The organism is Rhodococcoides kyotonense (assembly GCF_900188125.1).
GTDB lineage: Bacteria > Actinomycetota > Actinomycetes > Mycobacteriales > Mycobacteriaceae > Rhodococcoides > Rhodococcoides kyotonense.
Genome location: NZ_FZOW01000003.1, coordinates 1 through 115,343, shown reverse-complemented (window position 1 = coordinate 115,343; position 115,343 = coordinate 1). Strand labels below are relative to the sequence as shown.

The 115,343-nt window shown below is 64.5% G+C and carries 101 protein-coding genes, 2 tRNA genes and 1 pseudogene (1 of these 104 running past the window's edge); 57 read left to right on the top strand and 47 right to left on the bottom strand.

Annotation, left to right across the window (positions count from 1 at the left end; all coding sequences use genetic code 11):
- The 7 genes from CHB96_RS06040 to CHB96_RS06010 form a co-directional block, all read left to right on the top strand.
- Positions 1-1,433: the 3' portion of a catalase gene (locus tag CHB96_RS06040; protein ID WP_089244119.1), read on the top strand. 82 nt of this gene lie to the left of the window's left edge; 1,433 of the gene's 1,515 nt are visible here — the last part of the coding sequence; its start codon lies off the left edge, out of view; the stop codon is at positions 1,431-1,433.
- Positions 1,434-1,508: 75 nt separating this feature from the next.
- A complete protein-coding gene (locus tag CHB96_RS06035; RefSeq protein WP_089244117.1) occupies positions 1,509-1,982 on the top strand; it encodes a Dps family protein in 474 nt (157 codons plus the stop codon).
- An 88-nt stretch (positions 1,983-2,070) separates the two neighbouring features.
- Entirely contained in the window at positions 2,071-2,748 is a 678-nt protein-coding gene (locus tag CHB96_RS06030; RefSeq protein WP_089244115.1) for an HAD family hydrolase, read from the top strand.
- Entirely contained in the window at positions 2,745-4,526 is a 1,782-nt protein-coding gene (locus CHB96_RS06025; protein ID WP_089244113.1) for a glycoside hydrolase family 15 protein, read from the top strand. Before CHB96_RS06030 ends, CHB96_RS06025 begins: the two co-directional genes overlap by 4 nt.
- 57 nt (positions 4,527-4,583) lie before the next feature.
- The gene (locus CHB96_RS06020; protein ID WP_245865296.1) at positions 4,584-5,351 is read left to right on the top strand and encodes an SDR family NAD(P)-dependent oxidoreductase; all 768 of its coding nucleotides are present in this window, start codon (positions 4,584-4,586) and stop codon (positions 5,349-5,351) included.
- Between the two features lie 8 nt (positions 5,352-5,359).
- Positions 5,360-6,328: an LLM class F420-dependent oxidoreductase gene (locus tag CHB96_RS06015; protein ID WP_089244109.1), complete on the top strand. Its 969-nt coding sequence runs from the start codon at positions 5,360-5,362 to the stop codon at positions 6,326-6,328.
- Between the two features lie 134 nt (positions 6,329-6,462).
- Positions 6,463-16,617: a type I polyketide synthase gene (locus CHB96_RS06010; protein ID WP_089244107.1), complete on the top strand. Its 10,155-nt coding sequence runs from the start codon at positions 6,463-6,465 to the stop codon at positions 16,615-16,617.
- A 63-nt stretch (positions 16,618-16,680) separates the two neighbouring features.
- Here CHB96_RS06010 and CHB96_RS06005 read toward each other — a convergent pair.
- Together CHB96_RS06005 and CHB96_RS06000 are read right to left on the bottom strand one after the other, a co-directional pair.
- Positions 16,681-16,754, bottom strand: a tRNA-Pro gene (locus CHB96_RS06005).
- Positions 16,755-16,772: 18 nt separating this feature from the next.
- The gene (locus CHB96_RS06000; RefSeq protein WP_176444192.1) at positions 16,773-17,756 is read right to left on the bottom strand and encodes a metallophosphoesterase; all 984 of its coding nucleotides are present in this window, start codon (positions 17,754-17,756) and stop codon (positions 16,773-16,775) included.
- 107 nt (positions 17,757-17,863) lie between these two features.
- Here CHB96_RS06000 and CHB96_RS05995 point away from each other — a divergent pair, with 107 nt between their 5' ends.
- Positions 17,864-18,328, top strand: coding sequence for a GatB/YqeY domain-containing protein (locus tag CHB96_RS05995; RefSeq protein WP_089244105.1), 465 nt, complete (start codon positions 17,864-17,866; stop codon positions 18,326-18,328).
- Between the two features lie 53 nt (positions 18,329-18,381).
- On the opposite strand, the gene CHB96_RS05990 is transcribed toward CHB96_RS05995, so the two are convergent.
- Entirely contained in the window at positions 18,382-20,739 is a 2,358-nt protein-coding gene (locus CHB96_RS05990) for a penicillin-binding protein (RefSeq protein ID WP_089244710.1), read from the bottom strand.
- 297 nt (positions 20,740-21,036) lie between these two features.
- Between CHB96_RS05990 and CHB96_RS05985 the strand changes: the two genes are divergently transcribed.
- On the top strand, positions 21,037-21,360 hold the full coding sequence (locus tag CHB96_RS05985) for a WhiB family transcriptional regulator (protein ID WP_089244103.1): 324 nt from the start codon (positions 21,037-21,039) through the stop codon (positions 21,358-21,360).
- 13 nt (positions 21,361-21,373) lie between these two features.
- Here the strand turns inward: CHB96_RS05985 and bagB are convergent, their stop codons facing one another.
- Genes bagB through CHB96_RS05960 form a run of 5 tightly spaced genes read right to left on the bottom strand, consistent with a single transcriptional unit; the run spans position 21,374 to position 27,709 of the window.
- Positions 21,374-22,528 carry an ATPase BagB gene (gene bagB, locus CHB96_RS05980; RefSeq protein WP_089244101.1) on the bottom strand — a complete coding sequence of 385 codons (1,155 nt, stop codon included), beginning with the start codon at positions 22,526-22,528 and terminating at the stop codon, positions 21,374-21,376.
- Positions 22,525-23,532 carry an ATPase BagA gene (bagA, locus tag CHB96_RS05975; RefSeq protein ID WP_089244099.1) on the bottom strand — a complete coding sequence of 336 codons (1,008 nt, stop codon included), beginning with the start codon at positions 23,530-23,532 and terminating at the stop codon, positions 22,525-22,527. The genes bagB and bagA overlap by 4 nt, the downstream gene beginning before the upstream one ends.
- Positions 23,533-23,580: 48 nt before the next feature.
- A complete protein-coding gene (locus tag CHB96_RS05970; RefSeq protein ID WP_089244097.1) occupies positions 23,581-24,939 on the bottom strand; it encodes a wax ester/triacylglycerol synthase domain-containing protein in 1,359 nt (452 codons plus the stop codon).
- Positions 24,940-24,967: 28 nt separating this feature from the next.
- Positions 24,968-26,329, bottom strand: coding sequence for a wax ester/triacylglycerol synthase domain-containing protein (locus tag CHB96_RS05965; RefSeq protein WP_089244095.1), 1,362 nt, complete (start codon positions 26,327-26,329; stop codon positions 24,968-24,970).
- Between the two features lie 12 nt (positions 26,330-26,341).
- Positions 26,342-27,709: a condensation/DUF1298 domains-containing protein gene (locus CHB96_RS05960; protein WP_089244093.1), complete on the bottom strand. Its 1,368-nt coding sequence runs from the start codon at positions 27,707-27,709 to the stop codon at positions 26,342-26,344.
- Positions 27,710-27,768: 59 nt separating this feature from the next.
- Between CHB96_RS05960 and sp36 the strand changes: the two genes are divergently transcribed.
- Together sp36 and CHB96_RS05950 are read left to right on the top strand one after the other, a co-directional pair.
- On the top strand, positions 27,769-27,936 hold the full coding sequence (gene sp36 / locus CHB96_RS05955; RefSeq protein WP_089244091.1) for a Sp36 family protein: 168 nt from the start codon (positions 27,769-27,771) through the stop codon (positions 27,934-27,936).
- Between the two features lie 3 nt (positions 27,937-27,939).
- Complete coding sequence (locus tag CHB96_RS05950; RefSeq protein ID WP_089244089.1) at positions 27,940-28,395, top strand: RidA family protein; 456 nt, start codon at positions 27,940-27,942, stop codon at positions 28,393-28,395.
- A 37-nt stretch (positions 28,396-28,432) separates the two neighbouring features.
- On the opposite strand, the gene CHB96_RS05945 is transcribed toward CHB96_RS05950, so the two are convergent.
- Positions 28,433-29,290 (bottom strand): Gfo/Idh/MocA family protein, encoded by an 858-nt coding sequence (locus tag CHB96_RS05945; protein WP_089244087.1) that lies wholly within the window; start codon positions 29,288-29,290, stop codon positions 28,433-28,435.
- A 17-nt stretch (positions 29,291-29,307) separates the two neighbouring features.
- Between CHB96_RS05945 and CHB96_RS05940 the strand changes: the two genes are divergently transcribed.
- On the top strand, positions 29,308-30,087 hold the full coding sequence (locus tag CHB96_RS05940; RefSeq protein WP_089244085.1) for an MBL fold metallo-hydrolase: 780 nt from the start codon (positions 29,308-29,310) through the stop codon (positions 30,085-30,087).
- Here the strand turns inward: CHB96_RS05940 and CHB96_RS05935 are convergent.
- Both CHB96_RS05935 and CHB96_RS05930 read right to left on the bottom strand, forming a co-directional pair.
- Complete coding sequence (locus CHB96_RS05935) at positions 30,084-30,758, bottom strand: Crp/Fnr family transcriptional regulator (protein ID WP_019662947.1); 675 nt, start codon at positions 30,756-30,758, stop codon at positions 30,084-30,086. The genes CHB96_RS05940 and CHB96_RS05935 overlap by 4 nt on opposite strands.
- 253 nt (positions 30,759-31,011) lie before the next feature.
- The gene (locus CHB96_RS05930) at positions 31,012-31,272 is read right to left on the bottom strand and encodes a hypothetical protein (RefSeq protein ID WP_089244083.1); all 261 of its coding nucleotides are present in this window, start codon (positions 31,270-31,272) and stop codon (positions 31,012-31,014) included.
- A gap of 161 nt (positions 31,273-31,433) precedes the next feature.
- On the opposite strand from CHB96_RS05930, the gene nth reads away from it, so the two are divergent.
- The 4 genes from nth to CHB96_RS05910 are packed head-to-tail and all read left to right on the top strand — an operon-like array spanning position 31,434 to position 34,688.
- Complete coding sequence (gene nth, locus CHB96_RS05925) at positions 31,434-32,120, top strand: endonuclease III (RefSeq protein ID WP_245865335.1); 687 nt, start codon at positions 31,434-31,436, stop codon at positions 32,118-32,120.
- Complete coding sequence (locus CHB96_RS05920) at positions 32,117-32,770, top strand: TlpA family protein disulfide reductase (protein WP_089244079.1); 654 nt, start codon at positions 32,117-32,119, stop codon at positions 32,768-32,770. The genes nth and CHB96_RS05920 overlap by 4 nt, the downstream gene beginning before the upstream one ends.
- Complete coding sequence (locus CHB96_RS05915) at positions 32,767-33,501, top strand: NUDIX hydrolase (protein WP_089244077.1); 735 nt, start codon at positions 32,767-32,769, stop codon at positions 33,499-33,501. Before CHB96_RS05920 ends, CHB96_RS05915 begins: the two co-directional genes overlap by 4 nt.
- On the top strand, positions 33,498-34,688 hold the full coding sequence (locus CHB96_RS05910; protein ID WP_089244075.1) for a MarP family serine protease: 1,191 nt from the start codon (positions 33,498-33,500) through the stop codon (positions 34,686-34,688). The genes CHB96_RS05915 and CHB96_RS05910 overlap by 4 nt, the downstream gene beginning before the upstream one ends.
- A gap of 64 nt (positions 34,689-34,752) precedes the next feature.
- Here the strand turns inward: CHB96_RS05910 and CHB96_RS05905 are convergent, their stop codons facing one another.
- From CHB96_RS05905 to CHB96_RS05895, 3 genes are all read right to left on the bottom strand, one after another.
- Entirely contained in the window at positions 34,753-35,931 is a 1,179-nt protein-coding gene (locus tag CHB96_RS05905) for an acetyl-CoA C-acyltransferase (RefSeq protein ID WP_089244073.1), read from the bottom strand.
- A gap of 84 nt (positions 35,932-36,015) precedes the next feature.
- Entirely contained in the window at positions 36,016-36,945 is a 930-nt protein-coding gene (locus CHB96_RS05900; RefSeq protein ID WP_089244071.1) for an alpha/beta fold hydrolase, read from the bottom strand.
- A 24-nt stretch (positions 36,946-36,969) separates the two neighbouring features.
- Positions 36,970-37,473, bottom strand: a complete 504-nt coding sequence (locus tag CHB96_RS05895) for a phage holin family protein (RefSeq protein ID WP_089244069.1) — start codon at positions 37,471-37,473, stop codon at positions 36,970-36,972.
- 206 nt (positions 37,474-37,679) lie between these two features.
- Here CHB96_RS05895 and CHB96_RS05890 point away from each other — a divergent pair, with 206 nt between their 5' ends.
- The gene (locus CHB96_RS05890) at positions 37,680-39,053 is read left to right on the top strand and encodes an MFS transporter (RefSeq protein ID WP_176444168.1); all 1,374 of its coding nucleotides are present in this window, start codon (positions 37,680-37,682) and stop codon (positions 39,051-39,053) included.
- A 60-nt stretch (positions 39,054-39,113) separates the two neighbouring features.
- Here the strand turns inward: CHB96_RS05890 and acs are convergent, their stop codons facing one another.
- Positions 39,114-41,057 (bottom strand): acetate--CoA ligase, encoded by a 1,944-nt coding sequence (acs, locus tag CHB96_RS05885; RefSeq protein WP_089244067.1) that lies wholly within the window; start codon positions 41,055-41,057, stop codon positions 39,114-39,116.
- Positions 41,058-41,457: 400 nt separating this feature from the next.
- Here acs and CHB96_RS05880 point away from each other — a divergent pair, with 400 nt between their 5' ends.
- From CHB96_RS05880 to CHB96_RS05860, 5 genes are all read left to right on the top strand, one after another.
- Positions 41,458-43,113: a peptide ABC transporter substrate-binding protein gene (locus CHB96_RS05880; protein ID WP_217899926.1), complete on the top strand. Its 1,656-nt coding sequence runs from the start codon at positions 41,458-41,460 to the stop codon at positions 43,111-43,113.
- A gap of 123 nt (positions 43,114-43,236) precedes the next feature.
- Positions 43,237-44,163 carry an ABC transporter permease gene (locus CHB96_RS05875; RefSeq protein ID WP_089244063.1) on the top strand — a complete coding sequence of 309 codons (927 nt, stop codon included), beginning with the start codon at positions 43,237-43,239 and terminating at the stop codon, positions 44,161-44,163.
- Positions 44,156-45,115, top strand: a complete 960-nt coding sequence (locus tag CHB96_RS05870) for an ABC transporter permease (RefSeq protein WP_089244061.1) — start codon at positions 44,156-44,158, stop codon at positions 45,113-45,115. The genes CHB96_RS05875 and CHB96_RS05870 overlap by 8 nt, the downstream gene beginning before the upstream one ends.
- A complete protein-coding gene (locus CHB96_RS05865) occupies positions 45,112-46,830 on the top strand; it encodes a dipeptide ABC transporter ATP-binding protein (protein ID WP_089244059.1) in 1,719 nt (572 codons plus the stop codon). Before CHB96_RS05870 ends, CHB96_RS05865 begins: the two co-directional genes overlap by 4 nt.
- Before the next feature lie 91 nt (positions 46,831-46,921).
- Positions 46,922-47,665, top strand: a complete 744-nt coding sequence (locus tag CHB96_RS05860; RefSeq protein ID WP_089244057.1) for a Fic family protein — start codon at positions 46,922-46,924, stop codon at positions 47,663-47,665.
- 394 nt (positions 47,666-48,059) lie between these two features.
- On the opposite strand, the gene CHB96_RS05855 is transcribed toward CHB96_RS05860, so the two are convergent.
- Complete coding sequence (locus CHB96_RS05855) at positions 48,060-48,899, bottom strand: HAD family hydrolase (protein ID WP_176444167.1); 840 nt, start codon at positions 48,897-48,899, stop codon at positions 48,060-48,062.
- A 417-nt stretch (positions 48,900-49,316) separates the two neighbouring features.
- Between CHB96_RS05855 and ssd the strand changes: the two genes are divergently transcribed.
- From ssd to CHB96_RS05835, 4 genes are all read left to right on the top strand, one after another.
- On the top strand, positions 49,317-50,420 hold the full coding sequence (gene ssd / locus CHB96_RS05850) for a septum site-determining protein Ssd (protein ID WP_089244055.1): 1,104 nt from the start codon (positions 49,317-49,319) through the stop codon (positions 50,418-50,420).
- Positions 50,417-51,430, top strand: coding sequence for a TadA family conjugal transfer-associated ATPase (locus CHB96_RS30035; RefSeq protein ID WP_245865294.1), 1,014 nt, complete (start codon positions 50,417-50,419; stop codon positions 51,428-51,430). The genes ssd and CHB96_RS30035 overlap by 4 nt, the downstream gene beginning before the upstream one ends.
- Positions 51,385-52,839, top strand: coding sequence for a recombinase family protein (locus CHB96_RS05840; RefSeq protein ID WP_245865333.1), 1,455 nt, complete (start codon positions 51,385-51,387; stop codon positions 52,837-52,839). Before CHB96_RS30035 ends, CHB96_RS05840 begins: the two co-directional genes overlap by 46 nt.
- A 392-nt stretch (positions 52,840-53,231) precedes the next feature.
- Positions 53,232-53,456 (top strand): hypothetical protein, encoded by a 225-nt coding sequence (locus tag CHB96_RS05835; RefSeq protein WP_089244049.1) that lies wholly within the window; start codon positions 53,232-53,234, stop codon positions 53,454-53,456.
- On the opposite strand, the gene CHB96_RS05830 is transcribed toward CHB96_RS05835, so the two are convergent.
- The 3 genes from CHB96_RS05830 to CHB96_RS05820 all read right to left on the bottom strand — a co-directional run bounded on the left by CHB96_RS05830 (position 53,453) and on the right by CHB96_RS05820 (position 56,951).
- A complete protein-coding gene (locus tag CHB96_RS05830) occupies positions 53,453-53,665 on the bottom strand; it encodes a hypothetical protein (RefSeq protein ID WP_089244047.1) in 213 nt (70 codons plus the stop codon). The genes CHB96_RS05835 and CHB96_RS05830 overlap by 4 nt on opposite strands.
- 716 nt (positions 53,666-54,381) lie before the next feature.
- Positions 54,382-56,409: a bifunctional DNA primase/polymerase gene (locus CHB96_RS05825; RefSeq protein ID WP_141136441.1), complete on the bottom strand. Its 2,028-nt coding sequence runs from the start codon at positions 56,407-56,409 to the stop codon at positions 54,382-54,384.
- 278 nt (positions 56,410-56,687) lie between these two features.
- Positions 56,688-56,951 (bottom strand): hypothetical protein, encoded by a 264-nt coding sequence (locus CHB96_RS05820; RefSeq protein ID WP_089244043.1) that lies wholly within the window; start codon positions 56,949-56,951, stop codon positions 56,688-56,690.
- 554 nt (positions 56,952-57,505) lie between these two features.
- Here CHB96_RS05820 and CHB96_RS05815 point away from each other — a divergent pair.
- On the top strand, positions 57,506-57,724 hold the full coding sequence (locus CHB96_RS05815; RefSeq protein ID WP_141136440.1) for a hypothetical protein: 219 nt from the start codon (positions 57,506-57,508) through the stop codon (positions 57,722-57,724).
- Here CHB96_RS05815 and CHB96_RS05810 read toward each other — a convergent pair.
- Complete coding sequence (locus CHB96_RS05810) at positions 57,721-58,431, bottom strand: HNH endonuclease (RefSeq protein WP_245865292.1); 711 nt, start codon at positions 58,429-58,431, stop codon at positions 57,721-57,723. The two genes, CHB96_RS05815 and CHB96_RS05810, sit on opposite strands and share 4 nt — an antisense overlap.
- A gap of 191 nt (positions 58,432-58,622) precedes the next feature.
- Here CHB96_RS05810 and CHB96_RS05805 point away from each other — a divergent pair, with 191 nt between their 5' ends.
- Positions 58,623-59,909, top strand: coding sequence for a DNA cytosine methyltransferase (locus CHB96_RS05805; protein WP_089244039.1), 1,287 nt, complete (start codon positions 58,623-58,625; stop codon positions 59,907-59,909).
- 30 nt (positions 59,910-59,939) lie between these two features.
- On the opposite strand, the gene CHB96_RS05800 is transcribed toward CHB96_RS05805, so the two are convergent.
- A complete protein-coding gene (locus CHB96_RS05800) occupies positions 59,940-60,401 on the bottom strand; it encodes a hypothetical protein (protein ID WP_089244037.1) in 462 nt (153 codons plus the stop codon).
- Positions 60,402-60,536: 135 nt separating this feature from the next.
- On the opposite strand from CHB96_RS05800, the gene CHB96_RS05795 reads away from it, so the two are divergent.
- Positions 60,537-61,379, top strand: coding sequence for a DUF3800 domain-containing protein (locus CHB96_RS05795; RefSeq protein ID WP_176444165.1), 843 nt, complete (start codon positions 60,537-60,539; stop codon positions 61,377-61,379).
- A 109-nt stretch (positions 61,380-61,488) separates the two neighbouring features.
- Here the strand turns inward: CHB96_RS05795 and CHB96_RS05790 are convergent, their stop codons facing one another.
- Entirely contained in the window at positions 61,489-62,100 is a 612-nt protein-coding gene (locus CHB96_RS05790; RefSeq protein ID WP_089244033.1) for a hypothetical protein, read from the bottom strand.
- A 74-nt stretch (positions 62,101-62,174) separates the two neighbouring features.
- Positions 62,175-62,612, bottom strand: a complete 438-nt coding sequence (locus tag CHB96_RS05785; RefSeq protein ID WP_089244031.1) for a hypothetical protein — start codon at positions 62,610-62,612, stop codon at positions 62,175-62,177.
- Positions 62,613-62,737: 125 nt separating this feature from the next.
- Here CHB96_RS05785 and CHB96_RS05780 point away from each other — a divergent pair, with 125 nt between their 5' ends.
- From CHB96_RS05780 to CHB96_RS05750, 7 genes and pseudogenes are all read left to right on the top strand, one after another.
- Positions 62,738-63,838 carry a hypothetical protein gene (locus CHB96_RS05780; RefSeq protein ID WP_089244029.1) on the top strand — a complete coding sequence of 367 codons (1,101 nt, stop codon included), beginning with the start codon at positions 62,738-62,740 and terminating at the stop codon, positions 63,836-63,838.
- 124 nt (positions 63,839-63,962) lie between these two features.
- A pseudogene (locus CHB96_RS05775) lies at positions 63,963-64,289 on the top strand (TadA family conjugal transfer-associated ATPase); the annotation flags it as partial.
- Positions 64,286-65,074 (top strand): type II secretion system F family protein, encoded by a 789-nt coding sequence (locus CHB96_RS05770; protein WP_089244027.1) that lies wholly within the window; start codon positions 64,286-64,288, stop codon positions 65,072-65,074. The pseudogene CHB96_RS05775 and the gene CHB96_RS05770, both read left to right, overlap by 4 nt.
- Positions 65,071-65,643, top strand: a complete 573-nt coding sequence (locus tag CHB96_RS05765) for a type II secretion system F family protein (protein ID WP_089244025.1) — start codon at positions 65,071-65,073, stop codon at positions 65,641-65,643. Before CHB96_RS05770 ends, CHB96_RS05765 begins: the two co-directional genes overlap by 4 nt.
- 63 nt (positions 65,644-65,706) lie before the next feature.
- Positions 65,707-65,910: a DUF4244 domain-containing protein gene (locus tag CHB96_RS05760; RefSeq protein WP_089244023.1), complete on the top strand. Its 204-nt coding sequence runs from the start codon at positions 65,707-65,709 to the stop codon at positions 65,908-65,910.
- A gap of 20 nt (positions 65,911-65,930) precedes the next feature.
- A complete protein-coding gene (locus CHB96_RS05755; RefSeq protein WP_089244021.1) occupies positions 65,931-66,224 on the top strand; it encodes a TadE family type IV pilus minor pilin in 294 nt (97 codons plus the stop codon).
- Positions 66,221-66,562, top strand: a complete 342-nt coding sequence (locus CHB96_RS05750; protein ID WP_089244019.1) for an Rv3654c family TadE-like protein — start codon at positions 66,221-66,223, stop codon at positions 66,560-66,562. Before CHB96_RS05755 ends, CHB96_RS05750 begins: the two co-directional genes overlap by 4 nt.
- 94 nt (positions 66,563-66,656) lie before the next feature.
- Here the strand turns inward: CHB96_RS05750 and CHB96_RS05745 are convergent, their stop codons facing one another.
- Both CHB96_RS05745 and CHB96_RS05740 read right to left on the bottom strand, forming a co-directional pair.
- Entirely contained in the window at positions 66,657-67,193 is a 537-nt protein-coding gene (locus CHB96_RS05745) for an FAS1-like dehydratase domain-containing protein (protein ID WP_245865291.1), read from the bottom strand.
- Positions 67,194-67,314: 121 nt separating this feature from the next.
- Positions 67,315-69,702: a DEAD/DEAH box helicase gene (locus CHB96_RS05740; protein ID WP_089244017.1), complete on the bottom strand. Its 2,388-nt coding sequence runs from the start codon at positions 69,700-69,702 to the stop codon at positions 67,315-67,317.
- A gap of 429 nt (positions 69,703-70,131) precedes the next feature.
- Here CHB96_RS05740 and CHB96_RS05735 point away from each other — a divergent pair, with 429 nt between their 5' ends.
- The 5 genes from CHB96_RS05735 (at position 70,132) to CHB96_RS05715 (ending at position 76,176) form a co-directional block, all read left to right on the top strand.
- Entirely contained in the window at positions 70,132-70,335 is a 204-nt protein-coding gene (locus CHB96_RS05735) for a cold-shock protein (protein ID WP_005248460.1), read from the top strand.
- A gap of 185 nt (positions 70,336-70,520) precedes the next feature.
- Entirely contained in the window at positions 70,521-71,108 is a 588-nt protein-coding gene (locus tag CHB96_RS05730) for a hypothetical protein (protein WP_089244015.1), read from the top strand.
- Positions 71,109-71,253: 145 nt separating this feature from the next.
- Positions 71,254-74,244, top strand: coding sequence for a type I DNA topoisomerase (gene topA, locus CHB96_RS05725; RefSeq protein WP_089244013.1), 2,991 nt, complete (start codon positions 71,254-71,256; stop codon positions 74,242-74,244).
- A gap of 202 nt (positions 74,245-74,446) precedes the next feature.
- Positions 74,447-74,956 carry a DUF3558 family protein gene (locus CHB96_RS05720; protein ID WP_089244011.1) on the top strand — a complete coding sequence of 170 codons (510 nt, stop codon included), beginning with the start codon at positions 74,447-74,449 and terminating at the stop codon, positions 74,954-74,956.
- A gap of 32 nt (positions 74,957-74,988) precedes the next feature.
- Complete coding sequence (locus CHB96_RS05715) at positions 74,989-76,176, top strand: DNA polymerase III subunit delta' (RefSeq protein WP_089244009.1); 1,188 nt, start codon at positions 74,989-74,991, stop codon at positions 76,174-76,176.
- 50 nt (positions 76,177-76,226) lie between these two features.
- Here CHB96_RS05715 and CHB96_RS05710 read toward each other — a convergent pair whose 3' ends face one another.
- Positions 76,227-76,757 carry a CGNR zinc finger domain-containing protein gene (locus CHB96_RS05710; RefSeq protein ID WP_089244007.1) on the bottom strand — a complete coding sequence of 177 codons (531 nt, stop codon included), beginning with the start codon at positions 76,755-76,757 and terminating at the stop codon, positions 76,227-76,229.
- Between the two features lie 87 nt (positions 76,758-76,844).
- On the opposite strand from CHB96_RS05710, the gene CHB96_RS05705 reads away from it, so the two are divergent.
- Both CHB96_RS05705 and CHB96_RS05700 read left to right on the top strand, forming a co-directional pair.
- On the top strand, positions 76,845-77,540 hold the full coding sequence (locus tag CHB96_RS05705; protein WP_089244005.1) for an SDR family oxidoreductase: 696 nt from the start codon (positions 76,845-76,847) through the stop codon (positions 77,538-77,540).
- 56 nt (positions 77,541-77,596) lie between these two features.
- Positions 77,597-77,669: transfer RNA gene (locus CHB96_RS05700), tRNA-Thr, on the top strand.
- 79 nt (positions 77,670-77,748) lie between these two features.
- Here the strand turns inward: CHB96_RS05700 and CHB96_RS05695 are convergent.
- Positions 77,749-78,960 (bottom strand): pyridoxal phosphate-dependent aminotransferase, encoded by a 1,212-nt coding sequence (locus tag CHB96_RS05695; protein ID WP_089244003.1) that lies wholly within the window; start codon positions 78,958-78,960, stop codon positions 77,749-77,751.
- A 93-nt stretch (positions 78,961-79,053) separates the two neighbouring features.
- Here CHB96_RS05695 and CHB96_RS05690 point away from each other — a divergent pair, with 93 nt between their 5' ends.
- The gene (locus tag CHB96_RS05690; protein WP_089244700.1) at positions 79,054-79,641 is read left to right on the top strand and encodes a winged helix-turn-helix transcriptional regulator; all 588 of its coding nucleotides are present in this window, start codon (positions 79,054-79,056) and stop codon (positions 79,639-79,641) included.
- Between the two features lie 4 nt (positions 79,642-79,645).
- Here CHB96_RS05690 and CHB96_RS30280 read toward each other — a convergent pair whose 3' ends face one another.
- The 3 genes from CHB96_RS30280 to CHB96_RS05680 all read right to left on the bottom strand — a co-directional run bounded on the left by CHB96_RS30280 (position 79,646) and on the right by CHB96_RS05680 (position 81,722).
- A complete protein-coding gene (locus CHB96_RS30280) occupies positions 79,646-79,777 on the bottom strand; it encodes a hypothetical protein (protein ID WP_281254396.1) in 132 nt (43 codons plus the stop codon).
- Positions 79,778-79,930: 153 nt separating this feature from the next.
- A complete protein-coding gene (locus CHB96_RS05685; protein ID WP_089244001.1) occupies positions 79,931-80,698 on the bottom strand; it encodes a TIM barrel protein in 768 nt (255 codons plus the stop codon).
- Position 80,699: 1 nt separating this feature from the next.
- Entirely contained in the window at positions 80,700-81,722 is a 1,023-nt protein-coding gene (locus CHB96_RS05680) for a Gfo/Idh/MocA family oxidoreductase (RefSeq protein WP_089243999.1), read from the bottom strand.
- Positions 81,723-81,876: 154 nt separating this feature from the next.
- Between CHB96_RS05680 and CHB96_RS05675 the strand changes: the two genes are divergently transcribed.
- The 3 genes from CHB96_RS05675 to CHB96_RS05665 all read left to right on the top strand — a co-directional run bounded on the left by CHB96_RS05675 (position 81,877) and on the right by CHB96_RS05665 (position 85,680).
- Positions 81,877-82,854 carry a LacI family DNA-binding transcriptional regulator gene (locus tag CHB96_RS05675; RefSeq protein WP_089244698.1) on the top strand — a complete coding sequence of 326 codons (978 nt, stop codon included), beginning with the start codon at positions 81,877-81,879 and terminating at the stop codon, positions 82,852-82,854.
- A gap of 119 nt (positions 82,855-82,973) precedes the next feature.
- Positions 82,974-84,887 (top strand): S16 family serine protease, encoded by a 1,914-nt coding sequence (locus CHB96_RS05670; protein WP_245865289.1) that lies wholly within the window; start codon positions 82,974-82,976, stop codon positions 84,885-84,887.
- A 79-nt stretch (positions 84,888-84,966) separates the two neighbouring features.
- Positions 84,967-85,680, top strand: a complete 714-nt coding sequence (locus CHB96_RS05665; protein WP_089244694.1) for a type 1 glutamine amidotransferase domain-containing protein — start codon at positions 84,967-84,969, stop codon at positions 85,678-85,680.
- A gap of 44 nt (positions 85,681-85,724) precedes the next feature.
- On the opposite strand, the gene CHB96_RS05660 is transcribed toward CHB96_RS05665, so the two are convergent.
- Both CHB96_RS05660 and CHB96_RS05655 read right to left on the bottom strand, forming a co-directional pair.
- A complete protein-coding gene (locus tag CHB96_RS05660; RefSeq protein ID WP_089243997.1) occupies positions 85,725-87,395 on the bottom strand; it encodes a phospholipase D family protein in 1,671 nt (556 codons plus the stop codon).
- Positions 87,396-87,515: 120 nt separating this feature from the next.
- Positions 87,516-87,872 carry a YybH family protein gene (locus CHB96_RS05655; RefSeq protein ID WP_176444164.1) on the bottom strand — a complete coding sequence of 119 codons (357 nt, stop codon included), beginning with the start codon at positions 87,870-87,872 and terminating at the stop codon, positions 87,516-87,518.
- A gap of 70 nt (positions 87,873-87,942) precedes the next feature.
- On the opposite strand from CHB96_RS05655, the gene CHB96_RS05650 reads away from it, so the two are divergent.
- Positions 87,943-88,815, top strand: coding sequence for a LysR family transcriptional regulator (locus tag CHB96_RS05650; protein ID WP_089243993.1), 873 nt, complete (start codon positions 87,943-87,945; stop codon positions 88,813-88,815).
- 29 nt (positions 88,816-88,844) lie between these two features.
- Here the strand turns inward: CHB96_RS05650 and CHB96_RS05645 are convergent, their stop codons facing one another.
- Positions 88,845-89,975, bottom strand: coding sequence for an NADH:flavin oxidoreductase (locus CHB96_RS05645; protein ID WP_089243991.1), 1,131 nt, complete (start codon positions 89,973-89,975; stop codon positions 88,845-88,847).
- A 69-nt stretch (positions 89,976-90,044) separates the two neighbouring features.
- Between CHB96_RS05645 and CHB96_RS05640 the strand changes: the two genes are divergently transcribed.
- From CHB96_RS05640 to CHB96_RS05630, 3 genes are all read left to right on the top strand, one after another.
- Entirely contained in the window at positions 90,045-90,866 is an 822-nt protein-coding gene (locus CHB96_RS05640) for an SDR family oxidoreductase (RefSeq protein ID WP_089243989.1), read from the top strand.
- A 71-nt stretch (positions 90,867-90,937) separates the two neighbouring features.
- A complete protein-coding gene (locus tag CHB96_RS05635; protein WP_371828990.1) occupies positions 90,938-92,089 on the top strand; it encodes an acyl-CoA dehydrogenase family protein in 1,152 nt (383 codons plus the stop codon).
- Between the two features lie 20 nt (positions 92,090-92,109).
- Positions 92,110-93,081, top strand: a complete 972-nt coding sequence (locus tag CHB96_RS05630) for an ABC transporter substrate-binding protein (RefSeq protein WP_089243985.1) — start codon at positions 92,110-92,112, stop codon at positions 93,079-93,081.
- A gap of 45 nt (positions 93,082-93,126) precedes the next feature.
- Here the strand turns inward: CHB96_RS05630 and CHB96_RS05625 are convergent, their stop codons facing one another.
- The 9 genes from CHB96_RS05625 to CHB96_RS05585 all read right to left on the bottom strand — a co-directional run bounded on the left by CHB96_RS05625 (position 93,127) and on the right by CHB96_RS05585 (position 103,297).
- Entirely contained in the window at positions 93,127-94,236 is a 1,110-nt protein-coding gene (locus CHB96_RS05625; protein ID WP_089243983.1) for an NDMA-dependent alcohol dehydrogenase, read from the bottom strand.
- 13 nt (positions 94,237-94,249) lie between these two features.
- On the bottom strand, positions 94,250-95,707 hold the full coding sequence (locus tag CHB96_RS05620) for an aldehyde dehydrogenase (RefSeq protein ID WP_089243981.1): 1,458 nt from the start codon (positions 95,705-95,707) through the stop codon (positions 94,250-94,252).
- Between the two features lie 53 nt (positions 95,708-95,760).
- Positions 95,761-97,317, bottom strand: a complete 1,557-nt coding sequence (locus CHB96_RS05615) for a sigma-54-dependent Fis family transcriptional regulator (RefSeq protein ID WP_245865288.1) — start codon at positions 97,315-97,317, stop codon at positions 95,761-95,763.
- A gap of 81 nt (positions 97,318-97,398) precedes the next feature.
- Positions 97,399-97,839, bottom strand: a complete 441-nt coding sequence (locus CHB96_RS05610; protein ID WP_089243979.1) for a nucleoside deaminase — start codon at positions 97,837-97,839, stop codon at positions 97,399-97,401.
- Positions 97,836-98,813 carry an ornithine cyclodeaminase family protein gene (locus CHB96_RS05605; protein WP_089243977.1) on the bottom strand — a complete coding sequence of 326 codons (978 nt, stop codon included), beginning with the start codon at positions 98,811-98,813 and terminating at the stop codon, positions 97,836-97,838. The genes CHB96_RS05610 and CHB96_RS05605 overlap by 4 nt, the downstream gene beginning before the upstream one ends.
- Before the next feature lie 11 nt (positions 98,814-98,824).
- Positions 98,825-99,748, bottom strand: coding sequence for an ABC transporter permease (locus CHB96_RS05600; protein ID WP_089243975.1), 924 nt, complete (start codon positions 99,746-99,748; stop codon positions 98,825-98,827).
- Positions 99,745-100,806: an ABC transporter permease gene (locus CHB96_RS05595; protein ID WP_089243973.1), complete on the bottom strand. Its 1,062-nt coding sequence runs from the start codon at positions 100,804-100,806 to the stop codon at positions 99,745-99,747. The genes CHB96_RS05600 and CHB96_RS05595 overlap by 4 nt, the downstream gene beginning before the upstream one ends.
- Positions 100,803-102,317, bottom strand: a complete 1,515-nt coding sequence (locus CHB96_RS05590; RefSeq protein WP_089243971.1) for an ABC transporter ATP-binding protein — start codon at positions 102,315-102,317, stop codon at positions 100,803-100,805. Before CHB96_RS05590 ends, CHB96_RS05595 begins: the two co-directional genes overlap by 4 nt.
- 2 nt (positions 102,318-102,319) lie before the next feature.
- On the bottom strand, positions 102,320-103,297 hold the full coding sequence (locus CHB96_RS05585) for a BMP family protein (protein ID WP_089243969.1): 978 nt from the start codon (positions 103,295-103,297) through the stop codon (positions 102,320-102,322).
- Between the two features lie 153 nt (positions 103,298-103,450).
- On the opposite strand from CHB96_RS05585, the gene CHB96_RS05580 reads away from it, so the two are divergent.
- Entirely contained in the window at positions 103,451-104,161 is a 711-nt protein-coding gene (locus CHB96_RS05580; RefSeq protein WP_245865286.1) for a GntR family transcriptional regulator, read from the top strand.
- A gap of 5 nt (positions 104,162-104,166) precedes the next feature.
- Complete coding sequence (locus CHB96_RS05575) at positions 104,167-105,519, top strand: NAD(P)/FAD-dependent oxidoreductase (RefSeq protein WP_089244688.1); 1,353 nt, start codon at positions 104,167-104,169, stop codon at positions 105,517-105,519.
- Positions 105,520-105,581: 62 nt separating this feature from the next.
- On the opposite strand, the gene CHB96_RS05570 is transcribed toward CHB96_RS05575, so the two are convergent.
- The 3 genes from CHB96_RS05570 to CHB96_RS05560 all read right to left on the bottom strand — a co-directional run bounded on the left by CHB96_RS05570 (position 105,582) and on the right by CHB96_RS05560 (position 109,649).
- Positions 105,582-107,399, bottom strand: coding sequence for an NAD(P)-binding domain-containing protein (locus CHB96_RS05570; RefSeq protein ID WP_089243967.1), 1,818 nt, complete (start codon positions 107,397-107,399; stop codon positions 105,582-105,584).
- A 141-nt stretch (positions 107,400-107,540) separates the two neighbouring features.
- On the bottom strand, positions 107,541-108,443 hold the full coding sequence (locus tag CHB96_RS05565) for an alpha/beta fold hydrolase (RefSeq protein WP_089243965.1): 903 nt from the start codon (positions 108,441-108,443) through the stop codon (positions 107,541-107,543).
- Between the two features lie 93 nt (positions 108,444-108,536).
- A complete protein-coding gene (locus CHB96_RS05560) occupies positions 108,537-109,649 on the bottom strand; it encodes a hypothetical protein (protein WP_089243963.1) in 1,113 nt (370 codons plus the stop codon).
- 136 nt (positions 109,650-109,785) lie between these two features.
- Here CHB96_RS05560 and CHB96_RS05555 point away from each other — a divergent pair, with 136 nt between their 5' ends.
- On the top strand, positions 109,786-110,541 hold the full coding sequence (locus tag CHB96_RS05555) for an AraC family transcriptional regulator (protein WP_089243961.1): 756 nt from the start codon (positions 109,786-109,788) through the stop codon (positions 110,539-110,541).
- On the opposite strand, the gene CHB96_RS05550 is transcribed toward CHB96_RS05555, so the two are convergent.
- Positions 110,538-111,413 (bottom strand): aldo/keto reductase, encoded by an 876-nt coding sequence (locus CHB96_RS05550; protein ID WP_089243959.1) that lies wholly within the window; start codon positions 111,411-111,413, stop codon positions 110,538-110,540. The genes CHB96_RS05555 and CHB96_RS05550 overlap by 4 nt on opposite strands.
- A gap of 26 nt (positions 111,414-111,439) precedes the next feature.
- Here CHB96_RS05550 and CHB96_RS05545 point away from each other — a divergent pair, with 26 nt between their 5' ends.
- The 3 genes from CHB96_RS05545 to CHB96_RS05535 are packed head-to-tail and all read left to right on the top strand — an operon-like array spanning position 111,440 to position 114,193.
- Positions 111,440-112,267: a Cof-type HAD-IIB family hydrolase gene (locus tag CHB96_RS05545; protein ID WP_089243957.1), complete on the top strand. Its 828-nt coding sequence runs from the start codon at positions 111,440-111,442 to the stop codon at positions 112,265-112,267.
- Positions 112,268-112,321: 54 nt separating this feature from the next.
- Complete coding sequence (locus tag CHB96_RS05540) at positions 112,322-112,861, top strand: LpqN/LpqT family lipoprotein (RefSeq protein WP_089243955.1); 540 nt, start codon at positions 112,322-112,324, stop codon at positions 112,859-112,861.
- A 39-nt stretch (positions 112,862-112,900) separates the two neighbouring features.
- The gene (locus tag CHB96_RS05535) at positions 112,901-114,193 is read left to right on the top strand and encodes a plasmid pRiA4b ORF-3 family protein (RefSeq protein ID WP_089244686.1); all 1,293 of its coding nucleotides are present in this window, start codon (positions 112,901-112,903) and stop codon (positions 114,191-114,193) included.
- On the opposite strand, the gene CHB96_RS05530 is transcribed toward CHB96_RS05535, so the two are convergent.
- Entirely contained in the window at positions 114,194-114,946 is a 753-nt protein-coding gene (locus CHB96_RS05530; RefSeq protein ID WP_089243953.1) for a DUF8817 family protein, read from the bottom strand.
- Between the last annotated feature and the right edge of the window lie 397 nt (positions 114,947-115,343).

Sequence of the window (115,343 nt, the reverse complement as noted above, 5' to 3'; positions counted from 1 at the left end):
TCCTGCTGCACGATCACTACTTGATCGAGAAGATGGCCCAGTTCAACCGCGAACGCGTCCCCGAGCGCGTCGTGCACGCCAAGGGCGCGGGCGCATTCGGTGTTCTCGAGATCACCGAGGACATCTCGCAGTACACCAAAGCCGCTGCACTGCAGAAGGGCGTCACCACCGAGGCGCTGGCGCGTTTCTCGACGGTCGCAGGTGAGCAGGGTAGCCCCGACACCTGGCGTGACCCCCGTGGATTCGCGCTGAAATTCTATACGACGGAAGGCAATTGGGACCTCGTCGGCAACAACACTCCGGTGTTCTTCGTCAAGGATCCGATCAAGTTCCAGGACTTCATTCGGAGCCAGAAGCGCCTGCCCGACTCCGGTCTGCGCGATCACGACATGCAGTGGGACTTCTGGACGCTGTCGCCGGAGTCCGCGCACCAGGTGACGTGGCTGATGGGAGACCGCGGTATCCCGCGCAGCTACCGGCACATGGACGGATTCGGTTCGCACACATACCAGTTCGTCAACGAGGCCGGTGAGCGGTCCTGGGTCAAGTTCCACTTCAAGACCAACCAGGGCATCGACTTCCTGACGCAGGAGAAGGCCGACGAACTGGCGGGCAGTTCTCCCGACGACCACCGTCAGGACCTGTTCGGCGCGATCAAGGAAGGCGACTTCCCGAGCTGGGACTTCTACATCCAGGTCATGCCGTACGACGACGCGGAGAGCTACAAGTACAACCCGTTCGATCTCACCAAGGTCTGGTCGCAGAAGGACTACCCGAAGATCAAGGTCGGCAAGCTCACGCTGAACCGCAACCCGGAGAACTACTTCGCGCAGATCGAGCAGAGCTCCTTCGAGCCGTCGAATCTGGTGCCCGGTATCGCCGCCAGCCCGGACAAGATGCTGCTCGGGCGCATCTTCTCGTACGCCGATGCGCACCGGTACCGCATCGGAACAAACTACGCGCAGCTGCCGGTCAACGCCCCGAAGGCGCCCGTCAATACCTACTCGAAGGAGGGGTCGATGCGCTACGCGTTCAACTCTCCCGACACGCCGGTGTACGCGCCCAACTCGTACGGTGGTCCGCATGCCGACACCGCGAAGTACGGCGACGACGGATCCTGGGATTTCGAGCCGCGATTCGTGCGTACCGGCTACGTCGAGCACCCCGAGGACGGCGACTTCGTCCAAGCGGGCATCCTCGTACGTGAAGTTATGGACGACGCTCAGCGAGAACGACTGGCAGGCAACATCATCGGACACGCTCTGAACGGTGTCAGCGAACCGGTGCTGCAGCGCGTGTTCGAGTACTGGACCAATGTCGACGCCGATCTCGGCAAGAAGGTCGAGGAAGGCGTCCGCGCCGGACAGGGCAATGCTGCTCCGACGACGAGCCAGTCGCCGACGACACCGGGTGACGAAGCCGAAAAGGTCTGACGCGTCACAGCCCGGAACATCACCGAGATCGGTGCAGTTGTTCAACCCAGAATCGTTCTTCGACAAGGAGGCATCATGACCAATCCCATCACCAGCACCCTGGATGCCGGACAGCAGAAGATCGCCGGAGATGCCCTGCAGGGCACCGTCGTCGACCTCATCGATCTGTCGCTGATCGCCAAGCAGGCGCATTGGAACGTCATCGGAAAGAACTTCCGGTCCGTGCACCTCGCTCTGGACGAACTCGTCACTGCTGCACGTGATTTCACCGACGAGGCCGCAGAGCGCGCCACCGCTATCGGCGTGAGCCCCGATGGCCGCTCCGAGACCGTCTCGACGACGGCCGGGACCAAGGGCTTCGGCACCGGTTGGACCAAGGACGACGAGGTCACTGCAGCCGTCGTCGACAATCTCGCTGCCGTGATCGACCGGCTGCGTACACGCATCGCCGACACCGAGGCTGCCGATCCCGTCACGCAGGACCTGCTCATCGGTATCACCGCTCGCCTCGAGCAGTTGCACTGGATGTGGCAGGCACAGGTCGACTGACGTTCTTCGACCGAAAAGGGGACTCCTCGCGAGAGGGGTCCCCTTTCGCATGAGTTTCGGCGAACGAACCGGTGGGTAGTTCGGGAAAATGACCCCACGTCCCCGCGCAGTCCTGTTCGATATCGACGGCACACTCGTGGACTCCAATTACGTGCATGTCGACACGTGGTCTCGCGCGTTCGCCGACGCGGGCGTGTCGGTTCCGTCGTGGAAGATCCACCGATGTATCGGCATGGACGGAGACAAGCTTCTCGAGGCTCTCGTCGGTGCCGCCGACAGTGCCGTCGCGCTGGAAGCCAAAGATCTCCACAGCGATTACTACGGTGCCGCGAGCGGTCGTCTGCAGATCCTTCCCGGTGCGCGTGAGCTGCTGCACCGCATCGAGGACGACGGACTGACGGTGGTGCTCGCGACGTCGGCGCCGGAATCCGAACTCGCGACGTTGCGTGATCTTCTGGACGTCGAGGACATCGTGTCGGTCGTGACGTCGTCCGAGGATGCCGAGGACGCGAAGCCCGATCCGGAGATCGTCGACGTCGCGCTGCAGCGTGCGCACGTCGCGCCCGAAGACGCCCTGCTCGTGGGTGACAGCGTGTGGGACATGAAGGCGTCGCGTCAGGCAGGCGTCTCGTGCATTGCCGTGCGCAGCGGCGGCATTCCCGATGCCGAATTGCGCGCTGCGGGCGCCGACGAGGTGTACGAGGATCCGGCCGACCTGCTCGACAAAGTCGCCGGCAGCGCCATCGGGAGACTGATCGACGCATGAGTCGTGATCGTGACTACGTCGCCATCGAGAACTACGCGGCAATCGGCGACGGTCGTACCGTTGCGCTCATCGCCGACGACGGCAGAATCGACTGGCTTCCGCTGCCGAATCTCGATTCACCGCCGCCGTTCGCGGCGTTGCTCGACGCCGAGCACGGCGGATCGTTCTCACTGAATCCCACCGAGGCCTATACGGTCGAACGTGAATTCGTCAGCGGAACCAACGTGCTGTCGACGCTCTACACGACGGCGTCGGGAACCGTGCGCGTCGTGGATTCGCTCAATACCGGTGTCGCAGGACGACTTCCGTGGGTGGAACTCGCACGGCGAGTGGACGGCGTCGATGGCTCGGTGGAGATGGAATGGTGTGTCGCGCCGGGCACGATGATGGGCAGTACATCGCCGTGGGCGTACGACACCGACCATGGCACCGTACTTCGCGCGGACGGTCTCACGATGGCTGTCCGAACACTGAACGCAGATGACGTGTCGATCCGAACTCAAAGCATCGCAGGAACTTTCACGACATCATCCGAGTCGCGCCACCTCGTCGGACTGGTCGGAACCGAGAGCGAACCGCTGCATCTTCCAGACCCGGTCAAGGTCGACGACGGTGTCGACCGAACCATCGGCAATTGGCGGGTGTGGTCCGAGGAATTCTCGTACGACGGACCGTGGGCCGATCACGTCGAGCGCAGCGCGCTCGCGTTGAAACTGTTGCTGCACTCGCCCTCCGGTGCCATTGCCGCAGCTGCGACGACGTCGTTGCCGGAGAATCGAACCGGCGGAAAGAACTGGGACTATCGCTACGCGTGGGTACGCGACACGGCGTACACCATTCGCGCGATGCTCAGATTCGGCATGCGCGAGGAGGTGCACGCCGCAGTTGCGTGGCTGCTGAAGGTCATTCGCGCCAACGACCCTCTCGTCGGCGTGTTCTACACGCTCGGTGGGGAAGTGCCGGGCGGTACGGAGCAACCGGACGTTCCGGGGTGGCGCGGTATCGGACCCGTCGTGAACGGCAACCGAGCTGCAGATCAATTGCAGCTGGGCATCTTCGGTGACCTGTTCTCGATCGTGCGGTTGTACGTCGACGCGGGCAACATTCTCGACGCGGCCACCGGCAGGCTCCTCGCCATGATCGCCGACGAGGCGTGCGACTCGTGGCAGCGCCGGGATGCGGGCATCTGGGAGCTGGAGGAGGAGCGGCACTACACCAGCTCGAAGCTCGGTTGCTGGCAGGCGCTCGACTGTGCCGTTCATCTTGCCGAGATCGGACAGATCCCCGGCGTGGCGGACCGGTGGCGGGCCGAGAAGGAACGCATTCGAGACTTCGTGGAGACCGAGTGCTGGTCGGAGGAACGTCAGGCGTACATGGCGTACCCGGGTGCGACGGGACTCGACGCGTCGGTGCTGCTGGCTGCAGAGATGAATTACGATCGCGGACAACGCTTGTCGTCGACCATCGATGCGCTCGGCGAAGAACTCGGCGCCGGACCACTCCTCTACCGGTACAGCGGTGTCGACAAAGAGGAAGCGACGTTCGTCGCATGCGCATTCTGGCGAGTATCCGCGTTGGCGTGCGTCGGACGTGATGGCGAGGCGAAGGCCCTGATGGACGAGTTGGTCGAGATGTCCAACGACGTCGGTCTCTACAGCGAAATGATCGATGCTTCGGATTCCTCGTTCCTGGGTAACTTCCCGCAGGGACTCAGTCACCTGGCGCTCGTGAACGCGGCTCTGACGATCGCGAACTCCCACGACGCCACCTCGGAATGACTTTCGATCGGAGAAACGACACTTATGGATCTGGGTATCGAAGGACGTACAGCGCTCGTGACGGGCGCGGACTCCGGAATCGGTTGGCAGACTGCGAAATTGCTTCTTGCCGAAGGTGCGACGGTGGTGATCAGTGATCGCGATCAGGACAAGCTGAACACCGCGAAGAACGAACTCGACGCACCCGATGGGCGGCTCTTCGCCGTCGCCGCGGATGTGACCAAAACTGCCGACGTCGAAGCTCTCGCTGCGAGAGTGCAGAACGCCGTCGGCGACATCGACATTCTGGTGCAGTCGTCCGGTGTCACCGGCGCGCAAGGCCTCTTCCACGAGATCGACGAGGAAGGCTGGGCCAGCACTCTCGACATCGACCTGATGGGCCCGGTGCGGCTGCTCCGTGCATTCCTCCCGGCTCTCCGACGCGGTGGCTGGGGCCGCATCGTGCTTCTCACGTCCGAGGATGCCGTCCAGCCGTACGACGACGAATTGCCGTACTGCGCAGCGAAAGCCGGTGTTCTCGCGCTCGCCAAGGGGCTCTCCCGCAGCTACGCGTCGGAAGGGCTGCTCGTCAACACCGTCTCGCCTGCCTTCATCCACACCCCGATGACCGACGCGATGATGGACAAGCGTGCCGAGGAAAAGGGCACCGATCGAGAAGGCGCCATCGACAGCTTCCTGAAGGAAGAGCGTCCGTTCATGGAACTGGGCCGCCGTGGTGAACCCGACGAGGTCGCCTCCGTCGTCGTATTCCTGTGCTCGGATCGCGCGAGCTTCGTCAACGGATCGAACTACCGCGTCGACTCCGGTTCCGTCGCAACCATCTAGGAGAATTCATGACCAATTTCGGCTACACCCTCATGACCGAACAGAGCGGCCCCAAGGAACTGGTGAAGTACGCCGTCGCCGCCGAGAACGTCGGCTTCGACTTCGAGGTCTCCAGTGACCACTACTCGCCGTGGTTGTCCTCGATGGGACATTCGCCGTACGCCTGGACCACGTTGGGAGCCGTCGCACAGGCCACCGAACGCGTCGAACTGATGACGTACGTGACGTGCCCGATCATCCGCTACCACCCTGCCGTCGTCGCGCAGAAGGCTGCGACGCTGCAGATCCTCGCCGACGGCCGATTCACCCTCGGGCTCGGCAGCGGCGAGAACCTCAACGAGCACGTCGTCGGAGAAGGCTGGCCGTCGCTCGACAAGCGTCAGGACATGTTCGTCGAGGCGCTCGAGATCATCGAGAAGCTGCACGCAGGCGGGCTCGTCACTTACGAGGGCAAGCACTTCCGCGTCGACTCCGCTCGTATCTGGGATCTGCCCGAAGGCGGCGTCCCGATCGGCATCGCCGTGTCCGGGGACAAGTCGATCGAGCGGTTCGCGGCGTACGCCGACCACCTCATCGCCGTCGAACCGAAGCCGGATCTGGTCAAGAGCTGGGCCGAGCACCACGACGGGCCGTCGCGCACGATCGGGCAGATCCCGATCTCGTGGGACCCGGACAAGGACGCCGCCATCGAACGCGCGCACGACCGCTTCCGCTGGTTCGCCGGAGGGTGGGCCGTCAACGCCGACCTCCCGACGACAGCAGGATTCGCAGGCGCTACGCAGTTCGTCCGCAAGGAGGACGTCGCGGAGACCATTCCGTGCGGACCCGACCTGGACGCGATCGTCGAGGCCGTCAAGCCGTACTGGGAAGCCGGGTTCACCGATATCGCGCTGGTCCAGGTGGGCGACGAGACGCAGGAGCGATTCCTCGCCGAGGCCGCGGGGCCGCTCCTGGAGAAGCTGCGGGCTGCGTCGTAGGGAGAACGATTTCCCGCGTTCCGGGCGTCGCGCAACACCACCGCGGATAGACTCGATCCTTCGAGCAAGGTGGGGATCGAGAACGTGGGAGGGGGCCTACGGGTCGATCATGGCTGTCGCTCTGGGAGGACGACGTGGCCGATCGAACGAAGCTTCTGGACTATCTGAAAAAGGTCACCGCAGAGCTCTACCAGGCGCGGGAGAAGCTTCGGGAGGTCGAGGACGCCAGCCGAGAACCGATCGCCGTCATCGGTCTCGGCTGCCGATTCCCCGGCGGCGTCCGATCGCCCGACGACCTGTGGCAGTTGGTCGACGAGGGCCGCGAGACCGTGTCGGACTTCCCCGACGACCGCGGATGGGGGTCGTCGGGACTGTTCGATCCCACCGGCGAACACAGCGGTACGACGTACACAGTCCGCGGTAGCTTCCTCGACGATCCCGCCGGTTTCGACCCGGACGTCTTCGGGATCTCGCCACGGGAAGCGCTCGCGATGGATCCGCAACAGCGAGCGCTGCTCGAAACCAGCTGGGAAACGCTCGAACACGCCGGAATCGACCCGAAATCCATGCATGGCCGACGCGTCGGCGTGTTCGCGGGACTGTCCGGAATCGACTACGCGGCTCGGGTTGGCGGCATGCCACCGGAAGACCTGCAGGGATACTTCATCACCGGCAACGCCATGAGCGTCGCGAGCGGGCGGATCGCGTACAGCCTCGGGCTGAACGGACCTGCCGTCACCGTCGACACGGCGTGTTCGTCGTCGCTCGTATCGCTGCACCTCGCAGCGCAAGCATTACGCAGTGGCGATTGCGAACTCGCGCTCGCCGGAGGCGCGACGATCATGGCGACGCCTGCCGTGTTCGTCGAATTCTCGCGGCAGCGCGGTCTCGCCCGCGACGGCAGGTGCAAGGCCTTCTCGGCCGCAGCCGACGGCACGGCCTGGGGTGAGGGTGCCGCGATGATCGCCCTCGAACGACTGTCCGACGCGCAGCGCAACGGCCGCCGAATACTCGCCGTCGTGCGTGGCAGCTCGGTCAACCAGGACGGCGCCAGCAACGGGTTGACGGCCCCCAACGGGCAGGCGCAGCGACGCGTCGTCACACAGGCGCTCGCCGCGGCAGGCCTCGGGCCGGAGGACGTCGACGCCGTCGAGGCACACGGAACCGGTACGACGCTCGGCGACCCGATCGAAGCGCAAGCACTTCTCGCCACCTACGGGCGCGCCAGGCGCGACAGTCCACTGTGGCTCGGCTCGGTGAAGTCGAACCTCGGCCACACGCAGGCTGCTGCCGGTGCGGCAGGTGTCATCAAGATGATCATGGCCATGCAGCACGGACGGTTGCCGAAAACCCTGCACGTCGACGCGCCGACCCCGCACGTCGATTGGTCGGTTGGTGGGGTGCGGCTTCTCGCGGAGCCGACGGCGTGGCCCGAGACCGGGCGGCCGCGTCGTACCGCGGTGTCGTCGTTCGGGATCAGCGGAACCAACGCGCACGTGGTCCTCGAGCAACCGCCTGTCGTCGAAAGAACTGTCGGACAAGAGGAGTCGGACGAAGTCGTGGCTTGGATGCTGTCGGCTCACAGTGACGCAGCATTGCGGGATCAGGCGCAGCGGCTACGTGATCACGTGCATCCCGATCACACCCCGGCGTCCGTCGCCGCGTCGCTGGTGCACGCGCGTGCCCGGTTCGATCACCGAGTTGCCGTGGTGGGCAACGATCTCGACACTCTGATGGCCGGTCTCGATGCTGCCGCACGCGGTGACCCGAGCCCGAATCTGGTACGCGGTACGGCCCTCGAAGCCGGCGACAGGCCGGTGTTCGTCTATCCGGGCCAGGGCGCGCAGTGGATCGGTATGGCGACCGAATTGCTCCATACATCGACGGTGTTCGCCGATTCCATGCACGAATGCGCCGAGGCACTCCGGCCGCACATGTCGGTCCCTCTTCTGGATGTGCTCGACGGCTCGATGGACACCGTCGACGTGGTCCAGCCCGCTCTGTTCGCGACGATGGTGTCACTGACCGAACTGTGGCGTGCTCATGGCGTCGAACCTGCTGCGGTGGTGGGGCATTCGCAAGGCGAGATCGCCGCAGCGTACGTCGCGGGCGCTCTCGACCTGTCCGACGCGGCCCTCGTGGTCGCGGGACGCAGTCGGGTGATCGCCCTCTCGGCGGACCGGCGTGGCGGAATGGCGTCGGTGGCGCTGCCCGCCGACGAGGTGAGTCGGGATATCGAAAAATTCAGCGGCGCAGTCGAAGTCGCTGCCATCAACGGTCCTACCGCGACGGTCGTCTCCGGCCGCGTCGACGCACTCGACACTGTCGTCGCCGAGTGGCAGGGGCGCGGCGTGCAAGCCCGACGGATTGCCGTCGAGTACGCGTCGCACTGCGCCGACGTGGCGATTCTGCGGGAACCGATCCTCGACGCGCTCGCCGAGGTGCGTCCCCGCCGGACGACGATCCCGTTCGTCTCGGCAGTGACTGGGGGTGTCGTCGACGGAACCGAGCTGGACGGCCAGTACTGGTATCGCAACCTCCGCAACACCGTTCGATTCGAAGAAGCGACGACAACGTTGGTGAAGCAGGGCTACCGGCAGTTCGTGGAGGTGTCGCCGCATCCCATAGTGACCGTGCCACTGCAGGAGACGCTCGATGCAGCGGGGATTTCGGGCCGGGCCTCCGGGACGCTTCGACGCGACCGAGGCGACATGCGTCAGTTCACCTCCGCGCTTGCCGAGGCGCACGTGCACGGTGTCGACATCGACTTCGAGCGCATCGAGTGGGCACGGCGCGACACGCACACCTGGGTCGATTTGCCCACCTACGCCTTTCAGCATCGTCGCTTCTGGCTCGACCCCGTCGCGCCCGACGGCGATGTCACGTCTGCCGGTGTGGATCCCGGTGGGCATCCGATGCTCGCCGCGTCGATGGACCTCGGTGACGGCAGCGGATCCGTTGCGACCGGGGTGCTGTCGGTGCAACGACTTCCATGGCTCGCGGACCACGGCGTCAACGGAACGCTGTTGCTTCCTGGTACCGCGTTCGTCGAACTCGCTTTGTACGCCGGGCAGCGAATGGGTTTCGACAGGATCGACGACCTCGCCATCGCTGTCCCCTTGGTCGTGCCCGCCGACGGGGAGATCGCTGTTCAGGTGACTGTGCACGGGGACCGCGGCACGTCACGAGCGGCCGTCGCGGTGCATTCGCGACCGGTGGGCGCCGCTGCCGACCGGCCGTGGACCACGCATGCCACCGGAACCCTCGGTGCCGCAGCCTTTTCCGCTGAATATCCGGACCAGGACAACTGGCCGCCGGACGACGCCGTCGAGGTGGCAGTCGACGGCATGTACGACGCACTGGAGGCGACCGGATACGACTACGGACCGGTCTTTCGTGGTGTGCGCGCGGCGTGGCGACGCGGGGACGAGGTGTTCGGCGATACCGGGCTGAACGCCGACGACCCGGCCGATCTCGTCGCCGGCTACGGTATCCATCCCGCGTTGCTCGACGCAGCACTGCACGTCATCGCGATCGGCGAGGCCGAATCCGGTGCCCGCGGTGTGCGACTGCCGTTCTCGTGGAACGATGTTCGGCTTCACGCCGAGGGCGCGACGGCGGCGCGGGTGTGCGTCACACCTGTTGCGCCGGAACGGTATCGGGTATCGGTGTACGACGCTGCCGGTCGGCCCGTACTGACCGTCGGCAGCCTGACGGTGCGTCCGATCACCGACACCGCTCCTCGCGTCGGTGTGACTGGAAGCCTCTTCCGCGTCGACTGGATGCCGGTGGGTGTGACGAACGCGCCGGAACAGCACTTCACGAGCCTGTCCGACGCGTCGTCCGGCAACGACTACGCCGATTCCGTTCTGCGACTCGATATTCGGACGGGATCCGAATCCGATACTCCGTCGCGGGCGCACGCGGTTACCCAGGCCGCATTGACGGCGGTGCAGGCCTGGCTTGCCGACGACCGGCTCGCCGACTCCACACTGCTCGTCACGACGCGCCTGGCCGTGTCTGCGCGCGACACGGACTCCGTCGACGACGTCGCGGCTGCACCTGCGTGGGGACTGATCAGTGCCGTCCAGCACGAGCATCCGGATCGGATCACGCTGGTCGATCTCGACAAGGACGAAAGTCTGCTGTCGACGGCGTTGTCCTGCAACGAACCTCAGCTCGCCGTGCGGGACGGAGTGCTGCTCGCGCCGGTACTGGCGTCGCAACCCGTCGTCGACGAGTCCGAGCCTACGTTCGGGCGCGGCACGGTGCTGATCACCGGTGGCACGGGCACGATCGGCACTCTGATCGCCCGACACCTCGTCGCGCGGCACGGCGTGCAGAAGGTCGTCGTGGCGAGCCGGCACGGTGGTGGGATCACGAACGACGAACACGTCCGATCCGTCGCCTGCGACGTCGCCGACCGTGATGACCTTGCCTCTCTGCTCGACGACATCCCCGACTTGACCGGCGTGATCCATGCCGCCGGTGTGCTCGACGACGCCACGGTCGGCGCACTGACCGGCGAGCAGCTGTCGACCGTGATGCGCCCGAAAGTCGACGGTGCGTGGAATCTGCACGAGCTGACCGAGTCCCGTGACCTGTCCGCCTTCGTTCTGTTCTCCTCGGCCGCAGGCGTTCTCGGCGCCGCGGGGCAAGCGAACTATGCCGCAGCCAACGTGTTCCTCGACGCGTTGGCGCAACACCGGCGAGCGCGTGGTCTGCCTGCGATCGCGATGGCGTGGGGATTGTGGGACACCCCGAGTGCTATGACGTCGCACCTCGACGAGGCCGACCTGAACCGCCTGCACCGCGTCGGGATGGACACCATCGACCAGGAGTCCGGCCTGGCGCTGTTCGACGCTGCCGTCGCCGTGAACCGGCCACTGATCGCACCGATCCGCCTGGCGAGGCGGTCTGCCGCGTCGGGAGCGGAGCCGCCGATTCTTCGGCGCGTCTTGGGGATTCGTCGTCGTACTGCGGCATCCGAGTCGCCGACCGGGCTTGCATCCGAACTCGGATCGCTCGACGACGACGCGCGCCACATCCGAGTACTCGACATCGTCACGACCCACGTGGCGGCGGTGTTGGGACACGACGGGAAGGGCGACATCGACCCCGAACGCGCCTTCAAGAATCTGGGATTCGATTCGCTCACCGCCGTCCAACTGCGTAACGACCTGACGTCGGCCACGGGGGTCACGCTCGCCGCGACCGTCGTCTTCGATCATCCGACCGCGGATGCGCTCGCCCGCGAACTCGAAGCGCGGATACTCGGTCTCGACACGACCCCCGTTCGGACGGCGACGCGCGGCCGCCGCGAGGACGTCCCCATCGCGATCGTCGGCATGGCCTGCCGCTACCCCGGCGGTGTCGCGGACCCCGAGGGGCTCTGGCAACTCGTGCGTGACGGCGTGAACATCACCGGGCCGTATCCCACAGGGCGTGGGTGGGTCCTCGACGACGTCTACGATCCCGATCCGACCAAGCCGGGTACGACGTACATGAAGGAGGGCGGATTCCTCTACGACGCAGACGAATTCGATGCCGCGTTCTTCGGGATCGGTCCCCGAGAGGCCGTCGCGATGGACCCCCAGCACAGGCTTCTGCTCGAGCGAGCGTGGGAAGCGTTGGAGAATGCGGGCATCGCGCCGGATGGACCGGGTCTGACCGATACGGGAGTGTTCGTCGGAATGATGGGGGGAGACTACGGTTTTCACCTGATGAACCAGCGAAACGCCGATGCCGAGGGCTACTTGATGACGGGAACGAGCAACAGCGTTGCATCGGGACGCATCTCGTACACACTCGGCTTCACCGGACCCGCGGTCACCGTCGACACGGCCTGCTCGTCGTCGCTCGTCGCGATGCACCTGGCGTCGCGAGCCCTGCGCGACGGTGAATGCTCGCTCGCGCTCGCGGGAGGCGCCACCGTGATGGCGACGCCGGGTGTGCTGGTGGAGTTCAGCAGGCAACGCGGCCTCGCTGCCGATGGTCGGTGTAAACCGTTCTCGGACAAGGCAGATGGAACAGGTCTCAGCGAAGGTTCCGCCATGGTCGTGCTCGAACGACTCGACGACGCCCGACGCAACGGCCACCGCGTCCACGCCGTCGTGCGAGGTTCGGCCGTCAACCAGGACGGTGCGTCGAACGGACTGACCGCGCCGAACGGGCCGTCGCAGGAACGCGTCATCCGGCAAGCGCTCGCCGATGCGAGACTCGAGACGACCGATATCGACGCCGTCGAGGCGCACGGAACGGGCACGACCCTCGGCGATCCCATCGAAGCGCAGGCTCTCATCGCCACGTACGGACAGGGCAGGGCAGGGGACCCGCTGTGGCTGGGGTCGATCAAGTCGAACATCGGTCACACACAGGCCGCCGCGGGTATCGCAGGCGTGATCAAGATGGTGATGGCGATGCGACACGGGGTGCTACCGCCGAGTCTGTACGGCGACACCCCGACTCGGGTCGTCGACTGGACGGCCGGCGACGTGCGATTGCTCGGAGAGCCCGTCGCCTGGCCGACGAACGGCTCGCCGCGTCGGGCAGGGGTGTCGTCGTTCGGTATCAGCGGCACCAACGCGCACATGATTCTCGAGCAACCGCCCGCGGACCCGGTGGTGTCGACACCGAGCGGCAAGCCTCTCGTGTGGGTCGTCTCCGGGAAGACATCCGACGCGTTGCGTGCGGGGGCAACTGCGCTGCAGCACTTTCTGGACGGCGACGAACAACCCGAACCAGCGGATATCGCCTATACGTTGGCGACTGGCCGCCCTGCGTTCGCGCATCGCGCGGCGATCGTCGGGGACAGCCTGTCGGATCTGCGCGACGGTCTGGCGCACGTCGCCGAAGGCCGCGTAGGCCCCGGTGTAGTCGCCGGAACCGAGGTTCGCGGCAAGACGGCGTTCATGTTCACCGGGCAAGGGACGCAACGCATCGGGATGGCGCGCGGGCTGTACGACACGTATCCGGTGTTCGCTGCGGAGATGGACAGGATCTGCGCGGCGCTCGACGCGCACATGGACACCCCTGTGCGGCAGATACTGTGGGGGTCCGACGCCGCGGCACTCGACAGAACCGAGTTCACGCAGCCTGCCCTGTTCGCTGTCGAAGCCGCCCTGTACGCACTGCTGAGCCACTGGGGCGTTACTCCGGACTTTCTCATCGGACACTCCATCGGAGAGATCACCGCGGCCTTCGTCGCGGGCGTCCTCGACCTGCCCGACGCGGCGGCCCTCGTCGCCGAGCGTGGTCGCGCGATGCAGTCGACCGAACCCGGTGCGATGGTCGCAGTGCGAGGGAAGGTCGACGACCTCCGCTCGCGCATCGACGGGCGCGTCGATGTCGCCGCGATCAACGGCGAGACGTCGTTCGTGCTCGCGGGCGCGCCGGACGACATTCGTTCGATCGCAGAAGAATTCGAGGTCGACGGCATCACCGTGACACGCTTGCGCGTCGAACGTGCGTTTCATTCTGCTCTGATGGATCCGATTCTCGACGGTCTGACGGTTCCGGCTACCGTACATGCGCCTCGAATTCCGTTGATATCGACCGTGACCGGGCGTCTGGCCACCCTCGACGACTTCGCGGCACCCGACTATTGGGCGAAACACGTTCGGCGCCCTGTCCGCTTCCGCGACGGGATGCGTACGCTCGAGGAACTCGGGGTCACAGCAGTATTCGAAGTAGGGCCGGGGTCGGTGCTGACAGCGCTGGCCGCCGAGGTGGTGCCGAATTCAGTCGCGTGCCTGCCCGGACGCGGTGACGACACGCACGAGGTGATGCAGGCGCTGGGATCGGCCTTCGTGCACGGTGTGTCGGTCGACTGGGAGAGCGCCGTGCCCGATAGGAACCGAGTCGAGTTGCCCACCTATGCCTTTCAGCGTCGACCGTTCTGGCCGACACCGGCGCGTGGATTCGTGGGTGAGCCCGCCGACCTCGGTCTACGCCCGGCCGAGCACCCTCTGCTCGGCACGATCCTCGACCTCGACGACGGCACGATCGTGTTCACAGGACAACTGTCGTCGATCCGCGATCCTTGGCTCGTCGACGACGACCAGATGCTATTGCCTGCGGTGTACGTCGAACTCGTACTCCATGCCGCGGGCATTGCCGGTTTCGATCATGTGCAGACGCTCGAACTACTGCAGCCCATGGCTTTTCCGGACTCGGGGACTGCAGCGGTACGCATGGTCGTCGCCCCCGCAGACGGCGCAGGATCCCGTACCGTGGCGCTGTCGAGCATCGACGACGCGTCGACCCGACACGCGTCGGCCGTTCTGGTCGATGTCGTGAGTAGCTCAGTGCCGCACGAGGAGTCATCCGACGCGCAGTACGACGTCACGCTGCCGGACGGCATCGACCTCGACGGCTACGGCATCCACCCCGTGCTGCTGCAGGCTGCGCTCGGTGACGAGCCCACCCGGTTTGCCGGAATCACTCTGCACCGCAGCGGGCTTCGGGCCGTCACCGCATCCACCGCGTCGGGAATCAGGTTGCGGGACCACGACGACGAACCGGTGCTGACCATCGAGGAACTGGCCTTCACGTCTGTCGGGAACATTGCTGCGTCTCGGCGCCTGCATCACACAGTATGGATTCCGGTCGACGCACGCGCGGAACATGCGGCATGCAGAATCGTGACGATCGAGAGCGATGGCAGTGTCGATGCGGCCCATGCGGAGTGTGCACGGATTCTCGCTGTGCTGCAGGACGATTCGACAGACGTCCCGCTGGTCGTCGTCACGCGCGGTGCGATGGCTGTCGGGGACGAGGAGCGGGTGGATCCCGCAGCTGCTGCGGTGTGGGGCCTGGTTGGATCGGCGCAGAGCGAGAACCCCGGCCGCATAGTGCTTCTCGACGTCGAGGACGACGCGGACATGGACGGTGCGATCGACGCAGCGGTTGCCAGTGGCGAACCGCAGCTCGCCGTGCGTGCCGGTGACCTGCTGGCTCCGCGGATGCGCAGGCTTCGCATCGAAAACCCCGTCGAGGCAGAGTATTTCGACCCAGCCGGCACCGTGCTGATCACCGGCGGCACCGGGACGTTGGGGGCACTCGTCGCACACCACCTGGTGACCGAGCATGGCGTCCGGCATCTGGTGCTGACGTCTCGACGCGGTCCGGATGCCGACGGTGCCGACGAGGTCCGACAGGCCCTGATACGAGCGGGCGCCGACGTCACCATCGTCGCCTGCGACGTCGCCGACGCGACGGCGGCATCCGAGATGCTCCGAGCAGTACCGTCGGGACATCCGTTGACGGCCGTGGTTCATGCGGCAGGCGTGATCGACGACGGCACACTGTCGTCGCTGACGCCGGGCCGGATCGATGCGGTCCTGCGTCCGAAGGTCGACGCCGCGTGGAACCTGCACCGTCTCACTGCCGAGTCCGGACTGCGGACGTTCGTGATGTTCTCGTCGCTCGCCGGGGTGCTCGGTGCGCCAGGGCAGGGAAACTACGCCGCCGCCAACATGTTTCTCGATGCGCTTGCACGTGAGAGGGGCCGACGCGGCCTGCCCGCCACGTCGATCCAGTGGGGAATGTGGGAGCCGCCGAGTGCCATGACCGCCGAGCTCGGGGCGTCCGACCGTGCACGCGTGTCGCGCACCGGAATGCTCGCCCTGCCCGCGTCCGAGGGGCTGGCGTTGTTCGACAGCGCACTCGCGTCGGGAGAAGCCGTCGTCGCCGCGATGCGGTTGGACAGAACGGTGCCTGCCGTGCCGCCGCTGTTCCGAGGGCTCGTCCAGCAATCGGCAGCACGGCAGCCCACGTCGGCCGTTCACGGCACCGGGCCGGGCGCGTGGGCCGAGACCCTTGCAGAACGCACCGTGCCCGAGGGACGGCACCTGATGCTCGACGTCGTCCGCAGTGCCGCTGCCACCGTTCTCGGGTACGACGCCGCGGATTCGGTCGATCCCGATCAGGCGTTCAAGGAGTTGGGTTTCGACTCGTTGGCCGCTGTCGCGCTGCGGAACCAGCTCGGCGCGACGACCGGGCTGAGGCTGCCGCCGACATTGGTGTTCGACCACCCCAGCGCGCGTGCCGTCGCGGAATTCCTGCGCGCGGAACTGGTTCCGGACCCCCTGACTGCCGCGCTGGCCGACGTCGAGCGGCTGCGTGCTGCCGTCGCCGAGATCGAGGGCGACGGGGATTCCAGGGCCGAGATCGCGGCGCGTCTGGCGGCGTTGCTGGCCGATCTGAGTCCGACCCCGGACGACACCGTCGACAGAATTCACGCCGCGACGAGCGAGGAGATTCTCGACCTCATCGACAGGGGGCTGTGAGAACGACGGGGGCTGTGAGAAACAGAAAGGCTCCCTTCGCTGAGCGAAAGGAGCCATTTTCTGTCGGGGTGGCGGGATTCGAACCCACGACCTCTTCGTCCCGAACGAAGCGCGCTACCAAGCTGCGCCACACCCCGTGTACCGCGAGCAGAAGTCTAGCTTACGACTGCCTCGGAACGCGAAACGCCCTCGTCGGAACCGGTTTTTCCGCCCCGTCGGGGTGCCGGAGTGAGCGTCAGCAGGGTTGCTTCGGGCCTGCAGCAGAAGCGTGCAGGTGCCCACGGCGACGTGCCGATGCCGGCCGAGACATGCAGCTGAGTGTGCGCGCCCCACTTCGACGGGCCCTTCACACGCGAGCGATCCAGCTGGCAGTTGGTCACGAGTGCGCCGTAGAACGGCAGGCACAGCTGGCCGCCGTGCGTGTGCCCGGCGAGCACGAGGTCGTACCCGTCCTCGGCGAAACGATCGAGAACACGAGGCTCGGGGGAGTGCGTGATGCCGAGACGCAGGTCCGCAAGTGGGTTCGGCTGGCCGGCGATGGTGTCGTAGCGGTCGCGTTTCAGATGCGGATCGTCGACGCCTGCCGACGCGATGCGCACACCCGCGACTTCGAGTTCGCGACGCACGTGCGTCACGTCGTGCCAACCACGCTCGGTGAACGCCGCACGCAGGTCGCGCCACGGCAGCGACTCGCCGAGTACCCGCTTGTGTTCCTTCTTGAAGTACAGCAGCGGGTTCTTCGGCTGAGGTGCGAAGTAGTCGTTGCTCCCGAACACGAACAAGCCGGGACGTGCCAACAACGGGCCGAGCGCCTGCACGACGGCAGGAACCGATTTCATGTGCGACAGGTTGTCGCCGGTGTTGACGACGAGATCCGGTTCGAGCCGATCCAGTTCGCGGAGCCAGTTCTGTTTCATCCGCTGACCCGGCATCATGTGCAGGTCGCTGATGTGCAGCACGCGCAGCGGCGATGAACCGGGTTCGAGGACTGCCATCGACGCCTCACGCAGCGTGAACGCGTTACGTTCGATGAGCGTCGCGTACCCGATTCCGAGTGCTGCGGCTCCCGCGGTGGCGAGGGCTGCGCTCCGGACAGGGGCCTCGGCCGCGCTCTTACGAACACGTGTTGCGGCAGCCAGGATGCTGGAGGTGGTAGCACTGTTGTTCACGAACACGCTCCCAACGATACGTCAGCCCTGGGAATCGACGTGCGGTGTCGGTATCGGCCCGCGTAGCGTTCTGTGACATGGCCGAACTGAAGTCCCAGCTCCGATCCGATCTCACCGCCTCGATGAAGGCGAAGGACAAACTCCGCACCGCGACCATCCGCATGCTGCTGTCCGCGATCCAGACCGAGGAAGTCTCGGGCAAGGAAGCGACCGAGCTGACCGACGAGCAGGTGCTCAAGGTGCTCGCGAAGGAATCGAAGAAGCGCGGCGAATCCGCCGAGATCTACACCGAGAACGGCCGCGGGGAACTCGCTGCCAACGAGCGCGCCGAAGCGCAGATCATCGACGAATACCTGCCGACCCCGCTGACCGACGCCGAACTCGCCGACGTCGCGGACACCGCGATCGCTCAGGTGGCCGAGGAGATCGGTGAGCGTCCGGCGATGAAGCAGATGGGCCAGGTCATGAAGGTCGCCACCGCTCTCGCAGCAGGTAAGGCCGACGGCTCACGCGTGTCGAAGGCAGTCAAGGATCGCCTGTAGCGAGCCGCTCATGTGCACGGAAATACATAGTGGGTTATGCATTTCCGTGCACATCACCGCGGAGCGGTGAGACCCGGAATCGCCGGAATCTGGATGTTCGGCGGTAAGGCCGGGATCTCGATGTTCGGCAGGGCCGGGATCGCAGGAGCGGCCGGAGCCTGCCGGACGGAACCGTCACTGACGTAGATCGTGATGGCAGAGCCGGGTACCGCGGAACCCGACGGCGACTGCGACGTCACCGTTCCACGGGCTGCCGAACTCTCGCTCGTCGCGACCGTCACCTGGAATCCTGCACCCTGCAGCGTCGACGTGGCCGAACTCTGCGTCTGACCCGTGACGTCGGGGACCTGTCCGTTGGCCGATCCGCGCACGTACTTCTGATCCACCGGAGGCAGCTCGACGGGACCGAACTTGGTCGCCACAGGACTCATCGCGTTGTACCAGGTACGAGCAGGCTCGTTACCGCCATACAGGTTGCCGTCGCTGCACGGACGCAGTGGGAACGAGCAGATCTCACCGGGCGTCGGCGAGTCACCGTACGTGAGCACCGCAGCCGCGTACCGGTTGGTGAAACCGAGGAATCCCGACGACATGTGCGACTCGGTGGTACCGGTCTTACCGGCCATTGGAAGCGTCCATCCGACCGATCCGGCAGCGCCTGCCGACGTACCGCCCGGCTGATCGTCCTTGCTCATCGCGTTCGCCAGCGTGTTCGCGAGACCCGGCTCGACGACCTGCTCGCAGGCCTGCTGCGTCACGGGCACCTGCTTGCCCTCGCGATCGAACACGGAGTCGATGGGCGTCGGTGGGCACCACTTGCCGCCCGACGCGAGAGTCGCGGCCACATTGGACAGTTCGAGCGGGTTGACCCACGTCGGTCCGAGAGTGAACGAGCCGAGGTTCTGCGACTTCTGCATGTCGGCCATGCTCTGCTCACCGAAGCCGGACGTGTTGGGGTCGGCGTACGAACGCAGGCCAAGGCGCACGGCCATGTCGACGGTCGGCGTGACACCGACGGATTCGATCAACTTCACGAACGCGGTGTTCGGCGACTGAGCGAGCGCATCGGTGACCGACAGCTGTGCCGGGTAGTTACCGGCGTTCTCGACGCAGTAGGTGTTCGCGGGGCAACCACGGGCACCACCGTCGCCCAGTCCTCGGACCTCGGCGCGTCTGGGCACCTGCAACACGGCACTCGTGCCGAGACCACGTTCCATCGCGGCCGCCGTCGTGAAGACCTTGAAGATCGAGCCGGCGCCGTGACCGACGAGAGAGTACGGCTGGGCCTGCACGGTCTCGTCCGCGTCGGCGTCGAGACCGTAGGTTCGGCTGCTGCCCATCGCGAGAATGCGATGCGCATCCTGACCGGGCTCGACGACGTTCATGACGGTTGCGACGTCGTCGACCTTGGGGCTGGTGTTCGAGACCAGCGCGGCCTTGGTCGATTCCTGGACCTGAGGATCGAGCGTCGTGCGAATGAGATATCCGCCCTTGTCGATCTGCTCTCGGCTGATACCTGCGTTGGCCAGATACTGCAGCGCGTAGTCGCAGAAGAACCCGCGGTCACCCGCGGCGATGCAGCCGCGAGGAAGTGAATTGGGGGTCGGGAGCACGCCCAACGGCTCGGACTTGGCGGCACGGAACTCGTCGGCGCGTTCGGGGATGTTCTGGATCATCGTGTCCAGAACGATGTTCCGTCGCTCGGTGACGCCCTGCTCGTTGGTGTACGGGTTGAGCGCCGAGCTGGACTGCACCATGCCCGCGAGCATCGCGGACTGCTTGGCGTCCAGCTGGCTGGCGTCGATCCCGAAGTAGGTCTGCGCAGCGTCCTGGATGCCGAACGACGCATTGCCGAACGGAACGAGATTCAGATACCGCGTCAGAATCTCGTCCTTGGTCAGTTCCTTGTCGAGCGTCAGCGCCATCCGGATCTCGCGGATCTTACGAGCGGGCGTGGTCTCGATCGCGGCACGACGCTCGGCGTCGGTCTTCGCGACGACGAGCAGCTGATAGTTCTTGACGTACTGCTGATCGAGCGTCGACGCGCCCTGCTGGACCTGACCGCTCGTCGTGTTGGTCAGGAACGCGCGCAGCGTGCCCTGCCAGTCCACGCCCTGGTGCTCGGCGAAGCGCTTGTCCTCGATGGAGACGATGGCCAGCTTCATCTCGTTGGAGATCTGGTCGCTCGGCACCTCGAATCGGCGCTGCTCGTACAGCCACGCGATGGGATTGCCTGCGGCATCGACCATCGTGGACACGGCCGGGACAGCGCCCTCGACGAGTTCTGCCGACACGTTGTCCACGGTGTCGGCCGCGCGATTGGACGCGTAACCGAACCCTCCCGCCAGGGGGAACATGACGCCGGCCAACAGTGCACCTGCGAGTGCGGAACATCCGGCGAGCTTCGCCACGGTTTTTCCAACTGACACGTGGAACAGAGTACGTGTGTCGAGCCCCAGGTCCCAGGTGCAGTCCGACGGCCCGTCGCGGAAGCCCTGGTCGGGACGCGCGTACCAGAAAAGTGCCGTTGTCATCTTGCGTTCGACGCTGACTTTACCTAAATTATGAGCACGGTGTGATTCACATAACACTTGTATATGAATGTGGGGCAGCTCCCAGGTCGGTGTGCTTCGAGGGGTGAAGTGGCCGGTGAAAGGGGCTTGTGGAATGTCCAGCGAGGGCGTTCGAATTGCAAAGGGGTATCCGCAATGCACACGACAACAGCACCGGCGCGGCTCGATGTCGAAGAAGCAGAAGCTCGAATTGCGTGGGTGTCGCAGGCTAGGTGTTCGGGCACGGATCCTGACCAGCTTTTCGTCAGGGGGGCGGCGCAGCGTAAGGCCGCGACGATATGCAGGCATTGTCCTGTACTGATGCAGTGCGGAGCCGACGCACTGGACAATCGAGTGGAATTCGGCGTCTGGGGTGGGATGACCGAACGCCAACGGCGTGCATTGCTCAAACAACACCCCGAAGTCGAATCATGGGCCGACTTCTTCGAAACGCAGCGTCAGCAACAGGCCGCGATCTGATCCGACGTCCGCGTCAGGCCGATCGGGTCAACTGATCGGCCACGGCACGAAGCGCGTGCAGATCCGACACCTCGAACGGCAGCGACGGAACGCCGACGATCGGGACTCTCGGGTGCGCCGAGGTGAATCGGCGCAGCAGGCGTAGCTCCCGCGCCGCGGTCACCGCGCGTGCGGCGTGGATGCGCAGGATCGCCGCAGTCAGCGCGGCCGAGTCCTCGTCCAGGTCGCTCAGCTGATCCGCGGCCGTCGCTGCATGATCTGCGGGCAGCGCCGACAAGGTCGGGTGCGTTCGATTGAGCACCAGGCCTGCCAGCGGCATCCCCTCACCGCTGAGCCTGTCCACGAAGAACGCTGCTTCGCGCAGCGCGTCGGGCTCCGCCGCAGCGACCACGATGAAGCTGGTCCCCGGCGCCCTCAGTAGCTGATAGGTGCGCGTCGCACGTTCGCGGAATCCACCGAACATCGAATCCAGTGACTGCACGAAAGCCGATGCATCCGTGAGCATCTGGCTGCCGATCACCGTCGACACCCCGCGTAGAGCCAAGCTCATCGCACCCGTCACCATGCGCGTCAACCCACGGCCGGGGGCCATCAACAACCGAATGAACCGGCCGTCGAGGAACGACCCCAGTCGTTGGGGCGCGTCGAGAAAATCCAGAGCATTGCGCGACGGCGGGGTGTCCACGACGATCAGATCCCACGTCTTGTCGGCCGCGAGCTGGCCTAGCTTCTCCATCGCCATGTACTCCTGCGTTCCGGAGAACGACGACGCGACCGTTTGATAGAACGGGTTGGCCAATACCTGCTCGGCCTTCTCCGGCGTCGAATGCTCGATCACCATCTCGTCGAACGTGCGACGCATGTTCAGCATCATCGCGTGCAACTCACCCGTCGCGCCCTCCGGCAGCGTCACCGGCTGAGGCGAATTGTCCAACTCGCCGACGCCGAGAGCCTGCGCCAGACGCCGCGCCGGATCGATCGTCAGTACGACGACCCTGCGGCCCTGCTCGGCGGCCCGCAGTGCCATGGAGGCTGCCGTCGTCGTCTTCCCGACGCCGCCTGCGCCACACACCACCACGATGCGCGACGCCTCGTCCCGCAGGATCCTCTCGATGTCCAGGATCGGCGCGGCCTTGGAGGTCGTGGCGCCCGTAGCTGGTCGCGTCATTTCACACCCTGCTCTCTGAGCTCTGCGGCCAACTCGTACAACCCACCGAGGTCGACGCCGTCGGCCAACATCGGCAGGTGCAGTCGAGCCGTATCCAACTCGTCCAACTGCGCAGCGCTGTCGACCTGCGCGGCCAACGTCGACGCGTGCTCGATCGTCTCGGTCAGAAGCCCGGCGAAATCGTCGTCGGACAGCGAGATCCCCGTCTTCTCAAGTCCGATCCGGACGGCTGCCGCGTCGACGGTTCCGTGTGCCGCGTCGGCAAGCGCGTCCGACGCCAGATATGTCGGCTCGGTGCGATTGACGATGACGGTGCCGAGACGCAGATCCGCAGCCTCCAGCTCACGGACGGCATCGGCGGTCTCCTGCACCGGCAGGGCCTCCAGCAGCGTCACGAGGTGCACGACGGTGTCCGCGGAGTGCAGCAGTCGCACGACACCCTCGCTCTGCGAGCGAACCGGTCCGCCCTTCGCGAGATCGGCCATCGCCTTGGTGACGTCGAGGAAATTACCGATGCGTCCCGTCGGAGGGGAATCGACGACGACCTCGTCGTACGCGCGTTTGCCCGCCTTGTCGGTGCGCACGACGCATTCCTTGACCTTGCCGGTGAGCAGCACGTCGCGCAGACCAGGGGCGATCGTCGTCGCGAACTCGATAGCGCCGATCTTGCGCATTGCGCGCCCGGCGAAACCGAGGTTGTAGAACATGTCGAGATACTCGAGGAACGCGGTCTCGATGTCGATGGCGAGTGCGTAGACCTCACCTCCGCCGTCGGCGGATGCGACGCGCGTCTCGGTCGGCGGCAGCGGCGGGACGTCGAACAGCTGGGCTATGCCCTGACGGCCCTCGACCTCCACCAGCAGGACACGACGGCCGTCCGCTGCGAGCGCCAACGCGAGCGCGGCAGCGACCGTCGACTTTCCGGTGCCGCCCTTGCCCGAGACGAAATGAAGTCGCGCCGCGGCGGCCTTGTCCGGCCAACCGTCGAAACTCGAAGTACCCACACCACGACCATATAGACGAATCGCCGACTGCCCCGTCAGAAACGCACCTCAGCCGGTGGCCGCGGCGACGTCGATGACCGCTTGCTCGAGTATCTCGGCGTACCGCTCGTGGTCGGGCACGGTGTTGGGGCACGCCACGATGCACACCGAAAGCGCGTCGCCGAGGCCGTAGAAGCCGTGGGTGATCGAATGCCCCTCGCTGAGCATCGGAAAATCACCGGAGAACACCGCCCGCGCGCCGCAGACCTCGAGGTCGCGCGGACCGTGGTTGACGCTGACCATGATCGTGTTGGCGCCGACCGTCGTGCCCGTCGGGACGCGGCGTGCCCGGCGACGTCGTTGTGCGGCGAGGAACAGCGGTGCGGGGACCAGGTTTTCGGCCCGCGCCCAGCGCAGCAGCGTGTCGCCGGTCGCGCGTCGGCGGCCGTCGGCGAGGGACTCGCGGATCGACTCGGCTCGACGTCGGAGGTCGGGCTCGTCGGTGAAAAGGGCGACACCGGTCGTCACGACGCGGTTCGCGGCAGGCCAGTCGACGTCGTCGGGCATCGCGATCGGTACCCGCGCGTTGAAAGTCGACGGAATCTGCTCACCGAACTCCGCGAGAAACCGGGCGTTGGCGAGACCGAGCGCGGTGAGACCGAGCGTCGTCACCGACAGTCCAGGGCGTCTTAGCAGGCCCGAGTCGAACGTGAGTACATGGACGACCCGGCGCTGCGTCGGATCGTCGTTTCCGCGAACCGCCTCGACGGGGACGCCGTCGATGCCGACCTCTGGGCTGCGCCGAAATGCGCGGCGGGCTCGCGCGGCGAGGACGACGTAACGAATCGTGCGCACCGGCAGGGCACATGCCGCGCCGACGGCCCGTGCGCTGAGCGTGCGGGTGCTCGTCGGATCGCCGTGACCCGGCAATGCCGGCGTCGGCTCGGGCGGTGCGAACAGTGCTCGCGCGAGCTGACCTGCGCCGACACCGGCCGTCAAGGCATGCGTGACCTGCACGATCACGACGGTCGGCGCGCCGACGGTCCTCGGCGCATCGGCCAGACCGTGTACGACGTGCAGGCGCCACGCCTGCTCGGCCGCGTCCAGCGGTGACTCCTTCAACTGGCCCAGCAGGTCCTCCATGTCGGCCCACGTGCGGCCGGACATGTCGTGGCGGACGACCCGGGCGTCGAATTCGCTGTCGTCGGCGACCCAGTGGGGAAAGTCGAGGTCGAACGGCACTCGCGCGATTCGACGGTTCAGCTCCGGAACGCTGCGCGCGCGAGCGTGGACGTGGTCGACGATGTCGCGCACCGCAGGCGCGTCGCCGATGGGCGAGTCGAAGACGACCATCGTGTAGTGATCACGCGAGCCGTCCTCGGCAGCGAAGAAGTGGTAGGCAGCATCCAGAAGATCGAGACGACTCACACCCCGAACACTGTCACGGGAGTGCGCGTCAGGTTCGGCCGGCCGTCGCCTCGGCTACGTCCGTCACGGCCGCCACGAGGATCTCCGAGTAGCGTTCGTGGTCCGGAAAGGTGTCGGGGCACGCGACGACGCACACCGAGATGGTGTCACCGAGTCCGTAGAACCCGTGCGTCAACGAACGAGCGGGCCCGAGCATCGGGAACCCCGCAGTGAACAACGCAGGCGCGCCGCACAATTCGAGGTCCTTTGTACCCCGGTCCACGCTGATCACCGTCGAGTTCGTCAGAACTGTCTCCGGCACGGAGTGATTCGGCCGCACGCGTCGAGCAGTCAGTTTCTTCATCGCCAGGAAGACCGGAGCCGGTATGAGATTCTCTGCGCTGATCCAGCGAAGAAGCAGTGGGTCGGTCATCTCGGCGCGGGTCCGGCGGAGAGACGCGCGGATCGCCTGCGCTCGTTCGCGTAGATCGGGCGTCGTCACGTGCAGGTCGACGGCGCCGTTGACGACGCGATTGACGGCGTTCCACGGTGAGTCGTCGGGAACGGCCATCGGCACAAGAGAATTCAACGTGTCAGGCGTCGTGTCGCCGACGGCGTCGAGGTAGCGTTCGGTGGCGAGGCTCACCGCCGTCAGTGCCAAGGTCGTCACCGACAGCGTCGACTGCGTTAAAAGACCTGGGGCACAGACGTGTACGTGCGACACGCGTGAGGGCGTCGGGTCGGCGTTGCCGCGGATGCCGGGTCGATGCGAATCGCGTTGCAGCGGCTCGAAACCGTGCTCGTGAGCGTATGCGCGACGGGCTTTCCGTGCGGCCAGTCGAGCGGCCGCGGTGCGAATCGGCAGCGTGAGGGCGGAGCCGACGGCAGCGGGAACGAGGGAACGCACCGTGCCGACGTGTGCCCGGGCCGTCGAGTCGGGGGTCGGTGCGAACAGCATGCGCGCCAACTGCGATGCGCCGCGGCCGTCCGCGACTGCATGGCTCACCTGGAAGACGACGACAATGGACGTGCCGGAGGTCTGGGGCACCTCGGACACGTCGCGGGCGACATGGACGCGCCACGCCGCTTCGGTGGCATCGACGGGGTCGGTGACGAGTCGGTCCACGGCGCGTCGAAAGTCGTTCCAGGTACGCGCATCCGAGATCTCGAACACATGCGAAGCCGCAGGCGCATCGTCATGCACCCAGCGGGGAAAATCCAGATTTCCGGGCACTTCGACGATTCGCTTCGTGAGTTCCGGAATCGCTGCGGCACGAGTAGAGATGAAATCGGAGATCTGCCCGAATGTCGGCATCTCTCCGGTCACGGCGAAGGCGACGAGCACGTACTGGTCGCGCGAGGCATCCCCGGAGTAGTGGAACGAGGCGTCGATGATGTCGAGGCGGCTCACGGGAGCACTCTCTCACATCTCGTGGATCGTTTCGACGAGCAGTTCCACGTAGCGGTCGTGATCGGGTACCACATCCGGGCACGCAAGCACGACGACGGTGATGATGTCCCCGCCGCCGAAAAAGCCATGCACGAGCGGCCGATTCGTCGTCAGCATCGGGGTACCCGATCCGAATGCCAAACGACTACCGCACAGTTCGAGTACCGGTCGTGCACGCCCGCGATCCACGCTGACCACGTTCGTGTGGGTCCAGAAGGTCGTGGGAGCAACGGTCTTTCTACGTTGCCGAAGACGTTGTGCGGCAAGGACGACCGGTGCAGGTAGCGTCTCCTCCGCGCGAGCCATCGCGAGCAACTCGTTCGACGTGACGCGTCGTCGTTCGGAGGCAACGGATTCCGCGATGAGGAGCGCGCGTTTCGGCAGATCCGACTCGCCTGGATGCAGATTCACGACGCCGGACAGAGCGCGATTGGCCGACGACCACTCGGTGTCGGGACTCAGAGCGATCGGCACTGCGGCATTCAGGACGGTGGGGACCTCGTCACCGTGTTCGCGCAGATACTTCTCCGTCGTCGATCCGACCGCAGCCAAGGCCACCGCGGTGACCGGAATGCCTCTGTCTCGCAATGCCGATGCAGGGAGTGGAACCACATGGACAGCTCGCCTGGTCGTCGGATCGGCCGTCAGACGCGTCGCCCGGCCTGGACGCACCGGTGCAGCGAGCTCGGACCGTTTGGCCGAGTAGGCTTTTCGAGCTGCTCTGATCCGAATTCCGTACTTCGCGACGCGAACCGGGGCGGCGAGGACCGCTGCCGTCGCGGCGAGTAACGGGCGCCGCGGACGCACGGCCGGCGTATGGCCGGGCAGCAGTGCACCCAGGGCGTCGGAGGGGGTCCCCTCTGGTGCGAAGAGGGCGCTGGAGATTCGCGTCAGACCGAGACCGTCCGTCATCGCGTGACTGACCTGCAGCACGGCGACCGTCGCGACCCCGTCGACCATCGGCACGTCGAGGACGCCCCGCAGGACATGCAGGTGCCAGGCCCGGACCCGAGCGTCGAGCCTGGTTTCCAGGATCGCCGACACGCGCTGCTGGCACTCGGCCCACGATCCGTCGGTGAGATCGTGGTCGGACAGATGGTCGTCAGTGGCGCTGTCGCTGGGCACCCACGACGGAAAGTCCATTCTCAGTGGAGCCTCCCGGAGTGCGATGTTCAACGCGGGAACGAGAGGCCGTCGCGCGACGACATGTGCTCGAATCCCGTCGAACGTGGGAGGGTCGCCTCGGTGGGCGTCGAACACGTAGATCCCGTACATGTCCGTCGACCCGCCGTCTGCGCTCAGATAGTGGAACGCAGCGTCCTTGATGTCCAGTTTGCCCATGGTGCATCGGACCTTAAGGCGCACTGCGCTGCGGCGCCAGCGGCAGCTAGGCTCAGCCCATGAGCGAAAAGATCACCTGGGAATACTTCACGGCACCGGTTCTGATTCATGCGACGAAGCAGATCCTGGACAACTACGGCGCCGAGGGCTGGGAGCTCGTCACCATCATGTCCGGCCCCAACGGCGGCGACACGTTGGTGGCCTACTTCAAGCGCCCGAAGGGCTGACGGATGGCTGACTGGTCGACGCGCCTGGCCGAACTCGGAATCGAACTTCCGTCCGTCGTTCCTCCGCTCGCGGCCTACATTCCAGCGGTGCAGACGGGTTCGCTCGTCTACACGTCGGGACAGTTGCCGCTCGTGGCAGGGGAACTGACCGCGACCGGCAAGGTTGGCGCCGAGGTGTCCGCGGAGGACGCCACCGAGGCCGCTCGTGTGTGCGCACTCAACGCGCTCGCCGCGATCGACGCCCTCGTCGGGGTCGATGCGATCAAACGAGTCGTCAAGGTCGTCGGTTTCGTCGCGTCGGCGCCGGGGTTCACCGGGCAGCCCGGTGTGATCAACGGGTCGTCGAACATCATCGGCGAGATCTTCGGTGACGCGGGCAAGCATGCCCGGTCTGCCGTCGGCGTCGCGGAGCTACCGCTGGGTGCTCCCGTCGAGGTCGAGCTGATCGTCGAGGTATAGGCGACTTCGTCGCATGTGCACGAAAATACATAGGGGGCTATGTATTTTCGTGCACATGCGCAAGCACCTTCTGCAGGTGCAATCCCCGCTGCACCGAGCAGGAGTGCTCGGTTCCGGACTCGATCGACTCCAGGAGCTCGTCGAGCAGAACCGCGAAGCAGTCCGTCGCAGACGTCGACCTGTCGGCCAACGACACGACGCCGTCGCTGCCGCTCAACTCCACGCGAAACAGTGACGGCTGCACCGGCGTCCGCAGAGACATCAGCGATGTACTGACCGCACCTCCTGCGTGCTCGAGCACGATCGTCCACGCGTCCGACGCCCTGTCCCACCGCGACAGTGCGACGCCGGTGATCGAACCCAGCGCGACGTCCAGCAGATCGAAGATGTGCGGTCCGACGTCGAACAACGCCCCGTCTCGGTGACGCCACTCCGACAGCGAGTACTCGCCGCCCAACACCGCGCCCGACAGCCACGTCCCCGACCCGGCGCTGAAATCCTGCCCGCGTGCAGCGGCCAGGAACGCGCGAGTCTCCGGCGCGAATCGACGCGTCAGCGCCACGATCGACCGAACCGAAGCCTGCCGGACGGCATCTGCCAGACGCTCGGCATCGTCGAGAGTTGCGGCGATCGGCTTGTCCAACAGCACATGCCTGCCGGCTTCGGCAGCGGCGACGGCCATCGGCCCCTGCACTTCCGGCGGCACAGCGAACGAGACGGCGTCGACGTCGGCGAGCAATGCGTCGTAACTGTCGTACACCGGCGCTCCGAGTGCCGCGGCCGCGTCGGGACGTCGCGCCCACACACCGACGAACTCGACGCCTGCATGTGCGGCCAGCGCGGGACCGTGCGTCGACCGTGCCCAGGGGCCTGCACCTACCAGTCCGATTCTCATGCTCTTAAAGTACGGGCATGACACTCGCGCACCCGGCATACGGTCAGCTCCGGCAGGTGACCGACACGGCAGCGGTTCTGCTCGCCGACAACCCAGGCAAGATGACGCTCGACGGCACCAACACGTGGATTCTCCGCGCGCCGGGGAGTGAGAATGTCGTCGTCGTCGATCCGGGACCGAAGGACTCCGAGCATCTCGACGCGGTGGCGTCGACCGGGAACGTCGTTCTCGCGCTCGTGACGCACCGGCACAAGGACCACACGGGCGGGCTGAAGAGGTTTCACAGGAAGACGGGCGCGCCGATTCGCGCGCTGTCGGAGAAGTACGTCCACGGCAGCACACCGCTGACGGACGGTGAAGTGATCGAGGCAGCGGGTCTGCGCATCACCGTGCTCGCGACGCCGGGGCACACCGCGGATTCGGTCAGCTTCGTCCTCGACGACGCGGTTCTCACCGGCGACACGATCCTCGGCCGCGGTACGACAGTGCTCGACCCGAAGGACGGCACTCTGGCCGACTATCTGAACTCGCTGGACCGGCTCGAAACCGCAGGAGAAGGCAAACTCGCGCTACCCGGGCACGGCGCCGAGGTCCCCGACACCGCGGAGGTCGCGCGGTTCTACCGAAAGCACCGGCTGGAGCGTCTGGAGCAGATCAAGGCAGCGCTCGCGCAGCTCGGCAACGACGCCAAGCCGATGCAGGTGGTGAAGCACGTCTATGCGGACGTCGACAAGAAGCTGTGGCCAGCTGCGCGGATGTCGGTCAAAGCGCAGCTGACCTACCTACGGGAGAACTAGCGCGCGCGACGTGCGAGACGCTCGGAGTCCGAGATCAGCACGCTCTTGCCTTCGAGGCGCAGCCATCCGCGGTGCGCGAAGTCGGCAAGAGCCTTGTTGACGGTCTCGCGAGATGCGCCGACGAGCTGTGCGATCTCTTCCTGCGTCAGGTCGTGCGTGACGCGGAGCGAGCCGGCTTCCTGGGTGCCGAAGCGCTGAGCGAGCTGCAGCAGTGCCTTGGCGACGCGGCCGGGTACGTCGGTGAAGATCAGGTCCGCGAGGTTGTTGTTGGTTCGACGCAAGCGACGGGCCAACACGCGCAGCAGCTGCTCGGCGATCTCGGGGCGCTGATCGATCCATGCCTTGAGTGCGTCGCGGTCCATGCTCACGGCACGCACCTCGGTGACCGTCGTCGCGGTCGACGTGCGGGGGCCGGGATCGAAGATCGACAGCTCACCGAACATGTCCGACGGGCCCATGATCGTCAGCAGATTCTCACGTCCGTCAGGAGAGCGACGACCGAGCTTGATCTTGCCGGAGACGATGATGTACAGCCGATCTCCCGGCTCACCCTCGTTGAAGACCACGTGTCCACGGGGGAAATCGACCGGCTGCAGCTGCTTCGTCAGCGCCGCTACCGCCGAGGGCTCGACTCCTTGGAAGATGCCGGCCCGTGCCAGGACGTCGTCCACTTGCGCTCCTTTTGGGATGTCGTCGAACCGGTCACCCGTGCCGACGAAGGCGTTTCACGCGGCATGGATCCGTCGGTCTCGCGACGTCCGAACCCACGCCAGTAATCAAACATGACAATTATCTCGGTGAAGTCTACTTCGCCGAGATCGGAAGCGAGTGATCGGCGCCACCGGAAGTTCGTGAAGAAATCGCACGTAAATGGGCGTTAACCGAAATTTCACTCGATGAACACTGGTTTCGGGGTAGGAGAAGTCAGCTTGCGCGCTGGTCCGCCAGGTCCTCGGAGCTCGAGGTGACCGGCGCCCGGCGCTTGCGGTCGTTGAAGCGATCCAGTGCGTGTGGCATGCCCTCGTTCGCGAGTGTCGCGACCTCCGAGGAGCTGGCCTGATCGAGAAATTCCTGCACCTCTTGTTCGTGAACTCCCAGCTTGCTCAACCTGAACTCCACACGCTCCATGGCGAGCGCGAACATCATCAGGAGCACTGGAAAGAGCACCACGGCGAGTCCTTGCATACCGAGCAGTAAACACCCAGAAGGTCTCGATAAGAACACAGGGCAGATTCGTTGCCGATTCTTGTCCGTACAGTTGTGGAGTGAAATCGACAGCCCCGAAAGCCCTCGACGTGCGCAAACGTGAGGAGACGCGATTGGGGCTCGTGCGACGCGCCAGACGCATGAATCGCGAGCTGGCCCGCGAGTTTCCGCATGTGTACTGCGAACTCGACTTCACCAATCCGCTGGAATTGGCCGTCGCGACGATCCTGTCGGCGCAATGCACCGATAAACGCGTCAACATGGTGACGCCCGGTCTGTTCGTGAGATATCGCACTGCGCGGGACTACGCCGAAGCGGACAGAACGGAACTCGAGGAGTACATCCGAACGACCGGCTTCTATCGAAACAAGGCCAACTCGTTGATCGGTCTCGGGTCGGCGCTTCTCGAGAGGTTCGACGGAGAGGTTCCGGCGAACCTGAAGGACCTCGTCACGCTGCCGGGTATCGGCCGGAAGACCGCGAACGTCGTCCTCGGCAACGCGTTCGACGTCCCGGGAATCACCGTCGACACTCACTTCGGCAGGCTCGTTCGCCGCTGGCAGTGGACCGAGGAGGAGGACCCGGTCAAGGTCGAGCACGCAGTCGGCGCCCTCATCGAGCGCAAGGAATGGACACTGCTGTCGCACCGCGTGATCTTCCACGGCCGGCGTGTATGCCATGCGCGGAAACCGGCGTGCGGTGTCTGCATACTCGCGAAGGACTGCCCGTCGTACGGGCTGGGACCCGTCGACAAGGTAGCTGCGGCGGCGTTGGTGAAGGGACCCGAGACGGACCACATCCTCGAATTGGCCGGAATCGAGTCATGAGCGGTTCTGCTGCACGGTGGTCTCTTGCGGCGCTCCTCGTGGTCGTCGCCCTCGTGTTCGCGATCTGGCCCCGTGGCGACGACACGCCGACGACGGCGACCGGCCCCGGGCAAGGCACTCCCGTCGTCGAGGAACGCCGCGACTCCGACACCGCGGAAGCCCTCGCGCCGTTGCGTGAGCGAGCAGACCTCGACCCATGCCCTCCTGCGGGCGCCGATGCCTCGGGACCGCTGGCCGGGATCGTGCTCGAATGCATCGGCGACGGCAGCCGCGTCGACCTGGGTCAGGCCCTCGCGGGCAAGCCTGCGCTGATCAATCTGTGGGCGTACTGGTGTGGGCCGTGTGCCGAAGAGTTGCCGCACCTGCAGGAATACGCCGACAGTGTCGCGGACCAGCTGACCGTCCTCACGGTGCACCAGGATCGGAACGAAGCGAACGGACTGACCAAGCTCGCGGACTACGGCGTCCATCTCCCCGGTGTGCAGGACGGGGCAGGTCGTATAGCGACAGCCGTCGGCGCGCCGAGCGTGCTACCGGTGTCGGTTCTGATCGACGCGGATGGCAATGTCGCCAGAGTGTTGCCACAACCTTTTCGAAGCGTCGACGAGATCGCCGACGCCGTCCGCACCGACCTCGGTATCGCCCGGTGACCGCGCCGCAATGGCTACACGCCGTCGTCGACGCAGCGGGAGGCGAGCACGGGCTCGCCGACACACACGGCATCAACCCTGTCCTGCAACGTAAGGCGGCCGGTTCCGAGCCGACGCGTCCCGCGTCCGTGCTTGTGCTGTTCGGTGGGTCTTACGACGCCGACCCGACGTCCAAGGGCGGCCTGCCCGCCGACGCCGACATCCTGCTGACGCAGCGGGCCGCGACGCTGCGACAACACAGCGGCCAGGTCGCGTTCCCCGGAGGCGCGACCGATCCCGGTGACGAGTCTCCGACGGCGACGGCGTTGCGCGAGGCCAGAGAAGAGACCGGTCTCGACCCGGCCGGAGTCCAACCGCTCGCGACGATGCCGGGCATCTACGTGCCGCCGTCGCGTTTCGACGTCGTACCCGTCCTCGCCTACTGGCGGACTCCCAGTCGCGTCGGAGTCGTCGACACCGCCGAGGCCGAACGCGTCGTCCGAGTGCCGGTGCGCGACCTGCTCGACCCCGACAACCGATTCCAGGTCCGGCATCCCGCCGGATATCAAGGTCCGGCCTTCGCCGTCGACGGGATGCTCGTGTGGGGCTTCACCGGCGGTATTCTGGCTGGTCTCCTGGCCGTGTCCGGCTGGGAAACCGCATGGGACACATCGGACATTCGTGATCTGGAGGCGAGTTTGGCTGCCGTAGATGCCGGTTTGAACGGTCGGTCCGCAGGATTGGACCAGTGACCGGCGGGGCGTGGGTCGATCTCGCGGTCGTCGGAATCGCACTGCTGGCCGCGACGTCGGGATGGCGCCAGGGTGCGGTGGCGTCGGCGATGGCTTTTCTGGGTGTCGTGCTCGGAGCGGTCGCCGGAATCCTCATCGCGCCACACGTTCTGGAGTACGTCGACGGCACGAGGCTGCGGGTGTTCGTGGGTATCGCGTTGATCGTGGTGCTCGTCATCATCGGCGAGGTCTCCGGAATGGTGCTCGGTCGAGCGCTGCGTAGCGGAATGCATTCGCGCGGTGCCCGATCCGTCGACAGCGTCGTCGGTGCGGTCCTCCAAGCCGCAGCCGTACTCGCGGCGGCGTGGCTGCTGGCGATTCCGCTGACGTCGTCGTCGCAGCCGGAAGTGGCCACTGCCGTGCGCAGTTCGCAGGTGCTCGGCAAGGTCGACGAGGTTGCACCACAATGGCTTCGCGGGATTCCCAAGGAGTTCTCCGCGCTGCTCGACACGTCCGGGCTGCCCGACGTCATCGGCCCGTTCGGTCGTACTCCGGTGGCGAACGTCGAGCCGCCCGATCCCGCGTTGCAGGCGAGTCCGCTGGTCGGGCAATTGCAGCAGAGTGTGCTGAAAATCAGCGGCGTCGCACCGAGCTGCCAGAAGGCGCTCGAAGGATCGGGATTCGTCGTGGCACCGGAGATCGTCATGACCAACGCCCACGTCGTCGCCGGAACCGAAGGCGTCACGGTCGATTCGCTCGGCACCGTCTACGACGCCGAAGTCGTGCTGTTCGATCCCGAGGAAGACGTTGCGATCCTGCGCGTTCCCGGCCTCGATGCACCCGTCCTGAACTTCTCGTCGCAGCCCGCGGTGTCGGGGGAGAGTGCCATCGTGCTCGGCTACCCGGGCGGCGGGCCGTACACCGCGAGCCCGGCGCGTATCCGCGAGACGTTGAACCTCGAAGGACCGGACATCTACCGGACCGGAACCGTCGAGCGGCAGGTGTACACCGTCCGCGGCTCGGTGCGGCAGGGCAACTCCGGTGGGCCGCTCGTCGCCGAGGACGGCCAGGTGCTCGGACTCGTGTTCGGCGCGGCCGTCGACGACCCCGAGACCGGCTTCGTTCTGACCGCCAGTGAGGTCGCCGACGAGTTCGCCGAGGGCATGAGCAGCTCGGTTTCAGTCGGGACTGGGGTTTGCATCGTGTAGGGCGGCTGCGCCGCCATGTGCACGAAAATACATAGCCCTGTATGTATTTCCGCGCACATGGGCGTCAGCCCCTGAGAATCAGCGCGTTCCCTTGACCGCCGCCGCCGCACAGGGCGGCTGCTCCGACGCCACCGCCGCGCCGCTTCAGCGAGTGCGCGAGCGAGAGCGCCAGGCGAGCGCCCGACATCCCGACGGGATGGCCGAGCGCGATCGCGCCGCCGTGGATGTTGACCTTGTCGGCATCGAGTCCGAGCTGGCCGACCGAGGCCAGCGCGACACCGGCGAACGCTTCGTTGATCTCGACGAGATCCAGATCGCCGACCTTCAGGTCACCGTCCTTCTCGAGCGCCTTGGCGATCGCGTTGGCGGGCTGGTGCAGCAGTGACGTGTCGGGTCCGGCGACGAAGGCCGAAGTCCCCAATTCAGCGAGCCACTCGAGACCGAGTTCCTGAGCTTTGGTCTTGCTCATCAACACCACCGCGGCGGCACCGTCGGACAGCTGTGACGCAGACCCGGCGGTGATGGTGCCGTCGGCGAGGAACGCCGGGCGAAGCTTGCCGAGGCTTTCGGCGGTCGTGCCGGCGCGGATACCTTCGTCGTCGGTGACGGTGGTGGTTCCGCGTCGGCTCTTGATCTCGACGGGGACGATCTCGTCGGCGAAGGTCTTGTCTTCGGTTGCCGCTGCGGCGAGTTCGTGGGAGCGGGCGGCGAATGCGTCCTGGCCCGCGCGATCGAGGTCGGTGCCCTGGACGTAGCGGTCGGTGGCTTCGCCCATGGAGACGTCGTCGAAGGCGCAGATGAGGGCGTCGCGGTCGAGTGCGTCGTCGAGCGCAGCCGAGCCGTAGCGGAATCCGGTACGTGCGCCACGGGCGAGGTAGGGAGCGTTCGTCATCGACTCCATGCCGCCTGCGACGACGATGTCGGCGTCTCCGGACTTGATGAGCCGGTCGGCGTCGATGATGGCCTGCAGCCCGGACAGGCACAGGTTGTTGATTGTGATCGCCGGGGTGGTCAGGGGGATGTCCGCGGCGGCTGCGGCTTGGCGTGCCGGGTTGGGTCCGACGCCTGCCTGGACGACGTTGCCCATGATGACCGCGTCGACTGCCGATGCGTCGACGCCTGCCTTGGTGAGTGCGCCGCGGATCGCGTGCGCGCCCAGGTCGGCGGCACTGAGCGACGCGAGCGCTCCGGCGAGCTTCCCGATCGGCGTCCGTGCGCCTGCTACCAATACGGTTTCTGTCATCTACATCTCCCCTGATCGTCGGATGAGATGCACATTACTTGCACGTCCTAGGATCAGCCGGCCGGGCCAGGAATTCTGCGTCCCTCAGTCGCGGCAGAGAGCCAGAAGCTGCTCGGTGACCTCGTCGTGGGATTCCTGATGCACGTAGTGACCCGCGCCGACGACGGTATGCAGACGCTGCTGCGGCGCCCATCTCGCGTCGGCACCGACGGTCCGCGACAGCACGTACGGGTCGCGGTCACCGTGGATCTGCAGCACAGGGATGTCGAGCCGAGTGTTCATCGCCTGCATGAATCGCCTACCGTCGGATCGGAACTGACTACGGAACGCCCAGCGCTGATACTCCAGCGCACAGTGGGCGGCACCGGCGATTCGAATTGCCGACCGCATCTGCGTCACGACGTCGTCGAACTCGTCGGTGTTCTGCCAGGCGTCGGATGTCCGGGCGCGGAGAACATGTTCGACGGCAATCCCGTCGTTCTTGGTCAACGCGCGCTCGGGCGCAATCGGAACCTGGTAGCGCAGAAAGTACGGAAGCAGTGCGCGTCGTTGCGCCTTGTCGCGCAGTACGGACCGACGCAGCGCGATGGGGTGGGGGGATGCGACCAATCCGATCGCCCGTGTCATTCGGGGGTGCAGCGCCGCCGTCGCCCAGCAGACCAGACCCCCGTCGGCATGCCCGACGAGCGTCGCCTTGCCGTAACCGAGAGCTCGAATGAGGCCGACGACGTCACCGGCCAGAGTCCAGCCGTCGTAACCGCGGGGCGGCTTGTCGCTGTCGCCGTAACCACGCAGGTCGACGGCCACAGCGCGGTACCCGGCCCGCGACAGTGCCGTCAGCTGATGACGCCACGACCACCAGAAGTCGGCGAAACCGTGCAACAGCACGACGAGCGGGGCATCCGACGGCACATCCGCCGCCTCGACGACGTGGAAGCGGATGCCGTTCGCATGTACATCGCGGTGGATCCACGGCCCACCGAAGCGAACGGTGGACGGATCAGGCTGAATCATCGGCGAGCCCCGCGGCGTGCGTCGCTACTTCTTGTAACCGGGGATACCGGGTGTGGACTCGTGCTGGCTGGGCAGAACCGTCGAAGCCTGCTTCAGCGAGTCGATGGTCTTCTCCGGCTTCCGCAGCTTCTTGACGCGTCGGTATCCGAGGAACGCGAAGATCGCGGCGACCAACACCATGAAGACGAACACGATCAGGAACGCGGCCCACCGGGGCAGCCAGATGTCGAGCGTCTCGGCAGCGAAGAAGAAGAAGAAGAAGGCACTGAAGATCAGCACGGCCAGTGCGAGCAGGAAGAACAGGCTGCCCTGCAGGCCCTTCTTGATCTCGCCGGTGACCTCGGCCTTGGCGAGCTCGACCTCGGCGCGGACCAGCGTGGAGACCTGCGCCGTCGCGTCCTTGACGAGGTTGCCGATGCTGCCGGTGCCCGGGGCGCGATAGTCCGGATCCGACAGAGGGATCGACGAGATCGTGTTCGGTACGCCCTCCGGGTATGCAGTTCCATTGCCGCGATTGGTCTCGCTCAACTTCTCGACCCCTCCACTTGCTGGTGCTGATGATTCTGGTCTCGGCCGGTCTGCCGTAACACTAGTGCCGATCAGGCTGCCCGCGCTCGAGCGGCCGTCCTACAGGCCGCAGAATTCGGGATCCGCTGATTTTCTCAGGCTGTCATCAGGTAATTTGCACAGAAGTACTACCCCATTCTTCGAAGCGCAAAAGCAGGAGCACAACCGTGAGCACTACCTCCGCCGTCCCCGGCGACGGCACCACGGCACCGGCCCCGGAGGTACCACGGTCTCGTATCGTCGTCGCCTCGATGGTCGGGACGTCGATCGAGTTCTTCGACTTCTACATCTACGCCACCGCCGCGGTGCTGGTTTTCCCCAAGCTGTTCTTCCCGGCAGGCAACGACACGACGGCTCTGCTGGCGTCGTTCGCGACGTTCGGGCTCGCGTTCGTTGCACGTCCCATCGGATCGGTCCTGTTCGGCCACTTCGGTGACCGTATCGGCCGCAAGGCAACCCTCGTCGGCTCGCTCTTGACGATGGGAATCGCGACCTTCCTGATCGGCCTGCTGCCGACGTACGGAGCGGTGGGAATCATCGCGCCCGCGTTGCTGGCTCTGATGCGTTTCGCTCAGGGCGTCGGCCTGGGCGGTGAGTGGAGTGGCGCTGCACTTCTGGCCACGGAGACGGCCAAGCCAGGCAAGCGCGCATGGGCCGCGATGTACCCGCAGCTCGGCGCACCGATCGGCTTCTTCTTCGCCAACGGCATCTTCCTGCTGATCGTCATCATCACCGGCTACGACGCCGCGAACTCCGGCACCGACCACGCGTTCCTCACGTGGGGCTGGCGAATCCCGTTCCTGCTCAGCGCAGTCATGGTCATCATCGGCCTGTACGTGCGTCTGAAGCTCGAAGAGACGCCGGTGTTCAAACTCGCCGTCGAGCGCGGCCAGAAGGTCAAGACACCGCTCGCCGAGGTCTTCAAGACGAGCTGGCGTCAGCTGATCATCGGCACGTTCGTCATGCTCGCCACCTACACCCTCTTTTACATCATGACGACGTGGGTGGTCAGCTACGGAACCGGCAAGGTTTCCGACGTCAACGGGCCGAAGATCACCATCGCCTACACCGATTTCCTCGAGCTGCAGCTGATCGCGGTTCTGTTCTTCGCCGCCCTGATTCCTGTCGCGGGTCTGCTCGCCGACAAGTACGGCCGTCGCCCCACCCTGATCGTCATCACCGCTGCGATCGTCGTGTTCGGTCTGTCGTTCCACTGGTTCGCGGCTCCCGAGGATGCGTCCGCCGGCCGCATGCTGGTCTTCATGTGCGTCGGCCTCGGCTTGATGGGCCTGACGTTCGGACCGATGAGTGCTGTTCTGCCGGAACTGTTTCCGACCAACGTGCGCTACACCGGCTCCGGAATCTCGTACAACACGAGCTCGATCCTCGGTGCCGCGGTGGCGCCGTTCATCGCGACGTGGCTGGTCTCCAGCTACGGCGTCGGATGGGTGGGCGTGTACCTCGCCATCGTCGCCGCGCTGACGCTCATCTCGCTGATCGTCATGCGGGAGACCAGGGATCAGCAGCTCGAAAACGTGTAGGCGCTACGCGCACGTGCACGAAAGTACATAGCGGGCTATGTACTTTCGTGCACATGGCCGCTAGCGGCCCTTCTTGATCGACTCGAACACCTTGGGGTCGACGAGGGTGGAGGTATCGCCCAGGTCGCGGCCTTCGGCGACGTCGCGCAGGAGGCGTCGCATGATCTTGCCGGAGCGGGTCTTCGGCAGCTCGGGGACGATGGAGATCTCCCGAGGCTTGGCGATCGGGGATATCTCGGTCGCCACTTGTGCTTTCAGCTCGGCGATGAGGTCGTCGCCGGTGTTCTCCACACCTGCGCGCAGGATGACGAACGCGACGATGCCTTGTCCTGTGGTCTCGTCGGCGGCTCCGACGACGGCGGCCTCGGCGACACCGTGGTGTCCGACGAGGGCGGATTCGACCTCGCTGGTGGAGATGCGGTGGCCGGAGACGTTCATGACGTCGTCGACGCGGCCGAGGACCCAGAGGTCGCCGTCGTCGTCGAAGCGGGCGCCGTCACCGGCGAAGTACCAGCCCTGCTCGGGGTAGCGGGACCAGTAGGTTTCCTTGTAGCGGTCCATGTCGCCCCAGATGCCGCGGAGCATCGACGGCCACGGCTCGTCGAGGACGAGGTAGCCGTTGCCGCCGGGGCCGAGGGGCTGGGCGTCGTCGTCGACGATCTTCGCCGAGATGCCCGGTAGGGGAGTCTGTGCCGAGCCGGGCTTGGTGGCGGTGACGCCGGGCAGTGGGGAGACCATGATCGATCCGGTTTCGGTCTGCCACCAGGTGTCGACGATCGGTGCGGTGCCGCCGCCGACGACGTCGCGGAACCACCGCCATGCTTCGGGGTTGATCGGCTCGCCGACCGAGCCGAGCAGTCTGATGGAACTGAGGTCGTGGGCGTCGGGAATTTCTTTGCCCCACTTCATGAATGTGCGCACGAGGGTGGGGGAGGTGTAGTAGATCGACACCTTGTACTTCTCGATGACGTTCCAATGCCGGTGCTCGTCAGGCGAATTCGGTGTTCCTTCGTAGACGACCTGCGTCGCGCGATTCGAGAGCGGTCCGTACACGATGTAGGAATGCCCTGTGACCCAACCGATGTCGGCGGTGCACCAGTAGACGTCCTTGCCCGCCTTGTGGTCGAAGACGTTGTGGTGGGTGTAGGAGGTCTGCGTCAGGTAGCCGCCGGAGGTGTGGATGATGCCCTTGGGCTTACCCGTCGTGCCGGAGGTGTAGAGGATGAACAGTGGGTGCTCGGCCGGAAAGGGTTGCGCCTCATGGGTTGTCGACGCCTGTGCGACGGTCTCGTGCCACCACAGGTCACGCGGGGCGCTCCAGGAGACCTCGGAGTCGGTGCGCTTGACGACCAGGACATGTTCGATGGATGCGGCCCCGTCGACGGCCTGGTCGACGGTCTCCTTGATGGGGGCGGGCTTGCCGCGTCGCCACTGGCCGTCGGTGGTGATGACGAGTTTGGCTTCGGCGTCGTCGATGCGGGAGCGCAGTGCGGTGGCGGAGAAGCCGGCGAAGACGACCGAGTGGGTCAGTCCGAGGCGCGCGCAGGCGAGGATGGAGACGATGGCTTCGGGGATCATCGGCATGTAGATCGCGACGCGGTCGCCTGCGACGAGTCCGAGTTCGGTGAGGGTGTTCGCGGCCTGGGAGACTTCGGCGAGGAGATCGTTGTAGGTGACGTCGCGGCTGTCGCCGGGTTCGCCTTCCCAGTGGATGGCGACCTGGTCCCCGTGTCCGTCGATGACGTGGCGGTCGACGCAGTTGTAGGCGACGTTGAGTTCGCCGTCGCCGAACCACTTGGCAACGGGGGCGTCGGACCAGTCCAGTACCTCGGTGAACGGGGTGTGCCAGTGCAGGCGTCGTGCCTGTTCCGCCCAGAACGCTAGCCGGTCCTTCTCGGCGTCGGCGTAGAGGTCGGCAGTCGCATTCGCCTGAGCCGCGAACTCCGCCGACGGTGGATACGAATCCGCCGCTGTGTCGTGCGCTCCGGAGGTACTGGTCGTCATCTCGAATGGCTCTCTTTCGTCTGTCGAATACAACGCTCCTGCAGCCTTAGTGAGGGTAGTCACATGTGAGGGCCGTCGCACCGTTGCAGCGTGCTGCAACTCTCTGATCTGCGGTGATCGGTAGGTTTCGCGCGGTAGGCGGTACTCAGGACCATCTCTTCGGTCCGGCCCGAACGGACGGGTCCGCAGGGCGTCCGAAATGACTTGCCGAAAAGTTTCGATCATGTTTCGGAGTTACTCGGGAGTCAGCAGTTTGCGGGGCAGCTCACATGGTCATCTCAGGATGTGTCTAAAGTCCTGTGTATTGAGATCGTTGCTACTGCGCACGACGTGGTGGCAGGCGGTCGCCCCCACACAACTCCGTGGGCGTGACGCCCATGGGGTCGGTCATGGCAAACCCATGATCGAACCGAAGAGAGGATTTGTTTTGCGTAGAACGCGCATTGCGACGGCCGCAGTGGCGGTCGTCGTAGGAGCGGCGCTGGTCACAGCGTGCTCATCGAGTGACTCGTCCAGCGGAGGTGGATCCGGCGACGGCTCCGCGATCATCAACGCATGGAGCGGCGAGCCGCAGAACCCGCTCGTGCCGACCAATACCAGCGAGAACACGGGTGGACGCGTCGTCGACTCGATCTTCGCCGGCCTGGTCTCGTACACGCCCGAGGGCGGTGTCGAGAACGAGGTTGCCGAGTCCATCGACACCACCGACGGCCAGAACTACACCGTCACCCTGAAGGACGGCTGGACGTTCACCGACGGCTCCCCCGTGACGGCGAAATCCTTCGTCGACGCCTGGAACTACGGCGCGCTGTCCACCAACGCGCAGCTGCAGGGGTCGTTCTTCGATCCCATCCAGGGCTACGACGAGGTCGCCGCCGAGAACCCGACCGTACAGACCATGTCCGGTCTGCAGGTCGTCGACGACAAGACCTTCACCATCGAGTTGAAGCAGCCCGAGGCGGCGTTCCCGGATCGCCTGGGCTTCGCGGCCTACTACCCGCTGCCCGAGGTCGCATACGCCGACATGGCAGCGTTCGGTGAGAACCCGATCGGCAACGGACCGTACAAGTTCGCACAGGAAGGCGCGTGGCAGCACAACGTCCGCATCGACCTGGTCACCAACCCGGACCACGACGGCAACCGCAAGCCGGCCAACGGCGGCATCAGCTTCATCCTCTACAGCAACCTCGACACCGCGTACACGGACCTGCTGTCGAACAACGTCGACGTACTCGACAACGTTCCGTCCTCCGCTGTGACGACGTTCGAGACCGATCTGCCCGGACGCACGGTCAACCAGCCGTCCGCCAGCATCGAGACCTTCACCATCCCGTCGCGTCTCGCGCACTTCAGTGGCGAAGAGGGTGTGCTGCGTCGTCAGGCGATCTCCAAGGCGATCAACCGCGATCAGATCACCGAGCAGATCTTCAACAACACGCGTACTCCTGCCAAGGACTACACCAGCCCGGCAATCGAAGGCTGGACCGATTCGCTCGAGAACGAGTCGAACGTCGAGTACGACCCCGAGGCCGCCAAGGACCTCTGGGCACAGGCCGACGCCATCGCACCGTGGACCGGCACGTTCGCCATCGCCTACAACTCCGACGGTGGACACCAGGAATGGGTCGACGCGGTCACCAACAGCATCCGCAACACCCTCGGCATAGAGGCACAGGGCGCTCCGTACCCGACGTTCGCGCAGCTTCGCACCGAAGCCACCAACCGCACCATTCCGACGGCATTCCGCTCGGGCTGGCAGGGTGACTACCCGCAGCAGTACGGCTTCCTGGCGCAGAACTACCAGACCGGTGGCAGCTCCAACGACGGTGACTACAGCAACCCCGAGTTCGATCGCCTGCTCCGTGAGTCGGCCAGCGAAACGGACAAGGGCAAGGCTCAGGACCTGATCAACCAGGCCCAGGCGATCTTGCTCAACGACCTGCCTGCAGTGCCGAACTGGTACCGCAACGCAGCGAGTGGTTGGTCGGAGAACGTGACCAACGTGAAGATCGGTTGGGACGGAATCCCGATCTACAACCAGATCGAGAAGAACTGATCCTCTTCGTAAGACCGGGCAGGGCGGTAGGTCTTTCCACCTACCGCCCTGTTCGTGTGTTCCTCCCCCTCGTTACTCACGACGTCTCGGTGACGTCCGCCTTCCTGTTAAGGAGGTGATCCGATGCTCTGGTACATCGGACGCCGCTTACTTCAGATGATCCCCGTCTTCATCGGGGCGACATTTCTGATCTACGCCATGGTCTTCCTGCTCCCCGGTGACCCCATTGCCGCGCTCGCCGGAGACAAAGCCATCAGCCCGGCCGTCGCCGACCAGCTTCGTGCCCGCTACAACCTCGACCAGCCGTTCATCGTGCAGTATCTGCTGTACCTGAAGGGCATCTTCACGTTCGACTTCGGTATGTCCTTCTCTGGTCGACCGGTCAGTGAAGTTCTCGTGCAAGCATTTCCGATCACCGCGAAGCTCGCCGCGATGGCCCTCGTCATCGAAGGTGTCTTCGGTATCGGCTTCGGTCTGATCGCAGGCCTGCGCAAGGGAAAGCTGTTCGACTCGACGGTCCTCGTCGTCAGCCTCGTCATCATCGCGGTCCCGATCTTCGTGATCGGCTTCCTCGCGCAGTTCTTCATCGGCATCAAGTGGGGGATCGTCCCGCCCACGGTCGGTGGGAACACCAGCTTCAAGAATTTGCTGCTGCCCGCGTTCGTTCTCGGGGCAGTGTCCTTCGCCTACGTCGTGCGGCTGACTCGTACGTCGGTCGCCGAGAACCTGAGCGCGGACTTCGTGCGCACGTCGACGGCAAAAGGCTTGTCCCGCAGCCGTGTCGTGAACGTCCACGTTCTGCGGAACTCGCTCATCCCGGTCGTCACGTTCCTCGGCGCAGACCTCGCGGCGCTCATGGGCGGCGCGATCATCACCGAGGGAATCTTCAACATCAACGGTGTCGGCGGCACGATCTATCAGGCCGTCATCCGTGGTGAGGCACCGACGGTCGTCTCGTTCGTGACCGTCCTGATCGTCGTGTACCTCATCGCGAACCTCGTCGTCGATCTCCTCTACGCAGCGCTCGACCCAAGGATCCGTTATGCCTGAGCCAACAACATCGAACACTCGTGCCGTGAGGCAGGCTCGTTTCGTCGAGAAGGACGACGTCATCGACGTCACTCAGACCGACGTCGTGAGTATCGACGACGCGCCGTCGAGCATCTGGAAGGACGCGTGGCGCAGCCTGCGCAAGCGCCCGATCTTCATCATCTCGGCTGCCATCATCGTCGCGGTGATCGTGGTCGCGGCGTTCCCGAGCCTGTTCACCAGCGCCGACCCGCGGTACTGCAACCTGGACTTCAGCATGCAGGGCCCGCAGTCGGGCCACATCTTCGGATTCGACCGCCAAGGCTGTGACATCTACTCCCGCACCATCTTCGGGGCCCGCGCGTCGGTCCTCACCGGTGTCGGGGTGACGTTCCTCGTGCTCGTCATCGGCGTCCTGTTCGGTTCGTTCGCCGGGTTCTACGGCGGCTGGGCCGATTCGCTGCTGTCGCGACTGACCGACATCTTCTTCGGTGTGCCGCTGATCCTCGCGGCCATCGTGCTGATGCAGCTGTTCACCGATCGCACCATCTGGACCGTCATTCTCGTGTTGGCGTTGTTCGGCTGGCCGCAGATGGCTCGTATCACCCGTGGTGCGGTGTTGTCGGCGAAGAACAACGACTACGTCATGGCGTCGCGTGCACTGGGAGTGTCCAAGGTGCGCACACTGATTCGGCACGTGCTGCCGAACTCGATGGCCCCGATCATCGTCATCACGACGATCTCACTCGGTACGTTCATCGTCGCCGAGGCCACCCTGTCGTTCCTGGGTATCGGCCTTCCGCCGACCGAGGTGTCGTGGGGCGGGGACATCAGCGCGGCTCAGGTGACGCTGCGTGCGGGATCGACCATCCTGTTCTATCCCGCTGCCGCACTGGCGATCACGGTGCTGGGCTTCATCATGATGGGCGACGCGCTTCGTGACGCTCTCGACCCGAAAGCGAGAAAGCGATGACTCTCGATCTCGGAAAAACTGAGCAGCCTCTTCTCGACATCAAGAATCTCGAGGTCTCGTTCCAGTCGAATTCCGGTCCGGTACCGGCAGTTCGAGGCGTCAGTCTGACGGTGTACCCGGGCCAGACCGTCGCGATCGTCGGCGAATCCGGTTCGGGAAAGTCGACGACGGCTCATGCCATCATCAATCTGCTCCCCGGCACCGGCAAGGTGACGGCGGGCGAGATCTGGTTCGACGGCAAGAACCTCGCGCAGGCGAAGGAGAAAGACTTCGTCGAGGTGCGAGGAAGCCAGATCGGCCTCGTCCCTCAGGACCCGATGTCGAATCTGAACCCTGTGTGGAAGATCGGCTTCCAGATCGAAGAAGCGTTGGCCGCCAACAATATCGCCAAGGGCAAGGCGGCCAAGGCTCGTGCGATCGAGTTGCTGGAAGAAGCGGGTCTGTCCGAGTCGGAGAAGCGCGTCAACCAGTATCCGCACGAGTTCTCGGGCGGTATGCGCCAGCGTGCACTCATCGCGATCGGACTGTCGGCGCGGCCGAAGCTGCTGATCGCCGACGAGCCCACGTCCGCACTCGACGTCACGGTCCAGCGTCAGATCCTCGACCATCTCGAAGGTCTCACCAAGGACCTCGGCACGGCGGTCCTGCTCATCACACACGACCTCGGTCTCGCTGCCGAGCGCGCCGAACATCTGGTCGTCATGAGCAAGGGCCGGATCGTGGAATCCGGTCCGGCACTGGAGATTCTGCAGAATCCACAGCATCCGTACACGAAGAAGCTGGTGTCCGCGGCGCCGTCGTTGGCATCGCAGCGGTTGACGTCGTCGGTTGCTCGCAAGGAGATCGTCGAGCACGCCAAAGAGGTGGCCGAGGAGGTCACCTCCGAAGAGCATGACGCGACGTTCGAGCCGGCACGCGACACGGTCCTCGTCGTCGACAAGCTGACCAAGCAGTTCAAGCTGCGCGGTGGCAGTCCGTTCAAGTCGTCGCTGTTCACCGCCGTCAAGGACGTGTCCTTCACGGTCGAACGCGGCACGACGACAGCCATCGTCGGCGAGTCCGGGTCGGGCAAATCGACTGTCGCACAGATGGTTCTAGGTCTCCTCGAACCCACCGAAGGATCCGTGCAGTTCGACGGCCGCGACGTGGCAGGCCTCAGCAACAAGGAGGCATTCGCCTTCCGTCGTCGTGTGCAGCCGATCTTCCAGAACCCGTACGGATCGCTCGACCCGATGTACTCGATCTTCCGGACCATCGAGGAGCCGCTCCGTACACACGGCGTCGGGTCCAAGAAGGAACGCGAAGCTCGGGTACGGGATCTGCTCGACAAGGTCTCGCTACCGACATCGGTGATGCGACGGTTCCCCAACGAGCTGTCCGGTGGCCAGCGCCAACGCGTCGCAATTGCTCGTGCGCTGGCTCTTCAGCCGGAGATGGTCATCTGCGACGAGGCGGTATCCGCTCTCGACGTGTTGGTGCAGGCACAGATCCTGTCGCTGCTCAACGACCTGCAGGCCGAGCTGGGACTGACGTACCTGTTCATCACTCACGACCTTGCCGTGGTTCGTCAGATCGCCGACGACGTCCTGGTCATGCGATCGGGTGAGATCGTGGAGGCGTCGAAGACCGACGAGGTCTTCGACAATCCCAAGGAGGAGTACACGCAGCGGCTCCTCGCTGCGATCCCCGGCGGATCCATCGAGCTCGGAGTCTGAGCTACATCGACAACACCACCGTGGGTTCACAGGCAGTGAACCCACGGTGGTGTTGTCTGTAGGCAAGAGCCACGCGGTAGCGTCGTCACTCGTGACGGATCCCCTTGCCCCGCTGCTCGAACTCCCCGGCATCGTCGATGCCGCCGAACGAGCGCGTGACTCGCTCGGTGCTGTGCACCGGCACAAGGCCAATCGACGGGGATGGCCCGCGACCGCTGCGGAAGCCGCTGTCCGCGCAGCCCGGTCGTCGTCCGCTCTCGACGGCGGATCGATGGACTTCCCCCGCGAAGGCGAGGACGGCGATCCGGTACTGGCGGGTTCGCTGCGGGTCGCGTCGGCGCTGGACGGGGACGCGCTGCAGAACATGCTGGGAGTGTGGAAACGTGCGCCGCTCCAAGCTCTGGCCCGACTTCACCTACTCGCGGCCGCAGACCTCGTCGACGACGACGCACTCCTGGGAAGACCGCGGGACGAACAGGGCATCGGCGAGCGACTCGACCTTCTGGCGCAACTGGTCACCGGTGGAACGTCGGCTCCCGCGCCCGTCATCGCGGCGATCGTGCACGGGGAGTTGTTGACCTTGAAGCCTTTCGGGACTGCGGACGGCGTCGTCGCGCGCGCTGCATCTCGATTGGTCGCGACGTCATCCGGCCTCGATCCACACAATCTCGGCGTCCCCGAGGTCAGCTGGATGCGGCGGTCGCAGGCCTACCGCGACGGGGCGGTCGGTTTCTCGTCCGGCACGGCCACCGGCGTCGGAAGTTGGATCATGCTGTGCTGCGGCGCTCTCGAGGCCGGTGCGATGGAGGCGACGTCGATAGCCGACGCGCAGTAGGTCCGCCGTTGGTGTGGGAACAGGGGCTGGGGGAACGCCAAAAGGCGGCGATGCCGACTGTGGAAGTCGGCGTCGCCGCCCGTTAGCACGGACTACCCGGTTACCAAGCGTGCATAGGTGGGCTGTGGCGATCTTGCGATCGCGAGGCCTCGGCGACGGTCCGGTGAAGAGGGAGGTCATCCCTGCAACCGGTGCAGGGTTCTTGCTGCCGCTTCCCGAATCTCGCAGGCCCACAGCGCTTCTGCCATGTCAGCGGCGAGCTCCGCGTGGGTGCCTGATGTCCGTGCTGGGAGTCCGGGTCGGGAGAGCGAACCTTCTCTTCCGGGTCGTTCTTGGCCTTCCGTTCCTCCGTACGTCATTTCTACCCTGTGGTGCCGCTCACATCAAGGGGTTCTCATCGTTTTCTTCGGAGTAATCCGTACGTGACTGCCCCGGCCATCAGAGCGCCGAATCCTGCTGCGGCACTTGCCGCAACGGCTGTACCGGACGGTGTCTGGATCCGCGCGCGCAAGGATACGGGATTGGAGAAAGTCAGGATCGGCCAGCCGCGTGATGCGGCCTCCTTGCGCAGTGCTCGATCGGGATTCACGGCCGTCGGATGGCCGACGGCTTGTAGCATCGGCAGGTCGGTCATCGAGTCGGAATACGCGAAACACTGTGTGAGGTCGTAGTTTCGGCTGTCGGCGAGAGCAGTCATCGCCTCGACTTTGCCTTCGCCGTAGCAGTAGAACTCGACGGTGCCGTTGTACCGACCGTCGACGACTTCCATGCGGGTGGCGGTACTGATGTCGGCGCCGAGTGCCTCCGCGATGGGAGCGACGATTTCTTCGCCCGATGCTGATACGACGACGACGTCGTGGCCGCGCAGTTTGTGGTCGGCGATGAGCTCGGTCGCCTCGGCGAACACGAGCGGATCGACTATGTCGTGCAACGTTTCCGCGACGATGGACCTGATCTGCTCGACGTCCCAGCCCGCACTCATCCCGGCGATGTGGGCACGCATTCGCTCCATCTGGTCGTGATCGGCGCCGGAGAGCAAGAAAAGAAACTGGGCATAGCTGCTCTTCAGTACCGCACGCCGGTTTATGAGGCCCTGATCGAAGAAGGGTTTGCTGAACGCAAGTGTGCTCGACTTGGCGATAATTGTCTTGTCGAGGTCGAAGAACGCAGCAATTCTTCCGGCGGGACGAGGTGATTCGGCGTCATCGACGCCGGCGCTGGTGTTCACGGTCATCACAATAGAGGGCGCAGGTGACTCGACGATGGCCCTGCCGAAACAAGCGGTGGAAAACCTGAATGTTGAACTTGCAAACAGCGCCTTCGCCGGGTGTAGTATTGATGCAGTCCGATTCGGTTCGGACGAGTTCAGCCCGACCCCCCGGGGCTGAACTAGACGACCCTCGCCTCCTCCCCCCCTGGCGAGGGTCGTCCTCTATTTCGGGCCAGTTCGCCCCGCATTCCCGTCGAATCGCACAGTCCAGACGTTCCCATGGGCCGGAATGTGTTGTGCCGTAATCGGACTTACCCGTCGGTAGATTCACCGACGCATTCTGGTACCACCGTCCAGTAATTCATCCACAGCCCCCTCGTTCATCCACATTTCCGAAAATGGTCTTGGCGGGAGGGACGCCATGGCACAGGCTCTTCGTTCATGGAAGACGACTCGACGGCACGGTCCAGAACGGTGCTCCTTCTGACCGCGGATGCGGCCCTGCGCGCAGATGCACTGCGCGTCGCTGCGGCAGCGGAGTGCACTGTGCACGAACATGATTCGGTCGACGAAGGAGCGCTGCCGACACGCATCGACTGGGACGACGCACATGCCGTTCTCCTGGACCCGCCACACAGTTCCGCTGTGCTGGCCCGCAGACTGCCACGCCGCGACGGCGTCGTCGTGCTGTCACGAGGTGAGCCGACTGTCGAACATTGGCGTGCAGCAACGTCGGTCGGCGCCCGGTGCGTACTGGGGCTTCCCGACGACGAACACGAACTCATTCGTGTTCTCGCCACCCAGACCGCGATCGCCGACGGCGAGGGAGGAGTGATCGCGGTCGTCGGGGGCCGTGGAGGCGCTGGGGCGTCGACCCTGGCAGTGGCATTGGCGTCGACCGCCGCTGCGGGTCGAACGCGCACGCTGCTCGTCGACGGCGATGTCCTCGGGGGAGGCCTGGACCTGCTGCTCGGATGGGAGGACAAGCCCGGGCTCAGATGGTCGGGGCTCGTCGTCGAGGGTGGGCGGTTCACCTCGAATGCGCTGCACGGGGCACTGCCGTCGTCCGGCGGGTTGTCGGTGTTGTCGGCTGGTCGTGGAACGAACGACATCGACGCGAGGGCATGCGAGGCCGTCGTCGACGCGGGTCGTTCCGCAGGCGATCTCGTGGTCTGCGATGTCCCGCGGTATCCGGGTGGGCATGGGGAGGCGCTCCTCGACGCGGCCGACCTGGTGATTCTCGTCGTCCCTGCCGATATCGGCTCTGTTGCTAGCGCTGCAACGTTCGTCGCACACGTGACGTCGCGCAACTCGAATGTCGGACTCGTCGTGCGCGGCCCGTCACCGGGGGGAATTCGAGGCGACGACGTCGCGAGGACGTTGGAGTTGCCACTGTTGGCGTCGATGAGGCCCGAGCCCGGACTCGCCCACCGCGTCGAACGCGGTGGGCTGGTGCTCGGGCGGCGCTCACCACTGCGCACCACGGCACGCGAGATTCTGCTGACCTTCGGACGACGACCGCGACGCGGGCAGTGGGCAGCATGACGACGGTGGTGACGGCCGACCTTCTGAACCGGGTGCGCGATCGGCTTGCCGCGTCGGCAGACCATCCGACGCCTGCACTCGTCGCCAGTGCCGTTCGGATCGAAGCGGGCGGGGTCATCGGCGACACCGATCTGCTCGACGCGCTCCGAGTGCTGCAGACCGAACTCACCGGCGCAGGCCCGCTCGAACCGTTGCTCACCGACCCCCGCGTGGCGGACGTCCTCGTCACGTCACCCCACGAGGTCTGGGTGGATCGTGGAGAAGGGTTGGAGCGCAGTGCTGTTCGATTCTCGGACGATGCTGCTGTGCGACGCCTCGCTCAGCGGCTGGCGCTGTCCGCGGGTCGCCGTCTGGACGATGCTCAGCCGTGGGTCGACGGCCAGCTACCCGGCGTCGGTGACGGCACCTTCGGTGTGCGCTTGCATGCCGTGCTCGCACCGATCGCACGCGGAGGCACGTGCCTGTCGCTCAGGGTGCTGCGTCCGACGACACAAGGGTTGGACGCGTTGGCTTTTCGTGGCGCCATCGCACCCGATGCTCTCGTCCTCCTGAGGAGAATGATCGGTGCCCGGCTGGCGTTCCTCGTCGTCGGCGGAACGGGCGCCGGAAAGACTACCCTGCTCGCGGCACTGCTCGGGGAGGTGCCACCGAACGAGCGCATCGTGTGCGTGGAGGATGCAGCCGAGCTGGCGCCCGCCCATCCACACGTCGTTCGGTTGGTCGCGCGCGCTCCGAACGTCGAGGGAATCGGAGAGGTGACGGTGCGGCAACTCGTCCGGCAGGCGTTGCGGATGCGTCCGGATCGTCTGGTGGTCGGGGAGGTGAGAGGTGCTGAGGTCGTGGACCTTGTCGACAACCGCAAACCAAACAGCGGCTACGATTGTGGTACATGGAACCGAACGAAGGAAAACGCGCAGCGATCTACACCCGGATCAGCCGCGACAGCGAAGGTAAAGAGCTCGGCGTGCAGCGTCAGCTCGAGGATAGTCGTGCGCTTGCTGAGCGCCTAGGCTACGACGTGGCGAATGTCTACTCGGACAACGATGTTGGTGCGTCGACTCGTAGCCGTCCGAAGCCGCGTCCGCAGTATGACGAGCTTCTACGTGCAGCTCGCGCAGGGGAATTCGACGCGATCATCGCGTATACGACCTCGCGTCTGACCCGTCGAATGGCACAGACCGTCGAGCTGGTCGCGCTCGCTCGCGACCACGGCGTGCAGTTCCACTACGTCATGTCGCCGAGCTTCGATCTGAACACTGCAGCAGGGCGGCAGGTCGCGCAGATCCTGGCGACGAACGACGAGATGGAGTCCGACGTCATCTCTGAGCGCGTCTCGCGTGCGGCGTTGCAGCGAGCGCAAGGCGGGCAGTTCCACGGGAACATTGGCCCGTTTGGTTTCGAGCCAGTCAAGGACCCTGCTACTGGCAAGGTTGCTGACCTCAAGAGGCACGCAGAGCACGCAGACTGGCTAGTTGAAGCGATAGATCGTCTGCTCGCAGGCGAGACGCTGTACGGCATCTGTACGTCCTGGAACGACCAGGGTCGACGCACGCGCGCTCGCAAGAACAACGAAGGCGGTTCGATCTGGACTCCGAAGACGCTGCGCGGCGCGCTGACCAATCCCGCTCTGGTCGGCAAGCGCTCACATCAAGGCGCGCTGTATGACGCTGCGTGGCAAGGGATTGTGGACCCTCGCGACTGGGAGCGTGTCGTCGCGCTGCTGAACGATCCCGCCCGTAAGGAGCGCGGCAAGAACTTCGGCACTGCTCGTAAGTACCCGCTGTCAGGCGTGTTGTCTTGCGCGCTTTGCGGTTCGACGCTGACCAGCATGACGGCGTCTCGTCTGCGCGGCCATTCGTTCGTGTGCTCGAAGATTCCTTACAACGGTTGCGGCAAGGTTCGTATCTCGCATCAGCCGTTGGAGGACTACCTACGTGAGCAGGTATTCGCTCGTCTGGACACGCCGCGGTTGGATCCTCCCGCAGACGACAGCGCGCAGGTCGCGGAGAAGGCGCTGCACGCTGAGTTGGACAAGCTCGGTCAGCAGCTCGCGCGGGTGAAGGAAGGTTACGTCGAGGGCATCCTGTCGGCGCGTGACGTCAAGGTCGAGCAAGCGCGGATCGAGAAGGCGAGCGCAGCCGCCGAGGAGAAGCTGACAGAGCTTGCAGCGCAGCACGTCAGCGCGAACATCCCGCGTGGCGAGCGACTGCGCGAGCTGTGGCAGACCAAGGATGCAGTGTGGAAGCGTCAGGTGCTCAGCTCTGTGATCGAGACCGTCAAGGTCAAGCCCCATCCGAAGGGCGTCACGACCAACTTGACGCGGCGCAAGACCGAGACGGCAGACGAGTTCGACGGCCGCAAGCGCGCGCATCAGCTCGCAGTCTTGGAGGCGCGCGTCAAGGTGAAGTGGCGCGCGTAGGAGATGTGCGAATGCCACTGGCGTAGTTCTGGACCGACCGCTATCCTGGGTGACAGCAAGAAACCTCCGCGCAGTGACGGATACACGAACGTCGTTGCGCGGAGCCTGAGATCAGGGTCCGGTGTGAACCGCTCCGGGAACAAATTTTCGGACCTGTGATCTTGCAGTCTTTTCGCCCGGTGCTGACCGTGGGGAGGCTGTAGTAGTCGTGCAGTGCGCTGGTCACACTCAGGCGCTGGATTGGCTGACCGGGATCGATGGGGCGTAAGCCTGCGATGTTTCAAGCTGGAATGGGGGACCTGCATGGTCCCTCGCGCAGTGCCGGATAAGCCCAACTAGTCCGCAGCACTCGTTGCCCGGAGGCGAGAGGTTGCCGTGCCTAGGAGCTTGCCGTGCCTGTTTCGTATCTCATCGCCGCACTGATCGTCGCGGCTCTCCTGCAGGTCACGCGCGTCGCTGTCGCGGCATGGCTTGCCAGCCCCGGCTGCAGGGTCGATGCAGACAAGTTCCTGCGAGTGTTCAACGGACTCAAAGCCTTTGATGCAACGCGGCTGGTCGAGTCGTGGAAGGGCAAGCCTGATCCGCCGTCGGACAATGCGCCCCGAGGTGATGCCTAGACGGCAGGGTAACCGTGCAGCGTGTACCTCAGCTCGACGGACTTCTTGTTGAGCGGTCGGTCGAAGTCGCCGAACATGTCGTACATCCGCTGGTGCTGCTGGCAGACGTGCGCGTACTCGCCACGCGGACAGCGCCGACGGTAAGGGCAGCCGCTGATCTCGCACATGACGACGGGCAGCTGGTGTGGCTCTGGGTACGGAACTGGCATGGGCGAGATCCTACCCGTCGACCAGACCATAGGTACTAAACCAAACACAGGCTGTTGCGCGCACTGGATCACGTTGCGCGGCAGCAAGATCAGGTGTGCCCACCGTTAATGGCGTGTCTCACAACAGGATCAGGCCAGCTCGCCGTGGGCGAAATCTGACAGTGCCCGTTGCTGGTTTTCACGCGGGGCGAGATCGACTGCGACAGCGGGACTCAGAGCCTGCGCGCTGCTTGCTCAGCTCGGTACGCAGCAGGGTCCGTCAGGTACAGCGGACCTCTGCCCTCGCGGAGGATCCGTTGCGCTGCGACTGACTGTGTGTACTCGTGGCAGTGGCGCGGTTCGCCACAGGCCCAGTGGTTGCGCTCGACGTGAACGGCCTTCGACTTGGGCCACTGCCGATTGCAGAGGAAGCAGGTAATCATCGTTGTCTCTCTTCGGGTTTGGGCTACCTGGCCGGCTATGTGGGTGTTCGGTATGGGCGGGCGAGCTTGAGACGGACTTCTCGTCGCGAAATGGCGTCGTCAATCGCGGTTACCTCAACTAGGTACAAGGGTCCTGGCCTCATGTCTTTCATGTTCTCGTCCCAGCCGTTTTGCCGTTCTGGTCTCTAGAGACCAGACCAGAACGGCTCAACGGAACGGCTCGACGTGAGCCGTTCTGACAGCCGTTCCGAGCCGTTCCAGAACGGCTCTACCAGCGCAAACGAGCTTTTCGTCCTAAGCCGTTCTGGACTCGTCAGAACGGCTCGTCTCGTCCAGCCGTTCTGAACCCTCAGAACGGCTCAAATCGGCGAAAACGCGCTTGGCTCCGCGTATTCCGTCCGCGCGCACATCGAGAACGCCCTGCTCGACGCCGAGCCTGAGCGCAGCCTTGAACGCGGGATCACCGACCCGTAGCTTGGTGCGCAGCTTGCCAATCGTGCGCTCGCCGTCGTTCTCGATCTCCGACAGTAGATCGAGTAACCGCACCAAGAGCGCCCTATCCTTGTCATCGTGCTCGCGTGCCGCATCTCCTAGATCGGAGCTGTCCGACACTGTGACCGCAAGGTCGAACGCAGCGTTGCCTTCTGGTGCGCGACGCAACGACGACGGCCACGACACGTCTGTCCCAAACCTGTTGCCGCGCCACTCGGTCAGCCTGCCTGTGCGCGCAAGATGGAAGCCCATCTCGGGCCACCGCTTCCAACCGCTCGAACCGATAGGACGCTTCGTGTCCGCGTCGTGCGGGGTGTGCGCTTCCATGATGACGGTCACTCCGTGTTCGTCTCGAAGCTCGTCCACGAGTTGCGTGATCGCCTGAAAGAACGGCTCCTCACGTTCGTTGTGGTCGCTCAGCTTGTAGATCGGACCGATAACGACCAGATCGGGTTTGACCTCTGCAACCCACTTTCGGACCCGCTCAGCGTCGTGCGGATCTTCCAGTGCGAGAGGCTGTCCGAAGTCTGAACGCGGCAAGAAAAACAGGTTGCCGAGCATCACGTCGCGATCACCGCCGTTGGCCTCCCATGCTTCGGTCATCTCGCGTAACCTGTTCTGGAACAGGTCATACGGGTTCTCGACGTCCACGAGCAGCACCCGCTGTGGCTCGAAGCTACGGCGGTTGACCCAATCGAACGGGTCGAGACCCGCTGCAACGGAACCGGCGATCCACCGCAGCAGCGTGCTCTTGCCTGCTCCCTCGTCCGCCGTCAGGATCAGGCGAATGCCCTTCGGAAGACGCCCAGGGATGACCCACTCGTACTCGACAGCGTCATCGAGGATCAGCAACTCCGACGCGCTGAGCGGCACCACGCCGGGGACCTCCGACCGCGCAGCGTGCGACACCTCCTCTGCGTAAAGCTGTTTAGCCCTGTCCCTGGCGCGCATCTCACGTAGGAGCCGTTCGACCAGCTCGTCCCTTTCAGGCGAAACATGTCCGCTGCCCCATTCGCGCATCCACTGCTGCATGTAGTCGCCCGTCGAGGCGACGTACCGTTGAGCGCTCGCCACGGTTGTGCGAATCTCCCGATCCGTCAACGGGGTCGAGCCTGGACTGTTGCGGGCTGCCTGCTGCATCAGTAGCAGCACCGCGTCGAACTGGTCGGGTCCGAGCTGGCCGAACGCCTTGACGGCGCGCCGATGAATCTCGTCGTTGCGACCACCCTCAGCTATGCCCTCCAGAAGTCCACCAACGCGCTCAGCAGACGAGTCGTCGCGTTCGTTCTGCGCGATGCTCTGCGTGAGCGTCAGCGGCGTTACTGCGGGCTTCTCGTCGGGATTACGCCAGCTGTATGTTCCTCCCGAGAGATGATTCGACGGCGGCAGCATGACGTACCCACCCGTTCCGCGAACGTCGACTCCCGTCAGCCATCCGACCTTGTTGCCGACTTCGAGATCTCTGGGGTGGGCGAAATAGAAGTGCCTACCTCCACCTCCTGTGAGCGCGGTCAACGTGTCCGGTACTGGGTGATCCCGCGTCCATGCACTCCACGAGTCGTATCCGCCAGACTTACGGTCCACGTCCACGACGAACAGATTCGATATGGGACCGCATGCCACTGCCCAGTTCGCACTGGGATAGGCGCGATGCCACGCGGCGATCTGCGCGGGGTCCGTGCTCGCATCCTTCACGCCGTGAGTCGTCCGTGGGTGTTTGCCAGGGCTGGCGCAATCGGGTTTGTTGCACGAGCACTTGCCATGAACGATTGAGTGGCAGGGGAAGATCGACCAGCCGCGTTCGAGGTATTCCTCCAGAACCGCGCTCATCGCGACCACTCCCGTACATCGCTGGCAGCCAACGCATTACGCCCGATAGAATCGACTGCGAGAGGCTCGGTCAGCCGATCAACTGTGTTGTAACCCCTGGGATTGGTCCCGTCCAAGCTGCCGCTGGCGGGACCCTTCTCATGTGTTGGCATTAGCACCTCGCAGCAAGGCGCGCAGCAGTCGCAGCGCGGTCGGGTCCGTGACGGTCTCTGGAACTCCCTGCTCGACAGCGCTTTTGCGTGCAGACTGGCGAGCGCGTTCGGAGAACTCGTCGGCGGTCATGCGTTGACACGCTTGCGGCGGTGCTCAGGCTGCGCGGCGAATGGTTCGAGCGCTCCCGGTGTGAACAGCTCTTCGAGCGGTACACCAAGAATCGTCGGCAACTGTTCGCGCAGAACAGGAATCGGGCGTGACCACCCTTTTGCTGCGTTGCCTACCTGGCGGTGGCTGACACCGAGCTTGTCTGCGAGCAGCGTGTAAGACCACCGCTGATCTTGAAGGACTTGGGCGAGAGGTTGTACGCCGTAACGACTTTCGGACATGGAGGTGCTCCCTGAATGGTGTTCAGAAAGCTCACTTCCAGGTCGCGAGGCCATCTCAATCCACGTTTGTGAGCCCGTGGTGATCCGCTATGCCCCGGTCCGAGAACCGGCTCGCGTTGGAGTCGAATGATCGACTGCCAATAACATTAGACACGTAGCGCTAGGGAACGCAACGACCCCGCTCTACGGTCCTTGACGGCGAGCGGATGCCTGTGCCATGTTGTCTGTGGTCGCTCGACAGCGACCGCGCCACGAACGAACGAAGTCCTAGGCAGGGCATACGTCGTTGGTGGCGTGTGTTCTTTCTGGGGCCGTGGCGACGACCTCGGAAGGAAGGCACGTCCGCCGTGAAGGCTCTAAAGTCTATGTACTGGCGGTTTTGGATTACTTGCGCCACAGACGATTTGGCCCAAAAGTGCGCACCTTGGCTGCAATCGAATTATGGAACCAATTCGCAGCGGCGGCCCACGATGAAGATTCGTAACGTGTGTGTGTCTGGTCGGGTTCTGCTCTTCGATGCCACGTACATAGCGCGGGGATCCAATGTCAACGACGTGACCAAGATTGTCAGTACGATGTGTCGCGTGAACAGGCCGGGGGTGGTCGAGCGTTCTGTGTTTGACCTCGTGTACGTGCTTCTTTGGCAAACTGAGATCCTCGACCCACCTCCCGAGGCTGAATGGCCTGAAATCGCAAACCGCAACTACGCGAAAGCTATTCGCGAACACGCTGAAGTGTTGCAATGGATGGGCGGCGTCATCGACACGGACTAATCTCCGATCTCCGTGATGACCTGTTGCCCCAGTTTGTTCATGACGTCGAGACGTTGTGCGTGAGGCAGACGCGCCCAATCGTTGAACACCTGCTCGGTGTCATTCAACGTGCGACGCCCTGCTGCCATCCAGCCGTAGAGGCGCTTCTTCTCCTTCAGGCTGCCGACGTGCTGAGCCCGAACGAACACCGAGTGCGCGCTGGGCGGGTCGACCGTAATGTCTCGCGCCTGGTCTCCGCAGCGGGTGCACTCCGCGCGCAGGTTGTCGTCGTCAGTTGATCCGCCGTCGTTGTTCGGGATGATGTGCCCAATCGTCAGCACAGCAGTCCGGCCCGGCTCGTTCGGGTACTCCATCCCTGCGGGAATGCCGCAGACCTGGCAGGTGTGACCGTCGCGCTCGAAGATCCGTCGCCGCTTCGGACCGGTGATGTTCTTCCGCATCGTCTTCGGGCGGGCCTCGCCCTGGTCGATGCGAATCCCAATCTCGCGTAGTAGGTACTCGGAAGGCTTGAGGCTGGGGTTCACCTTGTAGTTGTCGATCACCCAGCCCATTTCTCGCAGGTCGCGCATACGGCGATCAGCCTGCGAGACGCCTGGGACTGCTTCGAGCATGTCCATCTTGCTGAACTTGTTTCCGAGGCCGACCTGCGCGATGAAGGCGGCGACACGAGCGCCGGAGGACGGGGCTTTGGATGCGTTGTCTGTCACGTTATTTGGGTCCTAACGAGTCGATGCGAAACCGGACGGTCATCACAGGATGCCCGTTCGGCAACGGCCTGTCAAGGACCGGCGCATCGTTCGGCAATCGTGCGGCAACTACTGTTGACCGTTCGAGGCGACTCGAACATATCGGCGGACCAATGGTGTGCTGAACGACTGCGATGTAGGAGGATGGTCTTATGGTCGGCAAGAGCAAGACGCGCAAGGCACCCGCAACGACGTACGAAGTTGTGGAAGTCTGCGCAGGTGCGGGTGGGCAAGCGTTGGGCCTTGAGAAGGCCGGATTCGCTCATGCGCTCGCTGTCGAGCTGGATCGTCACGCGTGCCAGACTCTCCGCGACAATCGTGACTGGAAGGTCGCTGAGGGGGACGTAGTCGACCGCAACGTCTGGGACCCGTCGTCTTACGAGGGTGTTGCCCTTCTGGCCGGAGGTGTACCTTGCCCTCCGTTCTCGATTGCAGGTAAGCAGCTCGGCGCGTCCGACGAGCGCGACCTGTTCGCATGGGGTGTCGAGCTGGCTGGTCAGATCAAGCCGCGTGCGCTGATGTTGGAGAACGTGCGAGGTCTGTCGACGCCGCGTTTCGCCGCTTACCGCCAGCGCGTCTTGGATCGGCTTGCGGAGCTGGGCTATGTCGCTGAGTGGCGACTGCTGCAAGCCTCAGACTTCGGTGTCCCGCAGCTGCGCCCCAGGTTCGTTCTCGTTGCGCTGCAAGAGGCAGACGCCGAATACTTCCACTGGCCCGAGCCTGTCGAGTCGGATCTCACCGTCGGCGAGGCGCTACGCGACCTGATGGGCGAGCACGGCTGGCAGTACCTCGATGCGTGGGTCGCGCTCGCGAATGACATTGGGCCAACCTTGGTCGGCGGCAGTAAGAAACACGGCGGCGCTGACCTGGGTCCAACTCGTGCGAAGCGCGCGTGGGCAGAGCTTGGCGTGAACGGACTTGGGATCGCTGACGACGCGCCAGCTCGTCGCGCGCTCCATCCGAAGAACGTCCCGCCGAAGCTGACCATCGAGATGGTCGCACGGCTGCAGGGCTGGGCCGAGGGGGAGTGGGAGTTCTCAGGAGGCAAAACTGCGAAGTACCGCCAGATCGGCAATGCCTTCCCGCCGCCAGTCGCGCAGGCTGTGGGCGAGTCGATCCTTGCTGCGTTCAATCGCCAAGCAGCGCAACGGGAACTGCCCGAACTCGCTGCTGCAAACGTCCACGATGACGTGTACCGAATTCTGCGGGACGCTGACGACTTCGTGACAGCCGGACGCATCCTGTCGCTGGCCGAACACGGTCTCGACGCGCTTCTGCTCGAACGTCGAATTGCACACCTTGCACGCGACTTCGAGGTCGAGGTTGGCGATGTCAAAGGCTCAGTTGCTTACCGGCTCGGCCAGTTCAAAGGCTTTGTCGGACAGGAAGATCACTTGCGCCACGACTACATAGCGACCCAGCGCTCGAAGGTCAGCTAGGTTGCTGGAAGGTCTGTCCGGCCGCGGCGTTCAGACCTTCCATTCCTCGCGTATCCGCGCGATGTCCGGCATGATTGCTTTGACCAGATCCCGTGCACGGTCGTTGTTCTTCCATACGCTCGGCGAATTTTCTACCAGGTTTCGGACGTCTTCCAGAGCCTCATACTGGTAGTCGAGATACCACGCCTTTGTTTCTAGGTCGAGGGCGTCCTTCCACACGAGTTCGTGGCGTTCAGCATCGGGTCCCTCGTACGGCTCGTGTTCGTCGTTGATGTTGAAGTCTCGCAGTCCCTCAATGCCGCGTTGCCAATTCGCGATGCGGTCCTGCTTCCTCCTGGTCTCGCGTTCGCGCTTCGAGATCGAAGACTGAACTAATGCCGTCGCAGCGCTGCTGCCAATGAATGCAACTATCCCAGTGCCAATGATTGTCAGTATGTCCACGCAGAAGTCATACCTGACGGTTGGATTGCCCGCAATCGGCCGGTACAGCACCGGAGACTATGCACCGGATGTGCTCTGTCCGCATGGACTATCCACAGGTTTATCCACAGGACATACGGTTGTTGTCGAGTGCGCGTGGTAGAAATTTCACCGGAACGAATGGTCTGTAACGGTGAAGGTGGGCGCGTGCGGCTGTACTACTTCGATGACTCTGGAGACAGGGCCAACGATCCGACAAAGCCATACTTCGTCATGGGCGGATTCGGCATCGATGCAGATGACTTGCCCAAGATGCAGCAGGTCGTCAGGAACGCCGCGGTGTCGTACGGCTTTCCGTTGTCGTACCCAAGTGAGCTGAAGTTCAGCCAGGTTGGCCGCAGCAAGGACAACAAGCCCAACAAGCCGCATTGGATGATTCGAGCTGGGTTGACCGAAGCCGCGCGTCGACGTGCGCTCGTCTACTCGTGCCTTCGCGCTTTGGTGTCGATCCCGTCGGTCAAGGTGATCGTGATCGCGGTCGACCAGTCCAAGACATGGGGATCGTCCTCGCCGATCATGCACGCGGTAAAGCCATTGTTCGAGCGGATCAATCACGACTGTGGTGATCACAGCACCCAAGGGCTCGTGTTCTTTGACGAGGAACAGGCGGACGACAAAGCGCTCAGGCAGGCGACGCGACTGGGCTCCTTCTATATGCCGTTCGATCGAATCATCGAGTCCATATCGTTCATGCCGTCCGACGAGAGTGTCGGAGTGCAGATGGCGGATCTCGTCGCTGGTGCGTTCGGGCGTTATATGAACACTTCGGATCCTGGTTACGCACGATTGCTGTGGCCGCATCTGCGTCGGAGCGCAGGAGGGTTGGTGCACGGCTACGGGATCAAGCTCTTCCCGCGAGGCCACTGCCCCGAGATGACTGCACAGCCTGTCCCATGGCCACCAGCTGATCGGAAAGTCTACGAGTACGAATGCGGGGCTCAAGGCCAGAGCGTGATGTGGATGCCTTCGGGAGAACCCGTGGTGGTGTGAATCTGAAAGAAGTTTGGAGACCGGGGGTCACGATTGACTCGCGGGGCCGAAGAACCCCTCCCGGTCAACCACAGCATACAAGTTACGCGCAACTGCGCAACTCCTTTGGTCAGTTACGCGTGCCATTTGGTCGATGAGGGAAGGCCACCACGTTGTGCTGCTCGCGCGGTTGCTCGTCCTCGGTGTGCGTCCAGACCTTGCTGGGATCGAAGGCTGGTTTACCCGCTGGCGCAGCAGGAGCAGGCTCGTCCTCGACCTCTGCGTCGATGATCTCGTGCTGTGCGTCGCTCTCGCCAGGAGGCAGAGCTACGTCACGCACGACGGTCCCTTCCTTCAGCAGTTGCTCGTACGGCTTGACCTCGACCTCGTGCTCGATCTTCGACGTTGGTCCCATGCCTGATCGGTCGAGAACAATCTGTGCAGCGCGGAGTCGAATTGCCGGGTCGAGTGCAGGGTCATCGAGCATGCCGTCCACGACTCCGATTGCTTTCAGTCGCATCTCGATCATGCGTTGGGACGCAGCGAGACGAGTATGCGGCGCGAATCCTCCGTGGTTCTTGCAGACGACCGAGCCCTTGACTGCGTAGTTGCCGCAGGGTTGTCCGTCGGTTCGTCTCGCTGTGCACGACACGCCAGGGTTCTCGACCCGCGTGTCGATCAGGCTGGGAGTGACGGACTTCGAGACGCCGCCATGTGCGAAGCAGAACTCGGACCCTCGCACTGCGTAGCGTCCGCACTGCTGGCCACCCCTGCCACGATTGTCGTGCGCAGTAGTCGCGACACATTGGGGCATCGTCAGATCCTCACTGGCGCGTAGGCGGCAATCACAGTCGGCGCGCACGTCGCGCAGAGTGCGACGCCGACGACGCTCGGCGGAGCGGACACCCAGACGATCTCGAAGTCGTTCGGCTTGCGTGGTCCTGGGATCGAGCGCGAGCACGTCGCGCAGACGAACGCAGCAGCTCCGCATTCGCGACCTCGCACCTTGCAGAGGTCCATACTGGCGAGCATCGACGCGGGGTCCTCGAACGGGTACGACACGAAGTCGTGGTGCAGATCGGCGGCGACACCCATCGGCGGGATCAACGCTTGACCGTCGATCATCGCGTCGTCTCGGTCGCGCAGCGCGAGGCGCACGTAGTCCTCGATGCGGAAATGGTTCAGCAAGTGCGCGTTGTGCGGCCAAACCTTCTCGGACTGTTCGATATTCGCGAGGATCTCGTCTGCGTACATGTGTTGTCTCCCTTGGTGTTGTCCCTACCTTCAGTCTATCGCTAGGTAGAATCAATGTTGTTCGCCTGCAACGACATTCGCGTATTCTGAACGCAGTCCTATATATCATCGGAAGGCGAATTGTCATGGCAGCAAACGGGTACAGCACAGTCGGGGATCTCCACCAGACGGTCGACGGCAAAGACTGGTCGGCGATCTGGTCGGAGTTTCAGACCACTCTCGAACTCCTCAACACGCAGCGCACAGCGGTCGCGCGACTGTTCACGGCGAACACAACGAACTCGTCCGATTGGATCGAGCAGTCAGTAGGTGACACAGAGTTCGAGGAAGCATCCGAGTTCGGCGTTCCCAAGTCAGTTCGTGTCAGTCCTACTGTCCTGCAAATCGGATACCCGTTCAGGTGGTGGGACGCACGCAAGGGCTTCACCTGGAAGTTCCTAGCGGAGGTCGAGTCAGGCCAGCTCGAAGCGATCCACTCGGCGGTCCTCGAAGCTGACAACCGTTTGATCTTCCGCCACGTCCTCGGTGCGCTGCTGACCAAGACGACCACTCTCACTCGCAACATCAACGAGAACAACGTATCGGTCTACTCCCTCTGGGACGGCGAAGACGACGCGACGCCGCCGAGCTACGCGGGTAAGTCGTTCGCGCCTGGCCACGACCACTACGTGACGACCAACGGTCAGTTCGAGGCAACGGATCTGGATTACCTGATTCGCAACGTGACCGAGCACGGCTACGGATCCGACTTCGGTTCGCAGATCGTCATTCTCGTCCATCCCGACGACGCGGACATCATCACGACGTTCCGCGCCGGCCAGGAGTCAGCAGACGGTGGGAAGGCAGCGAACGACTTCATCCCGGCGGCGAATGCCCCTGCGTTCCTGTCGGACCAGGCGATCATCGGTGATCGAGCGCCTGCGTCCTACGAAGGATTGAAGGTCGTCGGCTCGTACGGCGAAGCGTTCATCGTGCAGTCGAGCTGGGTCCCTGTCGGGTACGTGACAGCAGTCGCAAGCGGAGGCGCTCACGCTCCGCTCGCGTTCCGCGAACACAAGACGCCGAACTTGCGCGGGTTGCAGCTGATCCCCGGCGACAACAACTCCTACCCGTTGCAGAACAGCTATTACGTTCGCGCGTTCGGCGTCGGTGTTCGTCATCGCGGCGCTGCTGCTGTCCTCCAGATCACCCCTGCGGACGAGTACACGAGCCCGACGATCTTCTGATCCCGCGCGCTGATTCGAACCAGCGCGCGCCTCTCGCCCCCGTGCAGTCGGTCGTACCCTGACTCCGGGGGCGTTTTGGCGTCTGACCAGCGAAATCGCGCTGTTTGGAATGGGTACCTTTGTACTGCTCACTGCGCTCAACACCGGTCACGACGGTGGCGCAGGCACCATTCACGCCAATTCGCCCGCCGAAGTGCCACCGCGCTTGGAAGCGCTTGCCGCACTGGGTGGTATGGATCGTGTCGCCCTGCACAGTCAGCTCGGTGCTGCCGTTCAGGTGGTACTGCACGTACACCGATCGCACGACGGCACGCGGAGGCTACGAGAAATCGCCATCGTGGTTCCCGACGTCGACGGCAGGGTGACGATCGTGCCCGCGTGGAGTTCTTCCGGTCCTGTCGATCGCGGACGAGAGATGCTCGACGCACTGATCGAGCGGAGGACCGCATGACTGCTCTCGCGTTCGCACTGTGCGCCGTCGCGGTGGTGATGCTGCCCGGCGCGCGACGACGAAAGGTGCTGTGTCACAGACCGAAATCCGTGAGACGCCACCCGGGGAGGGCGCCCGTGTTCGCGGCGTCGTTCGCTCTACTGATTCCGATCCATGTGCTCGGGGGTGTCGGTGCCGTGTGTGCGGCGAGCGTGATCGCGGTGACCGTCGTGGTGCGGCGCCGCCGGGGCATGCAAGATCGTGCACGAGGCGATGAAATCGATTCGCTCGCAGCAGGTCTCGACACCGTCATCGGAGAACTCGGCGTCGGGTCTCATCCAGCGCTCGCGTGCGCGGCGGCGGCAACGGAGGGCCGGGGAAGTGCGGCCGTTGCGTTCGGGCAGGCGTCGGGACGGGCGCGCCTCGGTGGTCACGCCCATGCTGGGTTGATTCTGAACAATTCGCCGGTGGCAACGGAACTCACCCGATTGGCGGCGGTGTGGCGAGTTGCCGACCAGTACGGTCTCGGACTCGCCGGGCTCCTGTCGGCGGCGCGGTCGGACATACTGGCACGCAAACGGTTTCGGGACCGCGTCGCATCCTCGCTCGCAGGTGCCAGGGCGACGGCGACAGTCCTCGCGTGCCTGCCCGCGATCGGAGTTCTACTTGGACAGTTGATGGGCGCAGAACCGCTCGACGTGCTGTTGGGCGGCGGTCTCGGGGGAGTACTCCTGGCCGTCGGCGCGGCGTTGGTCTGTGCAGGACTGCTGTGGTCCGACGCAATCACAGGCAAGGTCGTTCGATGATGTGGATGGCGATGGTGTGCGCCGCAGCTGCACTGGTCGTGGTGCCTGCTGCGTCGTCGCCTATTGCTCGTCTGCGAAAGTCCGAACGAGTGCAGGACGAGGCAGACCTGCGGTCGAGCCTCGATTCGCATTCGGTCGCAGCGGCTTTCGACCTCATGGCCGCGTGTCTTCGGGGTGGGCTACCCGTCGGAACCGCAGCGGCAGCAGTCGCCTCCACGGCGCCGGAACCACTGGGCGGAGCGTTGCGCACGACGGCGGATCTCCTGGTTCTCGGAGCGGATGCCGAGGCTGCGTGGGCTCCGGTCGATGCCGAACCCGACATCGACTCGCTCGCACGTATGGCGCGACGATCCGCTCGATCGGGTGCCTCTCTGGCCGACGGCATCGAGGAGCTGGCGCTGGACCGGCGCGCTCGGTCCGAGGACGACGCAGCGGCAGCTGCAGAACGCGCAGGCGTTCTGATCAGCGGCCCGCTCGGGCTGTGCTTCCTGCCGGCGTTCGTGTGCCTCGGCATCGTTCCGGTGGTCGTGGGTCTTGCTCGAAATGTGCTCGGTGGAGATCTTCTGTGACCACGAGCGTAGTGGAGTTCCGGGGCGGGGCCGCCGTCTCGGAGGACGAGGAGGGGAAAGAGTATGTTGGGCAATTGGATTCGGGAGACCAGGGCACGCATCGTCGTCGCAGCAGTGGCCGACGATGGAATGTCCACCGCCGAATACGCGATCGGCACCATCGCCGCCGCCGCATTCGGAGCGATTCTGTACACGGTGGTGACAGGCGATTCCATCGTCGGAACTCTGACGGGGATCATCGACCGGGCGCTCAACACGTCTGTGTAGCCGATGACGGCGGCGCGACGGTGGAAGCAGCGATTGCCGTCGCGTCCATCGTCGCGGTCGTCGTGACATGTATCGGTGCGATTCTGGCTGTGTCGCTGCATGTTCGGTGCGTCGACGCTGCACGTGAAACTGCGCGCCTGACCGCTCGCGGAGACACGGTGTCGACGGTCGATCTCGCTCCTGACGGGGCACGAGTGACCGTCGAGGAGAAGGACGGTTTCGTGACGGTGCGGGTCGAGGCGGACACCATGCTTCCTCGTCTGACCGTGAGCGCGGAAGCTGTTGCGGCACTGGAAACGAGCGCTGAACCATGAGGAGGGACGACGGCGGCGTCACCGTGCTCGCTGCGTTGGCTGTGGCGGCGCTGTTGGTCGTGGTGATCGCGATCATGCACGTCGGATCGGCGGTGAGCGGTCGGCATCGCGCTCAGTCGGCCGCCGATCTGTCGGCACTCGCGGCGGCGTCGGCTCTCGATCGTGGTGTCGCCGACGCGTGTGCGGCGGCCAGGGACGTCGTCGCCCGGGCGGAGGCGACGTTGGTCGACTGCACCGTCGACGGGTGGGACGTGGTCGTCGAAGTGTCGATCACGTTGCCGCTCGGTCGATTCGGGGTGCGCGACGCGATGGCTGCGGCACGGGCCGGGCCGGTGTGAGGGCTAGTTTAGTGATGAGCGAGGGCGTCATTCGGTCACTCAGAGTGAGCGAGGGCGTCATTCGGTCACTTGGGAGGCGTGTTACCCAGGCGTGCTATCCACCCCTGCGCATGATCCCGTCGAGCATGCCGAGGAAGTTCTCGCCCTCCGGATTACCACCGGTCCGGGCGACGAACGTGGTCTTCGTCGTGGCGACGAGTGCACCGCACCTGTCGGTGATGTCGTTCGCGGTGACCATGATGTCGCTGCCCGCCGACTGGCGGAACGATTCGAGGCAGAGATTGCTCGCGAGAACGTCGCCGGCGAGGAGAGGGCGGTGCAGGCTGATCTGCTGATCCGTGTGCAGGATGTCGCCGATGCCGTATCCGATGAGCAGATTGGCGAACAGCTCCGGCAGCACTGCGGTACCGATGACACTGATGAATGTCACGGGAGCGATGATCCCGTCGTAGCCGAGCCGGCGACCAGCGTCGTCGTCGAAATGCGTGAGGTGGTCGTCCTGGACGGCGCGGGCGAATTCCTTGATCTTTTCCCTGCCGATTTCATAGGTGAGGCTGACGACGTGGTGAGTTCCGACCATGTCGTGAATGGTTCGACCTGCGGCAGAGGGGCTCATGGAGATCGTCGACACGTGTAGGGCCTTTCGATTCGTCGAGTCTACAAGTCCATCAGCTTCGAGTCATTCCGGTGAGGAAGCGAGGAATCTCTGAACGGAGTCCCAACGACGCGCCACTGTGTCGTGTGGTCGGTCATCAACTCGGCAGGGCGTCGAGCACCGCCTGCAGCACCACGAGGGCCCCCGCTTTGTCGAGGGGGTCGTTGCCGTTGCCGCACTTCGGAGACTGCACGCACGAGGGGCAACCGGTCGGGCATTCACACGAGTCGATGGCGTCCTTCGTCGCTTCCAGCCAACTCCGGAAGGCGCGGTGGCCACGTTCGGCGAATCCCGCGCCGCCGTCGTAACCGTCGTAGACGAAGACCGTCGGCAGCCCCGTGTCCGGGTGCAGTGCCGTCGAGACACCGCCGATGTCCCAGCGATCACATGTCGCGACGAGCGGCAGTAGACCGATCGCGGCATGTTCGGCCGCATGCAGCGAGCCAGGGAAGCGCTCGGCGGTCAGCCCGCGTTCGATCAGCAGTTCCGGCGTGATCGTGTACATGACGGCGCGGGTGTCCAAGGTCTGCTCGGGCATGTCGAGTTCGACGGAGTCGAGTACTTCTCCCGAGTGCAGACGGCGCAGATATCCGACGACTTGATGCGTCACGTTCACCTGGACCAGCGCGAGGGTGACGTCGCCGAGCATCGCCTGGGAATGTACGGCCGTGACCGATATGTCGGTCGTCTCCCGCGCGGACGTGTTCCAGTCGGGCTGTTCCGGATGGACAAGTGCAAGTCCGTCTTCCAGATTCAGATCGTCGACGACGAACGACTCACCCTGGTGGATGTGTACGGCACCGGGATGCACTGTGGCAGGGGCTCTTCCGGCGTCGACGGTCCCCAGCATGCGCCCGGTTACCCCGTCCACGATGGCGACCTCGGTGCCGCTGCCGCCGCGGATGTTCACCGAGGCGTGCGGCGCGTATTTCTGTCCGTCGGGAGTGATGAACCAGCCGTGCGGTCGTTTACGCACCAGGCCGTCGGCAGCGAGCGCTTCGAGCACGGGCTCGGCGTCGAGTTCTGCGGCTTCGTCCGCCGTGATCGGCAATTCCGCTGCTGCGCAGAGCAGTTGGGGGCCCAGTAGGTACGGATTGGTCGGATCGGTGACGGTTGCTTCGATCGGCTTGTCCAGCAATGCATTCGGGTGGTGTACGAGGTATGTGTCGAGCGGATCGTCACGTGCGACGAGGGCGACGAGTGATCCTTCGCCGCGTCGACCCGACCGGCCTGCTTGTTGCCAGAACGACGCGACGGTACCGGGGAAGCCGGCGACGACGACCGCGTCGAGACCCGCTATGTCGACGCCCAATTCGAGTGCATTCGTCGTCGCGACACCGAGGAGCGTGCCGTCGGACAGATTCGATTCGAGCTGACGCCTGTCCTCGGCGAGGTAGCCGGCTCGGTAGGCGGCGACACGGCCGGGCAGATCACGATCGACGTCGGCGAGGAACCGTTGCGCTCCGAGTGCCGTCACCTCGGCGCCGCGTCGCGATCGCACGAAAGTCAGTGTGCGAGCGCCTTCCACGACGAGATCGGCCATGATGCGCGACGCCTCGGCCCCCGCCGATCGGCGAATCGGGGCACCGTTCTCACCGGTGATCTCCTTCAGTAGCGGTGGTTCCCACAGTGCGACGGTTCGCGGTCCGTGTGGGGATCCGTCCTCGGTCACTTCCTCGCACGGCGCGCCGACGAGTCGCGACGCCGCGGCGCCGGGATCGGACGTCGTCGCGCTCGCGAGAACGAACGTCGGCGACGCTCCGTAGCGGGCACACACACGGCGCAGCCGTCGCAGAATCAACGCCACGTTCGAGCCGAAGACCCCACGGTAGTAATGACACTCGTCGACGACGACGTATCGGAGGTTGCGGAGAAATCGGGCCCATCGTTCGTGTGCGCCGAGGATGCCGATGTGCACCATGTCGGGGTTGGTGAAAATCCACCTCGCATTTGCCCGCGCCCATTGCCTGATCTCGATCGGAGTGTCGCCGTCGTATGCGCTCGGGAACACTTCGACCAGTTCCGGTGCATCACCGCGCAACTCGTCCGTGATCGATATGGTGTTGCGAAGTTGATCTGCGCCCAGAGCCTTGGTCGGAGCGAGGTAGAGAGCCGTCGTACGGGGGTCGTCGAGGAGGGTCGTCAGAATCGGCATCTGGTACGCCAGAGACTTTCCCGACGCCGTACCTGTTGACAGGACAACGTGATGACCGTCGTTGGCGAGCGACGCGGCTCGGACCTGATGGCTCCACGGTTTCGGAATTCCGCGGTCGCGCAGTGTCGCGGATACTTCCGGCTTCAACCATGTTGGCCAGTCGGCGAATTGGGCTGCGCGACCCGGCAGCTCCGCGACGTGTGTCAGTGGTTGTTCGCCCGACGGTGTTCCGGCAAGGACTCGATCGAGAAGCGTACGGCCGTAACTCGCCGGCGTACTGGGAAGACATTCGTTCGAATGACCTCTTTTCGTCGGATCCGGTTGGGTCACTGGTGCTCTCCATGCTCACTCGAAACTGCCTGCCGCGTCGACCAGGCCTGCGACCTGCGGTTTTCATGCTATCGCTCACCTCGTTCGCGACGTGCAGCGGCCGGGTATCGCCGCAGGTGAGAGGCTCGAATCGATGCAACGAGCATTGTCACGGTCCTCAAGATCAACAAAAAGTGCGAAAACTGCTCTTTTCGACTGTTGGAAAAGCCCAAGTCATGGTTGACTTGACGTGGTCGCAGCTTCTGTGTTCGTTTTCACGCTCGCAGGATCGATGTTGCGAGCGCTGTGCTTTTGAGCGTTTCCTGAGGGGGTTCCTGTCTGACAGGGGTTCTGCTGAGGGGGAAAATCAGGAAGTACAACGGTCGGAACCGGCCCGGTGGACTGTAAGTGCTGCCCACCGCATCCGGTGTTAGAAAGAGAAGGAAAAGCATGGCACAGGGAACTGTGAAGTGGTTCAACGCCGAAAAGGGCTTTGGATTCATCGCACCAGAAGACGGCTCCGCTGACGTTTTCGTTCACTACTCCGAAATTCAGGGCAGCGGCTTCCGCACCCTCGAGGAGAACCAGCGCGTCGAGTTCGAGGTCGGCCAGGGAACCAAGGGGCCCCAGGCGACCGGAGTTCGCGCGGTCTGATTTCGAATCCACTCGCCGGATGGCGAGTCGTATCGACAGCTCGTCCCCCTCTCGTGACTCGGCTTGCCGGGCGCGGAGGGGGATGAGTCGTTTCGGGGGGCTTGTTTTTCGGGGGCTTGTTTTCGTCGGTTGGACACGTGCGCAACAGGCGTCGCCGGTCGGGCTGATGACTTACTGTCCACATTGTGAACCAGTTGTCCTTCTTCTCGGCCGAGTCGTTGCCGCCTTCGGTGACGGACTTGAGCGGGTTGCTGGCGTCGACCGGTCATGTCGCGTCGTCGAGTACGGGCGCCCGCATTTCCGTCGTCGTCGATGACGCATGGCGTGCCGAAGCCATTTCGGATCTGATGGCCGAGTGCGGTCTGGTCGCCGAGATAGGTCGGTCGGAGGAAGACCGTCCACTCGTACGTACTGGCGCGGTCGCCGAACTCTCTGCGCTCGCGTCCCAGTGGACCAAGGGCGCAGTCAAGTCGATGCCACCCGGTTGGGTACCGGGAGCGCGTGAACTCAGGGCATGGGTTCTGGCTGCAGGGCGGCCAGAGGCCGATGGCGAGCGCTATGTACTGGGCCTCGATCCTCACGCGCCGGAAACCCACGCCTCTCTCGCTCAAGCGTTGATGCGGGCCGGGATCGCTCCGACGCTGATAGGCACGCGTGGGTCGATGCCCGGTTTGCGCGTCACCGGTCGACGACGGTTGTCCAGGTTGGTCGAGAACGTCGGCATGCCGCCGCGGAACGAGGCCGCTCGGGCCTGCTGGCCGCGCTCCGAGTAGCCGAATGTGCAGCTGATCTGAGAGTGTTTTGACGGCGTATGCCACTCTGTTACCAGACGCACCGGCAAAAATGTCGGATCGGTCAGGTAGACAATTCCTGCAGAGTGACTGACGGGGATGGGACGAAGAAAGGTTCGGCAGCAAGGTGGCAGCACGGAATAACGGCTCGGGGGACACCACCACCGGCTCTGCGGAGCCGCGCCGCCTTGTCATCGTCGAGTCTCCGACCAAGGCGAAGAAGATCGCCCCGTATCTGGGCAAGAACTACGTGGTCGAGGCGTCGGTCGGGCATATCCGCGACCTGCCGCGCGGCGCTGCAGACGTACCGGCCAAATACAAGGGCGAGTCCTGGGCCCGCCTCGGTGTGGACGTCGACCACGATTTCGAGGCGCTCTACGTCGTGTCGCCCGAGAAGAAGGGCAAGGTCGCCGAGCTCAAGAGCCTGTTGAAGGACGCCGACGAGCTTTTCCTCGCCACTGACCCCGACCGCGAGGGTGAGGCCATCGCCTGGCATCTCCTCGAGACCCTGAACCCCAAGATCCCTGTTCGACGCATGGTCTTCCACGAGATCACCAAGCCGGCGATCCTGGCGGCCGCGGCGGACACGCGTGAGCTGGACCAGGACCTGGTCGACGCCCAGGAGACCCGTCGTATCCTCGACCGTCTCTACGGCTACGAGGTCAGTCCGGTGCTGTGGAAGAAGGTCATGCCGAAGCTGTCGGCGGGCCGGGTGCAGTCCGTCGCGACCAGGATCATCGTCCAGCGTGAGCGCGACCGTATGGCGTTTCGCACCGCCGAGTACTGGGACATCTCCGCGACACTCGACGCCGGTGCCGACCAGTCGCCGCGCAGTTTCGGTGCCCGTCTGGTCAACGTCGACGGCTCCCGGGTCGCTGCAGGCCGTGACTTCGGAGCGGACGGCAAGCTGAAGTCCGACGCCGTCACCGTGCTGGACGAGCCTCGCGCTCGACGCCTGGCCGAGGCCCTCGAAGGCGTCGACCTGACGGTCGCGTCGGCCGAGGACAAGCCCTACACCCGTAAGCCGTACCCACCGTTCATGACGTCGACGCTGCAGCAGGAAGCCGGCCGCAAGCTGCGGTTCAGCTCGGAGCGGACCATGCGCGTCGCGCAGCGTCTGTACGAGAACGGCTACATCACCTACATGCGTACCGACTCGACGACGCTGTCGGAATCGGCCATCTCGGCCGCACGGGCGCAGGCAACCGAGCTGTACGGCGCCGAGTACGTCCATCCGTCGCCGAGGCAGTACACACGCAAGGTCAAGAACGCCCAGGAAGCTCACGAGGCGATCAGGCCTGCCGGCGACGTCTTCCAGACTCCGGGCCAGCTGCACTCCGCGCTTCAGACCGACGAGTACCGGTTGTACGAGCTCATCTGGCAGCGGACCGTCGCGTCGCAGATGGCCGATCTGCGCGGTACCACGCTGACCCTGCGCATCACGGGAACCGCCAGTACCGGCGAAGAGTGCACGTTCTCGGCCTCGGGTCGCACCATCACGTTCGCGGGCTTCCTCAAGGCGTACGTCGAGAGTGTCGACGACGAAGCAGGCGGCCAGTCGGACGACGCCGAGTCGCGTCTGCCTGCTCTGAAGGCAGGCCATGCCGTCACGGCAACCAAGCTCGATCCCGACGGCCACACCACCAACCCACCCGCGCGGTACACCGAGGCGTCGCTCATCAAGACGCTCGAAGAGCTCGGGATCGGTCGTCCGTCGACCTACTCGTCGATCATCAAGACCATCCTCGACCGTGGATACGTCTACAAACGCGGCAGCGCGCTCGTGCCGTCGTGGGTCGCGTTCTCGGTCATCGGCCTGCTCGAGGCGCACTTCGGTCGTCTCGTGGACTTCGACTTCACGGCAGGCATGGAAGACGATCTCGACGCCATCGCCGGTGGCCGTGAGCGTCGCGGGAACTGGCTGACGAGCTTCTACTTCGGCGGCGACACCGGCGCCGAGGGCTCGGTCGCGCGTTCCGGCGGTCTGAAGAAGATGGTCGGCACCAATCTCGAAGACATCGACGCCCGCGAGATCAACTCGATCAGGCTGTTCGACGACGACCAAGGGCGCGAAATCCATGTGCGAGTCGGTCGTTACGGTCCGTATCTCGAACGGATGGTGAAGAACGACGACGATCCCGACGGGGATCCGATCTCGCAGCGCGCCAACCTGCCCGACGACCTGCCACCCGACGAGCTCACGATCGACCTCGCGGAGAAGCTGTTCTCGACGCCGCAGGAAGGGCGCAAGCTCGGGGCGGATCCGCTGACGGGCAACGAGATCGTGGCCAAGGAAGGGCGTTTCGGCCCGTACGTCACCGAGATCTTGCCCGAGCCTCCGTCGGAGCCGACGCCGCCTGAGCCGGACATCGTGCCGATTCCCACCGACAACGACGGTGGTGGCGGTACCAAGACCGCGACGAAGACTGCCGCGAAGAAGGCTCCCGCCAAGAAGGCAGCGAAGAAGGCAACCGGACCCAAGCCTCGGACAGGTTCGCTCTTCAAGTCGATGGACCTTGCGACCATCACGCTCGAGGATGCGCTCAAGCTGCTGTCGTTGCCTCGCATCGTCGGCGTCGATCCGGAGTCGAAGGAAGAGATCACCGCCCAGAACGGCCGTTACGGACCGTATCTGAAGAAGGGCACCGACTCTCGTTCGCTCACCGACGAGGATCAGCTGTTCAGCGTCACCCTCGACGAGGCGTTGAAGATCTATGCCGAGCCGAAGCGCCGTGGGCGTCAGGGTGAAGCCAAGCCGCCGCTGCGCGAGCTCGGGGTCGACCCCGTCAGCGAGAAGCCGATGGTCATCAAGGACGGCCGGTTCGGCCCGTACGTGACCGACGGTGAGACGAACGCGAGCCTGCAGAAGGACGACGACGTCGCCACCATCGACGACGGTCGTGCGTCGGAACTGTTGGCCAACAGGCGCGCTCGCGGCCCGGTGAAGAAGAAGGCCACGAAGAAGGCCGCCACCAAGAAGGCGACTGCGACCAAGACGGCCGCGAAGAAGACGCCTGCCAAGAAGGCTGCTGCGAAGAAGACGGCAGCCAAGAAGACCGCAGCCAAGAAGGCTCCGGCGAAGAAGGCAGCTGCGAAGAAGACGCCGCCGGCCGAGTAGGTCTGCCCACACCGCTTGAATGGTTCATTCATGTTGTCTGACAACATGAATGAACCATTCAAGCGGTTGGTGCCCCCGGGCCCCCTCCGCTTGGATGAACCCTTGTAGCTATCTGGTCGTATGAATGGACCATTCAAGCGATCCGGGCGGGCGAAATGATCTGCGGCGGAACGGTTGACGCACCTTCTGCGTCCAAGTCTGTGTGGGAAAGAAACTGGCAATTGCATTCTGTGCGTTGGTCCTGACGGCATGTGCGCAGACGGTGACGGGCACAGCCGTCGGCGATGATGCGTCGGACGGGCAGGGAGTCCCGGCGACGTCGACTGTTACCGAAAGTGCAAGTACGCCAGCATCGTTCGATCCGTGCGGGTGGAGCGAGTCCGAGTTGTCGATCGTGGTGGGTGTCGATCCGTCGAGCAAGATCGAGGTGCCGGATGGGTGTGCGTGGAGCGGCGAGGACATCGGGTTCGCGTCGATGGCTGTCGCGACGTCGCCTGCGGAGGCGGTGAGCGCCACGCCGGGCATCACCGAGTTGACCGAGATGGATGTAGAGGGTCGTGCGGTTCGGGTGTTCGAGTTCGAAGGGGATGCGTGCTTTGCGCGCGCCGAGATCGGCCCGCAGACGATTCAGTTCACCATGGTCGAAGATGTGCGCAGCCCGTACTGTGCGAAGTTGCGACTTGCGGTCGCGGTGCTCATGAGTGAGCCGTAGGGACGTCGGAGTCGACGACTAGGCTGCCACCCATGGCGGGAGTATTCGATCGACTGATCGGCCAAGAGGATGTCGAGACCGAATTGACGGGCGCGGCCGTCGGCGCTCGTACCGGTGATCCCGGATCGGCGATGACACACGCCTGGCTGTTCACCGGCCCTCCGGGTTCCGGCCGATCCATCGCAGCGCTCTGTTTCGCCGCGGCGCTGCAGTGCACCGGAGAAGGGTCACCCGGCTGCGGTGAGTGCCACGCATGTACGACGACGATGGCAGGCACCCACGGCGATGTTCGACGCATCATCCCGCAGGGCTTGAGCATCAGCGTCAAGGAGATGCGGGACATCGTGCAGATCGCTGCGCGGCGTCCTAGTACGGGCCGATGGCAGATCGTCGTCATCGAGGATGCAGACCGGCTCAGCGAGGCCGCCGCGAACGCATTGCTCAAGGTCGTGGAGGAGCCGCCGGAGCGGACGGTGATGCTGTTGTGTGCGCCGTCGACCGATCCCGAAGACATGTCGGTGACGCTTCGGTCCAGATGCCGACACGTCCATCTCGTGACACCTACGTCGTCGGCCATCGCGCAGGTGCTGCAGACTCGCGACAAGCTCGACGAGGAGACCGCGCAGTGGGCGGCGTCGATCAGCGGTGGCCACGTCGGGCGGGCTCGTCGGCTCGCGAAGGACGAGGACGCCCGCGCCAGGCGCAAGCGGGCCCTGGGTCTGGCGTCGGCTGCCGCCCGACCCAATCAGGCGTACCTCGCCGCCGAGGAGATGGTGAAGGCGGCCGAGCTCGAAGCGGCCGAGATCAGCGATGCACTCGACGGCGTCGAGATGGAAGAGCTACGTACTGCGCTCGGTGCAGGTGGCACAGGCAAGGGTGCTGCGGGCGCGCTGCGCGGCTCGGCCGGCGTCATCAAGGAGTTGGAGGCGCGGCAGAAGTCGAGGCGCACGCGTAATCTGCGTGACTCGTTCGACCGTGCGTTGATCGATCTCGCGGGCTTGTACCGCGATGCGCTGGCGAGGTCCTACGGATCGACTGCGACGCTCAATCACCCTGACATGTCCGAGCAGATCGAGCGGATGGCACGCGGAGCGTCGCCGGAGGCGCTGCTGAAGAGCATCGAGGCGATCCTCGAATGTCGTGAGGCTCTCGCGCTCAATTCCAAGCCCAAGTTCGCGGTGTACGCCATGGTGGCTCAGCTGGGTGCGGCGCTGCGCTAGTGATCGCTTGAATGGTTCTTTCATACGATCAGATAGCGTGGATGGTCCATTCAAGCAGGGGGAGTTGGCCTTTCGGGCCTCCTCCGCGCTCGCGACGCCCGTAGATTCGCGCTGTTGCCGCACGTCTTGACGTCGTGCCAGACGCCACTGTTGTTGCGAGACCTGTCGTAGAAGGCCGAGCCGCAGAGCTCGTTACGGCACCGCTTGAGGCGTCGCCAGATATCGGTGTGCTGAGCGATGAATACTTCTGCCCAGATCGACGACGCCACTGCCTGCCATCCGTGTCCCGCGGACGCCAAGCGCACCGAACCGGACTCGTCGACGCGGATCGATGCGGGAACCTGCGTTGCCTCGGCAAGTGGTCTGCCCGCGATCAGATCTTCGAGTACGGATCTGAGACGACGTAGATGCGTGGCATCGCTGTCGGTGAGTTCGACGCCGAGCGTGCTGCCGGCTGATGCGCCGTCGGCCAGGAGGTCGGGAAAGCCCTTGACCGAAATCGCACGCGTGTTGAGGAAATCCTGGACGACGTCGAGCCCGTCGGGGGCCGGGCTCAGGCCGAAGCGTCCGGTAGGTGACATAAGCCAAAGGTATTTGACTCTGTCGACCGAAGCAAGTAGTACTGACAGAGTCAAAAGTAATTCAGTTATGTCTGAAGGGTGAGTCCCATGGTGGCAATCGATGGCGCGGTCGTGCTCGTGACGGGTGGCCGACGCGGGCTGGGAAAGGCGATCGTCGACGAGCTTCTCGAACGAGGAGCCGCGAAGGTCTACGCCACCGCACGCACGCAGAAGCCGTCCGAAGATTCGCGCGTGGTCGCAGCGGAGCTCGACGTCACCGACGATGATTCGGTTGCCGCGCTGGCAGCGTCGCTCACCGACGTCACGATCGTCGTCAACAATGCAGGTACCACCGGGTCCGGGCCGTTCACGACGTCCGCGCTCGACGCGGTCCGGGAGGTCTTCGAGACCAACTTCTTCGGTGCGCTTCGGGTGGCGAAGGCCTTCGCGCCGACGCTCGCGCGCAACGGCGGGGGAGCGCTCGTCGACATCCATTCGGTGTTGTCATGGGTCGGCGGCGCCGGCTCGTACGGGGCGTCCAAGGCGGCGCTGTGGTCGGCGACGAATTCGTTGCGCCTGGAGCTCGCACCGCAGGGGACCCTCGTCACCGGGGTGCACCTGGGGTACACCGACACCGACATGATCGCCGATCTGGATGTGGCGAAGAACGACCCGAAGGATGTGGCGAAGGCCATCGTCGACGCCGTCGAATCGGACGAAACCGAGGTGCTTGCCGACGACGTGACCAGGTACTTCAAGTCCGTGCTCGCCGGTCCGGTCGAGGGTCTCGCGATCAGCGGCTAGAGGCGATTTTATTTTCGGCAGGGTGCTCCGTTAGACTCACGAACGCCGAAAGGCACGCCGCCTTAGCTCAGTCGGTAGAGCATTTCACTCGTAATGAAAAGGTCAAGAGTTCGATTCTCTTAGGCGGCTCCGAAACGAAGTCCCCGTCACCATGTGACGGGGACTTCGTCGTATGCCGGGCTCGCGAATCCGAGCCCGGCGAGACCACTCATTGGCTGTAGTTCGCCAGGAACTTCCCTATCCGCCCGATGATCGCTTCGAGGTCGTCGGCGTGGGGGAGGGTGACGATGCGGAAGTGATCGGGCCGCGGCCAGTTGAACCCCGTCCCCTGGACGATGTGGAGCTTCTCCTGCAGGAGCAGGTCGAGCACGAACTTCTCGTCGTCGTGGATCTTGTAGTAATCCAGGTCGATTCGGGGGAACACGTAGAGCGCCCCCTTGGGCTTCACGCAGGAGATTCCGGGGATGTCGTTGAGCGACTTCCATGCCTGAGTGCTCTGTTCGTACAGACGCCCGCCCGGCGCGGTGAGTTCGAAGATGCTCTGACGACCACCGATGGCCACCGAAATCGCTTGCTGCCCGGGCACGTTCGGGCATAGTCGTAGACCGGCCAGCATGGTGAGCCCCTCGATGTAACTCGATGCGTCGACGGACGCGCCGGTCAGCACCATCCATCCAGCGCGCAGGCCTGCGCTTCGATACACCTTGGACAGGCCGGAGAACGTCACACACAGCACGTCCGACGCCAATGCTGCGGTGCTGGTGTGGCTCGCGCCGTCGTACAGGATTTTGTCGTAGATCTCGTCGGAGAAGACGACGAGTTCGTGCTGTCGCGCCAATTCCAGTATCTGCAACAGTATTTCGTCCGGGTAGACGGCGCCGGTGGGGTTGTTCGGGTTGATCAGCACGATCGCGCGGGTCCGGTCGGTGATCTTCGACGCGATGTCGTCGACGTCGGGGAACCACTCGGACTGCTCGTCGCACACGTAGTGAACGGCTCGCCCGCCGTTGAGCGTCGTCGCGGCTGTCCACAGTGGGAAGTCGGGCGCCGGGATCAGTACCTCATCACCGGTTTCGAGTAGCGCCGTCATCGACATCATCACCAGTTCGGAGACGCCGTTTCCGAGGAAGACGTTCTCGACATCGACGTCCTCGACGCCACGGGTCTCGTAGTACTGGACGACGGCGCGGCGGGCGTGCAGAAGGCCTTTGGACGTCGAGTATCCCGACGACGTCGGCAGTGTCCGCACGATGTCCGACAGGATCTCCTGTGGCGCGTCGAGACCGAACTCGAGGGGGTTGCCCGTGTTCAGCTTCACCACGTGGTGCCCCTCGGCTTCGAGGCGCGCGGCGTGCTCGGCCACGGGTCCACGAATCTCGTACGAGACGCCGGAGAGCTTGCTCGACTGCCTGACCTGCATGAGGAGTTCCTTTCGGTGCTGGAGTCACCCAACCTACTTGGTCAACCCAAGTTCGTGCTTGGAATTTCCAAGTGACGGCTTATCATGGCAAGCATGCCACGTCGGAGTTATCAGCAGTACTGCGCCATCGGTCGAGCACTCGACGTCGTCGGCGATCGGTGGAATCTGCTCGTCGTACGGGAACTGTGCGGCGGCCCGCGCCGATACAGCGATCTGTTCGCGGACCTGCCGGGAATCAGTACCGATGTGCTCGCTGCCCGGCTCCGGGATCTGGAAGCCGACGGCGTGATCGGTCGTCGACAGATAGGGCCACCGGCCAACGTGTCGGTCTACGTGCTGACCGAGGAGGGCGAGGGGTTGAGGCCCACTCTGAAGGCGCTGTCCGAGTGGGGCTCCGCACGGCTCGGCGAGCGCGGAGACAAGGACGCTGTCCGAGCGCATTGGATGGCGTTTCCAATCGGCGGCGCCATCGCAGAACGAATCGGCAAGGGATCGGCCAACGTGCGCATCGGTAGTGAGCCGACGTTCCATGTCGTCGTGGGCGACGGCGTCGAGCATCACGACAACGAAATCGACTCTCCCGACGCGGAGATCGTCCTCGATCTGGACGACGCGATCGCGATCGTGCGCGGGGAGCGACGGCTCCCCGACGAGGCGGTGACGTGGCGCGCCTCCGAGTGACTCGTCAGACGAGTCCGCAGTTGGCGCGAATGATCTGACCGTTGATCCAGCGCCCGCGCGGTCCGGCCAGGAACGCGACGGCAGCGGCGATGTCATGGTCCCACTCGAGGGTTTGTCCACATGCGTGTCGAGACAAGTACTCACAGGCTTGTAATTCCTGTGCACAGCCACCGAGCTGGGGAAACAGAGGATGGGCTGGGTTTCATCCCCAGCCCATCCACAGGTATCGATCCATGGTCCTCGAGATTTCCACAGATCTATCCACAACCTGTTAGTGCATATGTTCGAATCAGGCGAACGCTGCCTCGAACGCGTCGAGCGCCGCGTCGGGATCACTCGACGCCCAGCCCTCCAGCCCGATCACGCCGTCGTAGCCGACGCGTCGTAGAGCAGCGGCGATCGCCGGGTAGTTGATCTCGCCTGTTCCTGGTTCACAGCGGCCGGGGACGTCGGCGACCTGGATTTCACCGATGTGCGGTAGCGACTCCTCGATGAGCGCGATCAGGTTTCCTTCGCCGATCTGCGCGTGGTACAGATCGAGGTTCATCTTCAGGTGAGGGCTGTCGACTGCGCGCACGAGCGCCAGTGTGTCGGCAGCCTTGGCGAACGGTGTCCGCGGATGGTCGACGGCCAGGTTGAGGTTCTCCAGTGTGAAGACACGTCCGGCCTCCTGGCCCAGTGCGGCAATCCTTTTCAGCGTGTCGACTGCCGTCAGCCACATAGACGGAGTGACGACATCGACCGGGCGTACCGGTAATCCGTTGCCGTCGAGCCCGGTTCCGTGCAGGTTGAGTCGAGGGCAGTCCAAAGTGGCTGCGACGGCGAGAGATTCGCGCGCAGTGTCGATCAGCCGGTCGATGCCGTCGGGCTCGGTGAGGTTGCCGTCGAGGTAGCCGGTCATCGACGAGAACGTCGCACCACTGGCGGCGAGGGCGTCGACATCCTTGGTGGCCCAGTTCCAGATCTCGACCTGCAGTCCGCGATCGGCGATGCGCTCGACGCGATCGAGAAACGGCAGGTCGAGGTACAGCATTTCGGCGCTGGCAGCGAGGATCATGTCAGGCCTCCAGCGTGACGGCAGCACCGGTCTCGACGCTGCGGATGCAGGCGAGGGCGATCTCGAGGGCGCGTCGCGCATCCTGGCCCGTGACGAGCGACGGGGTACCGAAGCGAACGGCGTCGACGAACGCGGTGAACTCGCCGATGTACGCCGAGCGCAGCAGATCGGTGTCGCTTCGTGCGGTGTCGACGTGCAATCCCGACGCGCCGTACAGCGTCATGTCGGTGCTGCGGCCGTCGCCTGCCGTCACCATTCCCTCCGAGCCGAACACCTCACCGCGCACGTCGTAGCCATACAGTGCACTGAAATTCGCTTCGGCGGTCGCGATGGCGCCGTTGTCGAATTGGATCGTCACGACGGCGGTGTCGAGGTGACCGCTGTCGCGCGCGTCGGGACGCACCAACGCGTCGGCGACGGCAGTGACGCGGACCGCGCGCGCACCCGGGTTCAAGAAGAACAGCGTGTCGAAGTCGTGAATGAGCGTCTCGAAGAAGATGGTCCACTGCGGGATGCGCGACGGGTCGGCGCCGAACGGGCCTGGGTCACGCGTCAGCGAGCGCAGAAGCTGTGGGGTTCCGATCTTTCCGTCGTCGATCGCTGTTCGTGCTGCCGCGAATCCCGGTGCGAAACGGCGATTGAAGCCCACCTGCAGTACGACGCCCGCGGCGTCGGCAGCCGCGATCGCACGGTCGGTGTCCTCCAGGGTGACGGCCATCGGCTTCTCGACGAAGGCGTGTTTGCCGGCCGCGGTCGCTGCTACGACGAGCTCGGTGTGACTGCGCGCGGGCGCCGAGATGACGACGGCGTCGATGTCGGGGTCGGCAAGAGCGTCGGCGACGTCGGTGTACGCCGTGGGTGCGTCGAGGCTGTCGGCCAGGGCCTGCGCCGCGCCGGGGACGGGATCGACGACGGCGACGAGTGCGGCACCGGGGACGCGTCGGGCAACGATCTCGGCATGGTTCTTGCCGATGCGACCTGCGCCGATCAGGGCCACACGCACGGTTGCGGCTGAGGATGACATGTTTTCTCCAGGAGGGAATGCGCTGCTCGGGATGAACTAGTACGTTCTAGTTCGAAGACGGTAGAGGTGCGAGGCGGTTTGGTCAACTACCGTTTTCTCGGATCGAGAAGGAAGGAACACGGTGACCGAGGAGATCGACGGTGCCCGACCCACGATGGCCGACGTCGCACGTATCGCGGGCGTCTCGCCGGCGCTGGTGTCCATCGTCATGCGGGGTGTCCCCGGCGCGAGCGACGAGACGAGAAAACGAATCACATCCATCGCCGACGACATCGGGTACGTTCCCGACCGCCGTGCGCAGAAGCTGCGGCAGACGAGCTCGCGCCTCCTCGGCGTCACGTTCGATCTGCAGCAGCCGTTCCACGGCGACCTCGTCGAACATGTCTATGCGGCCGCCGGTCGGCACGGGTACGACGTCATGCTCAGTGCCGTGGCGCCGACGCGGGACGAAGGCAGTGCCGTTCAAGCGCTGGTACGTGAGCGGTGCGAAGCAGCCCTTCTGCTCGGATCCGGTGTGGATGCAACGGAACTCGCAGGAATCGACGCGCGAGTCCCTGCCGTCACGTTGCTGCGAGCGAGCGGGGTGGACGGCATCGGATCGGTGCGCAGCGACGACGTGGCCGGAATCGCCTCGGCGGTCGAGCATCTCGCGGATCTCGGCCACACCCGCATCGCGCATATCGACGGTGGACGATCGGCGGGTGCGGAAGATCGACGTCGAGGATTCGTCGATGCAATACGACGGCGCGGACTGGAATCCGGCGCTCGCGTCGTAGCTGGCGGTGTCACGGAAACCGAAGGAGCAGAGGGGATGCGGATACTCCTCGCCGACGGTGAGGCGCCGACAGCCGTCGTAGCGTTCAACGACAACTCGGCAACCGGGGTCCTGGATCATCTGGTACGACGCGGAATCGGCGTACCAGGTGACATTTCCGTTGTCGGATACGACGATTCGAGGCTCGCGCGTATCGCCCACATTCAGTTGACATCGATCTCGCAGGACGTCGTCGCCCTCGCCGACGCGGCCGTCGACAGTGCGTTGGCGCGCATCGCGGGCGAACCGGTCCGCGACGTCGTCCTTGCCCCGACGCTGGTGCGTCGGCACACGACCGCCGGCCCGCGGCTCGGTTGAGCCCGCGCCCCCTAGCTCGAGTGGATCTACTCATGTACTCGGAGCCGCTCCATCTCCTAGATTGATAACCGATTTGTCCGTTTCGGTGTGGTGGGAGGGCTTCGATGCAGCGTCGGGAAGTGCGGAAGAAACGGGCGGTAGCACTCGCGGCGGCAGTGATGCTGACCGCAGGATGTGCGTCGACGACGACCGGAACGGCGATGTCCGAGGGGATGAGCGCGGTCTCGTCGGACGTCCGCTCGATCACCATCTCGCCGCTCTTCACCAGGGGGAACGGGGAGGGTGGGGTCGGTGAGGAAGTGGTCAGCAGGTCGGATACGTCGGACTCGTCGTTCCGTGTCGACTTCTCCGAGGACGAGGTCTCGGGCCTGGGCGACGCATCACGTGCGGCGTCGTGGAATGCCGCTATCGTGTCGACGCTGCTCATGTCGCAACCGCTGAACGGCCGGTTCGAGTTCGAGATCACCGGGTCGATCGACGGGCCGAGCGCCGGAGCCTTGAAGACCGTCGCACTCGTCGCGCTGCAGCGTGGTGAGCAGATCTCGTCGACGGCGACGATGACCGGAACCATCAACGCGACGGGCACGATCGGGCCGGTCGGCGGCATTCCGGAGAAAGTGGCGGCCGCGGGCGCCGACGGCTTCGACACCGTTCTGATTCCGCTCGGGCAGCGAAACAGTGTGGACCGCAACGGGGACAGCGTCGACGTCGTGCGAGTCGGTGAGCGAGCAGGCGTGAACGTCGTGGAAGTCGGTGACATCTTCGAGGCATACGGTCTGCTCACCGGCTCGGACCTGGAGCAGCCACGGCTGAATGCCGACACTCGGCTGGACAACCGCGCATACGACAAGATCGACGCCCAGTTCACTGCGGCCATGGGACGGTACGACGCGGCCCTGGTCCAACTGAATTCGCTGAACGTCGCCATCGCGCGCACGATGACGAGCACCGGCCTGCCGGATTCGGCCGCGAAGAGCGCCGAGAGGGCACGTGATCTGCAACGCCAAGGGCTCGCCGCAGGCGCTCTGGTCACGGCACTGGAGGCCGCCGCCGTGATGGAGGCGGCCTACGCCGTCGGGAATTCCGTGACGCCGTTGCTGACTCAGGGGCCGGATGGGTTGTCCGCCTTCGTCACTCAGGCCACCAACACCGGACCGGCCGAAGCGGCATTCTTCTCGTTCCTCGATTCGCTTGCGACCTTCGAGCCGAAGACGCTCACCGACGTCGAAGCGATCGTCAACGCATACGCAGGCACATTCGACGCGCTGACGATCCTGGATTTCGCGGTCAACGAACTCGAGGCCATGCAGGACCGGATGGATCAGCGAATCGAGCTCGAAGAGTTCGTCAGCGCACTCTCCGTTCCTCTGATCTATCTCGAAGCGGCGAAATCGCAGTTGGCGGGAACCAAGGTGGTGTGGGAGGTCGGGCGCGACAACCCCGGTGCCACTATCGATTCCGCGGTCGATCTGCAGCAGGTCGGTGACTTCTTCCGACGCGGCGCCGACGCGAATCTCGCAGCGTTCAGGACGGGCTTTCCTGCGCAGGTGGCCGAGCGTGGTGGCCGGTCCATCGATTCCGTCATCAGCCGCCTGTCGTACATGGACATCGACGTCGCAGCGGCCGTTCACCAGAAGAATGCGCAGCCTGCCATCGAGAAATACCTCGGCGAAGGGACACCGAGCGGGTTCTACGCGACCCTCGGATACGGCGTCAGCAATTACGTGCGGAACCAGCAATTGGTCGAGAAGTACTACAACAACGCAATCACCGACGAGAACCTCGCCGTCACCGGATTCCTGTACGAGAACGCACTGTCCAACGCCTTCGATCTTGCACGAGCGCAACTGTCGTCGGACATCGCGGAACTGCAGGCTGGCGGTACGCAACCGGTCATCACGGTCGGGCAGTTCGAGAGCGCGAGTGTGCGCCGGGCGGGAACTCCCATCGAACAGTTCAACGCACTCGGCGCATACAACAGCGGTTACCTGACGACGCGAGTCATGACGTACCTGAGTTCATCCGGCAAGTGACGCCCCCGTGGGCCGGGGTCTCACGCAGGCGTGGGAAAGAGAAGATTGATCCCCGACGTCTTCGGGCATGCAACCGTTCATGACAAAGTTGCTTTTCGCAGTCACAGCCGCCGACAAGTGGACCTTGAAGGACGGAACGAAGCATCCGACGGGCTTCTGGGCCGAGGAACTGGTCGCGTCGCACCGCACGTTCGTCGATGCGGGCTGGGACGTGACGGTCGCGTCGCCCGGTGGGAAGCCTTCCGTCGTCGACGAGGGGTCTCTTGCTGTCGACGCCAACGGCGGTGACGAAGCCAAGGTGGAGGATCTGAAGAAGTACCTCGAGACGATCGATTCGGTCCTGAAGAAGCCTGCGGTGCTCGAAGATCAGCACGCTGCAGACTACGACGCAGTCTTCGTCCCCGGCGGGCACGGGCCGATGGAAGATCTAGCTGTGTCGGCGGAGTTCGGGGCGCTCGTGAAGGACCTGCTCGACGCGGGCAAGGTGGTCTCGGCGGTCTGTCACGCACCGGCAGCGCTGTTGCCTGCGACGCGCGCGGACGGCACCTGGGCGTTCGACGGGTACGAGCTCACCAGCTTCACCGACGAAGAAGAAACCCAGGCAGGCTTGGCCGACAAGGCGCCGTGGCTGCTCGAGAGCAAGTTGCGAGAGTCGGGGGCACGCTTCTCGGGTGGTGAGGCATGGCAGCCCCACATCATCGTGGACCGGAACCTCTACACCGGGCAGAACCCGTCGTCGACGAAACCGCTGGCAGACAGGGTTGTGGCGGCGTTGCCACCCGTGCGTGCATAGTTTGTGCCTGGACCAACTATGCACGCACAGGTGGCGAAGCCACACTAGAACTTCTTGCGGAACCGCATCCCGATGGGGCGGCCGTCGGGGTCGACGAACAGCCGGTACGCCACCGACGCGAGCCGCTGCTGCCACACGGGCGGTACGTCGATGTCGTGACGCCTGAGCCGCCCGGCAGGACGAGGACTGTTCGACGGCGCCTTGTGCCACTCGTCCAGGCGGTCCGCGTGCGCGGCGACGGTCTCGAAGCACGACGACGGATCGATCAGGTCGTCGTCGTCCCCGTCGTCACGTCCGAGGTGTTCGCGCATCAGTTCCAGACGTAACTCACGGGCGTAGACGCGTGCACCGTCACCGAGTCCTGCGGGATCTCGAGGCTCGCGTCGGTCCTTCTCCTCGTCGACGATCGCAGCGGTCAATTCCGAGTCGTGTGTCCAGGAGCGACGATTGAAGTTGTCGGAACCCACTGCCGCCCACACGTCGTCGACGATGCACACCTTCGAATGCACGTATACCGGTATGCCACGGTCGTTTTCGAGATCGAGGACGAGAACACGGTCGGCGCCGGCCTCGCGAATGACGTCGAGTGCAGCCGAATGGCCCAGCAGCGCAGAAGGAATGGTGATGGCACTGTCGTCGTCGAGATGTTTCGGTACGACGATGATCAACCGCAGTTCGGGCGAACGTCGCAGCGCAGCCGCGAACACCGTGGCGACGTCGACCGACCACAGGTACTGGTCCTCGACGTAGATCAGTTGCCGCGCACGTCGCAGCGCCTTGGCATAGGCCCGTGCAGTGCTGCGTTCGCCTCGCGTCGCGAAGGGGTAGGCCGGTCGTCGACGCGGATACGTGCGCAACAGCTGGATCGAGCACGAGCCCTGAGAGTCCGGCGCAGGACGCTGTTCTGGAAGTTCCGACGGCTCACGCGTCGCGCCGCGGAGGGTGTCGGGAATCGCGTGCCACGGCAACCGGGACAACGCGGCCGGATCCTCCCAGCGCTCGCGAAAGACGTCTTCGACGTCCCGAACGGCGGGGCCCTCGATCTGGACCTGCATGTCGTGCCACGCCGGGATCTCGCCGTACTCGGGCGGGAACGGCCTGCTGACCGGGTCGCCGAAATGATCGGCGTCGTCGCGTCGCGCACGGGCGAGATCGATGCCACCGACGAACGCGAGGTCGGTGCAATCAGCGTCCTGATATCGAATGACGACGAACTTCTGGTGGTGACTGCCGAGCGCGAGCACCCGCTGATCGAGGATCACCTCGCCGCCCGCCTCTTCGAGTCGGAGAGCGAGCTTGCGGTTCTTCGGGCCGGTGAAACCGAGCGTCTCGATGTGCGAGCGCCACACCATGCCCTTGACGACGCCACCGCGCTGGGCGACGTCGGCCAGCGCGTCCTCGACGGTCACGTCGTCGGTGAGTTGCTGCTCCGGGTCGCCGCGCCAGTCGGTGAATGCCACCAGGTCACCGTCGCCTGCCCTCGCCAATGCGTCGGCGAGGGCGGCGAAGTACGGCTTGCCGTGTACGAGCGTCGTGACGCGGTTGCCGACGGTCCAGGCCGCGATGCGGGTGTCGGGGTTGCCGCGCTCGTCGGCGCTGAGGAACCACGGGTGCGACGACTCGAACTGCTGCACCTGTTCGTTCAGTGCGGCGCTGCTGCGGCCGAGCCGTCGGGCGACTGCGTCGATGGTCCTGGTCAGCCGCTGCGGTATCACGGAGAGGAATACTGTCAGAGGTCGTAGAGCAGCGCTTTATGAGCCTCCCATATCGCCGAGATCGAGGTTGTGTCGCGTTTTCGCGGAATTTCCGTACACAACCTCGATCTCGGCGGGAGGTCAGGACGTCGACGTGAACTCCGGCTGGTCGATGATGCGCAGCCACGAACCGTCCGGCTGACGCTGGACCACCTGGGCGCGGGCGCCTGCACCGTCCTTGGGAGCCGTCGACGTCAGCGCGATGTCGCCGTTGACGAGCGTCGGCAAGCCTTCTTCCAGTTCGAAGTGCGGGCCGTGGGCCAGAACCGACGCCCACAGCTCGCGGATCGCGGCCCGCCCGACGGTCGTCCGACCTGCGGGATACGCCATGACGGCGTTCTCGGCGTACAGAGCGGCGACGCCGTCGGCATCTCCTGCGTTGGAACGTTCGACGAACAGTCGCGTGATGTCTTCCGGGGTCATTGCTTTCTTCGTCATGTCTCCACTGTGCTGGGCTGGTATTCAGAAGTCCAACGCATTGTTCCGATGGAAACTAGAATCCCTGGTTATGGAACTTCGGCAATTGGAGTACTTCGTCGCGGTCGCCGAGGAAGCGAACTTCACGCGCGCGGCGGAACGGGTCAGGATCAGTCAGTCGGGGATCAGTGCGCAGATCCGGGCGCTCGAGCGGGAGGTCGGTGCATCCTTGATCGACCGCAGCTCGCGAGTGGCGAGCCTGACGGTCGCCGGAAAGGCTGCGCTCGAGCATGCACGGGCAGCTCTTGCGTCGGCGGAGTCGGTGCAACGTAGCGTCGACGAGGTCAACCTCTTGGTACGCGGACGACTCGATGTCGGCATGGTCACCGCGTGCACCGTCACCCCGCTGTTCGACGCGTTGGCCGCCTTCCATCATGCGCATCCAGGCGTGGAAGTGTCTCTGGCCGAGGGTAATTCGGATGTGCTGATCCAGCGAGTGCTTGCCGGAACGCTGGACGTCGCACTGGTGGGTACCGCGTCCGATCCGCCCGCGGAGCTCGAATCGTTCGTGCTGATCCGGGAGGGGTTGGCGGTATGTGTGCCACCTGGCCATCCACTTGCATCGCGGCGTGAAGTGACGGTGGCGGAGGTATGCGAGCACCCCGTCGTGTGTCTGCCGGTGGGCACGGGGATCAGGGCGGTGTTCGACGAAACCTGTTCTCGGGCTGGGGTGGACGCGCACATAGCGCTTGCTGCCAGCGCCCCGGCGGCGGTCGCGGACCTCGCCGCGCGGGGCATGGGGGTCGGGGTGCTGAGCCGGTCGATGAGCGCAGATTTCTCGGATCGTCTCGAGGCGGTGCCCATCTCGGACGTCGCAGTGGACGCGGTTCTCGCGCTCGTGTGGTCGCCGAATCCGAGCGCCGCGGTGAGGGCGCTGACGCGCCTCGTGAGTGAAAATGTATAGAGGGCTATACATTTTCACTCACGAAGGGATTAGTTCAACGACGTGATGTGATCCCGCGAGAACGCGACCCGCTCGTCGAGGCGGCCCGCCTCGACCTTGTTCACCCACTCGGGATCGGCGAGGAGCGCACGCCCGACGGCCACGACGTCGAATTCCTCACGCTCGAACTGCTTCAGCAGAGGCTCCAGACCTGTGGTCGCCGACGCGGCGTCGTCGCCCCATGCGCCGTCGAACACCTTGTCCAGGCCGACCGATCCGACGGTGATCGTCGGCAGCCCGGTGATCGTCTTGGTCCAACCCGCAAGTCCGCGTTCACCTTCCACGCCGGCGAGCTCGGGGAACGCCGGCTCCCAGTGCCGCCGGGTCGACGGGTGCAGCACGTCGACTCCTGCGTTCACGAGCGGTGCGAGGACGCGTTCGAGTTCCTGCGGGGTCTGCGCGATCCGGGCGTCGTAGTGATCGGCCTTCCACTGCGAGTAGCGGTAGACGATCGCGAAATCCTCGCCGACGGCAGCGCGGATGGCCGCGACGACCTCCGCGGGGAAGCGTGTGCGAGCTTCCAATGAACCGCCATAGATATCGGCGCGAACATTGGTTGTCTCCCAGAAGAATTCGTCGAGAAGATATCCGTGTGCACCGTGGAGTTCGACGCCGTCGAAACCGACACGCTGAGCGTTGACGGCCGCATCGACCCAGTACTGGAGAAGCTTCTCGAGATCGCCGGGAAGAAGTGCCTGTCCGACGGCAGTGCCGTCGAGCGCGAGACCCGAGGGGCTGACGGTTTCCGCGTCGGGATTCAGGCGCGGCGCGGAGCCACGCTGCACGCCCAGGTGCCACAGCTGCGGAATGATCGCGCTGCCCTCGCTGTGCACCGCGTCGACGACGCTCTTCCAGCCGTCGAGACTGTCGGTGCCGTAGATGTGGGGGACGCGGGTGTCCGGGCCTGCTGCCGGGTCGGGGATGAGCGTGCCCTCGGTGATGATCAGGCTCGTGCCACCGGCGGCGCGCTTGCGGTAGTACTCGGCCACGTTCTCACCGGGAATACCGCCAGGTGAGAACGCGCGTGTCATCGGCGCCATCGCGAATCGGTTGCGCAGCTTCAAGGATTTGACCTCGAGCGGCGAGAAAAGATCTGACGTGGTTACGGCGGTTTCGGTCACCTCATGTGCGAACCGGCGACCGGTGCCTGCTATTCCTCGGGCATGGGACCAGGGTGATATACCTGGGTGATGAAGGTTACAGGCAAGGTTGCTGTCGTCACCGGTGGAGGCGGCGGAATCGGGGGAGCCCTCGCCGAACGGCTGGCCGCGGAAGGGGCGCGTGTCGTCGTATCCGATCTGAATCCGACGACGGCCTCCGAGGTCGTCGCGAGAATCGACCGGACCAGCCCCGGTGCCGCGGTCTCGCTCGGCGGCGATGCGTCCAAGACCGAGGACATCACAGCTCTCGTCGCGTTGGCAGAGGACACCTTCGGGCCCGTCGACCTGTATTTCGCGAATGCGGGCATCAGCGGCGCACCCGGGCTCGACGCCACCGAAACCGACTGGGATCTGTCCTTCGATGTCAACGTTCGTGCACACATCAGAGCGGCTCAGCTGCTCGTCCCGAAGTGGCTCGAGCGCGGCGAGGGCTACTTCGTCAGCACCGCGTCCGCGGCAGGACTTCTGACCCAAATCGGTTCTGCCACATACTCGACCACCAAACATGCTGCCGTGGGATTCGCCGAATGGCTCAACGTGACGTACGGAGACCGCGGAATCCGAGTCAGCTGCCTGTGCCCGATGGGCGTCAACACGAAACTGCTGTACGAAGGCCAGGATTCGGGTGACGCTTTGGGGATCGCTGCGACCAAGGCGGTGTTGTCCGCGGGCGAGGTGCTCGAGGCGTCCGACGTCGCCGAGATCGTCCTCGCAGCGATGGACGCCGAACAGTTCTTGATACTTCCGCATGCCACCGTGCTCGACATGTATCGAAACAAGGGCGCCGACTACGACCGCTGGCTGCGCGGAATGCGCCGCTACCAGAACACATTGCTGGGCCAGACCAACTGAGGGGATCTCACGTGTCGTTCTTCGAAAGAACCGATCGCGCACAGAAATACGAGTCCGACCTGCTCGAATTCATGGACTCGCACATCTATCCCGCCGAGGCGATCTACGACGAACAGATGCGTGACGCGGGTGATCCGCATGCGCAACCGCAAGTACTCGAAGACCTCAAGACCGAGGCACGACGCCGGGGCCTGTGGAATCTTTTCCATCCACATCCCGAGTGGGGTCCTGGCCTGACCAACCTCGAGTACGCGCCGCTCGCCGAGATCATGGGCCGCAGCCTGCTGGCTCCGGAAGCATGTAACTGCAACGCTCCCGACACCGGCAACATGGAAGTCTTCACGCTGTTCGGCACCGACGAGCACAAGGAAAAGTATCTGAAGCCGTTGCTGGACGGCACAATTCGCTCGGCGTTCGCGATGACCGAACCCGACGTCGCGAGCTCCGACGCCACCAACATCGAGATGAGCATGGTTCTCGACGGTGACGACTATGTGTTGAACGGCCGAAAGTGGTTCGCGTCCAACGCGATGCACAAGAACTGTCGGGTCCTGATCGTCATGGGCAAGACCGATCCCGACGCCGCGACGCACCGGCAGCAGTCGATGCTCGTCGTACCCATCGATGCGCCGGGCGTGACCGTCGTCCGCAATCTCCCTGTCTTCGGGTACATCGACCGCGAAGGGCATGCCGAGATCCTGTTCGAGGACGTGCGGGTGCCGACGAAGGACGTATTGAAAGGTCCGGGTGAGGGATTCGCGATCAGCCAGGCACGCCTCGGGCCTGGACGCATCCACCATGCGATGCGGACCATCGGCGTCGCCGAGCGCGCGCTGGAAGCACTGTGCCGCAGGGCGTCGTCGCGCATCACGTTCGGCAAACCCGTCGCGGCGCGGGCGAACATCCAGGACTGGATCGCCGAAGCGCGCATCGACATCGAGATGACGCGGTTGCTGACGCTGAAAGCCGCGCACCTGATGGACACCGTCGGCAACAAGGAGGCGCGGACCGAGATCGCGGCGATCAAGGTCGCGGCTCCGGAGATGGCGCTGAAGATCATCGACAGGGCCATTCAGGTTCACGGTGGTGGTGGCGTGTCCAACGACTTCCCGCTGGCGATGATGTATGCCCATGTGCGGACGCTGCGCTTGGCGGATGGCCCCGACGAGGTGCACAAGCGCGCCATCGCGAAAATGGAACTAAGGAAGTATCTCAAAGGCTAGGCTGTGCTAACTTCCTCGGCATGAAACGAATCGTCGTTGCCGCCCTGGTCGTCGCCGGTCTCGTCGCCTGCAGCAGCGAGGGCGAGGAGGAGGCGTCGGCCGATACGCGGACCGTCACCATCGAGCATGTCGCCGGCTCGACGACCATCGAGGGCACCCCGGAGCGCATCGTCGCGCTCGGGCAGCAGTGGGTCGACGCGTTGGCGGAATTCGACGTCACACCCGTCGGTTACATCGCGGCAGGTGCGCAGGGTGACGACCGCAAGTTGTTCCCATGGCAGTCGGGGCTTGCCGAGGACTCGCAGATGCTCGATTCGACGTCGGTCGATTCGATGAACGCCACGCCGCCGGTCGAGGAGATCGCCGCGCTGAACCCCGATCTGATCCTGGTCTCCGGGGTGGCGTCCGCGGATCCGCTGAAGGGGCTGAACGACATTGCGCCGACGGTCTTCCCCGAGGCCGCAACCGTCGACAGCTGGCAGTGGCAGATCGAAACGCTCGGCAACATCCTGGACCGTCAGGACGACGCCGCTGCGATCATCGCCGAGGGTGAGGCCTTCACCGACGGGATAGTCGCCGAGTATCCGGGCCTCGACGGCAAAACTGCTGTTCTAGCCCAATACATTGTCGCCACGCAGCAAGCCGTCGCCGTCGTCAATCCCGATGACGGTGCCGCGCAGGTCTTCGGCAGCATCGGAATGAGCGTCCCGGCCGACCTCGCGGCCTCTCCCGACGTCATGGGCGGCCGGATCACTTTCAGTCCTGAGCGCATCAGCGACCTGACGGCCGACCTAGTCGTCATGCTTCCCAATGGCGGTACCGCGGCCGACCTCGAGGCGCTTCCCGGATTCAACTCGCTGCCGGCCGTGGCAGGTGGGGGACTGGCGGTGCAGGACTACGCCACCGTCGTTGGATTCAATCTGCCGTCCAAGGCGTCGATCGAATACTCGCTCGACCGGATTCGTCCGCAGCTCGAAGCCCTCGGCTCGTGAGTGAAAATGTATAGGGGGCTATACATTTTCACTCACGAGGCCGTTTCAGAGGTGAATCACCCCACGCATATTTTTCCCGTCGCGCAGGTCCTGGTACCCCTCGTTGACCTGATCCAATGTGTAGGTGTTGGTGATCAGCTCGTCGAGCTTCAGCTGCCCTGCATCCCATAGGCGCAGTAGTCGCACGATGTCGTACTGCGGGTTCGCGGAACCGAACAGCGTGCCCTTGATCGTCTTCTGGTTCAGTGTCAGATCGGTGCCGGAGACGTGCACGGTCAGCGCGGCCGGGTCTGCGAGACCGGTGATGACGACGGTTCCGCCCTTGCCGATTGCGGCCGTCGCCGCCTGTACGACTTCTTCGTCGACGGTGCCGACGAGAATCAGCGCCTGATCCGCGCCCTGTCCCCATGTCAGTTCGGTGAGCTTCTCCTGCGCCGACGCGGCATCCGCAAAGGCATGCGTCGCACCGAATTTCAGCGCCTGGTTGCGCTTGAACTCCAGCGGGTCGACGACGAGTACATGCTTGGCACCGGCATGCACCGCGCCTTGGACGGCATTGATGCCGAGACCGCCGATGCCGTAGATGATCACCGAGTCACCGGCGCGCACACCGCCCGCGTAGACGGCCGTGCCCCAGCCCGACGGCACACCGCAGCCGACGAGAACCGCTGTCTCCAAGGGCAACCAGTCGTCGACCTTCACTACGGAGTGCTGCGAGATTGTCGCACGCTCGGCGAAAGTTCCCAGCATGCACATCGCGCCGAATTCGGTTCCCTTGCTGTCGCGACGACGGAAGGTGCCGTCGGGCATGCAGCCTTCGAGAATCGTTGCGCCCATGTCGCACAGGTTCTGTCGGCCCGTCGAACAGTATCGACACGTACCGCAGTTGGGGATGAACGAGCACACGACGTGATCGCCCGGCTTGACCTTGGTGACGCCGGGTCCGATTTCCTCGATGATGCCCGAGCCTTCGTGGCCGCCGACGATCGGAAAGCGCGGTGGCAGATCGCCGTCGAGCAGATGCAGGTCGGAATGACACAGCCCGGCGGCTGTGTACTTGATGAGGACTTCGCCGGGCCCCGGTCCGTCGAGTTCGAGCTCGAGGATCTCGAAGGGCTTGTGGGGCTCGAACAGTACTGCGGCTTTGGTCTTCATGTGAAACGCTCCTCTACCGGTAGATGGACTTGACTGATTGGAAGTTGCGCAGGGCGTCGGGACCGAGCTCGCGGCCGATTCCGCTGTCCTTCACGCCGCCGAACGGTGAGCCGGGATCGACCATGTAACGGTTGATACCGATGGTTCCGGTGCGAATCTGCTTCGCGACGCCGTATCCGCGTTCCTCGTCCGAGGTCCAGACGGTGCCGCCGAGCCCGAAGTCGGTGTCGTTGGCGATGCGTACGGCCTCGGCTTCGTCGCCGTACGGGATGACCGACAGGACCGGGCCGAAAATCTCCTCCTGCGCGATGGCCTGATTGTTGTCGACGTCGGCGAACACGGTCGGCTGCACGAACCATCCGCGATCGAGATCGGCGGGCCTGCCACCGCCTGCGACGAGCCGGGCGCCGTCGCCACTGCCCTTGGCGATGTAGCCCTCGACTCGATCTCGTTGGCGCTCACTGGCCATGGGGCCGATCTGCGTCGCGGGATCGAGCGCGTCACCGACGGACAGCGAATTCGCGAACGCCTCGAACACACCGACCACCTCGTCGTATCGGCTGCGCGGCGCGAGTACTCGGGTGCCGAGGAAGCACGTCTGCCCGTTGTTCAAGAACGTTGCGCCGAACAGATCTTCGCCGATCTTCGACAGGTCCAGATCGGCGTCGTCGAGCACGATGGCTGCGGACTTGCCGCCGAGCTCCAACGTCACCGGACGCAGCAGGCGCCCACAGGTTTCGGCGATGGATCGGCCCGCTGCGGTGGACCCGGTGAACGCGACCTTGTCGACGCCCGGGTGCGAAACGAGATACGCGCCGATCTCGCGTCCGCCGGGTACGATGTTGATCACGCCTGCCGGAATTCCCGCTGCCATAACGGCTTCCACGAACGGGATGGAGTCGAGCACGGTCTCGGGGGAGGGCTTGATGACGATCGTGCATCCGGCAGCGAGGGCTGGTGCGTGCTTGAACGCCGCGAGGGTCTGCGGGAAATTCCACGGAGCGATGGCGCCGACGACGCCGATCGGTTCGCGTCGTACCGTCGTTGTTCCGCCGATCAGGTGCGGATGCGATTCCTCGAACGTCGCCGTGCGCGCGAGGGCGGCGTAGTACCGCACCACGGCGACGGGGAAGCCGGCTTCGAGCTGCAGCGCGATCGAGATCGGCATGCCGTTCTGAGCGGAGACGATCGTGGCGATCTCGTCTCCGCGGGCTTCCAGCTCGTCGGCAAGGCGGTCGAGTGCGTCGGCGCGGCGCGACGGTTCCCACTGGCTCCAGCCGTCGGGATCGGCGAATGCGCGACGGGCCGCGGTGACCGCTGCGTCGACGTCCGCCTCCTGCGCCTCGGGTACCGAACCGATGACCTGCTCGGTACTGGCCGACCGCACGTCGATCCGTGCCGACGAACTCGGTGGGACCCACTCACCGCCGATGAACAGCGACTCCGCATGTATTGCTGTATCCGTATCCATGCATACATAGTGACCTGCATCACTAAGCCGGAGTGTTCAGATTCTGGACGATTTCAGTGGATGCCGAGTTCCTTCATGCGCTTGTAGAGCGTCGTGCGGCTCATGTGCAACGCGTCGGCGGTACTGCGCTTGTTGCCCCCGTTGCGCGCGAGTTCGGCGACGATCGCCGTCTTGGTTGCCGCGTCGAGAACGTTGAGCGACGAGTCCACGGACCTCGGGCGGATCAGATCCCGGTCGGTGATGTCTCCGACCGACCGCTTCGCCGCGACCTCGGTGATCTCGGCCCGGAGTTCGCCGAGGTTGCCGGGCCAGTCGTAGTTGATCAGTTTGGCCATCGCGGTCGGGGTGAACCTTCGGTTACCAGGCAGGAAGCCTCGCACGAGATCGGGGATCTCGTGCTTGCGAGAGCGCAACGGCAACAGATCGATCGTCGACGCGCATGCCGTCAGCAACCTGCGATGCTCACCCGTCGCGTCGGGCGTCGTGGACAGTGCGAACCACGCATCGGCTGACGTCAGCTTCGTGTAGAGACTACGTGCGACGGCGGCAGGCAGAAGATGAACATTCTCGACGACGACCGAAGCGTCTGCATCGGCAAGAGCGTCGCCGACGCGTGCGAGCCACTCGGCAGGATCCGAATCCATGAGATCGCAGGAATCGAAAAATGTTGCTGCGCCGGCAATATCGGACAGTGTTCGAGTTCGGCCTGTGCCTGGTTCGCCGGATACGCAGACGGTTGCTCGTGCCCGGGTCGACGTGACGGAAGCCCTCGGCGGCTTCTCCTGCGGATCGATCTCGATGACGATTCCCGCTCCCGACGCCGGCCGATCCCACCGGACCGTCGCCTGCAGCCCGGAACTGAGCGTCATCGACCGTACGACGCCTTGGCGGTGCACCGGGTCGTCGGCCAGCGCGCGGAGGGCCGCATGGTCGACGGCGTCGAGCAGTTTGCCCGCGCTGGTGTTCTCGAGCAGGATCTCGTCGGCGATCGCTATTGCGGGTGCGCCGCGTCTGCGTGCAGAGGCGCGTTGAAATGCGCCGAACAGGAGTTGCTCGCTCCACCGAGTTTCCTCGAGTAGGCGGCCCTGGATGTCCGAGACCGCATGCACGAGCATCGGTTCGAGCAGTGGGTTATCTTGAGCTGCAAGGAAAGTGATGTCGAGGACACCTTCGATGCGTCGGGTGATCGGGTGGAGAATCGGATATCCGTAGCAGCTGAACTGCTTCATCGACTCCATGTAGTGCTCGTCGCCGCGTACGGCGATGGGGGCGCGAAGCTCGTAGACCGTCGCAATCGAATTGGTTCCCGACGTCGTCTCGGTGAACGGTCGGCCGACCACCGCGCCCGTCCCCGTCACCAGCTCGCGGGCTGCCTTGTTGCCGAACCGCATGTCGACGAGTTTGGCGTCGCGATCGGCGAGGATGACGCAGTAGCCGTTGCCCGTCAGGACGCTTTCCATGCGGTCGAGAATCGGGTCGGCGGCGGAGAGCAGTCGGGATCGGCGATCGACCTCGGACACGCTGAAGTCCTCCAGCGTGCCCGTCGGATCGAGACCACTCAGTCGGGCGCGTTGCCATGATTGAGCGATCTGCGCACGTACCAGTTCCACAGAAGCTCTCCCTCGTCACGAGATCTCTCGACGGTAACAGTGCGCCTGCGGCGCCCGTGCGTGCGTAGTTGTATCCGGCTGTTACTTTGCACGCACGGGTCGGAACGGCACCAGAGCCTCGCTCTCGTCGACCGGACCCTCGACCGTGATGGAGACATCGGCCGCGGCGACGACGTCCGCACAGCGCAGCGAGAACCTAGGGCCGCCCTCGAGGAGCTTCGAGAACTCCGGTTCCGACGCCCCGAACACGATGCGAGCGATCCCTGCCCACACCATCGCGGCACTGCACATCGGACAGGGCTCGCCGCTGGCGTACATGGTTGCGCCCTCGGCGGTGGAGGCCGCTCGGATGGCCACCAATTCTGCGTGTGCAGTCACATCGCCGGCTGATGCGACCTCGTTTCGTCCTTCGGCGAGCACCGTTCCGTCGGCACCGACCAGGACCGCTCCGAAAGGCCGGTTGCCACGCTCGCCCGCTTCGACTGCCAACGCGATCGCCCGGCGCAGGTGTGTGTCGCTCATGCTGTCAGGTCCACTTCGGTGCCCACTCCCGATAGTCGTGCTCGTCTGATCAGTGTGCGCGCGGAGACCAAGTCCTGTAGGCCGATTCCGACGGAATCGAACAGGGTCACCTCGTCTTCGGACGTCCGACCCGGCTTGGATCCGACGATGACGTGGCCGAGTTCGACGGCCAGATCCGATTCCGAGATCACGCCATCGGCAACAGCGAGTATGGCATCGCCGGATTTGGCGAGGGTCGTCGACGTCGCATCCACGAATACCGTCGCCAGTTTCATTCCGGTGGAGTCGATTTCACGATGGTCCGGACGCGGCGGCGCGCCGACTGCATTGATGTGCAGACCAGGGTGGAACCAAACACCCTGCACGATGGGATCTTTCGACGGAGTCAGTGTGCAGAGAACGTCGGCCACTTCGATCACGTCCCGCACCGAACCCGCATGTTCGACGGTTACTCCCAGGTCGGCAACAGCCTCCGCGTACCTCTGGACGGTCGACGCCGATCGGGACCAAACGACGACTTTCTCGATTCCGCGAATGCGCGAGATTGCGCGCGTGTGTTCTATCGCGAGAGTGCCTGCGCCGACGAGACCGAGGACCGTGCTGTTCGTCCGGGACAGATGTGCGGTTGCGACGGCGCTGGCGGCTGCGGTCCTGATCGCCGTGACCGCACGACCGTCGAGAATCCCCTCGCACTCGCCGGTCTCCGCAGAGCTCACGACGATCGTGGAGCGCTGGGTCGGCAGCCCCCGCGCCGAATTGGCAGGCATGTCGGACAGCAGTTTGACCGAGCTGAGGCCGCTGCCGGCAGCAGTCATCGGAATCGCGCTGCCCCCGTTCGGAAGCGCCATCGAGATCGGCCCAGGGTTGTCGGCCGCTCCGAGTGCAAGATCGGCGTGTGCTCGTTCGACGGCGTCGTGGATCTCTGCGCGATCGATGAGTGTCGTTATGTCCGAGTGGCTGAGAATCAGAGTCATGGAAGTCGTCCTTATCGTCCCGCGTAGGGAACAGTGAGGCAGGTGGGTGCGCCGCGTCCGCCGACGAAACCGGTGATCGCGACGATGGCGATGACGTACGGCAGCATGACGAGCAGTGCGAAAGGGACGTCGACACCGAGTGCGGGCAGTGCGAACTGCAGAGCCTGGGCGATGCCGAAGAAGATGCAGGCGTAGACGATTCCGAGGATTCGCCATCTGCCTGCGATGACCGCCACGACGGCAAGGTAGCCGAGACCGCCGGTCATGTTGTCGCTGAACGAATGAACCTCGGACAACGCGAGCTGCGATCCCGCAAGGCCGCCGGTCGCCGCTGCGAGCAGAACGCACAGGTAGCGGACCCGTCGGACAGGCAGCCCGGTCCACTCGGCGGAGATCGCATCCTCGCCGACCCCATCGATCGTCAGACCTGGTGAGCTCCGCTTCGACAGCGTGACGGCCAGGGCAACCACGATCGCGATGCACACGTAGCCCAGCACGTTCTGGCCGAACAGCGCAGGCCCGATGACCGGGATATCGCTCAGCAGAGGGATATCGACGGAACGGAAACCGGGCACGGACTGCCCCTTGCCGTCGGACAGCAGGATCCGGGAGAAGAACGTGGTGAGGCCCAGTGCCAGTGCATTGCTTGCGATTCCGATGACGATCTGATCTGCGCGGAACCGGACGCTCAGTGCTGCTTGTGCGACACCGAACATCGTGGCGGCGAGCACGCCTGCCAGCACGCCGAGGACGGGGGAGCCGGTGTCGGCGGTCGCGAGGACACTGGCGAACGCTCCGGTCAGCATCATGCCCTCCATGCTGAGGTTCAGTACGCCTGCTCGTTCACTGACGGATTCACCGCTGGCCGCCACGAGTAGAGGAATGGCGAAACCTACTCCACTGGAGACGACTTCGGTGACGATTGCCGTACTCATACCAGTACCGCTTCCTTGGTGCGAGCGCGAACGGTGGTCGTGGTCCAGATCGACGCACCGGCGATCAAGATGATCAGGACGGACTCGACCACGGAGACGGTCGACGCAGGAACTCCCACTGCCAGTTGAAGATTGATACCGCCGGACACCAGGAAGCCCAGCAGCAGAGATACTGCTGCGACGGCCGTCATGGAACCGCGTGCAAGCAGCCCGACGACGAGACCGGTGAATCCGAACCCGGACGAGAATCCCTCGGCGAGCACGAACGGCGCAGTCGCGACGATCAACCCACCGGCGACGCCCGAGAATGCTCCGGCAGCGGTCAGACTCCCGAACCTGTACGCGTCCACGCGGATGCCGAGACGACGCGACGCGGTGGGAGACAATCCGACGGACTGCAGCTTCAGTCCGATTGCGGTGCGCCCGAGGAGAATTCCGACTGCAACGACGGCGACGACTGCTACGACGAGCGCGATCGTGGCTGGGGACTTGTGGAGCCCGAGCAACGCCAGTTGCCCGGATTCACGCAGCGGCTCCGACTGCGGAAGTGTTTCCGACGACGTCATCGGCTGGCGAAGCAGTGCAGGCTCGTGCACCACCAGTACGACGGCAGCGAGACCGACGAAGTTGAGAAGCAGCGTGGTGATGATCTCGCTGGTACCGCGGCGAACCTTCAGATATGCGGCTATGGATGCCCAGGCCGCACCCCCGAGAGCAGCGGCGAGCAGAACGGCGGCGACACCCACCTGAGACGGAAGCGATTGGGGCAGAGACACTCCGGTTGCCGTCGCACAGATTCCGCCGAGACACATCTGACCCTCGCCGCCGACGTTCACCAATCCTGCGCGATATGCGATGGTGAAGCCGGCCGCAATCAACATGAGAAGCGCAGCATTGTTCAGCGACGTGCCGATCGCGAACGGAGACCCGAACATACCGTCGAGCAACGCCTCCGAGGTCTCCACGGGACCGGCGCCTGCGAAGGCAGCCAGGGCCAGCCCGACAACTGCTGCGACCGACAGTGCGGCGCCTCCGATGACGAGAGGATGCCTGTTCATACTGCGACCCCCATCATCAGCTCCGTGATTTCGTCCTGCGCCGTGGTCGAATCGGCGTCGATCGGGCCGAGCAGTCGACCGCGGTAGGCGACGAGAATCCGATCGCACACCGCCATCAGTTCGTCCATCTCACTGGAGATGATCAGCACACCGACCCCGATGTCGGCGGCCGCGCGGAGTTGGTCCAGTACGAATCCGACGGAACCGATGTCGAGTCCGCGCGTCGGTTGAGCGGCGACGATGGCACCGAGTCCGGCCAGGGACAACTCTCGTGCAAGGACAACCTTCTGCTGGTTTCCACCCGACAGTGAACGGATGGCTGCATCCGGCCCCGACGTGCGAATGGAGTAGTCGGAGATCGCCGCGGTCGCGTCCGCACGCATCTTGTCTCGATCCAGCATTCCGAATCGGCGATACTCGGAAGTGCGTGCCAGCAAGAGGTTCTCGGTCACGGAGAGGTCCGCGACGATGCCCTCTGCGTGTCGATCCTCCGGCACGACGCCCAATCCCGCCGCCGTCCGTCCTGCAGGGCAGACGCGCGTCATATCTCGGCCGTTCAGAATGATTCGGCCGTCGAACTCGATGTCGGAACCGGACAGAATCGACGCCAGCTCGGACTGCCCGTTGCCCTCGACTCCGGCGATTCCGACGATCTCACCGCGCCTGACCGAGACGGATACGTCGGTGAGGGCATCGCTGCCGTCCCGGCGTGTGCACGAGATGTTCTCCACGCGGAGCGCGACATCGTTGGAAGCGCGTGGGGCGCTGACGCGTCGGGAATGTGTTGTGGCGGTCTCGGTTCCGACCATATCGGTGAGCAGACGTTCGACGGTCGTCTGCGCCATGGGCCCGCCGCCGGTGACTTTGCCGCCGCGCAGGACGGTCGAGGTGTCGGCGACACGAGCGATCTCGCCGAGCTTGTGCGTGATCATGACGACGGACTTGCCGTTCTCGGCCAGCGCGCGACAGGTCTCGATGAGCGCATCGATCTCACCGGGATCGAGGACGGCGGTCGGCTCGTCGAGAAGAATCAGACGTGGTTGCCGCAGAAGCGCTTTGACGATCTCCACCTTCTGACGCGCCCCGACGGGCAGTTCGCTCGTACGTGCGTCGAGGTCGACTCGCAGTCCGTACGAGTCCTCGATCGCTCGCAGTTCCGTCTGGAGTCGATCCTTGGGGAGTCGATCCTTGGGGAGTCGGTATCCGCGATGGCCGAGGAGCAGATTTTCGCCGACCGTCATCGTGGTGATCAGGCTGAAATGCTGATGCACCATGGCGATTCCCGACGCGATGGCATCGGCGGGCGCGGCCGGACGGTACGGCTTGCCGTCGAGCATCATCGTGCCGGTGGATGGTGCGGTCGTCCCGAAGACTATGTTGCACAGCGTGGATTTGCCCGCGCCGTTCTCTCCGAGGATGCAATGTACGCTCCCCGGGTCGACGGTCATGGACACATCGGTGAGGGCATCGACGTCACCGTAGCTCTTGCCGATTCGTTCGAGGGACAGCATGCCTACCGCGATTCCGCGGTGCCGTCGGCCGCTGCGGTCTTGGCGTTCGCGAGTGCGGTCGCCGCGGCGGGATCGGTGCTGCACAGGAGGTAGTCGGTTCCGCCCTTGTCCGAGGTGAGGCCGAAGGGCACCTGCTCGGCGGCCCAGGATCCGTCGAGGACCGAGGAGACGGCGTACTCGATCTCAGTGCCTATGTCGGTCCGCACGTAGCCGATGTAGGTCGGGTCGGAACAGTCGCCGGGGATCGGGCCGCCGCTCAATGCGGCGCCGGACTCGCGCGCAGACTGCTGGAGCCCTTGCTTTCCGAGATTGACGATCTGACCGAGAACATCTGCACCACCGGCGAATTGAGCGCCGGCAGCTTGCTTGGCCTTGGCAGGGTCGTTGAAGTCGCCGACGTATTGTGGGCCGAGGACGCGAATGTCCGGGCGAGTGAACGTGGCGCCGGCCTCGAACGACGCCGCGGAGTTCACGATGGCGGGAAGTTCGACCCCGCCGACGAAAGCGACGGCCCCGGTCGTCGACACGGCGGCAGCGACTGCGCCCGACAGAAACTCTGCCTCGGCTTGCTGCGGGTCGTAGTAGGCCAGGTTGTCGAGCGGTACGGCGTCGGCGGGCCCGCCGATCTCCACGAATTTCACGTCGGGAAATTGAGGTGCGACCTTGCGGACGTCTGAGTCGGTCTGGCCGCCGACCGAGATGACGAGATCGTTCTCCGAGGCGAAGCGCTGCAGTGCCTGCTGGTAGTCGGGAGCGGCGACCTGTTCGACGTAGCTTGCGTCGACCTTGTCCCCGTACGAGTCGAGAACCCGCTGGTAGCCGAGGTACCCGGACTCCATGAATCCTGTGTCGGAGATCGAACCGGGGAAGAAGACGCCGACCTTCAAGGTGCCGTCGGAGGCGCCGGCGTCGGACCCGCTGCATGCGGCGAGGGCGAGGGTCGCGGCGGCGACTGCTGTGAGTGCGATGGGACGTTTCATGTGTTCGGTGCTCCTACTGGTTAGTGGTATACCGTTAAGTAGAAGCCTGAAGGGTTCATATTTCGACCGTGTTACGGGCTCGTAAGGGAGTGTTCACGTCCTTGCTGCCGTCTAGGCTCGTGTGACGCAAGGCGAATCGAAGGAGTCGAGCAGGTGCAGCTGGAAGAGCGGAAGTCGTTGCGCGAGATAGCGTACGACGCCATCCGCACGCGGATCGTCGACCTCACACTCGCGCCGGGTTCGAGACTCGTCGAGCGCGACCTTGCCACCGAGCTCGAGGTGTCGCGCATTCCGCTGCGTGAAGCGATGCAGCAACTGCAGCAGGACGGTCTCGTGGTTCTGGTGCCGCGTCAGGGTGCGATCGTGTCGCCGTTCACCGTCGACGACGTTCGCGATCTGTTCGATGTTCGCGAGAGCCTCGAGGTGCTCGCCGCGCGACTGGCAGCCGAACGAGCCGATCCTGACGCGTTGGCCGCCCTCGCCGCCCAACTCGACGCTGCCCGAGCTGCGACGGCTGCCGACGACAAGCCTGCAATCGCGGCGGCCAACGCGAAATTTCACTCGATGATCGTCGAGATGTCCGCGAACCCGTTGCTCGAATCGCTGCTTCGACCGCTGGAAGCGCGGGTGCAGTGGCTATTCCACCTCACCAAGGATCGTGATCCGGGCCAGCAGTGCCTCGAGCACGAGCACCTGTACGCAGCGATCGCGGATCGGGACCCCGAACGGGCTGCGGCGTCGGCGTTCTCACACGTGCACTCCGGCAGGGACATGAGTCTGAAATTGGCTGCGACCTGGTCCGACGATGGAATCGACCCGATTGCCGCGACGAAGGGACGTAGACGTGGGCGCGCAGTAGGGTGACCTGCATGCGCAGATTCGAACAGCGATTTCGCACATCGGCTCCGCTTCCGCTTGCCCCGTCGAAGATCGTCGTCGTGGGAGGAGGGTTCGGCGGGTTCTACGCCCTCCGTACCCTGCAGAAGCTGCTGGAGTCCGAGAGAGCATCTTTGACGCTCGTCGCACCCAACGACTACCTGCTCTACAGTCCGCTGCTCCCCGAGGTGGCGACGGGTGTGCTCGACCCCCGCGACATCGCGGTCTCGCTCAGGCAGACCCTTCGCCGCACCCGTACCGTGCTGGGCCACGTCACGTCCGTCGACTTCGGTGAGCGAAAACTCCGCGTCGAGGGTCGCGAGAGCGCCACGGAAATGGACTGGGACAAGCTGATTCTCGCGCCGGGTTCGGTGACGCGGCAGTTCGACATCCCGGGCGTCGCCGAGAACGCGCACGGACTCAAGACGCTCAGTGAAGCGACGTTCATCCGCAATCACGTTCTCGCACAACTCGACGCGGCGGATTCGCTGCCGGATACCTCTGCCGGTCGCGCCGAGCGGGTGGAACGGCTGACCGTCGTCGCCGTCGGAGCCGGATACACCGGTACGGAATTCGTTGCGCAGATGCAGAATTGGCTCAAGGGAATCGCGACGCGTTGGGCGAGCATCGATCCCGACGACGTCCGATGGCTTCTCGTCGACGTCGCCCCCGCGGTGCTTCCCGAGTTGGGCGAGCAGTTGGGCAAGGAGGCCCTCGGTGTGCTGAAGGAGCGCGGCGTCGAGGTGCGTCTCGAGGTGTCCGTCGAATCGGCGACGGCGACATCGGTGACGCTGACCGACGGGACCGTCGTGCCTGCGCGAACTCTGGTGTGGGGTGCCGGTGTTGCGCCGAGTCCGCTGATCGCGAAGCTCGGATTGCCCACCGAGAAGGGACGTCTCGTGGTGGCACCGGACCTGTCGGTGCCGGGTCATCCTGGCGTGTGGGCGATCGGCGACGCGGCCGCGGTGCCCAATCTCGCTGCCGACCCGTCGACTCCGACTCCTCCGACGGCCCAGCATGCGCAACGTCAGGGCGTCCGGGTTGCGCGCAATCTTGCTGCGAGTCTCGGTGTCGGAGAAGCGAAGCCGTACGTGCACAAGGATCTGGGGCTCGTTGCGGATCTGGGCGGATTCGACGGCGTCGCAAAGCCTTTGGGGGTTCCACTCAAAGGTCCGGTGGCCAAGTTCGTGGCGAGGGGCTATCACCTGTACGCGCTGCCGACGGCGGCCGCACGAGTCAGGGTCGCGACGGACTGGTTGTATTCGTCCATCTTGCCCACCCGCGTCGTCAATCTGGACCAGGTGCGGTCCGAGGATGCGTTGATCGCGAAAGCCCAAGGCGCGTAGCGCACGTGCATAGAAATACATAGCCCGACATGTATTTCTATGCACGTGCGGCGAAGCCGCACTTACCGAAGGTGATGCACCTCCTGCAGCCCGTAGACCGGGGTGTCGATGCCCTCGTACCGCGCCTTGATCTGCAGCGCCAGGTACAGCGAGTAGTGCCGCGACTGGTGTAGGTTGCCGCCGTGGAACCAGAGGTTCTCCTGCTGCGTCGGCTTCCACATGTTGCGCTGTTCGCCCTCCCAGGGACCCGGGTCCTTGGTGGTGTCGGAGCCGAGGCCCCAGCACTTGCCGACCTTGTCGGCGGTCTCCTGGTCGATCAGGTCCGCGACCCATCCGTTCATCGAGCCGTAGCCGGTGGCGTAGACGATGACATCGGCAGGCAGTTCCGAGCCGTCCTCCAGCACGACGCTGTTCTTCCCGATCCGAGAGACTTGTCCCGCAACCAATTTGATCTTCCCGTCGGCGACGAGCTCGGATGCGCCGACGTCGATGTAGTAGCCCGATCCGCGACGCAGGTACTTCATGAACAGGCCCGACCCGTCGTCGCCGAAGTCGTGCTGGAACCCAGCCTTCTCCAGTCGATCGTAGAAGTCCTTGTCCTGCTCGGCGATCTTCTGGTATACGGGGATCTGAAACTCGTGCATGATCCGGTAGGGAAGCGACGCGAACGTCAGGTCGGCCTTGCCGGTCGTCATTCCCGCCTCGACCGCGCGCTCGGAATACAGGTCGCCCAAGGCGATTTCGCACAACGAATCGGACTTCACGATATGCGTCGACGACCGTTGCAGCATCGTCACGTCGACGCCCGTCTCGTACAACGCTTTACAGATGTCGTGCGCCGAGTTGTTCGAGCCGACGACGACGACCTTCTTCCCGACATACGCGTCGGGACCCGGGTGTTCGCTCGAATGGTGTTGTTCCCCTTCGAAGATGTCCATTCCGGGGAAGTTCGGCACGTTCTTCTTGCCAGACATTCCGGTCGCCATGACGAGCTGCTTCGGCTTCAGGACGACTTCTTCACCGTCACGATCGACGACGACGGTCCACTCGCCGGCCTTCTCGTCGTACGTCGCGGACTTGGCCGTGGTCCGGCTCCAGTACGGAACCTCCATGACCTTCGTGTACATCTCGAGCCAGTCGCCGATCTTGTCCTTCGGCGCGAACACCGGCCAGTTCGCCGGGAACGGCAGGTAGGGGAGGTGGTCGTACCAGACCGGGTCGTGCAGGCACAGCGACTTGTAGCGACCCCGCCACTGATCTCCCGGCCGATCACCGCGGTCGACGACGATGGCAGGCACCCCGAGCTGCCGGAACCGAGCGCCCAACGCGATGCCACCCTGGCCGCCACCGACGATCAGCGCATACGGCTGAACCGTGTAGCCGAGTTCCTTCTCCTCGATCTCCTTCTTCTCGGCCCAGTTCTGGGTATCGGCATTGGAGCCGTGCACGGCGCCCTTGATACGCGTCGCACCCTGTCGTTCTTCGTGCCCTTTGAGTTCCTGCATCGTCGTCAGCAGGGTCCAGCCCTCATCGCCTTTCAGGCGCAGGTGGCCCTTGCCGCGGCTCGTCGCCGTCTCGAACTCGATCCACGCCGACGTGACGCCATCGGCCTCCTCCGGGGTCTCCGTCGTGTGAAATCCCGACGGGTCCGTGTCTTCGAGGCGGGCCGCGAGCATGCCCTCGATGCCGTCCCTGCCCTCGACGGTCTTGATGTTCCACGTGAACGTGACGAGGTCGCGCCAGAAGCTGTCGACGGCGAACTTGCCTGCCGCACGCTCGACGTCGCGCGCAGCCAGCGCGCTCTCGAAGTCCGCCAGCCAGGCGTCGACGCGTTCCTGCGGGGTTCGGTTGAGCACTGGCTGTTCGATGGTCTGGGTCATCTGGACTCCCTTGCAGGTCGTGTGCTGGTTCTGTGATCCAGCACACTCCTCGGATCAGGGTGGGTCCAGAGTTGCAGTGGGTTGCACGTGACGCGGGTCACGTGCAACCTGCCCGAGATCGAGGTTGCATCGCGATTCAGCTCATTTCCGATGCACAACTTCGTTCTCGGCGGAGCGGGCGGTGGTTTCGCCGATGAACCGAAGAATCGACGACGCCAGCTGCTCCGGCTGGTCCTCGCCCGTCAGGGTGCGTGAGTCGTCGATGATCTCCAGACGGCTGTCAGGGAAGTCGGCAACGAAACGTTCCGCATGCTGTACCGGAAAGAACTTGTCGGCCGACGCCCATGCCACCAGGACCGGTAGCGTGACGTTCCCGAACTTCTGCGCGGCGTCCAGCGTGTCCTGCTTGTCCACTGTCTTCAGGAACTTCACCACGTCCCGTCGGGTGCTGCGGTCCAAGACCGGTGTGAAGTAGTGATCGACCACCTCGTCGTCCAATCGCAGACGCGTAAGCCACCCGTAGCCGATCGGCGACCGTCCCAGCAATCGACGTAGAAACGGAACACGCATCATGACGGCGAGCACCTCGAATGTCGCGGGCACGCGCGCCAACCAGCAGAGATAAAGGAACATACGCGGCGGATAGTTCTCGTACGCGTCGCACGGAGTCAGTACGACGCGGCCGATGCGCTCCGGATGACGGGTGATCACCAGTTGCGTCAGCATTCCGCCGCCGTCGTTCCCGACGATGGTGACGTCGCGGAGGTCGAGTGTGTCGATCACCTCGGCGACGATGGCAGCGAGACCCGTCGCGGTGAGATCTGCGTCCTGGTCCATCGCGATCCGATGGCTGCCGAACGGCCAATCCGCCGTGATGCATCGATAGTTCTCGGCGAGAATCGGCACCACCTTCCGCCACACGGCCGCGTTGGTGAACAGGCCGTGCACGAACACGATGGGCTTGCCGCTGCCCCGTTCGTAGACGCGCACGGCACCGCCGTCGACCGGCACTGTTCTCGAAGAACCCAATTCGGAGACGTCCATGATTTCCTCCCGAATGCCCTTCCCCCGTCAGGGGCTTGGTGCAAGCATTCCGGGTATGGGGGCTGAGGCGCTTCCGAAAACGTGCTGGAAATACTAAGCGGGAGAAAGCTTTCGTAGGCCGAGGGATTGGAATCCGACGACGTAGATCAGCGTCCAGAGAACGAGCCAGTCGACGAAACCGAGGGCGTTTCCGTTCAGTCCCGATGCGACTTCGGGTTCGTGCAGGATGTGCTCCGCTGCGTATCGGTAATAAAAGACGAATGTGCCGAGCGCCAGTACGAACGTGAGAGCAGCACGGACCATTGGTGCGAATCGGTTTCCGAAACCGTTGGCCCAGAAGATCATCCAGAACGCCCAGCACACGCCGATCTGAGCCGGAAATTGATTCACGACGCTTCCGAGCTCGGCCGTCGCATCGGATCCGATCAGTAACTTCGCCAGCGGCACCATCAGGAAATAGATGGCAGTGCCGAGAACAACATTCCCGACCGTTGCCGCGAGTGCAGTCCGTCCGCCTCCGCCGAACAGCTTCCACGGCCAGTTGTCGAGCGTCTGACCAGTGAGGATCACCGCTACGACCATCGAGTAGAACCAGCCGAGCACGGTATCCACGCTCATCAGCGAGTCGGTTGCGGTCAGCGAGACGGACGGCAGGCCGAACACGAAGTACAGGGCAAGCGTCGGCACCGCAACGAATGCGATCTCGCACAGTCCGATCAACGGCTGCTTCATTCCCAGTGCCGTCCATGGCCAGTGTTGCCAGTTCAGCACCACCATCACCCAGGTCGCGAACCCGAAGAGCACGAACAACGCTCCCGCGAAGTAGCCGAGACCGCCTTCGCGTGAGCCCGCGAAGTCGGGAAACAAGGAACCGAGTCCGCTACCGAGCAGCCAGGTGACCGCGACTGCAAAAACGCCGGTCGACGCCAGAATCGCTACTCCTCGCCATGGTTGGGCCAGCTTGTCGAAACCGGCGAACTCACAATCGAAGCCGATGAACACGATGAACAGGATCGCCCAGAACAGTGCAGCGTTGAACGGCAACGGATAGAAGTTCCACGGACTTGTCGTCGGATCTGCCAGTAGGTACCACGTCGCAAGTGAAATCGCCACGACGACAACGAGGTTGGCAATCCCGAATGTGATCCACCGGGGGTCCCGGGGTCTCGTGGTCGGTACATCGTGCTCGACGGCGGTTGTGGTCATGGTCAGCTCTCCTGGGGGCAGCGCGGTGATGGGCGCCGTAACTATGAGCTGAATCACACGTGATGCGTCAGGGTTGCGGAGGGTTGCACGGCTGAATGCCTTCCCATGACGGGGGTCGGGTGCAAGCATTGTGGGCATGCTTCCCGACACGGGCAACCCTGCGCCGACGCTCTGGCTGTGGGCAGGCCAGGCCGTGTACCTCGGGCCGTCGTTGAAACTCGACTTCCACGCCGGGTCCGTCCTGTGTTTCGCAGTCGGCGTCGACGCGCCGTTCACGTTGCGCGACGACCGATCCGGGTGCTGGACGGTACGTAGTGCAACCATCGGGCCGAGGACGACGCACAAGGTCGAATCGCACGGTGAGCGAATGTTGTTCGGCTACTTCGACCCTGGAGCCTCACGAGCAACGACGATCGTCGATCGGATGACTGCTCGTCACGGCGGCATCGGTCTGACGCACGACGCGGAAGCCGAGCTCCTGCAACTCGCGAATTCGAGCGATCCCGATCCACGGGCGATGCTCACACAGGTGACTGGGCTCGAATCGCGTTGTGTAGACGAACGAATCGTCGACGCAATGGCGCGGTTGCGGGACAAGCCGGGCGCGATGATCGCCGCGCCCGATATGGCCGCCGCCGTCAATCTGTCGACGTCGCGCTTCCTGCATCTGTTCTCCGCCGAGACCGGTACCAGCTTTCGCCGGTACCGGTTGTGGGCTCGGATGTTGCACGTGGGCGTCGCAGTGTCCGATGGAAGCGACCTGACCGGTGCGTCGATCGAAGCCGGATTCGCATCCCCGTCGCATTTCAGCGACTCGTTTCACACCTTGTTCGGGATGTCGGCTGCAGCTTTGCTGGCTGGGGGCGTGCGAATCGTCGTCGTCGATCGTTAGTCCGGCGAGCCGATGTTCAGCTCGTCGGGGTGCGCGCCGACGCGCACACCGTCGTCGAGGGTCGCGATCTCGCTCAGGTCCTCTTCGGTCAAGGCGAAGTCGAAGACATCGATGTTCTGCGAAATACGCTCGTCGTGAACGGATTTCGGGATGACGATCAATCCGTTCTGCAGGTGCCAGCGAATGAGCACCTGCGCGGCGGACTTTCCGTGTCGCTCGCCGATACGTGTGATGACGTCGTCGGTCAGGAGGGTGTTCGGCTTGGAGGACTTGCCCCATCCCGAGTTGCTGGTTCCGCCGAGGGGGCTCCAGGATTCGACGGCGATGTCGTGTGCGCTCGCGACGTCGCGGATGGCCTGCTGCGTGAGGTGCGGATGCAACTCGACCTGGTCGACGGCCGGAAGCAGTCCGCCGCGGTCGATCAGCAGCTGCAGGTGGCGAGGCTCGAAATTGCAGACGCCGACGGCCTTCGCGCGTCCCGATTCTGCGATCTTCTCGAGCGCATCCCAGGTCCGAAGCAGTCGGTCGTCGTTCTTCAGCGGCCAGTGGATCAAGTAGAGGTCGACGTAGTCGAGTCCCAGCTTGCCGAGGCTGACGTCGAATGCTGCCAACGCGGGTTCGTAACCCTGGTCCGAGTTCCAGAGTTTGGTGGTGACGAAGATGTCCTCGCGGGCGACGGAGGACGAGCTGATTCCGCGCCCGACCGCCTCCTCGTTGCCGTACGCGGCGGCGGTGTCGATGTGGCGATAGCCCGCATCGTCCAACGCGTACCGAACGGCATGTTCGGTCTCCGCGTCGGCGGCCTGCCATACGCCCAGGCCCAGTTGGGGGATCGTGGTTCCGGAATTCAGGGTCAGGTTCGGAGTGCTCACCTCGTCCAGGCTAGATCCTCTTTGGCATGATCGGGTGCGTGACTGTGCAACTCGTGGCCACCGATCTCGACGGCACGCTTCTCACCTCCGACCGGACGGTGTCGACGCGGTCCGCAGAGGCCATGGCCGCGGCACGGGCGTCGGGAATCGAGGTCGTATGGGCGACGGCCCGAGCGAGGCATTCCATTCACGAACTCGCCGCGTCGTGCGGATTCACCGGTAAGGCGATCGGCGCCAACGGTGCCGTCGTTCTCGATCTCGCCGACGGCACCCCGGTCATCTCCGGTACGACGGCCATCGACGCCGAGGCCGTCGAAGCGGCGATGAGCCGAGTCCGCGAGCTCGTTCCCGGCGTCGTGTTCGCGACGGTAGGTCCGACGGCATTCGTCGCCGAGCACGAGTACGCCGCGCTGTGCGTGTTCGCCGATCACCATCGTCATCCACACGAAATGGTCGTCTCGACAACGGTTTTGGCGGACGAGCCGACGGTCAAGATCGTCGCGCGTCACCCGGAGCTGTCTAGTGTCGATCTGTATCGCACGGTGCTGGGTGCTCAGGTGACCGGCGTGGAACTGACGCACTCCGGTGCGCCGTACATCGAGATGGCGGCAGCCGGCGTCTCGAAGGCGAGCGCGTTGTCGCGATTGTGCCGCGAGTTGGGCGTCGAACAGGACTCGGTTGCTGCCGTCGGCGATGCTTTCAACGATCTTCCGATGCTCGAATGGGCCGGAACTGCGCTGACGACGGCCAATGCGATGCCCGAGATCAAGGACGTCGCCCACCGCGTGCTCGGTTCGAACGACGACGACGGCGTCGCGTCGTACCTGGAGGAGCTCGTGCGTCTACGTGACTGACTGTCGAAACAATTGTCTTGCAAGCATTTTCGCGATCGATGAGGGGACACCTGCATGGCCGAGGTAGAAACGAACGGATCCGGCGGATCGACCGTCGCGCAGTATCTGGCAGTCAATGGAGTCGACGTGACGCCGTCCGACAGCGCGCACGCAGCGTCGCTCGGTATCGCGGCGACGCCGCCTGCAGGCTGGCAAGTCGCTGACGCAGGCCAGTTTCCCGGCGCCACCGAGGTGTTGGTCGAGCCAGGCCTGGTCGAGAACGGATTCGCGCCCAACGCGGTCCTGCTCGTCGGCAAGCTCTCGAAGTCCGTCGATCCGCAGGCGCTGTTGGACTGCAGCTTCACCGACGCCCGTCTCATGCCCGGGTGGACAGAGGTCGACGCACGTGCCGACGACCTGGGGCCGTGGCCTGCGCGTTTCGTCAGCGGGACGTTCGTCGCCGAACAGCTCGAACTCGCGGTGACGACGCGATATGCCGTCGTCGGCGTCGACGAGCAGTACCTGGTGCAGTTGACGGTGACGGTCCTCGCGGACCAGACCGACAAGCTTGCTTTCGACATCGCCGCACTCAACGACGGTCTCTACATCTCGTAAGCAGTCGACTTGTCGGCGTCCGCCGATAGGGTCGTGGTCATGCCGAATCGCAGTGGACGAGCGCGGCACCTGACGGTGGTGCCGGACCTGCCTGCCGACGATCCCGCGACGGGCGTGAGCGTTCCCGAGTCGTTCGAGAATGCTCCGCAATTCGAGTTGCTGGTGACGCTGCGGGACGTCGAGCCGAGCGTCTGGCGACGCATCACCGTCCGATCCGACCTGCTGCTGTCCGAGCTTCGTGGCGTCTTGGTGACCGCGATGGGATGGCAGGACGGCCTGACCAGCGGCTTCTTCGCGCGCAGGGGCTACCCGATCGAGGAGTATCTGGATCGGGACTTCAGGGTCGACGATCTTCTGCCCCACAAGGGAGAGACGCTGCGGTTCGACTACGGCCTCGACGAACCCTGGGTCCACGTCATCGAGCTCGTGCAGATCGACCCCGATTCCGACGATTCTCGATCGCGCTGCCTCGACGGTGCAGGGGGATGCCCGGCTGGAGTCTTTCGACGGGTTCTCGTTCCTGACGACCACTGGGACCCGGCAGGGTTCGATCGCGCCGAGACGGATCGACGTCTACGCGCCCCCGGCCTGGTTCGATCCATCGAGAACGAGAGCATTGCGGCGTCCCCGCTGGTGGCCCGGCTGCTTCGTCGCGCTCGGCCCGCTTCGGTACCCCAGGTCGTCGAACTGTTGCCGCGGTGCGAGCTGACGATCGACAGTTCGTTCGACCTGCCGGTTGCCCAGGTTGCGATGAAGAAAACGGCCTGGTTCCTCCAGCACGTCGGGACCAGGGGCATCGAGCTGACGGCAACCGGTCATCTGCCGTCGTCCACGGTCGAGGCCATTCGCGACGAGTTGGACTGGGGAATCGGCTGGCACGGAGACAGCACCCGCGAGGTCGATCATCATCAGGCCACCGATCTACGCGAAGCCGCGAAAAGTCTCGGGCTGGTCCGGGTACTGAAGGGCAAGGTGGTGAGAACCAAGGCGGGCACACAGCTCGCCGACGACCATGTCGGCCTGTGGCATCACTGTGCCGCGCGATTGCCCATCGGTAGGGAGAATTACGAGAAGGATGCGGGCACGTTGTTCCTGATCGCGCTCGCCGCGTCGGCATCGGCTGAGCAGCGGGATGCCATGACCGCCCACACCATGGCCGCGCTCGGCTGGGAGATGGATGCACGTCTCGCCGGTCAGCGGTCGGTCGCGTTCCTGGATCTCATCGGCGCTCACGGACCGATGTACTACCTCGGTCGCTCGGACGTCGAGGCGCCGGTGTGGGCCCGTAGGTTCGCGCGCGACGCACTCAGATCCTCGGTCGAGCCGCGCTGATCAGTCGAGATACGGATTCAGGAGCGATGCGTCGGTCACCGCCGCTCGCGCTGCGGCGCGTGATGCGTTGTCGTGGGGGAGCGACGCGAGTGCCTGTCCATGCTCATGTGCGGCATCCGCGTCGTCGAGAACGGTGAAGAGCTCGACGAGACCCGCCCGCGCGACGGCTTGCTCGACGACCGTCGCCTCCGCCCCGTACCGCTTCAGACCTGACCGCAGCGCGCGCGACGCAGCCAGGTCATCTGTCTTGAACTCGCGCAGGATGCGAGCGTTGTCGATCGCCTTCGCGAGACCCGACAGCTCCTTGGAGCCGCCGTACTCGAGTTCCGCCGGCTCGTCGCGCTGAATGAAGATGACGGTATTGCCGTTCGGATCGACGATCGAGAACCGCGAGGCGCCCGGCCGGTAGCGGGTGATGCGCGGACGGCCCTTCGACAGCACCTTGCCGTGAGTCGCACGCATCGCGGCCAGGAAAAAGGCGTGGTATGACGCCACATCGTCGACCATCACTATGCAGCCGCCCGTCACCTCGTCTGCCGGGTCGATGTTTGCCGACGCTCGGCCGTAGTGCAGCTCGAAGCCACTCCAGGCGAACGCGAGGTACAGGTACGGCTTCCGTTGGTTCCACGACGTCGTGAAACCGAGCGACGTCCAGAACTCCGATGTCGCGTCCGCATCCATGCAAGGCAACAGGGGGACGATCGTCTCGTTCTTCACGACGCCGGCCGGAAGGGACTGGGCTGTTTCAGGCATGAAGACAGGATGTCTCGAGAAGCCGCGGAGCACCTATGGACCGATTCATGAGGCTGATTCGTAGGATTATGGCGTCTGACCAGGCGATTTGGAGTTCTGCAACTCGTCGCGTAACTTTTACCGAGTCAGAGCGACACGGACACCGACTCCAGCCGAGAGGCCGGAGACAACGAGGTTGTACGGAGTGCCTGGCATGGTTTGTCCCCCAAGAGTCGGAGCTTGCATCCGAGACCAAGCTGGGATAGGCTGGAACAGTTGCCCTTGATGCTGGCAGGCGTGAGTCTGCGGGTGGATGGTGTGCGCGTGTTCTTTGAGAACTCAACAGTGTGTCGATGAATGTCAGTGCCGAATGTTTTTGGTGCTCATGCCTTTTGGGGTGTGGGTGTGACATCTTCTG

Bases quoted from the DNA above. Each gene is read 5' to 3' on its own strand.
- CHB96_RS05640 (WP_089243989.1), top strand. From the start codon at position 90,045: ATGAAGGTTACAGGCAAGGTTGCTGTCGTCACCGGTGGAGGCGGCGGA.
- nth (WP_245865335.1), top strand. From the start codon at position 31,434: ATGAATCGCGAGCTGGCCCGCGAGTTTCCGCATGTGTACTGCGAACTC.
- CHB96_RS05675 (WP_089244698.1), top strand. From the start codon at position 81,877: ATGGCCGACGTCGCACGTATCGCGGGCGTCTCGCCGGCGCTGGTGTCC.
- CHB96_RS05930 (WP_089244083.1), bottom strand. From the start codon at position 31,272: ATGCAAGGACTCGCCGTGGTGCTCTTTCCAGTGCTCCTGATGATGTTC.
- CHB96_RS05940 (WP_089244085.1), top strand. From the start codon at position 29,308: ATGACACTCGCGCACCCGGCATACGGTCAGCTCCGGCAGGTGACCGAC.
- CHB96_RS05590 (WP_089243971.1), bottom strand. From the start codon at position 102,317: ATGCTGTCCCTCGAACGAATCGGCAAGAGCTACGGTGACGTCGATGCC.
- CHB96_RS05765 (WP_089244025.1), top strand. From the start codon at position 65,071: ATGATGTGGATGGCGATGGTGTGCGCCGCAGCTGCACTGGTCGTGGTG.
- CHB96_RS05535 (WP_089244686.1), top strand. From the start codon at position 112,901: ATGCCGAATCGCAGTGGACGAGCGCGGCACCTGACGGTGGTGCCGGAC.
- CHB96_RS05770 (WP_089244027.1), top strand. From the start codon at position 64,286: ATGACTGCTCTCGCGTTCGCACTGTGCGCCGTCGCGGTGGTGATGCTG.
- CHB96_RS05905 (WP_089244073.1), bottom strand. From the start codon at position 35,931: ATGACAGAAACCGTATTGGTAGCAGGCGCACGGACGCCGATCGGGAAG.
- CHB96_RS05565 (WP_089243965.1), bottom strand. From the start codon at position 108,443: ATGGACGTCTCCGAATTGGGTTCTTCGAGAACAGTGCCGGTCGACGGC.
- sp36 (WP_089244091.1), top strand. From the start codon at position 27,769: ATGAGCGAAAAGATCACCTGGGAATACTTCACGGCACCGGTTCTGATT.
- CHB96_RS05570 (WP_089243967.1), bottom strand. From the start codon at position 107,399: ATGACCCAGACCATCGAACAGCCAGTGCTCAACCGAACCCCGCAGGAA.
- CHB96_RS05585 (WP_089243969.1), bottom strand. From the start codon at position 103,297: ATGAAACGTCCCATCGCACTCACAGCAGTCGCCGCCGCGACCCTCGCC.
- CHB96_RS05880 (WP_217899926.1), top strand. From the start codon at position 41,458: ATGATCGAACCGAAGAGAGGATTTGTTTTGCGTAGAACGCGCATTGCG.
- CHB96_RS05545 (WP_089243957.1), top strand. From the start codon at position 111,440: ATGATCGGGTGCGTGACTGTGCAACTCGTGGCCACCGATCTCGACGGC.
- CHB96_RS05655 (WP_176444164.1), bottom strand. From the start codon at position 87,872: ATGACGAAGAAAGCAATGACCCCGGAAGACATCACGCGACTGTTCGTC.
- CHB96_RS05595 (WP_089243973.1), bottom strand. From the start codon at position 100,806: ATGAACAGGCATCCTCTCGTCATCGGAGGCGCCGCACTGTCGGTCGCA.
- CHB96_RS05750 (WP_089244019.1), top strand. From the start codon at position 66,221: ATGAGGAGGGACGACGGCGGCGTCACCGTGCTCGCTGCGTTGGCTGTG.
- bagB (WP_089244101.1), bottom strand. From the start codon at position 22,528: ATGACGCGACCAGCTACGGGCGCCACGACCTCCAAGGCCGCGCCGATC.
- CHB96_RS05760 (WP_089244023.1), top strand. From the start codon at position 65,707: ATGTTGGGCAATTGGATTCGGGAGACCAGGGCACGCATCGTCGTCGCA.
- CHB96_RS05985 (WP_089244103.1), top strand. From the start codon at position 21,037: ATGCACACGACAACAGCACCGGCGCGGCTCGATGTCGAAGAAGCAGAA.
- CHB96_RS05695 (WP_089244003.1), bottom strand. From the start codon at position 78,960: ATGCAGGTCAGGCAGTCGAGCAAGCTCTCCGGCGTCTCGTACGAGATT.
- CHB96_RS05540 (WP_089243955.1), top strand. From the start codon at position 112,322: ATGGCCGAGGTAGAAACGAACGGATCCGGCGGATCGACCGTCGCGCAG.
- CHB96_RS05950 (WP_089244089.1), top strand. From the start codon at position 27,940: ATGGCTGACTGGTCGACGCGCCTGGCCGAACTCGGAATCGAACTTCCG.
- CHB96_RS05945 (WP_089244087.1), bottom strand. From the start codon at position 29,290: ATGAGAATCGGACTGGTAGGTGCAGGCCCCTGGGCACGGTCGACGCAC.
- CHB96_RS05555 (WP_089243961.1), top strand. From the start codon at position 109,786: ATGCTTCCCGACACGGGCAACCCTGCGCCGACGCTCTGGCTGTGGGCA.
- CHB96_RS05875 (WP_089244063.1), top strand. From the start codon at position 43,237: ATGCTCTGGTACATCGGACGCCGCTTACTTCAGATGATCCCCGTCTTC.
- CHB96_RS05625 (WP_089243983.1), bottom strand. From the start codon at position 94,236: ATGAAGACCAAAGCCGCAGTACTGTTCGAGCCCCACAAGCCCTTCGAG.
- CHB96_RS05685 (WP_089244001.1), bottom strand. From the start codon at position 80,698: ATGATCCTCGCTGCCAGCGCCGAAATGCTGTACCTCGACCTGCCGTTT.
- CHB96_RS05805 (WP_089244039.1), top strand. From the start codon at position 58,623: ATGGTCGGCAAGAGCAAGACGCGCAAGGCACCCGCAACGACGTACGAA.
- CHB96_RS05855 (WP_176444167.1), bottom strand. From the start codon at position 48,899: ATGACCGTGAACACCAGCGCCGGCGTCGATGACGCCGAATCACCTCGT.
- CHB96_RS05605 (WP_089243977.1), bottom strand. From the start codon at position 98,813: ATGACTCTGATTCTCAGCCACTCGGACATAACGACACTCATCGATCGC.
- CHB96_RS05575 (WP_089244688.1), top strand. From the start codon at position 104,167: ATGCGCAGATTCGAACAGCGATTTCGCACATCGGCTCCGCTTCCGCTT.
- CHB96_RS05560 (WP_089243963.1), bottom strand. From the start codon at position 109,649: ATGACCACAACCGCCGTCGAGCACGATGTACCGACCACGAGACCCCGG.
- CHB96_RS05610 (WP_089243979.1), bottom strand. From the start codon at position 97,839: ATGAGCGACACACACCTGCGCCGGGCGATCGCGTTGGCAGTCGAAGCG.
- CHB96_RS05530 (WP_089243953.1), bottom strand. From the start codon at position 114,946: ATGCCTGAAACAGCCCAGTCCCTTCCGGCCGGCGTCGTGAAGAACGAG.
- CHB96_RS05680 (WP_089243999.1), bottom strand. From the start codon at position 81,722: ATGTCATCCTCAGCCGCAACCGTGCGTGTGGCCCTGATCGGCGCAGGT.
- CHB96_RS05665 (WP_089244694.1), top strand. From the start codon at position 84,967: ATGACAAAGTTGCTTTTCGCAGTCACAGCCGCCGACAAGTGGACCTTG.
- CHB96_RS05830 (WP_089244047.1), bottom strand. From the start codon at position 53,665: ATGCCAGTTCCGTACCCAGAGCCACACCAGCTGCCCGTCGTCATGTGC.
- CHB96_RS06030 (WP_089244115.1), top strand. From the start codon at position 2,071: ATGACCCCACGTCCCCGCGCAGTCCTGTTCGATATCGACGGCACACTC.
- acs (WP_089244067.1), bottom strand. From the start codon at position 41,057: ATGACGACCAGTACCTCCGGAGCGCACGACACAGCGGCGGATTCGTAT.
- CHB96_RS05650 (WP_089243993.1), top strand. From the start codon at position 87,943: ATGGAACTTCGGCAATTGGAGTACTTCGTCGCGGTCGCCGAGGAAGCG.
- CHB96_RS05900 (WP_089244071.1), bottom strand. From the start codon at position 36,945: ATGATTCAGCCTGATCCGTCCACCGTTCGCTTCGGTGGGCCGTGGATC.
- CHB96_RS06025 (WP_089244113.1), top strand. From the start codon at position 2,745: ATGAGTCGTGATCGTGACTACGTCGCCATCGAGAACTACGCGGCAATC.
- CHB96_RS05630 (WP_089243985.1), top strand. From the start codon at position 92,110: ATGAAACGAATCGTCGTTGCCGCCCTGGTCGTCGCCGGTCTCGTCGCC.
- ssd (WP_089244055.1), top strand. From the start codon at position 49,317: ATGGAAGACGACTCGACGGCACGGTCCAGAACGGTGCTCCTTCTGACC.
- CHB96_RS05705 (WP_089244005.1), top strand. From the start codon at position 76,845: ATGGTGGCAATCGATGGCGCGGTCGTGCTCGTGACGGGTGGCCGACGC.
- CHB96_RS05870 (WP_089244061.1), top strand. From the start codon at position 44,156: ATGCCTGAGCCAACAACATCGAACACTCGTGCCGTGAGGCAGGCTCGT.
- CHB96_RS30035 (WP_245865294.1), top strand. From the start codon at position 50,417: ATGACGACGGTGGTGACGGCCGACCTTCTGAACCGGGTGCGCGATCGG.
- CHB96_RS05785 (WP_089244031.1), bottom strand. From the start codon at position 62,612: ATGTACGCAGACGAGATCCTCGCGAATATCGAACAGTCCGAGAAGGTT.
- CHB96_RS05865 (WP_089244059.1), top strand. From the start codon at position 45,112: ATGACTCTCGATCTCGGAAAAACTGAGCAGCCTCTTCTCGACATCAAG.
- CHB96_RS05995 (WP_089244105.1), top strand. From the start codon at position 17,864: ATGGCCGAACTGAAGTCCCAGCTCCGATCCGATCTCACCGCCTCGATG.
- CHB96_RS05735 (WP_005248460.1), top strand. From the start codon at position 70,132: ATGGCACAGGGAACTGTGAAGTGGTTCAACGCCGAAAAGGGCTTTGGA.
- CHB96_RS05600 (WP_089243975.1), bottom strand. From the start codon at position 99,748: ATGAGTACGGCAATCGTCACCGAAGTCGTCTCCAGTGGAGTAGGTTTC.
- CHB96_RS05780 (WP_089244029.1), top strand. From the start codon at position 62,738: ATGGCAGCAAACGGGTACAGCACAGTCGGGGATCTCCACCAGACGGTC.
- CHB96_RS05635 (WP_371828990.1), top strand. From the start codon at position 90,938: ATGGACTCGCACATCTATCCCGCCGAGGCGATCTACGACGAACAGATG.
- CHB96_RS05620 (WP_089243981.1), bottom strand. From the start codon at position 95,707: ATGGATACGGATACAGCAATACATGCGGAGTCGCTGTTCATCGGCGGT.
- CHB96_RS05960 (WP_089244093.1), bottom strand. From the start codon at position 27,709: ATGGGCAAACTGGACATCAAGGACGCTGCGTTCCACTATCTGAGCGCA.
- CHB96_RS06035 (WP_089244117.1), top strand. From the start codon at position 1,509: ATGACCAATCCCATCACCAGCACCCTGGATGCCGGACAGCAGAAGATC.
- CHB96_RS05715 (WP_089244009.1), top strand. From the start codon at position 74,989: ATGGCGGGAGTATTCGATCGACTGATCGGCCAAGAGGATGTCGAGACC.
- CHB96_RS05710 (WP_089244007.1), bottom strand. From the start codon at position 76,757: ATGTCACCTACCGGACGCTTCGGCCTGAGCCCGGCCCCCGACGGGCTC.
- CHB96_RS06015 (WP_089244109.1), top strand. From the start codon at position 5,360: ATGACCAATTTCGGCTACACCCTCATGACCGAACAGAGCGGCCCCAAG.
- CHB96_RS05825 (WP_141136441.1), bottom strand. From the start codon at position 56,409: ATGAGCGCGGTTCTGGAGGAATACCTCGAACGCGGCTGGTCGATCTTC.
- CHB96_RS05920 (WP_089244079.1), top strand. From the start codon at position 32,117: ATGAGCGGTTCTGCTGCACGGTGGTCTCTTGCGGCGCTCCTCGTGGTC.
- CHB96_RS05820 (WP_089244043.1), bottom strand. From the start codon at position 56,951: ATGTCCGAAAGTCGTTACGGCGTACAACCTCTCGCCCAAGTCCTTCAA.
- CHB96_RS05690 (WP_089244700.1), top strand. From the start codon at position 79,054: ATGCCACGTCGGAGTTATCAGCAGTACTGCGCCATCGGTCGAGCACTC.